Annotated in this window: 119 protein-coding genes, 1 tRNA gene and 2 pseudogenes (1 of these 122 cut by a window edge); 34 read left to right on the forward strand and 88 right to left on the reverse strand. The window is 62.4% G+C overall.

Going from position 1 to position 94,297, the window contains the following annotated elements; translation table 11 throughout:
- Together J6524_RS04700 and J6524_RS04705 are read right to left on the reverse strand one after the other, a co-directional pair.
- Positions 1-239 carry the 5' end (the start) of a DUF169 domain-containing protein gene (locus J6524_RS04700; protein ID WP_225669169.1) on the reverse strand. The gene continues 547 nt to the left of window position 1, outside the view, so the window shows 239 of its 786 coding nt (coding positions 1-239); it begins with the start codon at positions 237-239; its stop codon lies off the left edge, out of view.
- 71 nt (positions 240-310) lie between these two features.
- On the reverse strand, positions 311-1,111 hold the full coding sequence (locus J6524_RS04705; protein WP_225669170.1) for a YdcF family protein: 801 nt from the start codon (positions 1,109-1,111) through the stop codon (positions 311-313).
- 153 nt (positions 1,112-1,264) lie between these two features.
- Between J6524_RS04705 and J6524_RS04710 the strand changes: the two genes are divergently transcribed.
- Positions 1,265-2,206, forward strand: a complete 942-nt coding sequence (locus J6524_RS04710; protein ID WP_225669171.1) for an acetamidase/formamidase family protein — start codon at positions 1,265-1,267, stop codon at positions 2,204-2,206.
- 8 nt (positions 2,207-2,214) lie between these two features.
- On the opposite strand, the gene J6524_RS04715 is transcribed toward J6524_RS04710, so the two are convergent.
- Positions 2,215-2,562, reverse strand: coding sequence for a GrlR family regulatory protein (locus J6524_RS04715; protein ID WP_225669172.1), 348 nt, complete (start codon positions 2,560-2,562; stop codon positions 2,215-2,217).
- A gap of 291 nt (positions 2,563-2,853) precedes the next feature.
- Between J6524_RS04715 and J6524_RS04720 the strand changes: the two genes are divergently transcribed.
- On the forward strand, positions 2,854-3,054 hold the full coding sequence (locus J6524_RS04720; RefSeq protein ID WP_225669173.1) for a hypothetical protein: 201 nt from the start codon (positions 2,854-2,856) through the stop codon (positions 3,052-3,054).
- Between the two features lie 41 nt (positions 3,055-3,095).
- Positions 3,096-3,569: a GcrA family cell cycle regulator gene (locus J6524_RS04725; RefSeq protein WP_225669174.1), complete on the forward strand. Its 474-nt coding sequence runs from the start codon at positions 3,096-3,098 to the stop codon at positions 3,567-3,569.
- A gap of 81 nt (positions 3,570-3,650) precedes the next feature.
- Here the strand turns inward: J6524_RS04725 and J6524_RS04730 are convergent, their stop codons facing one another.
- A complete protein-coding gene (locus J6524_RS04730; RefSeq protein WP_225669175.1) occupies positions 3,651-4,619 on the reverse strand; it encodes an SDR family oxidoreductase in 969 nt (322 codons plus the stop codon).
- Positions 4,620-4,769: 150 nt separating this feature from the next.
- Positions 4,770-5,675, reverse strand: a complete 906-nt coding sequence (locus tag J6524_RS04735) for a dihydrodipicolinate synthase family protein (protein WP_225669176.1) — start codon at positions 5,673-5,675, stop codon at positions 4,770-4,772.
- A gap of 503 nt (positions 5,676-6,178) precedes the next feature.
- Between J6524_RS04735 and J6524_RS37285 the strand changes: the two genes are divergently transcribed.
- Positions 6,179-6,307 carry a hypothetical protein gene (locus J6524_RS37285; protein ID WP_283843229.1) on the forward strand — a complete coding sequence of 43 codons (129 nt, stop codon included), beginning with the start codon at positions 6,179-6,181 and terminating at the stop codon, positions 6,305-6,307.
- 177 nt (positions 6,308-6,484) lie between these two features.
- Here the strand turns inward: J6524_RS37285 and J6524_RS04740 are convergent, their stop codons facing one another.
- The 8 genes and pseudogenes from J6524_RS04740 to J6524_RS04770 form a co-directional block, all read right to left on the reverse strand.
- Positions 6,485-8,350 carry a hypothetical protein gene (locus J6524_RS04740; RefSeq protein WP_225669177.1) on the reverse strand — a complete coding sequence of 622 codons (1,866 nt, stop codon included), beginning with the start codon at positions 8,348-8,350 and terminating at the stop codon, positions 6,485-6,487.
- 15 nt (positions 8,351-8,365) lie between these two features.
- Positions 8,366-9,553, reverse strand: coding sequence for a cyclophane-forming radical SAM/SPASM peptide maturase GrrM/OscB (gene grrM / locus J6524_RS04745; RefSeq protein ID WP_225669178.1), 1,188 nt, complete (start codon positions 9,551-9,553; stop codon positions 8,366-8,368).
- Between the two features lie 22 nt (positions 9,554-9,575).
- Positions 9,576-9,821 carry a hypothetical protein gene (locus J6524_RS04750; RefSeq protein ID WP_225669179.1) on the reverse strand — a complete coding sequence of 82 codons (246 nt, stop codon included), beginning with the start codon at positions 9,819-9,821 and terminating at the stop codon, positions 9,576-9,578.
- Between the two features lie 329 nt (positions 9,822-10,150).
- A pseudogene (locus J6524_RS38250) lies at positions 10,151-10,301 on the reverse strand (IS5/IS1182 family transposase); the annotation flags it as partial.
- 397 nt (positions 10,302-10,698) lie between these two features.
- Complete coding sequence (locus tag J6524_RS04755) at positions 10,699-11,085, reverse strand: Gp49 family protein (RefSeq protein WP_225669180.1); 387 nt, start codon at positions 11,083-11,085, stop codon at positions 10,699-10,701.
- Between the two features lie 22 nt (positions 11,086-11,107).
- Positions 11,108-11,401: a hypothetical protein gene (locus J6524_RS04760; protein ID WP_225669181.1), complete on the reverse strand. Its 294-nt coding sequence runs from the start codon at positions 11,399-11,401 to the stop codon at positions 11,108-11,110.
- 201 nt (positions 11,402-11,602) lie between these two features.
- Entirely contained in the window at positions 11,603-11,986 is a 384-nt protein-coding gene (locus J6524_RS04765; protein ID WP_225669182.1) for a hypothetical protein, read from the reverse strand.
- A complete protein-coding gene (locus J6524_RS04770; protein ID WP_225669183.1) occupies positions 11,983-12,804 on the reverse strand; it encodes a lysozyme in 822 nt (273 codons plus the stop codon). Before J6524_RS04770 ends, J6524_RS04765 begins: the two co-directional genes overlap by 4 nt.
- Before the next feature lie 363 nt (positions 12,805-13,167).
- Here J6524_RS04770 and J6524_RS04775 point away from each other — a divergent pair, with 363 nt between their 5' ends.
- A complete protein-coding gene (locus J6524_RS04775) occupies positions 13,168-13,803 on the forward strand; it encodes an SGNH/GDSL hydrolase family protein (RefSeq protein ID WP_225669184.1) in 636 nt (211 codons plus the stop codon).
- Here J6524_RS04775 and J6524_RS04780 read toward each other — a convergent pair.
- From J6524_RS04780 to J6524_RS04865, 18 genes are all read right to left on the reverse strand, one after another.
- On the reverse strand, positions 13,787-14,794 hold the full coding sequence (locus J6524_RS04780; protein WP_225669185.1) for a phage tail protein: 1,008 nt from the start codon (positions 14,792-14,794) through the stop codon (positions 13,787-13,789). The genes J6524_RS04775 and J6524_RS04780 overlap by 17 nt on opposite strands.
- 1 nt (position 14,795) lies before the next feature.
- Positions 14,796-15,494, reverse strand: coding sequence for a lysozyme family protein (locus tag J6524_RS04785; protein WP_225669186.1), 699 nt, complete (start codon positions 15,492-15,494; stop codon positions 14,796-14,798).
- Between the two features lie 12 nt (positions 15,495-15,506).
- Complete coding sequence (locus tag J6524_RS04790) at positions 15,507-15,656, reverse strand: hypothetical protein (protein WP_225669187.1); 150 nt, start codon at positions 15,654-15,656, stop codon at positions 15,507-15,509.
- Positions 15,653-19,012 (reverse strand): hypothetical protein, encoded by a 3,360-nt coding sequence (locus J6524_RS04795; protein WP_225669188.1) that lies wholly within the window; start codon positions 19,010-19,012, stop codon positions 15,653-15,655. Before J6524_RS04795 ends, J6524_RS04790 begins: the two co-directional genes overlap by 4 nt.
- Positions 19,013-20,686 carry a hypothetical protein gene (locus J6524_RS04800; RefSeq protein ID WP_225669189.1) on the reverse strand — a complete coding sequence of 558 codons (1,674 nt, stop codon included), beginning with the start codon at positions 20,684-20,686 and terminating at the stop codon, positions 19,013-19,015.
- Positions 20,687-21,559 carry a tail fiber domain-containing protein gene (locus tag J6524_RS04805; protein WP_225669190.1) on the reverse strand — a complete coding sequence of 291 codons (873 nt, stop codon included), beginning with the start codon at positions 21,557-21,559 and terminating at the stop codon, positions 20,687-20,689.
- A complete protein-coding gene (locus J6524_RS04810; protein ID WP_225669191.1) occupies positions 21,559-21,981 on the reverse strand; it encodes a hypothetical protein in 423 nt (140 codons plus the stop codon). The genes J6524_RS04805 and J6524_RS04810 overlap by 1 nt, the downstream gene beginning before the upstream one ends.
- Positions 21,965-22,273, reverse strand: a complete 309-nt coding sequence (locus J6524_RS04815) for a hypothetical protein (RefSeq protein WP_225669192.1) — start codon at positions 22,271-22,273, stop codon at positions 21,965-21,967. The genes J6524_RS04810 and J6524_RS04815 overlap by 17 nt, the downstream gene beginning before the upstream one ends.
- The gene (locus tag J6524_RS04820; RefSeq protein ID WP_225669331.1) at positions 22,270-23,754 is read right to left on the reverse strand and encodes a hypothetical protein; all 1,485 of its coding nucleotides are present in this window, start codon (positions 23,752-23,754) and stop codon (positions 22,270-22,272) included. Before J6524_RS04820 ends, J6524_RS04815 begins: the two co-directional genes overlap by 4 nt.
- Complete coding sequence (locus J6524_RS04825; protein ID WP_225669193.1) at positions 23,754-24,386, reverse strand: phage adaptor protein; 633 nt, start codon at positions 24,384-24,386, stop codon at positions 23,754-23,756. The genes J6524_RS04820 and J6524_RS04825 overlap by 1 nt, the downstream gene beginning before the upstream one ends.
- A 129-nt stretch (positions 24,387-24,515) precedes the next feature.
- Positions 24,516-24,932, reverse strand: a complete 417-nt coding sequence (locus J6524_RS04830; RefSeq protein ID WP_225669194.1) for a hypothetical protein — start codon at positions 24,930-24,932, stop codon at positions 24,516-24,518.
- A gap of 92 nt (positions 24,933-25,024) precedes the next feature.
- Positions 25,025-26,101 (reverse strand): N4-gp56 family major capsid protein, encoded by a 1,077-nt coding sequence (locus J6524_RS04835; RefSeq protein WP_225669195.1) that lies wholly within the window; start codon positions 26,099-26,101, stop codon positions 25,025-25,027.
- Between the two features lie 181 nt (positions 26,102-26,282).
- Positions 26,283-26,822, reverse strand: a complete 540-nt coding sequence (locus J6524_RS04840) for a hypothetical protein (protein ID WP_225669196.1) — start codon at positions 26,820-26,822, stop codon at positions 26,283-26,285.
- A 554-nt stretch (positions 26,823-27,376) separates the two neighbouring features.
- The gene (locus J6524_RS04845) at positions 27,377-28,033 is read right to left on the reverse strand and encodes a hypothetical protein (protein ID WP_225669197.1); all 657 of its coding nucleotides are present in this window, start codon (positions 28,031-28,033) and stop codon (positions 27,377-27,379) included.
- A gap of 9 nt (positions 28,034-28,042) precedes the next feature.
- The gene (locus tag J6524_RS04850; protein WP_225669198.1) at positions 28,043-28,981 is read right to left on the reverse strand and encodes a hypothetical protein; all 939 of its coding nucleotides are present in this window, start codon (positions 28,979-28,981) and stop codon (positions 28,043-28,045) included.
- Complete coding sequence (locus J6524_RS04855) at positions 28,981-29,406, reverse strand: hypothetical protein (RefSeq protein ID WP_225669199.1); 426 nt, start codon at positions 29,404-29,406, stop codon at positions 28,981-28,983. Before J6524_RS04855 ends, J6524_RS04850 begins: the two co-directional genes overlap by 1 nt.
- Positions 29,407-31,605: a portal protein gene (locus tag J6524_RS04860; protein ID WP_225669200.1), complete on the reverse strand. Its 2,199-nt coding sequence runs from the start codon at positions 31,603-31,605 to the stop codon at positions 29,407-29,409.
- 67 nt (positions 31,606-31,672) lie between these two features.
- Positions 31,673-32,062: a hypothetical protein gene (locus tag J6524_RS04865; RefSeq protein ID WP_225669201.1), complete on the reverse strand. Its 390-nt coding sequence runs from the start codon at positions 32,060-32,062 to the stop codon at positions 31,673-31,675.
- A gap of 94 nt (positions 32,063-32,156) precedes the next feature.
- Here J6524_RS04865 and J6524_RS04870 point away from each other — a divergent pair.
- Positions 32,157-32,258: transfer RNA gene (locus tag J6524_RS04870), tRNA-OTHER, on the forward strand.
- A gap of 8 nt (positions 32,259-32,266) precedes the next feature.
- On the opposite strand, the gene J6524_RS04875 is transcribed toward J6524_RS04870, so the two are convergent.
- The 25 genes from J6524_RS04875 to J6524_RS04990 all read right to left on the reverse strand — a co-directional run bounded on the left by J6524_RS04875 (position 32,267) and on the right by J6524_RS04990 (position 42,548).
- The gene (locus J6524_RS04875) at positions 32,267-33,589 is read right to left on the reverse strand and encodes a PBSX family phage terminase large subunit (protein ID WP_225669202.1); all 1,323 of its coding nucleotides are present in this window, start codon (positions 33,587-33,589) and stop codon (positions 32,267-32,269) included.
- A gap of 2 nt (positions 33,590-33,591) precedes the next feature.
- Entirely contained in the window at positions 33,592-33,720 is a 129-nt protein-coding gene (locus tag J6524_RS37290; RefSeq protein ID WP_283843231.1) for a hypothetical protein, read from the reverse strand.
- A gap of 192 nt (positions 33,721-33,912) precedes the next feature.
- The gene (locus J6524_RS04880; RefSeq protein ID WP_225669203.1) at positions 33,913-34,221 is read right to left on the reverse strand and encodes a hypothetical protein; all 309 of its coding nucleotides are present in this window, start codon (positions 34,219-34,221) and stop codon (positions 33,913-33,915) included.
- Between the two features lie 41 nt (positions 34,222-34,262).
- Positions 34,263-34,685 carry a hypothetical protein gene (locus J6524_RS04885; RefSeq protein ID WP_225669204.1) on the reverse strand — a complete coding sequence of 141 codons (423 nt, stop codon included), beginning with the start codon at positions 34,683-34,685 and terminating at the stop codon, positions 34,263-34,265.
- Between the two features lie 25 nt (positions 34,686-34,710).
- Positions 34,711-34,995, reverse strand: coding sequence for a hypothetical protein (locus J6524_RS04890; RefSeq protein WP_225669205.1), 285 nt, complete (start codon positions 34,993-34,995; stop codon positions 34,711-34,713).
- 279 nt (positions 34,996-35,274) lie between these two features.
- Positions 35,275-35,487 (reverse strand): hypothetical protein, encoded by a 213-nt coding sequence (locus tag J6524_RS04895; protein ID WP_225669206.1) that lies wholly within the window; start codon positions 35,485-35,487, stop codon positions 35,275-35,277.
- Complete coding sequence (locus J6524_RS04900; RefSeq protein WP_376711974.1) at positions 35,484-35,948, reverse strand: terminase small subunit-like protein; 465 nt, start codon at positions 35,946-35,948, stop codon at positions 35,484-35,486. Before J6524_RS04900 ends, J6524_RS04895 begins: the two co-directional genes overlap by 4 nt.
- Positions 35,949-35,956: 8 nt before the next feature.
- The gene (locus J6524_RS04905) at positions 35,957-36,427 is read right to left on the reverse strand and encodes a hypothetical protein (protein ID WP_225669208.1); all 471 of its coding nucleotides are present in this window, start codon (positions 36,425-36,427) and stop codon (positions 35,957-35,959) included.
- Between the two features lie 191 nt (positions 36,428-36,618).
- Entirely contained in the window at positions 36,619-36,825 is a 207-nt protein-coding gene (locus tag J6524_RS04910) for a hypothetical protein (RefSeq protein WP_225669209.1), read from the reverse strand.
- 156 nt (positions 36,826-36,981) lie between these two features.
- Positions 36,982-37,149 (reverse strand): hypothetical protein, encoded by a 168-nt coding sequence (locus J6524_RS04915; protein WP_225669210.1) that lies wholly within the window; start codon positions 37,147-37,149, stop codon positions 36,982-36,984.
- A 411-nt stretch (positions 37,150-37,560) separates the two neighbouring features.
- Complete coding sequence (locus J6524_RS04920; RefSeq protein ID WP_225669211.1) at positions 37,561-37,827, reverse strand: DUF4326 domain-containing protein; 267 nt, start codon at positions 37,825-37,827, stop codon at positions 37,561-37,563.
- 11 nt (positions 37,828-37,838) lie between these two features.
- Entirely contained in the window at positions 37,839-38,090 is a 252-nt protein-coding gene (locus J6524_RS04925; RefSeq protein WP_225669212.1) for a hypothetical protein, read from the reverse strand.
- A gap of 46 nt (positions 38,091-38,136) precedes the next feature.
- Positions 38,137-38,298, reverse strand: coding sequence for a hypothetical protein (locus J6524_RS04930; protein ID WP_225669213.1), 162 nt, complete (start codon positions 38,296-38,298; stop codon positions 38,137-38,139).
- Between the two features lie 35 nt (positions 38,299-38,333).
- Complete coding sequence (locus J6524_RS04935; RefSeq protein ID WP_225669214.1) at positions 38,334-38,510, reverse strand: hypothetical protein; 177 nt, start codon at positions 38,508-38,510, stop codon at positions 38,334-38,336.
- Positions 38,507-38,740 (reverse strand): hypothetical protein, encoded by a 234-nt coding sequence (locus tag J6524_RS04940; protein ID WP_225669215.1) that lies wholly within the window; start codon positions 38,738-38,740, stop codon positions 38,507-38,509. The genes J6524_RS04935 and J6524_RS04940 overlap by 4 nt, the downstream gene beginning before the upstream one ends.
- A gap of 20 nt (positions 38,741-38,760) precedes the next feature.
- Positions 38,761-38,937 (reverse strand): hypothetical protein, encoded by a 177-nt coding sequence (locus tag J6524_RS04945; RefSeq protein WP_225669216.1) that lies wholly within the window; start codon positions 38,935-38,937, stop codon positions 38,761-38,763.
- A complete protein-coding gene (locus tag J6524_RS04950; RefSeq protein ID WP_225669217.1) occupies positions 38,934-39,773 on the reverse strand; it encodes a hypothetical protein in 840 nt (279 codons plus the stop codon). The genes J6524_RS04945 and J6524_RS04950 overlap by 4 nt, the downstream gene beginning before the upstream one ends.
- Positions 39,770-39,964, reverse strand: coding sequence for a hypothetical protein (locus tag J6524_RS04955; protein WP_225669218.1), 195 nt, complete (start codon positions 39,962-39,964; stop codon positions 39,770-39,772). The genes J6524_RS04950 and J6524_RS04955 overlap by 4 nt, the downstream gene beginning before the upstream one ends.
- Positions 39,954-40,196, reverse strand: a complete 243-nt coding sequence (locus J6524_RS04960; RefSeq protein ID WP_225669219.1) for a hypothetical protein — start codon at positions 40,194-40,196, stop codon at positions 39,954-39,956. The genes J6524_RS04955 and J6524_RS04960 overlap by 11 nt, the downstream gene beginning before the upstream one ends.
- A complete protein-coding gene (locus tag J6524_RS04965) occupies positions 40,193-40,486 on the reverse strand; it encodes a hypothetical protein (RefSeq protein ID WP_225669220.1) in 294 nt (97 codons plus the stop codon). The genes J6524_RS04960 and J6524_RS04965 overlap by 4 nt, the downstream gene beginning before the upstream one ends.
- On the reverse strand, positions 40,483-40,707 hold the full coding sequence (locus J6524_RS04970; protein ID WP_225669221.1) for a hypothetical protein: 225 nt from the start codon (positions 40,705-40,707) through the stop codon (positions 40,483-40,485). Before J6524_RS04970 ends, J6524_RS04965 begins: the two co-directional genes overlap by 4 nt.
- Complete coding sequence (locus J6524_RS04975) at positions 40,704-41,144, reverse strand: HNH endonuclease (RefSeq protein ID WP_225669222.1); 441 nt, start codon at positions 41,142-41,144, stop codon at positions 40,704-40,706. The genes J6524_RS04970 and J6524_RS04975 overlap by 4 nt, the downstream gene beginning before the upstream one ends.
- The gene (locus tag J6524_RS37830) at positions 41,137-41,709 is read right to left on the reverse strand and encodes a helix-turn-helix domain-containing protein (protein WP_376711975.1); all 573 of its coding nucleotides are present in this window, start codon (positions 41,707-41,709) and stop codon (positions 41,137-41,139) included. Before J6524_RS37830 ends, J6524_RS04975 begins: the two co-directional genes overlap by 8 nt.
- Positions 41,710-41,955, reverse strand: coding sequence for a hypothetical protein (locus J6524_RS04985; protein WP_225669223.1), 246 nt, complete (start codon positions 41,953-41,955; stop codon positions 41,710-41,712).
- Between the two features lie 221 nt (positions 41,956-42,176).
- On the reverse strand, positions 42,177-42,548 hold the full coding sequence (locus J6524_RS04990) for a hypothetical protein (protein ID WP_225669224.1): 372 nt from the start codon (positions 42,546-42,548) through the stop codon (positions 42,177-42,179).
- A gap of 191 nt (positions 42,549-42,739) precedes the next feature.
- On the opposite strand from J6524_RS04990, the gene J6524_RS04995 reads away from it, so the two are divergent.
- Positions 42,740-43,081: a hypothetical protein gene (locus J6524_RS04995; protein ID WP_225669225.1), complete on the forward strand. Its 342-nt coding sequence runs from the start codon at positions 42,740-42,742 to the stop codon at positions 43,079-43,081.
- Between the two features lie 405 nt (positions 43,082-43,486).
- Here J6524_RS04995 and J6524_RS05000 read toward each other — a convergent pair whose 3' ends face one another.
- Positions 43,487-43,861, reverse strand: a complete 375-nt coding sequence (locus J6524_RS05000; protein WP_225669226.1) for a helix-turn-helix domain-containing protein — start codon at positions 43,859-43,861, stop codon at positions 43,487-43,489.
- A 130-nt stretch (positions 43,862-43,991) separates the two neighbouring features.
- Between J6524_RS05000 and J6524_RS05005 the strand changes: the two genes are divergently transcribed.
- From J6524_RS05005 to J6524_RS05060, 12 genes are all read left to right on the forward strand, one after another.
- Complete coding sequence (locus J6524_RS05005; RefSeq protein WP_225669227.1) at positions 43,992-44,561, forward strand: hypothetical protein; 570 nt, start codon at positions 43,992-43,994, stop codon at positions 44,559-44,561.
- A 5-nt stretch (positions 44,562-44,566) separates the two neighbouring features.
- Positions 44,567-44,899: a hypothetical protein gene (locus J6524_RS05010; RefSeq protein ID WP_225669228.1), complete on the forward strand. Its 333-nt coding sequence runs from the start codon at positions 44,567-44,569 to the stop codon at positions 44,897-44,899.
- A gap of 103 nt (positions 44,900-45,002) precedes the next feature.
- On the forward strand, positions 45,003-45,317 hold the full coding sequence (locus J6524_RS05015) for a hypothetical protein (protein ID WP_225669229.1): 315 nt from the start codon (positions 45,003-45,005) through the stop codon (positions 45,315-45,317).
- A complete protein-coding gene (locus tag J6524_RS05020; protein ID WP_225669230.1) occupies positions 45,301-46,095 on the forward strand; it encodes an ERF family protein in 795 nt (264 codons plus the stop codon). The genes J6524_RS05015 and J6524_RS05020 overlap by 17 nt, the downstream gene beginning before the upstream one ends.
- A 3-nt stretch (positions 46,096-46,098) precedes the next feature.
- Positions 46,099-47,121 carry a hypothetical protein gene (locus tag J6524_RS05025; RefSeq protein ID WP_225669231.1) on the forward strand — a complete coding sequence of 341 codons (1,023 nt, stop codon included), beginning with the start codon at positions 46,099-46,101 and terminating at the stop codon, positions 47,119-47,121.
- Between the two features lie 11 nt (positions 47,122-47,132).
- Positions 47,133-47,741, forward strand: coding sequence for a lambda exonuclease family protein (locus tag J6524_RS05030; protein WP_225669232.1), 609 nt, complete (start codon positions 47,133-47,135; stop codon positions 47,739-47,741).
- Positions 47,738-48,196: a recombination protein NinB gene (locus J6524_RS05035; RefSeq protein ID WP_225669233.1), complete on the forward strand. Its 459-nt coding sequence runs from the start codon at positions 47,738-47,740 to the stop codon at positions 48,194-48,196. Before J6524_RS05030 ends, J6524_RS05035 begins: the two co-directional genes overlap by 4 nt.
- Positions 48,193-48,606 (forward strand): hypothetical protein, encoded by a 414-nt coding sequence (locus J6524_RS05040; protein ID WP_225669234.1) that lies wholly within the window; start codon positions 48,193-48,195, stop codon positions 48,604-48,606. The genes J6524_RS05035 and J6524_RS05040 overlap by 4 nt, the downstream gene beginning before the upstream one ends.
- Complete coding sequence (locus J6524_RS05045; protein WP_225669235.1) at positions 48,606-49,823, forward strand: hypothetical protein; 1,218 nt, start codon at positions 48,606-48,608, stop codon at positions 49,821-49,823. The genes J6524_RS05040 and J6524_RS05045 overlap by 1 nt, the downstream gene beginning before the upstream one ends.
- A gap of 148 nt (positions 49,824-49,971) precedes the next feature.
- Positions 49,972-50,202, forward strand: coding sequence for a hypothetical protein (locus tag J6524_RS05050; protein ID WP_225669236.1), 231 nt, complete (start codon positions 49,972-49,974; stop codon positions 50,200-50,202).
- 53 nt (positions 50,203-50,255) lie between these two features.
- Entirely contained in the window at positions 50,256-50,501 is a 246-nt protein-coding gene (locus J6524_RS05055) for a hypothetical protein (RefSeq protein ID WP_225669237.1), read from the forward strand.
- A gap of 31 nt (positions 50,502-50,532) precedes the next feature.
- A complete protein-coding gene (locus tag J6524_RS05060) occupies positions 50,533-51,534 on the forward strand; it encodes a tyrosine-type recombinase/integrase (protein WP_225669238.1) in 1,002 nt (333 codons plus the stop codon).
- A 53-nt stretch (positions 51,535-51,587) separates the two neighbouring features.
- Here J6524_RS05060 and J6524_RS05065 read toward each other — a convergent pair whose 3' ends face one another.
- From J6524_RS05065 to J6524_RS05090, 6 genes are all read right to left on the reverse strand, one after another.
- Positions 51,588-52,109: a MerR family transcriptional regulator gene (locus J6524_RS05065; protein WP_225669239.1), complete on the reverse strand. Its 522-nt coding sequence runs from the start codon at positions 52,107-52,109 to the stop codon at positions 51,588-51,590.
- A gap of 80 nt (positions 52,110-52,189) precedes the next feature.
- A complete protein-coding gene (locus tag J6524_RS05070) occupies positions 52,190-52,519 on the reverse strand; it encodes an integration host factor subunit alpha (RefSeq protein WP_225669240.1) in 330 nt (109 codons plus the stop codon).
- A 132-nt stretch (positions 52,520-52,651) separates the two neighbouring features.
- Positions 52,652-53,629: a beta-ketoacyl-ACP synthase III gene (locus tag J6524_RS05075; RefSeq protein ID WP_225669241.1), complete on the reverse strand. Its 978-nt coding sequence runs from the start codon at positions 53,627-53,629 to the stop codon at positions 52,652-52,654.
- On the reverse strand, positions 53,626-54,687 hold the full coding sequence (plsX, locus tag J6524_RS05080; protein ID WP_225669242.1) for a phosphate acyltransferase PlsX: 1,062 nt from the start codon (positions 54,685-54,687) through the stop codon (positions 53,626-53,628). Before plsX ends, J6524_RS05075 begins: the two co-directional genes overlap by 4 nt.
- 300 nt (positions 54,688-54,987) lie before the next feature.
- Complete coding sequence (locus tag J6524_RS05085) at positions 54,988-55,575, reverse strand: YceD family protein (RefSeq protein WP_225669243.1); 588 nt, start codon at positions 55,573-55,575, stop codon at positions 54,988-54,990.
- Complete coding sequence (locus J6524_RS05090; protein WP_225669244.1) at positions 55,572-56,117, reverse strand: ubiquinol-cytochrome C chaperone family protein; 546 nt, start codon at positions 56,115-56,117, stop codon at positions 55,572-55,574. Before J6524_RS05090 ends, J6524_RS05085 begins: the two co-directional genes overlap by 4 nt.
- A gap of 107 nt (positions 56,118-56,224) precedes the next feature.
- On the opposite strand from J6524_RS05090, the gene J6524_RS05095 reads away from it, so the two are divergent.
- Positions 56,225-56,710: an outer membrane protein assembly factor BamE gene (locus J6524_RS05095; protein WP_225669245.1), complete on the forward strand. Its 486-nt coding sequence runs from the start codon at positions 56,225-56,227 to the stop codon at positions 56,708-56,710.
- 120 nt (positions 56,711-56,830) lie between these two features.
- A complete protein-coding gene (locus J6524_RS05100) occupies positions 56,831-57,835 on the forward strand; it encodes a Bug family tripartite tricarboxylate transporter substrate binding protein (protein ID WP_225669246.1) in 1,005 nt (334 codons plus the stop codon).
- Positions 57,836-57,990: 155 nt separating this feature from the next.
- On the opposite strand, the gene J6524_RS05105 is transcribed toward J6524_RS05100, so the two are convergent.
- The 16 genes from J6524_RS05105 to J6524_RS05180 all read right to left on the reverse strand — a co-directional run bounded on the left by J6524_RS05105 (position 57,991) and on the right by J6524_RS05180 (position 71,642).
- Complete coding sequence (locus tag J6524_RS05105) at positions 57,991-60,105, reverse strand: sodium-translocating pyrophosphatase (protein WP_225669247.1); 2,115 nt, start codon at positions 60,103-60,105, stop codon at positions 57,991-57,993.
- Positions 60,106-60,352: 247 nt separating this feature from the next.
- Positions 60,353-61,348 carry a thiamine-phosphate kinase gene (thiL, locus tag J6524_RS05110; protein WP_225669248.1) on the reverse strand — a complete coding sequence of 332 codons (996 nt, stop codon included), beginning with the start codon at positions 61,346-61,348 and terminating at the stop codon, positions 60,353-60,355.
- Entirely contained in the window at positions 61,341-61,835 is a 495-nt protein-coding gene (nusB, locus tag J6524_RS05115) for a transcription antitermination factor NusB (RefSeq protein WP_225669249.1), read from the reverse strand. Before nusB ends, thiL begins: the two co-directional genes overlap by 8 nt.
- Positions 61,836-61,839: 4 nt before the next feature.
- Positions 61,840-62,331: a 6,7-dimethyl-8-ribityllumazine synthase gene (ribH, locus tag J6524_RS05120; RefSeq protein ID WP_225669250.1), complete on the reverse strand. Its 492-nt coding sequence runs from the start codon at positions 62,329-62,331 to the stop codon at positions 61,840-61,842.
- A 68-nt stretch (positions 62,332-62,399) separates the two neighbouring features.
- Positions 62,400-63,008, reverse strand: a complete 609-nt coding sequence (locus J6524_RS05125) for a riboflavin synthase (RefSeq protein ID WP_225669251.1) — start codon at positions 63,006-63,008, stop codon at positions 62,400-62,402.
- Positions 63,008-64,171, reverse strand: coding sequence for a bifunctional diaminohydroxyphosphoribosylaminopyrimidine deaminase/5-amino-6-(5-phosphoribosylamino)uracil reductase RibD (gene ribD / locus J6524_RS05130; protein WP_225669252.1), 1,164 nt, complete (start codon positions 64,169-64,171; stop codon positions 63,008-63,010). Before ribD ends, J6524_RS05125 begins: the two co-directional genes overlap by 1 nt.
- Positions 64,168-64,650 carry a transcriptional regulator NrdR gene (gene nrdR, locus J6524_RS05135; protein WP_225669253.1) on the reverse strand — a complete coding sequence of 161 codons (483 nt, stop codon included), beginning with the start codon at positions 64,648-64,650 and terminating at the stop codon, positions 64,168-64,170. Before nrdR ends, ribD begins: the two co-directional genes overlap by 4 nt.
- A 13-nt stretch (positions 64,651-64,663) precedes the next feature.
- Positions 64,664-65,965 carry a serine hydroxymethyltransferase gene (glyA, locus tag J6524_RS05140; protein WP_225669254.1) on the reverse strand — a complete coding sequence of 434 codons (1,302 nt, stop codon included), beginning with the start codon at positions 65,963-65,965 and terminating at the stop codon, positions 64,664-64,666.
- Positions 65,966-66,293: 328 nt separating this feature from the next.
- On the reverse strand, positions 66,294-66,917 hold the full coding sequence (locus J6524_RS05145; protein WP_225669255.1) for a glutathione S-transferase family protein: 624 nt from the start codon (positions 66,915-66,917) through the stop codon (positions 66,294-66,296).
- A gap of 990 nt (positions 66,918-67,907) precedes the next feature.
- Complete coding sequence (locus J6524_RS05150; RefSeq protein WP_225669256.1) at positions 67,908-68,483, reverse strand: histidine phosphatase family protein; 576 nt, start codon at positions 68,481-68,483, stop codon at positions 67,908-67,910.
- Positions 68,484-68,497: 14 nt separating this feature from the next.
- Positions 68,498-68,986 (reverse strand): DUF6644 family protein, encoded by a 489-nt coding sequence (locus J6524_RS05155; protein WP_225669257.1) that lies wholly within the window; start codon positions 68,984-68,986, stop codon positions 68,498-68,500.
- Positions 68,987-68,993: 7 nt separating this feature from the next.
- The gene (locus J6524_RS05160) at positions 68,994-69,350 is read right to left on the reverse strand and encodes a DUF6152 family protein (protein ID WP_225669258.1); all 357 of its coding nucleotides are present in this window, start codon (positions 69,348-69,350) and stop codon (positions 68,994-68,996) included.
- 85 nt (positions 69,351-69,435) lie between these two features.
- Entirely contained in the window at positions 69,436-69,657 is a 222-nt protein-coding gene (locus tag J6524_RS05165) for a hypothetical protein (protein WP_225669259.1), read from the reverse strand.
- 36 nt (positions 69,658-69,693) lie between these two features.
- On the reverse strand, positions 69,694-69,918 hold the full coding sequence (locus J6524_RS05170) for a hypothetical protein (RefSeq protein ID WP_225669260.1): 225 nt from the start codon (positions 69,916-69,918) through the stop codon (positions 69,694-69,696).
- A 317-nt stretch (positions 69,919-70,235) separates the two neighbouring features.
- Positions 70,236-70,751 carry a transcriptional regulator LdtR gene (gene ldtR, locus J6524_RS05175; RefSeq protein WP_225669261.1) on the reverse strand — a complete coding sequence of 172 codons (516 nt, stop codon included), beginning with the start codon at positions 70,749-70,751 and terminating at the stop codon, positions 70,236-70,238.
- Positions 70,752-71,162: 411 nt separating this feature from the next.
- A complete protein-coding gene (locus J6524_RS05180) occupies positions 71,163-71,642 on the reverse strand; it encodes a DUF6163 family protein (protein ID WP_225669262.1) in 480 nt (159 codons plus the stop codon).
- A gap of 199 nt (positions 71,643-71,841) precedes the next feature.
- On the opposite strand from J6524_RS05180, the gene hemB reads away from it, so the two are divergent.
- The 3 genes from hemB (at position 71,842) to J6524_RS05195 (ending at position 74,588) form a co-directional block, all read left to right on the forward strand.
- Positions 71,842-72,903, forward strand: a complete 1,062-nt coding sequence (gene hemB, locus J6524_RS05185; RefSeq protein ID WP_225669263.1) for a porphobilinogen synthase — start codon at positions 71,842-71,844, stop codon at positions 72,901-72,903.
- Positions 72,904-73,055: 152 nt separating this feature from the next.
- Positions 73,056-73,625, forward strand: a complete 570-nt coding sequence (locus tag J6524_RS05190) for an RDD family protein (RefSeq protein ID WP_225669264.1) — start codon at positions 73,056-73,058, stop codon at positions 73,623-73,625.
- A gap of 186 nt (positions 73,626-73,811) precedes the next feature.
- Positions 73,812-74,588 carry an arginyltransferase gene (locus J6524_RS05195; protein ID WP_225669265.1) on the forward strand — a complete coding sequence of 259 codons (777 nt, stop codon included), beginning with the start codon at positions 73,812-73,814 and terminating at the stop codon, positions 74,586-74,588.
- 138 nt (positions 74,589-74,726) lie between these two features.
- On the opposite strand, the gene J6524_RS05200 is transcribed toward J6524_RS05195, so the two are convergent.
- Entirely contained in the window at positions 74,727-76,121 is a 1,395-nt protein-coding gene (locus tag J6524_RS05200; RefSeq protein WP_376711981.1) for an Nramp family divalent metal transporter, read from the reverse strand.
- Positions 76,122-76,273: 152 nt separating this feature from the next.
- On the opposite strand from J6524_RS05200, the pseudogene J6524_RS37835 reads away from it, so the two are divergent.
- The 4 genes and pseudogenes from J6524_RS37835 to J6524_RS05220 form a co-directional block, all read left to right on the forward strand.
- A pseudogene (locus J6524_RS37835) lies at positions 76,274-76,378 on the forward strand (OB-fold-containig protein); the annotation flags it as partial.
- Positions 76,379-76,634: 256 nt separating this feature from the next.
- The gene (locus J6524_RS05210) at positions 76,635-78,659 is read left to right on the forward strand and encodes a peroxidase family protein (protein ID WP_225669267.1); all 2,025 of its coding nucleotides are present in this window, start codon (positions 76,635-76,637) and stop codon (positions 78,657-78,659) included.
- A 174-nt stretch (positions 78,660-78,833) separates the two neighbouring features.
- The gene (locus tag J6524_RS05215) at positions 78,834-80,078 is read left to right on the forward strand and encodes an MFS transporter (protein WP_225669268.1); all 1,245 of its coding nucleotides are present in this window, start codon (positions 78,834-78,836) and stop codon (positions 80,076-80,078) included.
- Between the two features lie 259 nt (positions 80,079-80,337).
- Positions 80,338-81,165, forward strand: coding sequence for a class I SAM-dependent methyltransferase (locus tag J6524_RS05220; RefSeq protein WP_225669269.1), 828 nt, complete (start codon positions 80,338-80,340; stop codon positions 81,163-81,165).
- 17 nt (positions 81,166-81,182) lie between these two features.
- Here J6524_RS05220 and J6524_RS05225 read toward each other — a convergent pair whose 3' ends face one another.
- The 5 genes from J6524_RS05225 to J6524_RS05245 all read right to left on the reverse strand — a co-directional run bounded on the left by J6524_RS05225 (position 81,183) and on the right by J6524_RS05245 (position 84,594).
- Positions 81,183-82,442, reverse strand: coding sequence for an adenylate/guanylate cyclase domain-containing protein (locus J6524_RS05225; RefSeq protein ID WP_225669270.1), 1,260 nt, complete (start codon positions 82,440-82,442; stop codon positions 81,183-81,185).
- Positions 82,443-82,609: 167 nt separating this feature from the next.
- Positions 82,610-83,017 carry an arsenate reductase (glutaredoxin) gene (gene arsC, locus J6524_RS05230; RefSeq protein ID WP_225669271.1) on the reverse strand — a complete coding sequence of 136 codons (408 nt, stop codon included), beginning with the start codon at positions 83,015-83,017 and terminating at the stop codon, positions 82,610-82,612.
- The gene (locus J6524_RS05235; protein WP_225669272.1) at positions 83,014-83,712 is read right to left on the reverse strand and encodes an aquaporin; all 699 of its coding nucleotides are present in this window, start codon (positions 83,710-83,712) and stop codon (positions 83,014-83,016) included. The genes arsC and J6524_RS05235 overlap by 4 nt, the downstream gene beginning before the upstream one ends.
- Positions 83,712-84,239, reverse strand: a complete 528-nt coding sequence (locus J6524_RS05240; RefSeq protein WP_225669273.1) for an arsenate reductase ArsC — start codon at positions 84,237-84,239, stop codon at positions 83,712-83,714. Before J6524_RS05240 ends, J6524_RS05235 begins: the two co-directional genes overlap by 1 nt.
- Entirely contained in the window at positions 84,232-84,594 is a 363-nt protein-coding gene (locus J6524_RS05245) for an ArsR/SmtB family transcription factor (protein ID WP_225669274.1), read from the reverse strand. Before J6524_RS05245 ends, J6524_RS05240 begins: the two co-directional genes overlap by 8 nt.
- A 101-nt stretch (positions 84,595-84,695) precedes the next feature.
- On the opposite strand from J6524_RS05245, the gene J6524_RS05250 reads away from it, so the two are divergent.
- The 3 genes from J6524_RS05250 to J6524_RS05260 are packed head-to-tail and all read left to right on the forward strand — an operon-like array spanning position 84,696 to position 87,648.
- Positions 84,696-85,013: an ArsR/SmtB family transcription factor gene (locus J6524_RS05250; RefSeq protein WP_225669275.1), complete on the forward strand. Its 318-nt coding sequence runs from the start codon at positions 84,696-84,698 to the stop codon at positions 85,011-85,013.
- A 53-nt stretch (positions 85,014-85,066) separates the two neighbouring features.
- A complete protein-coding gene (locus tag J6524_RS05255) occupies positions 85,067-86,431 on the forward strand; it encodes an NAD(P)-binding domain-containing protein (protein WP_225669276.1) in 1,365 nt (454 codons plus the stop codon).
- Positions 86,432-86,478: 47 nt separating this feature from the next.
- Positions 86,479-87,648, forward strand: a complete 1,170-nt coding sequence (locus J6524_RS05260) for an MFS transporter (protein ID WP_225669277.1) — start codon at positions 86,479-86,481, stop codon at positions 87,646-87,648.
- A 17-nt stretch (positions 87,649-87,665) separates the two neighbouring features.
- Here the strand turns inward: J6524_RS05260 and J6524_RS05265 are convergent, their stop codons facing one another.
- Positions 87,666-88,541, reverse strand: a complete 876-nt coding sequence (locus tag J6524_RS05265; protein WP_225669278.1) for a DMT family transporter — start codon at positions 88,539-88,541, stop codon at positions 87,666-87,668.
- Between the two features lie 476 nt (positions 88,542-89,017).
- Here J6524_RS05265 and J6524_RS05270 point away from each other — a divergent pair, with 476 nt between their 5' ends.
- Positions 89,018-89,272, forward strand: coding sequence for a hypothetical protein (locus J6524_RS05270; RefSeq protein WP_225669279.1), 255 nt, complete (start codon positions 89,018-89,020; stop codon positions 89,270-89,272).
- Between the two features lie 224 nt (positions 89,273-89,496).
- Here the strand turns inward: J6524_RS05270 and J6524_RS05275 are convergent, their stop codons facing one another.
- Both J6524_RS05275 and J6524_RS05280 read right to left on the reverse strand, forming a co-directional pair.
- Positions 89,497-90,732: an MFS transporter gene (locus J6524_RS05275; RefSeq protein ID WP_225669280.1), complete on the reverse strand. Its 1,236-nt coding sequence runs from the start codon at positions 90,730-90,732 to the stop codon at positions 89,497-89,499.
- 12 nt (positions 90,733-90,744) lie between these two features.
- Positions 90,745-91,317, reverse strand: a complete 573-nt coding sequence (locus J6524_RS05280) for a hypothetical protein (RefSeq protein ID WP_225669281.1) — start codon at positions 91,315-91,317, stop codon at positions 90,745-90,747.
- A 384-nt stretch (positions 91,318-91,701) separates the two neighbouring features.
- Between J6524_RS05280 and J6524_RS05285 the strand changes: the two genes are divergently transcribed.
- Together J6524_RS05285 and chrA are read left to right on the forward strand one after the other, a co-directional pair.
- Positions 91,702-92,520: a chromate resistance protein ChrB domain-containing protein gene (locus J6524_RS05285; RefSeq protein WP_225669282.1), complete on the forward strand. Its 819-nt coding sequence runs from the start codon at positions 91,702-91,704 to the stop codon at positions 92,518-92,520.
- A complete protein-coding gene (chrA, locus tag J6524_RS05290) occupies positions 92,520-93,923 on the forward strand; it encodes a chromate efflux transporter (protein WP_225669332.1) in 1,404 nt (467 codons plus the stop codon). Before J6524_RS05285 ends, chrA begins: the two co-directional genes overlap by 1 nt.
- Positions 93,924-94,297 lie beyond the last annotated feature (374 nt).

Consider the following 94,297-nt stretch of genomic DNA (forward strand, 5'->3'; position numbering starts at 1 on the left):
GCGCCGACAAGATCGTCGCCGGTGATACCGACAGTCCAGCCGAGCCGCGATGCCATGCTCACGATCTGGTCAGTCGTATGCACCGCGGAGGGCCGCCGGATCTTCGGAATCGCCATCATGTCTTCGACGCGCGCGAACATCTTGATGCCGACCACCGTCGTCTTCAGCCTGAGCAGGCTGTTGAGATCGGCCACCATGCCGGCCAAATCGAACGCTTCCGGCGGCGTCTCTAGTTGCATGGCGTAAACTCCCCAATCGACGCGGCGAACGGCGTCTGCCCTTCGAGTGTAGCGCGGCCTGCTGCCCGCTGCTACTTCGACGGACCCGGCAGCAGTTCGTCGATTTTGCCGGTGGCGCGGTAGGCGATCAGCCCCATCCATTCGCGCACCGCAAGGTCGGTCCGGCCCAAACCATCGACTGCGATATTGGTGAAATTCCATACATCGTTCCGGCGTCCGACCCGCCAATCAACGGGATAAGGCTCAACCGAAAATCCCGCTTTCCGGAACAGGCCAACCGATCGCGGCATATGGAAGGCTGACGTCACCAACACCCAGCGCTCGCCTTGCTTGGGAGCAAGCAGCGCCTTGGAGAATTCCGCGTTCTCCTGCGTGTTGCGCGAAGCGCGTTCCATGACCAGCCGCGACTTGTCGATGCCGAGGCCTTCGAAAATGGCGCCGGCGAAATCGGCTTCCCTGGCGTCATTCGAAATCAGGTTCGCACTGCCGCCGGAAAACACGACGCGCGCCTTCGGGTAGCGGTGCGCCAACGCCGCCGCCGCAATCAAGCGATCGGGCGAACTACGCACCACCGGCGTGCCGTGCGAGGCAGAGAGATCGGCTTCGATCGAGGCGCCGAGCACGATGATGCCGTCGGGCGCCCCGCGCGAGTTGTCCCATGGCGGGAAACGCTGCTCCAGCGGATAAAGCAAGAGGTTGCCGAGCGGCGACAGCCCGCAAATCACGAGCAGCAGAACTGCCGCGATCACCAGCTTGCGGCCGAGCGATGCAAAGCGCGTGAACATCAGGATGGCGCCGACAAAGCCGACGCCGATCAGAAAGTTCGTCGGCAACAGCAGAAAGCCGAGCGTCTTGGAGAGAACGAAAAACAAGGAAGGCCTCGCGGATTATCACATCCTTCATACGCGGGCCTGGGGCGCGTAGCCATCGTTGTTCGCACAGGCCTTGTTCGAAAATGATGGATTGCCGGATCAGGTGCGGCAATGACAGATTATGCGTGACAATTCCGGCAAGAAAGCCTTCCGATGGCCCATCATCACCTGCAGTCCAGCCCCGAAACTTGCCACTGGGGCTTCTTCGAAGCAAAGTTGAAGCCCGTCCTCACCATCGAAAGCGGGGACGAAGTCACCATCGACACCGTGACCGGCGGTCCCGACGTCGTGCCTGACCGAAGCAAGTTTCACGTTCCTCCCGAGCTTGCCGACATTCATGCACGGAGCGAGCGCATGGTGCCGGGCCATATCCTCACCGGCCCTGTCGCTGTGTCCGGCGCCGAGCCCGGAGACGTGCTGGAGATTGATATTCTCGACGTTCAGCTCCGGCAGGACTGGGGCTACAATCTGATCCGTCCGCTGGCGGGCACCCTGCCCGACGATTTCCACGAGACGCGGATAATCAACATCCCGATCAACCGCGAGCGTATGGTTGGCCGGCTGCCGTGGGGCCTCGACCTGCCGCTTAAGCCATTCTTCGGCGTGATGGGCGTGGCGCCGCCGCCCGCGTGGGGCCGCATCACCTCGCTGATTCCGCGCGCGATGGGCGGTAATCTCGACAACAAGGAATTGGGCGTCGGCGCCAAACTGTATCTGCCGGTGTTCGTGCCAGGCGCGCTGTTCTCCTGCGGCGACGGGCACGGCGTGCAGGGCGACGGCGAAGTCTGCGTCACCGCGATCGAGACCGCGCTGCAGGGCCGCTTCCGCCTGACGCTGCGCAAGGATCTAAGCCTCGACTATCCCCGCGCGGAAACGCCGGACCATTACATGACGATGGCGATGGATCCCGATCTCGATCAATGCGTGGTGCGCGCGCTACGCGACATGATTGCGTTGCTCGGCGAGAAGCGCAATCTGTCGCGCGAGGACGCCTATACGCTCTGCAGCCTCGCCGCCGATCTACGGGTGACGCAGACCGTCAACGGCTCCAAGGGCATCCACTGCATGATCGCGAAAAATGTCGTGCACGGCTGACGCCGGCTTCAAAACTCGGACTGAAGCTGCAACTTCGCATGAAACAGCACGCTGGTTTTTCCGACCAGCGCAGTCCCCTGCACCTGCGCGCCATTGGCCGAATAAGAACCGCTGAAACCGCAGGTCACCTCGCGGCCGCCGAATAGCGGCAGCGCCCCGGATGATTTCGTGTGCTCGGTTGTGACGAGTTCGCCGCGCCATTTGCCGCGATCGGCAGTGTAGGAGCCCGTGTAATAGAAATACGAATCGCCGCCCGCGATCTTGCCGTCGCGCAGCACGATGATGCCGTGGGCGCGGCCACGCCCACCATCCGACATCTCGATTTGGATCGTGTAGAGCCCGTTCGTTACCGTCATTGCGCCCGTTGTCGCCTTCCCCGGGGCATATCGTCACTGCACACGGCGCGGGGCAATCAAGAAATGGACGCGCGGCTGGATCGTTTCGCCGCAGCAAGTGCGAACGGCTGAGACGTGCCGGACGCCCCGTGTAACAGCCGCGCAGCCGATCCACAGACCCAACTTTAGATTTTAACGTTATCTTTCAAGTGGATAGAAGGCTATCCACAAGCCGTTTGACTCATATGTGCAAAACTAAATAGAGTCGAAATAGTAACTTTTCAGTACATCGTTTAAAAGTTAGCGTTCCTCATGGCTACAGAAAAAGCCGAAACCGACCGCGTTCCCGTGACCTTGGCGCTCTCGACCATCGCTTACATGGAAAGATTGGTGAGACAGGGCACCCACGGCACTAGTGTTCCCGGCGTTGCAAGGACCCTGATCGAGGAAGGCATTCGGCTCGCCATCAAGGACGGGCTGCTTGCAATCCGCGACAACGGCCGGCCGTCCTGACGGGAGTTGCGGCGGTTTTCACAGAATGTGGAACCGAGAAAATGCTTACGAACGTACCGACCTGGACCACCGATCGCGTCGAACTCCTGAAGAGCCATTTTGAAGCCGGCCTCACCTGTCGCGAGATCGCGGCCAGCATCGGCGTCAGCCGCAATGCGGTGATCGGCAAACTCGCGCGCCTGCAACTGACGCGCGGCCCTGCCCGTGCAGAACCGCGTCCAACCAAGACTGCGAGGGAGCGCTCAAGAAAATCGGTTCCCCGGCTGCAGTATCAGATCCTGCAGGCCGTCTACGAAAACGCACAGCCCCTCCAGGAAGAGCCGATCGTCAGCGAACGCCGCTGCTCGCTGCTCGAGCTCAGTAACGAACGATGCCGCTGGCCGATCAGCACGCCGGGCGCCGAGGATTTCTGCTTCTGCGGGAATACGCCGGTGGAAGGCATGCCCTATTGCTCGGGGCACACCCGCCTCGCCTACCGCCCCGGCACGCGCCATCGCGTCTCGCGCGCGCGATGACGGTAAAGGTTTGGTGCTCCTGAAAACGCGACAGGAGAAAGCGAGGGCGTCGGTTCTGATTTCGATCAGAACCGACCGTCGCTAGCCGAGCCGCCAGCCGACCTCTTCCGTAAAACTCTTGTAGAACTCCGGCGTATAGGCCTCTTCCGGGGTCTGCCGCACTCGCTCATCGAGCTTGTGGGCATCATCGCCAACGAGAATGCGCCAGCGCTCGGCCTTGACACCGTCGAGGATGATCTTTGCCGCCGCGGCCGCGGTGGTCGGCGCCTCGTCGCGGAAGGTGCGCGCACGGTCGAGCGCGATCTTCTGGATGTCGTCATCAGACATCGGCGCGGTATCGATGCCCATGCCCTTCAGGCGCTGCCGCGTCGCCAGGATTTCGTTCGGGCTGAGCTCATCGGAATCCGTCCCGCTCTGGATCTTGCGCGAATTGGATACGATCGACGTGCCGATGTGCCCAGGCATCACGACGGAGCATTTGATGTGGGGCGCGTTGAGCCGCAGATCCGTCATCAGCGCTTCGGTAAAACCCTTCACCGCAAACTTGGCGGCGCTATAGGCGGTGTGCGGTACGCCGAGGCCAACCGACGCCCAGAAGCCGTTGACGCTCGACGTATTGATGATGTGGGCTTCGTCGGCCTTCATCATCAGCGGCAGGAAGGTGCGAACGCCGAGATAGACACCGCCCCAGCAGATGTTGAAAGTGCGCTCCCACTGCTCGCGCGTATTGGTGAACAAGCTGCCGCCGCCACCGATGCCGGCATTGTTGAACAAGAGATGGATCTTATCGGTCGCCTGCTGCTCGATCAGTTCGTCGCGAAAGCGCTGCAGGTGAGCCTCGATCGAGACATCGGCAATGTGGGTGGTGATGCGCAGCCCCTGCGGCAGCTTTTCGGCTTCGCACAGCCGCTTGGTCTCGGCCATCGCCTCTTCCGAGACGTCGCACATTGCGACATTGCAGCCTTCGGCGACGAGCTGACGCGCAAGCTCGCGACCCATTCCCGTGCCGCCTCCGGTGATCACGGCAAACTTTCCGGCAAAATCCTTCATTGAGCTCGTTACCTCGATTTTTGATTCTTGAGTTGGAGCCCCTACGCGCTGGAGCCCGCCCTACGAACAGTAACAGGTGGGAAGTGCGGGTAAAGCCGCCCGCGAGACGGGCGGCTCAATGTTTCCCCGAACGTTTTCGCGCGGCGGAATTTACTCCGCCGCCTCGCGAGAACCATGCAGCGTGCCCAATTCCTCCAGCGCCTTCCGGATGGCGGCCTGTTGCGCTGGCGACGCTTCTGGCATCGGCGCCCGAGAGGATGTCGCCGGCAGGCCCTGCAGCGACTGCGCGTAGCGCGTGCACGCCGGCAGATTGTCCGAGACGATCGCGTTCCACAAGGTCAGCAGCTTCTTGTGCAGTTCGAGCGCGCGAGGGTGATTACCGGCCTTGACGGCGTTCCACAGTTCGACGGAAGCATGCGGAGCGGCGCTCAGGATGGCGGCAATCGATCCATGTGCGCCGAGCGTATATGATGGATACATAAGCGCATCGACGGCGCTGTAGATCAGCTTGTCCGGCGCCATCATCATGAGATCGGCAAACAATTTCAGGTCGCCGGCGCTCTGCTTGACGCCGACAACGAGCGGCACCTCGTTCATGATACGGGTCAACAGCGCCGGCGAAAGGTACGACCACGGCACGACGTTGTAGATGATGATCGGCATGCCGGTTTCATCGGCGATGCGGCGGAAGTGGTCGACCATCGCCTGCTCGTCCGGCTTGAACAGATAGTGCACCGGCGTCACCTGCAATGCCGCGACGTCCATGTCGCGCACCAGTCTGCCGCGCCGGATCGCGTCGCGCGTGGAATCGACGATGATGCCGGCAATGACGGGTGCGCGGCCTTTCGCAGCGTCCACCGTCGCCGCCACCAGGTCGCGATACTCCTCATGGTCGAGCGTATGCCCCTCGCCTGTCGAGCCGCCAGCCGCCATGCCATGGCTGCCGGCGCCGATCAGCCAATCGACCTGTGGTGCCACGAGTTTGAAATCGATCTCGCCGTCCTTCCGGAACGGCGTCGTCATCGGCGGTATCACGCCTGTGGGGCGCACTTTCATGGGCCTGCCTCGCTTGTTTCCATCCGCTATTGATGGGGCGTCTCCCCCACTCAGTGGCAAGCCTAGCGAAGGTCGGTAGCTCGATCCAGTTGTGAAATTGGCATGGCAGGTCACATCATCCGAGCTATGCCGGCAGTCAAAACGCGGAGCGTCGAGCACTGGTCTTGCGATGAAGCGGTATCGCGGAAGGCTTGCGGCGATCACATGAACTACGTGCAGACGCTTCGCACGCACGCCGACAGGTCAGCGATCCACATGAAGAATCTCGATCCGCGCGAAATCCGGCGCTAGGCGATGCAGGCGACGGTGTTGCCGATAAGCCGTCCCGGCTTCGCCCGTTCGCCCAGGACGCCGCCGGTCAGGCCGGAGGTGTTTTTGCGGCCGAGGCGGGTTGCCCCCGCTCATCTGGTCTTCCGACTTTGCGCCCACCACGGGCGACAGACGACCGTTTGAACCTGACGGCTCCCGCCGCGACTCACGAGAAACAGGATGCGGAGGTCGTCATGAGGCAATGGCGCGATACCATGGTCGATAGACCGGAAACGGACGGCGCGGCCTACCTGACGGGCTGGACCATCAGCGGCACAGCCGTCCTCGGAACCGTCCTTGCCGTCTGGCTTTTCGGGATCTAGCGGCGCTCGAAGGTGTGTCGATCGTTCAGAAAATTGGTTGAATTGATGAGCAGGTTTTCTGCGCCTCGGCGTCAAGTTCCAGGCCGAACACCTTGTCGGTGACGTCCTTATCGGCACTAACGTCCGCGCCCAACAATTGCTTCAGCCGTAGGGAATGCCGGCGACGGACAATCGGCGCTAACTCTTCACAATTGCGATGGGCGTCGGCCTATCACTGCGATCGGGCCGGGTCCCTTCGCGTTCACGCGAGGCGTCGCTGTTTAGAAGCGTCCGCACCAAATTCGCGTATCCTTGGTATTGGATCGCCTCGGCCGGGGTGATCCCATGCAAGGTGTCGTGTGGGCAGAACACCCAATTCTCGGCGACGGCCTTGGTGCCAAGGGCGGTCTCGGCCTCGCGGAGCAAATTCCGAAGATCCCGAGCCATAATCGGATCCGGAGGTGTCACCAGGTTTCCTTTACAGGCGCAGGGCACCATGATCCCGATGACAGCCCCGCACAAAAGCCCAACGAAGGCGATAGTGACGATTGGGGCGAACTTGAGGGGTTGTTCACCAAGTTGTTCGGCAAGCGCGCTCTGCATTAGTTGAGCCAACGCCACCGCTAGGCCCAAGCCGATTCCCAACCAGGCGGCATCGCGCACTCGGTCCGACCTGTGAGTTCGGCGCACGTCGCCGGTCATACGGCGGGCCAGGATGGCGCTCGCCGCCGCGCCGGCAAGGAGCCAGAACGAAGCGGTCAAGACCTTGACCGGCAAAAAGCTCCATGCCGTGATGGCCTTTTGATCCGGCTTTTGGGGAAGGACAGCCGTCCAGTCCATTTGAACAAATGCAACGAGTGACCTTAAGGCATCGCCGAATTCCCAAACCATTGTCGAGACAACGATTGCAAGCCATGTAATAAGACCAGCTTTGATGGCGATTTTGATAAGACATTTTGGCGATGCGTCCCAAACCCTCTGCTCGATCTGAATCCCTCGTTGCTTGAGTGCGATAAAGGCGGCCAGCCCGTACATGGCGCCAGCGGCGGTTGCGGAGCACCCGGCGCCAAGAACGATGCGGGAATAGGATTGACTATAGAGAATGGCATCGTGGGCGAGCCAGAAAGCCATGACTATCCCCGCGACGACAAGGGCCGCTGGGGCCACAATGTCGAACAGCCGGCGACCCTCGACGACCGAGATTGAGAAGCCGAGCGCTTCCAGGGTCTGGACAATCGCGCGGTCACTATCGGCCTGTTGTCGGACCCCCCAGCTTATGTACGCGTAGATTCGCCGAAGCAGGGCGTTGACCGAGCGTTGGAGAGCTTCCTCTTTTTCCGGGGTGACCGACTTGCCGAGGTTCGCGATATCTTGTGCTAGAGCCTTGTGCCGAGCATGGATCGCGTCAAAATCCTCCGCGAACGGCTCGAAGGCCGCTTTCCGAAGCGGGTGCACGGTATCGGCGCCCATCTGATTTAAGGAAGCCATCAGCATTGTGGCGCGTGCCCAGCGATGCCGCAGCGAGCCCCTTCCGAGTTTCAGATCAGCTTGAAGCCTCTCTCGTTGCGCGTCCGGCATGGCCTCCAACTGACTTGCGGGGGGCTCGTACGGCGCATCCTCAAGCACCGCGATCGTCTTCTTAAGCCCGTCTGGAACAAGATACCATTCATGGACATGGCGCCGCAGTTGTTCCTCGATCATGATGATCCACTTGATACTCGTTGTGGGAAGCAAGCCTACGAGCAATAACGCAACGAGCAATGCCCAAGCCTGAGGTGGAAACTTGGCATCAATGCCGAAAATTTCGATGACTTGCCGCCCGGGCAACAGCAGCAGGCCATATAGAAGCAGCGACGCGATGATGTACGTCCGGCGAGCCCTTTCATAGGCCGACGGGAGGAAGAGATAGCGAAGCGGTGCGACCGTCTGCGGCAACGTCTCCCGGTTCGGAAAAGTAGGCTCGTTAAACCGTTGCCGAGCAAACGCCACCACAATCATGCATCCGATCAAGGCGCTCCAGTATTCACCGATGATGTTCGATATTGGCTCGGGGAGGTTTGTCATGCCACTCACCTCGGTTTAAAGGGCTTCGGTAAAGCAAAGTTCGTGCGCGATCTCCCGCCGTCCCATGTGGGCTTGGATACCCTCTATCACTTCGTCGAGCACTACTTGGCGCGTCAGCCGACAGTGCATTGTCTCGGTGGCGTCGAATCGTCCGGTCTCGAACAGCTTGTTCGCAGGCGCCCCGCCACCGCACCAGCGGAAGTAGCGGCAGCTACGTTCACACGCCTCCACGCCTCGGCGAATTTCGCTATCGATGGCTTGGAACAAAGATCCGCACTCAAGATCAGAGAGCCTGTGCTCCACAACGCGACCAAATGCAAACGTTCCGAATCGTGGATGATGTGCCCCCAAGAGTTCCGGCGAGAACGTCGAAAGCGTCCCATCGTGACTCACACTGACGATGGCAAAAGCGAGATTCTGCTCATCCTTCGCGGGCTCGCTCGACAGCAGCAACTCGATCGTGCTCTCGAACTCGCGCACGGCAAGAAGTCCAGGCGTTTTGCAAACGAGTTCGAATAGGCGTTTGATGAATCGTCTGAACCGCGTCTCGACATCGGCGCTCGCAAGCGACGATTGAAAATGGACTCCTTCGATCTCCTCAATGTTGAACCCAACTTCCTTGATCCCGTTCTGAACATAGAAGTCGAAGAGACCATCGGGATCATCGAGCGCACGCTCCGTCAGTACCGTGATCACGTGAAATGCGAGACCATTGTTCTGCAGCAGACGTACCGCACGCATCACGTCTTTATGCGTTCCATGCCCGCTGCGCGTGCGCCGGCTGGCGTCGTGTAGGCGTGCCGGACCGTCGATACTGAGCCCGATCGTCGCCCCCGTTCGGGCAAAGAACCGCACCCAACCATCGTTCAGGAGCAGTCCATTGGTCTGGAAACGGTGCTTCAGTTGCAGAGCGTCCGGGCACCGCTCTGCTACAAGCGCAATTGCTTTTTCGTACCAAGCGAGGGGAACGGTAAGAGGTTCACCGCCATGCCACGCCACCTCAAGCTGCCGGTCCAGCAGCGGGCTCTCGAACACCCGCCGGCAAGCGGAGTCCAGCGTCTCAAGGCTCATCCTCGCCGCCGACATTCGGCTGGAGAGGTAGCAGTATGAGCAATCGATGTTGCAGAATGGGGTCGGCTGAAGAACAAGAAGCCTCAGGCGCGGCGTCGCGATGTCAACACTAACGTTCGTGATTGCGGCCATGGCGGGTTGCCCTCCGACACCCTTAATTCCGCCATTGCGCGATCTTCTTTTCCGCCGGCAAGTCGCGCACCAGCGCCGGATTGGCGAGACGGACACGCTCGACGATTGCAGCAACACGTGCCGATAAGTCTTGCTCGCCGGTACATCGATCAGCCGGTAGTCGGCTCGCAGGTGCATCGCTTGCCAACGCACAAGTGACCGCCGCGACTAAAGACGCAACGACGGTTCCTTTGCACACGGGTGATCTAGGATCGAGGTCATTGGACATAGCTCACTCCCTCGTTGAATCCTGAACTGCCTCCACCTTAGATGTTATCAGGCGTCAAAGGCCGACTAGTGTGACCTACTTCATACGTGCGATAAGTTTTGAATGTTTGGACGCACCGCCATTTCAAGCGCGGAGTCTTTGACAAACTCTCCAAGTGTCCAAAGCCCTGCAGCACGGGTCGGTATTCGCGGCTCTTATCCGCGTCTGGCATTTGCGTTGAAGAAGTTCGGCGAATGAGCCATCAGGGATGGCACAAAGAGCGAGGCGTGCGCGGGGACGCCAGTGCTCAAGCCGGCTGCGACGTAGGCAATGAGATCAGTTTGGCGAGTTTCGTCTCGAGCACCAAATTGGCCTCTCAGTCCAAGGCGATGGAGGCGCAGAATGCGCCAATATGTGCGAACAGCATCTCGATCCGTTCACCCGCGACGTCACGTAGGCTTCGGTTCTAGCGATGTCGCGTGCGAGGTCACGGCCGCCTTCGGAGACACAGGGAATTTGCTTAGGTCATCCCTCATACAACGAGGATCAATGTCACGGCGTAATGAGAGTGGGTCACAGCCGAGCAGGCCGGCTGGTTTTCTTTCACCCGTGAATTGCCGCAGCGGTTTCTCCGCTCGCGCACGAAAGTGCACTCCAGTTGCAAACTGGCCGGTAGGCTGAAAACGCTCGGAAACCAGCTTGAATCCATTGAAAAATTTGGTCGGAGCGAAAGGATTTGAACCTTCGACCCCTAGTCTCCCAGACGCGGGAACCCGCTTGAAGTCGCTAAACCTTTTTGGCAACTAACCGATTTTATCGGCATTGAAACATCAGCGTTTTTCATTTCGAATGGCAACCGAAATGAGGGCCCTGAAATGCCTGAAACCATGACCTGCGATCACTGCGAAGAAGAGTTCGCGCCAGAAGAGCTGGTCGTTCTTGCGCCACCGGCCGGCGACGGCGAGCTGATCTGCGGGCGATGCATCGAAGTCAAGCTCCGTCGAGCCATCGCACAGAGCGCCCAGATTTTGTTCCGGGCATTGTCCCGCGCGATCCGCCGGCCGATTGCGGCGTCGAAGTCTTCCGGCGACGCGGCCGCGCTCTCGCCGATCACGACAAAGCCATTGCGGAGCTTGAGCGCGCAAACCGTCATCGTGGTTCCGGGGAAAACGTGATAGTCCTCGCCGACGATCGCGGCGGAAATGTCCTCCGGCGTCAGACGCGGCGCGTTGAGCCTCTTGGTTTTCAGTTCCGCTTCAATCGAAGCTTCGCTAGCACTCAGCATTTAGGTTCTTCCTCTTCGGGTATTACCGGGAGCCGCCCGGCGCGGAAATGGTGGATGCCGGCGCCGCAGCGCTGGCCTTGAAGCCGGTCCAGAAGGCCCACACGCCACCGCTAACAGCGGCGCCCAGAATGCCGGCAATGATCACGTTGCGCGCGTGACGCAGCCCGTAATGAAGATTTCGGAGCGTCGCGAATTGGTTCTGGGTCGACTGGATGGCCTCCGGCGTCGATATATTGACGCCGAGCATCAGAAACGTTTCAGAAACAGCCTCTTTCGCGGACATCTTCGCGAGCTTTTCCATGTCGCCGGCGTTCATCGCGCGAATTCCTCTCGCTGCTTCTTCTGACACTCACGGGTGAGCACCAAGCGCTTGTTTGCGTCGACTGCGGCCTTACGGTTGCGCGCGGCCTCGAGCCTCCCATCTACGCCCTTCTTCGGGTCAGGCAGGGCGACGGGGCGAGCCTCGTTTTCGCAGTCCATAGGGATCTGCCGCGCCGTCTCAATGCGCGCGGCCGGATCACCGAATTGAGCGCAGCCGGCGAACGTCGTCGTCAGTAAGAGCGCAAGAATTCGCAGCCGCAGGCCGCTTTTTGAGCGCGTCAGCATATTCGTCCACCTTGCCTTGCAGTTCCGCGTTGGCTTGTTCGGCCGCGTCTTTCCGGTCCTTCATCCAGGCCGAAACGCTGGCCTGCACCTTCAGGTCATGCGCCTTCTGCGCCAATTGCGTTTTGAGCCCGGCCATTTTGGCCTCCAGCCGGCAGGATTGCCGGCCGCTGTACCAGACGACGCCGAGCAGGATGCAGCCGGCTATGCCGTAGGCGGCGAAGGTGGCGCCCTGCCGCAGCCGCGGCGACGACGCGAGCAACTCGGCCCCGATCGAGAGAAGCGCTAGCGGGCTCATTGATGGTCCCGCCAGCGCCAGTAGATGACGAGGCCGGCAATCACGACCACGACGACGGCCACGAGGAAACGCGGTTCCTGCACCAGATGGCCGAGGACGTCGAGCGCGCCGATGCTTTCGGCCTTCTGCTTCACTTCGGACACCTTGTCGGCAGCTTCGGAGACCTGGTTCAGAATGTCGGCGCCCTCGCCGACAATGACAGCCGTAGAGCCCTGCGTGATCTTGGATTGAATGAGCGGCTTGTCCGGCGTCGGGGCGTCAACGCTCTGCGGCATGGCCTCGGGATCTTCCGCCGAGCGCGCCGCGCCGCGGTCCGGCTTGCCGTCATAGTTGCGATCGGCGACGCCCTGAAACAGCAACGCTTCCGAGGCCCGGCGCCGAACAAGGCCGCTCAGCTTGCGACCGCCTCCGTTGACCCATTTCCCGAACTCAGCGGCGGCGCCGTCGAAGTCGCCGCGGTTGAGCTTCCGCAACAGCGTGGATTTCGCGAAATTCGTCTCGCCGACATTGTGAACGAAGCACGTCAGCGCGTCGAATTGATGCTGGTTGAGCTGGACCTTGACGCGCCGGCGAACGACGTCCGCGCTTTCCTCCATGTCCTCTTCGTGCGCAATATCGCACTGACGCTGCGACCAGCGCGCGCTAGCGTCGAACTTCCGGCCCTGGGCATTGGTATGACCCCACCCGAGCGTCAGAACGCCAGCCGGGCAAATATAGGGCTTGAAGAGCCCTCGGCTGTCCGGGGTCAGGCACCTCTCGAAAGCCCGGCTCAGAGCATAGGCTTCCGGGCCGGCGCTCAGATGGTCGTTCACACCCATTTCGAAAGATCCCCGATGGAAAAGTCGGGGGTGACGCTATGGGGCTACGGTTAGTGATTTATCCGGGGTTGCAGGTGCGGTTCGTACAGATCGCACCAAAAAAGCGCCGGCAATTAGCTTGTCTGGGCCAAGTTGACATGCAAGATTCTCCAACGTTGCCGAGACATTGAATCCGCTGATGAAACGGGCGGCGTTTACGACCTTGCATTGTTTGGCGTGGCTGTAATGCCAGGCGCTTTAGGAAGCGACCTTATGGAATACTTTCTATGGGCGATTGGCGTTCCTGCGGGCCTCTACATCACCATTCGGCTTGTTCTAGCCGTTTTCCTGCGAAAAGAACGATATAAAGGCTAGATGATCCGAATGGTAGGGCTCATGAAGCGCGCTCTTCCTTGGATTGTAGCCGCCGTTGCCCTGATCGGCTTCGGCGCCTCATTTTCCGAGCTGCAACGGGTTCGAGCCCGGTTCGGCGAAGTGACCTCCCACAAGTTTCACGACCACGCGGAAGTCAGGGAATTCATAATCCGCGCCGCGCTCGCGGAGACGCGGCAACCGATCGTAGTCATCGGTGACAGCGTTGCCGAAATGGCCCCTCTCCCGCGACAGATTTGCGGCCGCTCCGTTATCAATGCCGGCGTCGGCGGGATGACGATCCGGGAGGCGAAGCGACTTGCGGCCCGCGCCATCGGCGAGCGCGGGGCGTTTATGGTTGCGCTTGCCATCGGGGCGAATGATGCCGGCTCGCAGACCGCGCGCCAAGATTTTGCCGAGCTGATCGAGGCCGTTAAGCCGCTGTCGGCTAGGCCGCTTGTAGCTATTTCGACTGCTCCAGATGCGCAGACAAGCCAGCAGATAGGCGAGGCCGCGAGTGGCGTTCTATTCGTTGATCCGCTGTTGCCGCCCGGCTCAAAAATGCCGGATGGCATTCATTTCACCGCCGCAGCCTACTCTGCATGGGTTCCAGCGTTAGAGGCGGCGATTGCTAAATTATGCGGATAATGTAATTGCAGACGATCGTCGGTTGTACGATCGGAACGGGAGCTTGCGCTCCGTTAGAATAGGCAACGGAAATTGAATTGTTGCCGCTCGACGTGATTTGACCAATGTCGACCGGAGTGCCGCCGGTTCGACCAGGTCCGTAAACACCAGTGCTAGGGCCTGTATGCGTAAGGAAGTTTCCAGCAGTGTTGTTGTAAGGAATGCCGCCCTGGGACGACGTGACGGAAATTGAATTATTGCCGCTCGACGTCAGCGAGGGGATATGGCTCGCGAGCAGGCTTTTCTTTTCGTCACCCCCTACAGCCCCGATATTGGTTGAATTGCCGCCAAAATACGATGCCGTTAGCCGCGTGGCGACAGCCTCCTTCATCACCGACACGCGGCCGGTTTTGTCTGGCAGGTTGAACGTCGTGGTCCCATCGCCGGCGCCGTGGGCTGTACCCATAATCGAGAACAGCGTGGCATAGGCGGTGCGGGAAATAGCCTGTCCGGCCGGAAAAGCAAAAGCGCCATTAGGCGCCGCTGACCCCCAATAGTCGATCCCGCCACCGATCGGGATTGCGTAAACGCTCGCATCGAACGAATGCAGCAACCATTCGTCCGAGGCTTGACGATAGGTCGCTTGATAGAGCGACCCGGAAATCAGCACGCCGGCCGGCAAATCGCGGCCAGTAAAGAAGCGCAGAGGCTTCGCGGTCTGACCGTCGACCGATAGCGTAACCGCCCCCGTATTGGTCGCGCCGGGCGTGAACTGGACCGTGTAGCCGTCGACATTCGACGTGACGACCTGGTTCGATGAAACGGCGTAAGCTGCACCGGTTCCGCCAGAAATCAGGATGCCTTGAATATCGTCACGCCATTTGGCAAGCGCGGCCATCATGCCGCGCGTTCCGTCGTTCACCGCCGAAGGCGCCATTCCTTCCGGAAAGGGGCAGGAACTATCCGCGGTCGCGTTGTTCGCCGCGATTTTTGACCATTTCCAGAACGACATTCTAACCTCTCAGAGAAAACGGCGCGGTTTTCAGTCCGAAGAAGCTAGGGCGAGCGCGCAAAAGGTTTGTGAGTTGCGGCGTTGCGGAGAGCGCGGCGATGTCCATAGCCGGCCCACCGCCCGAGCCGGTGATTTGAAAGGCCGCCTCTTTCGCCGCCGGCGCGGGATCTGCGCTCGCGGTGACGCCGGCAGGGACCGCAGCGGCAGGAGCCGGCGCCGCGGCCGGCCGAGGCCCAGCCATCGACATTGGAGCTCCGCCGCCGCCCATCTTGCGATCCGCCCAGGCCGCAACGTCGCCGGCGGTCATGCGCGCCAGGAAGGGATTTGCCTTCACCGCCGCCGCACCCATGATCGCGCCCGCCGGCGTATTCGGATCAGCGTTAAGCAGACCGACCGCGCCTTTCGGGCCGGCGAAATGCGCGAGATAGGTTGTCCCAGGCGTGACAGGGAGTCCGGCGCCGCGTAGGATGCCGGCGTTATCCGCCGCATAGGCGTCCGTCATTTCCCGAGACAGGTCTTTGTTGGTCCGCAGCGCCAAAAGTTCGTCACGAGACCCGGTAATGTCCGGACGATGCTTCGCGAGCATGGCAAGCCAAGTGCCCTCGATAAACTGGCCGGCGCCGAGCGCGGACGAATTCGGGTTCTTTGCGTTCGCGTCGCCCCCGCTTTCCACAGAAAAAATTCGATCCGAAAGGCTCATATGCCGCGCCCCTTAATCCTCGTCTGCATCGTCGTTTTTGCCGTCGCCATGCTTGGTGTCCGGTTCCTCGCGCACGGCATCGTTGACAATTTCGGCGCCCTCGCCGGCTTCGCGGTGATTGCCCTCATGATCGGCGCCGCCCATTTGGCCGATCGCCGTCAACGTCCCCGCCCCTGATTGACCGCCGGCAGCGCGCCTTGCGATAGCAGGCCGAGCCCCTTGGAATAGCGCGGGTCGATCGGCCGCTTTGCTTGCGGCCCATAGAACAATTCCGTTGCCTTCCGCGCCGCGTTCTTTTCCGCGACCTTGGCCGCCCCCTTGTCGACCGCAAACGCGATCGCCGCGCCAGGAAGCCCGCCGCCGGAGAAGCCGAGCAGCGGCAGCAACGAAGCCCGCGCGCCGTTCGCGATCTTCGCCAGCATCGGAGCCGTTCCGCTTGGGTTTGTCGTCCCCTTAACCGGGATCATCTGTTTGTAGACGCTCGCAAGCTGGCTCATCAGCTCCAATTCGCGAGCCGAGAACAGCACCTTGGACAGTTGCGCGCCGCTCCCGTTCAGGAATTCGTGCAGCCGTTGCGACAAGGCTTGAGCCTCGAACGGAATTTTGCCCTCGCCGGCGTTCGTCAGCTTCTCCCACACGCCTTGACGGAGCGCCGTCCAGCCCTCCGGCGAAAGCCGCTTTTTCAGATCCGCGGCGATCAGCGGCGCATTGACGCCGCTTCCCTTGCCGGTCGCGCCCATCAAATCGTTGATGATCTTGTTGGCAGACGCCGGCGGCGAACCGTCCGCGCCGCTGTAGCGGCGAACAGCGGCCGCGGCCGCGCCAGGTTCAACCGCTTCCGGCGTTGCGACGTTGCGAAGCCGATCGGCATAGCGCACGAGTTGGGCGCGTTCTGCCTGGTCGAACACGGTATGAGCCAGCATCCGGCCCTTTGTGCCGTTCAGGAATTCATCAATGCGCGTCGCCACCGCGGCCGGCTCGCCGTCCGTCAGATGCGCGAAAATCCCCTGTTTGTAGGTCGCGAACTCATCCGAGTTTCGGCCGAAAATCCGCTCTATCCGTTGCGCGATTTGCACCGGCATTTGCCCGCCCGGCGCCGAGCCGGAGCCATAGGCGAGCTTTACGATTTCGTCCGGCGTTGCCCGCGTGTCGGAGAATTTCCCCAGGATTTTTTCAACGGCCGCCCCGATCGTGTCGCCGGCGCCGCGCTTGGCGAACTTCTGTTTGTAGTCGGCAAAGGCCGCCCGCGCTTCCTCCTGCATCCGGAGCACCGCCGGGCCGTCGCCAGCGAATTTGCCATCAGCGACCATTTGCCGAACGCGTGCGTCGAAGGCGTCCTGGATCGCCTCGAGCGCGTGGAGATCCGCGCCCGAGCCGCCCGCCATCATTGCGCGCCGCGCGTCACCGTACAGCGTCGAGAGCTGCTTTCGCACCTGTTCAACGTCGCGCATGGTGAAGCCGGAGCCGGCCGCCGGCGCTTCCGCCGCCGGCGCCGCGGGCCGATCGCCGGGGAAGTCGGAGGCGCGCGGCACCGCGTTATCTTCCATTTCCAGTTGGCGAAAGGCCCGCTCTACCGCGTCGTCGGCAGAAGCGCCCTCATCCGCCATCAATTTAACGGCGCGCTGCCTCACGTCGCTGCCAAGTTCACCGTAGCCGGCGGCGTTCAAGTCCTCTTCAATGCCGCGCATGTGCGCGTCGAATTCGTGTTGCTCGCGCTCCGAACGCGCGCGGGCCTCGCGCTTGCCAACGTGGCCTTCGAAGCCGGCCGGGAAACGCTTTTGGCCGCGCATTTCCGCGTCGATCGCGTCGAGCAGATCGTTGACGGTCGACGTTCCGTTGTGGTTTCCGTGCAGATAGCCGGCTTCCTCCGCCGCCTCGCGCGCATAATCGAGCGGCCAGCCGCCTTGCCGAACCAGCTTGCGACGCCCGACGCCCTCAACGTTGACCGTGTGGCCGAGCCCGCCGATCGCCTCTAGTTCGGCATCCGGCCCAAGGCCGCCCTTTGAGGCGAGGAATTCGAGCAGGCTTTGCGCCTTTGGCGCCGCAGGAGCCGGCGCCGGCGCAGCCGCCGCCTTTTGCCGATCGTAAGCCGCTGCAACGTCATCGCCGAACTTCGCGCGAATGTCCGCGAGGTTTCGCGCGTGCTCATCGGCCGCGGCCGCCGGAGCGCCAGGAACGGCCGGCGCCGGCCGTGCGCCAGGACCGACCGCGTTCAGATTGTGGTCAATGACTTGCAGCGCGTGCAGCGACTTCGGAGTGTTGACGGCATCCAGCGACACCGGGTTTTCACCGGCGCGCAATGCGGCGTCGACATCGTTACGGAAGCCCGCCGCAGAGCCCGGCGCGAACTCGCCGGGCGCTTCCGCGACCTGCCGATACTTTCCGCGGTAGTCCGCGCGCGCCGCATTACGGGCCGCCGCAAAGCGATCCGACAGCATTTCCGCCGCGTCGACCGGAGCGGCCGCGCGAATTTGCCCGCCGCCGATCGCGCGCGCCATGTCGACGCGCTGTTGCGCCGGCGACATTTCGCCCGCGTGCACGCCGGCCGCCGAGGCTTGCCGCGCCTGTTCCGCCGCGATCAATTCCGAGGCGATCTTTTCCGCCGCGTCGTTCGGCGCGGTTCGCGCACTGGCGCCGGTCGGATCGAGCAAGGCCGCCAGATTGTCCCGCGCCTCGCCCACCCGAGCGTCCTGCAAATCCTTGAAGCCCTGCGCTTGCACTTGCGCCGCCTCACCGCGGCCGCCGCGCAACAAAATCTGCTCTTCCGCCGACAGCGCCGGGTTTTGCGTCACCTGAGACTGTGACAACGGGATTTCGACGTCGCCGACCTTGGCGCTGGCTTGCGGCACCGGCGCCGGAGCCGGCCGTACGCGATCGGCGACCGCCGCAACCACCTTTCCGACGCCCTTTCCGACCGGGCCGGCCGCGCCGCCGACAATGCCGCCGATCGCCGCCGCCGGCGCGACGTCGTGACCGCGCACCGCCGCGTCAGCACCGGACACCGCCGCGCCCGAGATTGCGCCGCGCGTTGCCATTTCGCGCATCGTCCCGGTAATGCCGAACGCTTTCGGAGCCGCTGCCATAACCGGCGCCATCGAAGCGACACCGCCGGCGAGCTGCGCCGCCGTGTCGACAACAGGATGTTCGGCCGAAAATTTCTTGTCGGCGCCTTCCTGGTCGCGGAGCGAATTCGCGTAACGCTCCTGAAACGTTTCGCCCTTCAATTGATCTTCCGGAGCGAAGAAGCGGTTGAGCGCCGGCGCGAGCGCCGCGTTCGTCGCGGCATCCAGCTTATTCAAGAGCCCGCCGACGATCGGAACGCCGGTCGCGGCCGAGCGCACAACGTTGTTGACCGTCACCGGCGCCGCTTCCGGAGCCGGAGCAGCCGCCGGCGCCGCCGGCTTGGCGCCGATCGAGGCCGCGATTTCTTCGACGGTCGCGTTTTGCTGGTCCGGCGAGAGCTTCAAGAACTCATCGCCGACCGTCACCGATTTATCGCCGATCGTAAGAACGGGCATTTATTGAACGCTCCAAGTAATGCCGCTGGACGTCTTGCCGGTTGCCGCGCCAGCCGTGGGCGGCTTGAAGCCGGGGCCCGCCTCGCGCCTCATTGTCTCAATCAAATTCGCGCGCAGAGCGGCCTTTTGCCGGACGACTTCCGGACCCTCGCCAGGCTGCGGGAAGAAGGTTTTTTCGGCGCGCACATATTCGGGCGTGCCGATCGCCGCGCCGGAGACGTCGCGAAGATGCGCGCCAATGAACGCTTCCTTTGCCGCCTTGTATTTCTGATATTCGGGCGATTGCAGATAGGCGCCGCCCATCGGCAAATTGTCAGTGAGCCGGCCCCAGACGTTTTGCCCCTGAGCTTCAACGTTCTTGATGACCTTTTCAGCGTCCGTCGCGATCGTGGTGAACTTGCCGGCTTTGCCCTGCGCTTCCGTGCCCTTGCCGGTTGCCGCGTCCGCGTTCGCTTCGGTAATTCGCTTGATGAACGCCTTGCGATCAACGCCCGGCGGGATCTGTATCCGCTCCCCGCCCGGCCCGGTCACAAAATCGCCCGCGCTCGAGCCGGAGCCGCCCGCGGCCGCGCCCTGGATCGGCCGCAACGTGCCGTCGACCTGGTTCTGTTGCATGAACGTCTTGCGGCCTTGATCGTCCTCGCCGGTCTGCACGACGGTCCAGCGGTCTTTGCCGTAATAGTTATCAATCAACGCTTTCATCAGCGCCGGATTGTAGCGCGCGGCCTGCACTTCCTCCGGCGTGGCACCCTTCGCCAGCAGCGCGCGCGCCGACATGCTGTTTTGCTCCGCCGCGATCGAGCTGGGATCCGTGTTTTGTCCGGTCACGAGCGCGCCGAGGCCGCCCATAAGCGCGCCGATCGGACCGGCCGACATATTGCCCATAAAACCGCGCGTGGCCTTCATCAGCCGATCGCCAGCACCGCCGCCGTTGCCGGCAAGAGAGAACGGCGCCGGAGAAGAAGGCGCGCCACGAGCCACGGCAGGCGCGGCAGAAGGCGCCGCGGCCGGTTCGGCCGGAGCACCGCCGCGAAATGCCGGCATCTGATAATCGCCCACCGGAATGAAATCGTCCGGCGCGCGGTCGCGGTTCACCGACGAAACTTCCGTCGACCGCGGCGCAGGCTGTTGCGTCACCGGGCCGGCAGCGAACGGCACCGGCCTTGCTCCGCCGGCGAACGGCGAAGGCGCGGGAGCCGGCGCGATATCGGCCGGGCTAACGTTCATCGAGCCAGGACCGGCGAAACCGAACGGCACAGCACCGGCGCCGAACGGAGCCGGCGCCGCTTCCGGCGCCGGAGCGTGCGAGGCAGCGCGGAAACGCCGCGCCAGGACCGACGCGGCCGCCTCGCGGGCCTGTTGCGCCTGGTCCGCTTCCGCGTTCAGCGAAGATGGATAGAGCGCGCCCCACGAAGCCGGGATATTCGCCGCCGTAGTCGGCGCCGGATCGGGCTTCGACAGGCCGGGACCGTTCGAAACCGGCCCGCCTGCCGTCATCGGGTCGCCGCCCTGCGGATACACCACCGGGAGCGGAGCTCCGCGCGGGCCGGCCGGCCACGCTGCGTTGTCAAACGGGCTCGCCTGATTTGCGTCCGTGATCGGAAGCCGATCGGGATAAAGCAGGCTCCAAGGCCCGCCGGCTTGCCCCGTCAGAAGATCAAGAATGCCCGCCATTTAAGACGCTCCAAAGCTGATATTGCCCTTCGGCCACAGCGAGCCGAGGCCGCTTGCGATCAACGCGAACTGTTGCGCGCCGCTCATCTGCGTCTCGCCTTCCGAGTGGCCGGTATTGGTGCCGAACTGCGCCGCGATCGGCGCGATTGAGCCGAGCAGTGTTGCATATTGCGACGCCGGGATGCCGAAGCGCTGCGCTTCCGCCCGGAGAGCGGCGTTCGCGCCGTAATTGCTTGCGTCGATCGCATCGCCGGCCGTACCAACGCCACTGGTGAAATTCGCGTTCGCCTTGGCCTGGTTGTCGTTCAGGATGCCGTAAGTCGTATTTCCCGCGCCATAGAGCGCGGTTGCGGCGTTCATCGCGCGATCCGTGTCCGCGTTGTACTGCGCGGCGATCACTGGCGCCGTTCCCGCTGCGATGCCTCGCGCGAGCGCCTGCATGTTGCCGGGCGAGCCGTCGCGGCCGGCGGCCGCCCAGGCGCCGTTAACCTGGTCCGTGACGTCCGTTCGGATCTGGTCGAGCTGCGCTTTCAGCCCCGGATTGTTGCCGATGTTTGCGCCGCTCGCCGTCTGCCCGAGGATGCCTTTTGACAGCGTGTCGAGGTTTGCCGTAATCGCCGGGTCGTATTTGGTCGCGCCGCCGCCATTGAGTAGGCCGAGCGTTCCGGACGTGATCGCCGGCGAAAAGGTCGCGCCCGCCTTGGCCGCGTTCGCCTCGATCGCGTCCAGCGCGCCCGACGTTTTGTAGCTCAAACCGGCCTGCGGGACCATGCTGGTAATCCCGCTCAAAATGCCCTGCAAAGCCGGGTTCGCCGGATCATACGGCGCAAGCTGCTGCGTTTGCGTTTGCGTGGTTTTGCTAGTGCCACCCATTACAGGGCCCTCTCGAGAACGACGTTTTTCGCCTGATACTGTTTCAAGAGGCGCAGCCAGCCTTTACGGCCGAATAGCCTGATCTTCGCCGCGCCCTCGGCCTTGGCCCACCGTTCGATTGCGGCCAGATGGTCGAACCAACGCGACATATTCGAGCCGCCGCAAGCGGTGATGATGCAAACCAAGTTGCGATCTGTCCGGACAAGCTTCGCGACGAGCGCGGCTTCGATTTCGGCAACGGGCACGCCGGGGCAAGCCGCCACCCACAGCACCGCGCCGCCCTGCAAAACATCGCGCTCAAGGTCAGCGGTGTGGCTCAGATCGGTACGGAGATAGGCCGCGCGCAGCCGATCGGCGACAAGCGGCCAGATCGCGGGAACGTCTTTCGGATGAACACAGATGAGGCTAGCCGAGGCAGACATAGAAAAAGGACCGGTCGGTTTGAGCGTTGTTCGCGTGGGTGATCGTGAACGACTGTTTCCCAACCGAGTTAATGAACGTTGTGGCGAGCGCCGCCGCGGCATTTGCCGTTCTCGGGAACAAGAAAACCGCACTCTGCGGCGCGCAGTTTTCAGCCGAAATCGTCGTGGACGTCGCGCCGGCAGCGAGCGTCACGGAGCCGGTGGCGTTCGAGCGGCCCGCCGCGAGCTGTTGCAGCGCGAGGGCATATTTCGCGAGTTCTTTTTCGTTCGTCGCCGGAAGAAAAACCGTCATCGTTTACCCGTCGCTTTGAGGTCCGCCGGCTCCACCCCGTTTATGAAGGTCCACACCGCGCCGGCCGGAATTCGGCACTTGAACCGGGAGTAGCGAGTGTCAACGCGCATGTTGCAGATGCCGGTTTTCGCGTTCACCAGGCTTTCGGAGCCGGCCGCGACAGCCTGTTGCAGGTTTTCGCGGCGCGAGGCCGAGCCGTAGACCGCCGTCGCATCCGACACCGGCCGGAAACCGACCTTCATTTTGACGCGCCGGCCGTCCGTGCCCTGCTCCGCAGTTTCCAGCGTCGCTTCCAAATTTGGACCGCGGAAGAAGTTCAGCAGATGCGAGCCGTCGAACGCGGCCAGCTCCGGCACAATCGCCGATTGAAAGCTATCGAGCGATTGCGTCATGGCATCGAGGCTTCCGCCCGGCGCGAGCGCGTCGAGGGCTTCAAGCGTGATACCTGGTTGCGCCATGCTGAAAACGAACTCGCCGGAGACGCGCAGCGGCGTGAAGCGGTCTAGCACCGGATCATAGCAAAGCGCTTTGTCGAACTGGTTTACCGAGCCGTTCACCGATTTGTAGAACCACAGGACGCGCGAGGAACGCGGGTCGGCGACTCCAAGGAAGAGTTGCAGGTTCGCGGCATCCAAATCCTTGAAAAAGGTCCGGTCGACCCGCTCGCGGCCGATCGGCACCGGGACGCCGCCCGGGTCGATCTTGTGAAAGCCCTTGAGCGAATAGAAAAACACCGTGGGTCCCGAGCGGATGAGGCTATAAGGCCCATACAGTCCCAGCTCTTCCGCGATTTTTTCAATCTGGAAAACGCGCGGATCGCCCGGCAAATAGATCATCCGCCGAACGACCGTATCTTGCAGCAGAACGCCACTTTCGCCGCCCGCGATGCCACGGCAAATGCCCCCGTCGACCAAATCTTGCTCGTCGCTCGAATTGATGCCGGCCGTCCAGGAATTCGGCCCGTTGACGTCATTCAGTCCGGACCACTTAACCCGGCCGGGATTGTTCAGAAGGCCGGTCAGCACCGCGAATTTACCGACGATGCCGATATAGCGCGCCTGCGGCGGGTTGCCCGCCAGATCCGCGAATGCCGAGGACGTCGTAATGTCAAACACCTGCGGCGCGACGTTGACTTGAACCGCGATCACCAGGTTATTGAATTTTGCGAACTGCCATTGATCCGCGGTCGGGATAGCGGCGTAAGGCCCACCACCCTTGGAGACCTTCGACCATCCGTAGGTGGTGTTGTTCAGCAAGTAGAGGTCCGTCGCGGTCGCCGCGAACACAACGACCGAACCGTCGTTCTTGTACGCGGCCAGAGCGCCGCGACATTGCAGGCCAAGCGATTGCGATATCGCAGCCAAGCTGGGGAAAGGCCCATAACCGTCGCCGCGCGGGACTACATTTAACAGGCTTTGGCTGTTCCTCGCCTGATAGTCGGAAACGTCCGGCCGATATTCTCCAAATGGGACAATTGCCATTACCAGCACGTCCCGCGAATTCGGCCCGTCGCCGCGCGCCCCGAGGTTTTGTAGGCGAGGCGATCGGCGAGCGGCTGGATTTGAACCTGCATCCGCTGCATGCCCTCCGTGTCCTCGATCACGTTGGTATAGAGCAGCAATTTCGCGTGGCAGCGGATCAACTGTTCAGCGTCGTTCGTCCAGGCGTTGCTATCAGTGTCGTTGACCAGCGCCGGAAGCTTGAAGTGCATGTGCGGCCGCATGGTGTAGACCGCGACCGGGACCGGCCAGAGCAATATTTGGCTATCCGTGTAGCAGTAGGCGACCGGCCGGCCGGCGCCGGTCATCGAGCCTTGCAGCCACTCGAATTCGTCCACCTCGTACTTATCGAGCTCTAACGGCCGCGTGCCGTCGAACAGGAACAGCGTATCCAGCGAAATGATGTCCGGGATTTCGGCGAGCGCCGCGGCACCGTAAGCCACCTGCCCGATTACGGTCGAAAAGGTCTTGGAGCGCGTGACGTTGAAGTAGAGACGCAACGTTTCGTAATGGTCAACTGCGTCGCCGACCGCGCTTTTGATTTCGTCCGCCAGATCGTCGCGCGTCAGGTCCGCTGCGATCCGGTTTCGGAGGTCGAGAAACGTCTTTGCCATCTGCCACCGTCACAGCCGGAGAAGCGAGCGCCAGCGCGGCTTCCGTCGCCAGCATATGGACGGAAGGCGGCGCCGGTTGCTCGAGAACCAGCGCCGCCCCCGCGAAGTGCAGCCAGATATCCACCGGCGTTACAGGTCGTTGTCGACCACGTATTTGACGATGACGGTGGCCTTGCCCGCGGTCGCGGCGGTGCCGGTCTGAGTGTACTTCACGTACACGTCGGTATCGGCGGCCAGCGGGCCGAGGAAGGTCGACGTCGGCTTGATGTTCTGCGTCAGGCCCGTGGCGGTTTCGTCGACGTCACCGGCGGCCACGATTTCATTGAAATTCGTGCCGCCGCCGACAGTGAGAACGTTCGTGGTACCCGCGTTGAACGCGGTAGCGTTGTGAACGTCGGTGCCGACGATGATCGCGCCTTTCGGCAAGGTCTGCTTTTTGACGCCGGCGGCAATGCCGGCATCGTTGTAGTTCACCAGGAAGCGCAGATAGTGAACCTGCTGCTCCCGGTACTGCCGGGCGGAAGTGCCTTTGGTGTTGGTCGCCATTTTTTGCCTCTTCGTAGCTTTTGAGAGGCCGCCCGCGAAGCGCCTTGCTTCGCGGGACTTACGCCCTCACGGTTTCAGGGACGGTTGAGGGCTTACGCCTTCTTCGCCGCGTAGGTCGTGGCGACCCAGACGCCGAAGTCCTCGCTGTTGAACACGCTTTTTTTGATGCCCCAGACGGTTTGCCCGGAAACGCCAAGCTCGCGTTCGTAGTCGAACAGCTCTTCAATCCATTTGAAGTGAGAGCCCTTCGAAAACTCCTTGCCGAAACCGACAACGCCAGCCTGCGCACCGCAGAACACGGCGCGGCGGGTGTTCGCCTGCACCGCACCAGCATTGGAAATGCCGTTCGTGATGCGATTCCACTTGTGCAGAACCACGTTGTTGTACTCGCCGAGCGCGCCGGTATAGATCGGCGATTTCGAGGCGGCGCCACCGGCGAGAGCGGCCTTCTGGATGTCGAGCCACTGGCCGGCATCGGTGGAGGTCCGCATCGCGGTCACCTGATAGTCGTGCAGGAAGCCGAGATACTTCTTTTCGCCGTTGACCATGATGGGGCGGATCATTGGCGAAGCGGTGCCGGCGGCTTCAACGAAAGCGTCGATGATATCGAGCTTGAAAAACTTCGTGTTGTCGCCGTTGATCGTCGCGTCATCGGTCGCGCCGCCGGGCCGATAGATACGATTGGTGGACGGTGCCGTCACCGTGTTGTTGCCGGTATAGCGACCATCGGTCGCCAGCGTATTGCCGCACAGATGGTTTGCCATGCAGGTATCAAACCGGTTGGAAAACCAGTCGTTCAGGCCGTCCTTGGCCTCGCTGCGGAGGTTGAACGGCACGCGCTGCGCATCGATCGTGTTTTTGTTGCGGACGCGGACCGCATGGGCAAGCTCGTTGATCTTGAACTTGTCCGAATAGGTCGAAAGCGCCTCTTCGTTGCCCTGCAAAACCTGCCCTTCGGTGGTGCCGTCGCCTTCCAGCTGGACACGCAAGCCGATGGTCAGTTCGTCGCCGGCCGACTTTTCGAAGTCGGTCTTGACCTGGATCATGTTGGACGAGCCCTCGCCCATGAACCGGCCAAAATAGGTCTGCTTCAACGCTTCGAGGTTGAGCTTTTTTGCCCAAAGCTTGTTGGACAGGGCGTCATTCACGCCATAGGAAGTCACAGACATCTTTTGATGCCTCCAAAGGTGAAAATCGGGGTGCTGTGGGTTGACCGCGAAACGCTGCGATCGAGCGCAACACCGAGATTTCCCGCCTTCGGTGGAGGCGTAGCGCTGTGACGGGCGCCAGGCGAAAACGGGATTGGTTAAGGCTCCCGCGGGCCCTTACTCAGTTCACACTCACGCGGCGTTAGCCGCCAAAAATTCTCCGAGCCTTCGCCGGGTTCTTTTCGCACCAGGCTTCGAACTCTTCCGCCGGCATGGCAATCAATGCTTCCGCCGTCATTTCCTGATCGCCCGAGCTTCCGCCCGTATTGGACAGGCTCTTATGTGCCGCCTGCCCGCGTTCGATCGTCGCCAACTTCTCGGCCGCTGCCTTCTCGGCATCCCCGCTGGGATTGGCGGCCGCTGCTTTCTTGTAACCCCGCTGATTTGCCAGACTGTAAATCAGTTCCGCCGGGCTCTTGCCGCGCTCGAACGCCATCTGAGCAATGGCGAATTCATCGGCGATCAACGCTTGATGTAACGTTTCAGGCGTTTCATAGCCGATCGCCCGCAACTCGGCGGCGCGCGAATTCAGAAGGAAGTCATAGGCCACCTTGAAATCCGGCGTGGTTTTCTCGAACTCGTTGCAAGCCTTCGTGTAGTTATCCACAAAAGTCTTTTGTTCGGCCGCCGCCTTGTCGTTGGCTTCCTTCGCCGCCTTTTCGTCCGCCTGCCGCTTTTCCATTTGCGCGACGGTTTCGCCGATGTGTCGGACGGCGCCGAAAATATCATCTTCGACGGATGGCGGCGCCGCCGGTGCTTGCGGATCTTGCTCGCCACCGGCAAGCTTGAGCTTGTCGATAATCGAGAACTTGCCGCGAAATTCGGCTAGCTGCCGATCCTGCTCCGCAAGCCTGGTCGCCAGCTCTTTGCGGGCTTTCTTCTCTTCCAGGAACGTTGCAAGCGGGACGTGATCGTTTTTCGGCGCGTCAGGCTGCTTGCCCGTAGCGCCGGCGGGATTTCCCTCGCCGCCTTCGCTTCCGCCAGCTCCACCGCCGGCATCCGCGCCACCTTCGCCACCGGCCGGAATTTCGCTTTCGCCGCCGCTCGAGAAAAAAGCCTCTTCCTCCGCCGAGAGTGACGGGAGGCCGCCGGACTCGACGGGCGTTGATACTGCTGCTGCTCCTGTTGACATGCTTGCTTGCCTTCTGCCGGCCCTGCCGGCTCAGAAAACGCGGAAACCGCCGCGCGCGGAAATCCGGCTTCGCCGGAATTGGTCCGCGTCCGGATTAACCGCACTCAGCAAGCAAGAAGTAACAGCGCCTCTTCATCCCGCCGGCGGCGCATCTTTGCCGCCTCAGCCGCAGCCGCCGCCAGGCGTTCGTTTTGAACGGCCGCCAGATCCACCGCCGGCGCCGGCGGCGCGATCGGCGAGGCCCGTAGAGGCTCGAACCGCGGAACGGTCCGCCGGTCGATCGGCACGCCCGGCACCTTGCGCGTAATCGCGGCAAGTTGCTTCGCGCGCTCGAGCTCTAACAGATAGTGCCCAATGCCACCCTGTTGAAACTCGTAATCAAAGCCGGTTCGGATCAGCGGCGCGTCGTTGCCGGTAAAGACGAAAGCGCCGGGGTCCGCGTCCTCGTTCAGCGCTTCGTCGGGGTCAATGCCGGTGAGCGTGAACGTTCCGACCGCGGCGGATAGCGTCCGGCCGAGCGTCGCGGTTTGGAGCGATAGCGTAAAGGAGCCAGGTGCCGCGATCTCGCGGATATTGAAGGTTGCGGCACCGGCGAGCGTGAAGGCGCCGACGTTCGCCGCCTCCGTGATCTTGAACGTCGCCGCCACGCCGGCAAAGGCGAAGGCGCCAGCGGCCGCCGGCATAACGATATTCGTGACGCCGCCTTGCTGGATTTGCCCGAGGGCGAGCCGCCCGATCGCATCAAAGCCGAGAAGAGACATACCAGCCCGCTACGTTCCGTAGTGTTCGGTTACTTGAATGAAACCAGAACCGCCCGCACCGCCCGCTGCGCCGCTCGTGCCTGCCGTGCCGGCCGTTCCGCCCGCACCAACTGCATAGGAATAGGTCGCGGCCGGTGAGTTGATGATCGCGCGGACAAATCCACCCGCGCCACCGCCACCGCCACCGTTAACGGTCGTATTGACGCCGCCGCCACCGCCGCCAGAGCCTGTATTGGCCGCCGCCGCAACGCCAGCGCCCGCGCCAGCCGCGCCGCCTGCACCAGCGCCACCATAAGGTGAATTTGCGCCAAAGCCGCCAGCCGTCGCATTCAGGCCAGAACCGTTTCCACCCGAGGCTCCGGCCTTGTTGACGAAGCCGCCTGATGGCGTACCACCCGCACCGCCCGCTGCACCCGTTGCACCGGAGGCCGTGCCGCTCGATAGCAACGGACCCGTGCCCCATGTCGTAGCACCGCCGTTGCCACCGTTGCCCGGCGTCGTGCCAGAACCGGCACCGCCGCCGCCGCCGCCAACAAGTTCGATCTCAATCCAGAGGCAGTTGGCCGGCGTCGTATAGGTGCCCGAACCGGACGTAAAAACCTGCGTGGTTGGAAGCGTGCGGCGCGCCGGCGGAAACATATCTTCAGCAAGCGCAACAATCGCGACTTGCGGCGCGGCGGAGAAGTTGATTTTCGCCGTAGTGCCAGACGAATTGAAAAGCACCGTCGTTCGAGTTAGAACGCCGGTCCCGCTGCTATAGGTGCCAGTCCCGATTTCCCATTGCGACAGATCGGCGCTTTCGGCGCGATAGCTGTATTGCGCGCCGTTGACTGCACCGGCGGCCGAGGGCGATTGATACCCGGTGACCGCGCTCGAATAGGTCCAATCCGTAGTACCGCCCGCGGTCGGATTGAAGCGGCAAACGTTGATGAGGGATGAAGCAGCCATTAGCCGATCGTGAACACGCCGTTGGTGGTGTCGAGTTGGACGGTAAAGCTGTTTCCGTTCGTCAGGTTCACTTCCGCGCCATAGTCCCACCAACCGATCAGCGGATCGGCCGGCGACGTCGGCGTGTCGTCATAGAGCGCGGCGTATCGGAATTGAGCGATGTTGCCGCCCGACGCGGTGAATACGACGGGCACCAGGACGAGCTTCCACACGCCGCCGGTTTGCGACCAGGACGTGAAGGCAGCCGCACCACCGCCCGCGGTGTAGCCGTTGCCGGCCGCGATTTCGGTCAGGTTCGCCTTGACGCTGTTGGTTGCGACCGGCGCGACGTCCGTCAGCATGACCTTCAGCGCGTCCGTGTTCAGATTGATGACCTTGCTTCCGAGGTCGCCGATAAAGGAATTGAATTTGTTGAAAGCCGCCACTTATTGAGCCCCCATTGGTGCGATCCCGACGATTTCGCCGGCCTCGTTGCGGATCAGTTGTTTCGGAGTGTTCATCGCAGATGCGAGCTGCGCCATGTCACGCCGCATTTCCTGCATGAAGCCGAGGATCAGCGCGGCCGTGTCTACGCCGGCGCCGGGCGCGGCCGGCATCGGCTGGCCGTCCGGCCCGGTTGCCGGAGCCTGAGAAGCGGTCAGCGCCTTTATCAGCGCGTCGCTCTGCGCCTTTTCGCGCTCAATCTCGATCGAGGCTTTCGCCTCTTCGCGCATCGCCTGGATTTTCGCGTCAGACGCGGCCTTGTCGTTCGCCATTTTCGCCTGAGCCTTGTCGTTCTCGAGCTTCAATTCAGCGTCGCGCTTTTGCTGTTCCGGGTCCGGTTGGTCCTGCGACTGCTTGATGCTGTCCCCGATGTCCTTTTGCGCGGAGGTCGGGAGCGGCGAATACTTGAGCAGCGCCAGCCAGGTTGCCGGCGGAAGCATCTTGCCGATGACGGGCAAGAGCTGTTGCAGGATGGCCCAAGTCTGTTCTTTCTGGTTGGCCGAGGTCGGGCTTTCGTCGACGATGACCTCGTATTGGGTCATGCCGGCATCGGCCTGCTGTTTGATGAGCGGCACGAATTGCGCTTCTTCGGGCCCCTCAATTTTGATCAATCGACCGTCCGAAAGATAGTGCTGGATCAGGTACAGCATTAGCCGGCCCTGCTCTTTCCGGTAGCGCCGGAGGCTATCGAACAGCGGTTGCAGGATCGTCAAGGCCGATTGCTTGCGCTGCAAATCGAGGCTCGCGGCCTGCGATCCGGACTGCTGCATACCGAGGATTTCGACATTGACGCCGGAGACGTCGCGAAGCGACTGGTTCGCGTACTGCATCAGCTCGAAAGAGCCGGCCGGAAACTGTGAAACCGGCTTTGCGATGAATTTCGGGTTGGTCCCGGAGAGCGCGCCGCCCTTGAGGAACGTCACCTGGTCTTGATGCGCCCACGAGGCTTCGCCTTGCGCGTCATTGTCGAAGAACTGGCCCTTTTCGACGGCAATTCCGCCCTTCGCCGTCGTGTTCATGATGTGCATCGTCTGCGACATCCACTTGTTCGACCAGCGGGCCGGATCCTTCATCGCGCGGACGATGCCGAAAAACGTGTTCTTGTTCCGGTCGCGCTTGCCGGTCATGCACTTGAACGAAAAATGGTCCTTGCAAGGCGCGTCGCCGACCTCGAGCAGCACGTTTCCGAGGTAGGCTTGTCGGTAAACCTTGCGCGTCGTCTTGGTGAAGCGCAGATCACCGCCGACCAGCTTCGCTTTCTTGCGCAGCTCGCCGAATTCGTCGGCGCCGAGCGTCAGAATGTTGCCTGGGTTGGTCGGATCGATCACCAGATAGGCCGGGACGCGCTCCCACCACTGGATACGGACCAGCGTGACGCACTTGTCGTCGCCGTCCTTGTCGTCGCCGGTGTTTTCGTCCTTGTCGTAGCTTTTGCCGTCCTCGTGGTGCGGTTCCTCGCCGTCCTTGTCGTCTCCGATCCAGGAGGCGTTATAGTCGGCATCATCAAAGGGCCGATCGGGATCCCCCGGACACAGCGCGCGGGCCTCTTCGATCGGGACATCGCGCCGGATATGCGCCACGCGCCGCGCGTCGACCAGGTTGCGCTTTTTGGCGCCGCTGTCCCAGACCATTTCCAGCGGGTCGGTCCGGTCAATCTTCGGGTCGCCCTCCGGGTTGTCCTCGTAGTCCAACCGGGTTTCGGTCCAGCCCATGCCGCACACAACCATGTCGCGGAAGGCGTCGCTTTCCTCATCTTCCGCGTCGCATTGCTGGCGAAACCACTTCGCCGCCGCCGTCAGCAGCTCGTTGACCTTCACCGCGCCTTCTTGGCGCGGGATATATCGCACTTCCTGCCGGTTGCCGACTTCCTGACCGGCGACGCTGTCGACCGTCGTTCCGACGCGGTTAAAGATGACGATCGGGCGTTTTGCATCCTGCAAAATCGCCTTATCTTCCTCGTTGAGCTGTTCGCCGGCTTCAAAGTCGAAATCTTCGCGGGCCTCGCGGCGCCAATTGACTTGGCCCTTGCTGTTGCGATCGGTTTTCACCCAGCGCTTGAGCCTGGAAAAGAGCGCTTCCGCGTCCGCGACCTTCTCGCCGGCGTCGCTTCCGCCCTGATAGCTGTCCGCGTCGTTGAGCATTCAAACCAATCCCTGAATGACGGCCCGGGCCGCCCGAATTGGCGGCCTGGGAGTTTTCGCGCGCGGGTTATTCCGATTTGGCGTGCTTCGCGGCTTGCCCGATCTGGTAGGGCATCCAGTGATAACGGCCAGGCGTGTGGATGGGATTGCCGTCCCCGTCGGCGCGCTCATCCTCGACCGAGGTCGAAGTGACCCAATAATCATCGGTCCCGTCGAGTATCACTTTCAGATTGACGGCGCTTTCGGGCGTGTTGCCCCAAACAGCGACAATCATGGCCGGGACGACCTGATCAGCCTCCACCCGGTTGCCGATATGGACTTGTGCGCCGTTGCTCTTCCAGCGGTGATAGTCGATGCAGCGCGCGGCATCATCGCGCCGCTTGTTGATCTGCTCAGCCTGCCAGGCGGCGAGCGTGAAATAGACAATGCGGCCGATCGTCGGGACAATTTTGGTCATGGAGCATCCAGGTTTGAGAGTTTCGGATGCTTCGGACCTACACCGGCGCCGGAAATGATTTATCCGCCAGCGGATCATGCTATGGTCGACCTGCTCGAACGTAGCTCAGTGGATAGAGCGCGAGACCGCGGCACCGGCCAACGTGACGACCGGAGCTCATGTCACGAGGCCGGCGGTTCGATCCCGCCCGTTCGAGCGCCTTCCCTATGCGCTTTGCCACGATCCGCCACCGCTCGATCGCCGGCCGCGGTACCGCTCCGGCGGAGGCGGAGCGCCGTCCGGTTGATCGTAATGGATGCACATCAGGCCGAAGGCATCGGCGCCGTGCGAGCTCCAATCGTGGTTCGGCCCGAGGCCGATGTTCCGGTCATCGTTCGACTTCTTTTCGTGATACCAGCCGAGCGCGTCACGGCCTGGTTCGGTAGTCTCAGCATTGAAGAAGATACGAGGGAAATGCCGCCGCGCCGTCTCAATGCGGGCCATAGCCGCGCCCGCGCCCTGGTTCGGCACCACGAACACGTCAAAGCCGGCTTCCCTGATTGCGCTCTCATAGGACGTCGCAAAAACCTTATCGCCGTGCGCGCCGTCATGCGGGAGGATCACCCACGCCTTGCCCCAGCCTCGAGAGCGCAGCCAATCGACGTGGACGGAGAGCGGCTGACCCTGCGCCTCGTAATAGTCCAGGACGTTGATTTTCTGCCCGACGAATTGCGCGATCCAGATTGAAACCGCGTCCGCTCGAGCTCCGGTCCCGCCTATGTCGAAATAGGCGCGGATCTGCATCAGCGGATCGCGCGGAACGAAGGTGATCCGGTTTTGCGCCTTGGCCAGCGCCATCGACTTCGCGTAATAGGCGCCCTCGACCACCGTTCGAAAGCCGCCTTCCCATACCCAATCGTATTGATCGGGCCGGTTCGCTAGGTCATCGAGCCGCGTCCGGTTCAGGATCTTGGGAAAGAACGGGTTATCCCGCCAATTTAGCTGGATGATTTTCGAGCCGGCCGGCGGCTTTTCTCGAAAGCGAATATGCGTCGCGCTTTTCTTGCGATCGGGGTTCCACGTCACCCATATTTCGGCGCCCTCTTCGCGCACGGTCGGGATTGTGACCGCCCACCCGTTTTCGCTGACCGGTTCGGCCTCATCGACCCAAAGCAGCAGGATCCGCGCTTTCGATTTGATGCTTTCCAGGTTGTGCCGCAGGCCAGCAAAGACGAACGAAATCCGCCGGCATTTGGTCCGGATATAGGTTTCGCCGACGTCGAAGAAATCCGCCAGCCAGCTTTCCGAGGCAATGGCCGCCTTCACTTCCGCAAACGAACTATCGGCGAGCGAGTTCATGAACTCGCGGCCGCATAGAATGATCCCCTCGCGGCCTTCCATTGCCCACATCATCGCGCGGACCGCCGCCATCTTGGCGAACGATCGCGTTTTGGCCGAGCCGCGGCCACCATAGGCGCCGCGAAACATGGCTTCCCCGGTAAAGACCGGGACGAGCTTGGGAGGAAGGAGCAATTGAGGGACGGTCACGCCTATTCCATCGCCTCGATATCGTCGCCGATCCGCTCGAGCTGTTGCGCGCAGGCTTCCAGTTCGTTGCCGATCCGGTTAAGAGCCGCACACGCGAACAGCAGGCAGAGGCCCAGGAAGATTTCCCACATCAGCGCTGACGCAACAGGGCGGTGCCGCCAGCCCAGATAACGCCAGCGACCGCCGCAACAAAGAAGGCCGTCGCAGCTACCGGCTTGTCAGCCAGGGTAAGAATGGTCGAAGCAGCCACAAACGTTGCGTTGACAGTATGAGCATTCAGCATCGTTACACCCCCGTTTCAGAAACGTTTCAGTTGGTGACGGCTAGCCCGTCACCAGCCCATTTTCGACGCGCAGCGAACCGCGCTCGATTTGCCGAAGGCGCCTTGCAACTGCGCGCTTGCCATTTAGGCCGGCTTCCGCGTTGCGCGCCGAGTAGCCCGAGCGTTTGCGCGCCCGATCCATCTGGCGATTGTCGCGCATTGCTTGATCGTAAATGCCCAACTGCACAAGCTTGCCAAGCAACGCATCCGCAGCGAATGCCAGAGCCGAGGTTCCGGCCGCCGTCATCAGGTTCGCAAAGTGCCGGGCTGATTTCGCCGCCGGCGCCGGCCGTCTCATAGGTCCGTGCATCGTTTCTTCCCTTCCGTTGTGGTGTGGTTAGTGTGGTGTGGTTACGCCCCCGCCAGGAATGCCGCGCGGCGTTCGCGCAGCGTCACGACCTCCGGCGCCTCGCGCTCGCCGGCCATCAGCTTGCGCAACCTCGCCTTGCCCGCGGCAGGGATCGCCCAGCCGCCCGAGCCCCATTCGGTACGGACCTCGACGCCGACTTTCTCGAGCGCCTTTCGGACCTTGACCATCTGGACGTCAATCAACTTGATTTCAGGCTGATCGCAGTCCGGCCGAGCGCCAAACAGCACGGTATGAAGCGCCGTCCTGGTCGCGACCGATCGCCGGAGCATGAACCCGACCATTTCGCATTGCTGCGGCGTGGCATCTAGAACCGTCAGTAGCCGCGACACATCGTCATTGCCAACGCCTAGAAGCGCTTCCAACTCTGCTACGCGGTCCTGCAATCGTTGTTCTAGACTGCTCACCCTTGCCCCCTTTGCGTGGATTGCCTCAGTAGAGTTCACGCAGGCGCGGCGGCTTGAGATCCGCCACGCTCACACCCGGCGGCAACTCGCCGGCGGACTTCAAGTCGGCTTCCGATCGGATCGCCCCGATAGCCGCGCCCTTCGCATAGTTCGCCGCCGGCGGCGCCAGCTTGCCGCGGACGAAGTTCAGCGCCTCGCCGATATCCGAGCAGGCGAACAGCATCGCGCAATATCGGTGCGGCTCAGACGGGCGATAACCCTCATTCACCACAAACCCGCCTTCCGGCATCGCCTCGATTGTCAAACACATAATCCCGCTCATTGCTCACCCCCTGCTTTTCATGGCCGAGTTGATAGCGGCCAGCTCTTCCCGCTCGAACCAATCAGGAGCCGGCGGCGGAGCAGGAGGCGCCCAAGCCCTCCGAAGTGATCCCGAGCAGCTTTCGCACAGGTGATTTTCGGCCTCCGCCAGCGACGTAAGCTTGATGCCGCCGGTAACGAACACGATGCCGCGACCGGCATTCTCCGGCGCGATCGAAACGCGACACAAATTGCACTCAAAAATCCGCTTAGTGGTCATTGCTCCCCCTCAGTGAAAAGCCACGCCGACGCGGCGCAGATACCGAGCCTCATCAATCGCGCGATCGAAGTCCGCGCGCTCTATCGCCTCGAACGCGGCCAGGAACGTTTCCCAATCGACCGGCTCGAAATCGTATTCCTGCGGCAAGCCGATCAACTCGCCGAACGGAAAGCGTTTCGGGCGCAAGAAGCCGGGAAAGATCCCCCAATGCGAAACAATCATTGGTCCCCCAGGTTTTCAGGGACCGGCACCGCCACGAGCTCGATCCGGGTAATTTCCGATTTGACCGGCCCGCCATCCGGCCCGCTGATTTCCGACGAAACCTTGTCGCCGTACTTTTTCGGGTTCAGCCGAGCCGCAAACCATTTGCGCGTATCGACCCGGAGCCGAGAGCGCGCGATGACGTCATGGTTGGTCGCCTCGTGGCCGTCCTCATCCGTGTAAGTGTCGTTTCGGCCGTCGTCGGCAATTTCCAGCGCCTCTTCCGCCAGGGCGTGAGCCCGAGCCTCGCTCGCGCGCGCGTATTGGTCGCGAAAGTCCTGGTGCTCCGCCAGCCACCGGAAAACCGTCGACTTGTCCGGCATGTCCTCAGCCTTGCAAATGGTGCGCAGGCTTTCGCCCTCCGCCATTCGAGCGCAGATCAGAGCGACGAGCTCCGGCGAATAGTCAGACGGCCTTCCCATAGAGACGCTTATCCGAGATCGTTGGCGAACTGGCCCATGATCGCCAGGAAGTCATCGGTCTGCCCGTCGACCTTCTCAGCGACCTTGCCAACGGCGCCGGCGACGGTTTCACGTTGACGGGCAAGCGAGGCTTCCAGGATCCGGACTTGCGCCGCCTGGATTTCGCCCATCATGCGAACGTGATCTTCCATGATCTTCGCGACGCTCGCGCCGGTGGATGCCGGATTGGTCATGCTTGGAGTTCCTTTGGAGATGGCCGGCGCAGCGATCGCCTCCGGCTTGTCAGGGATCAGGGACACAGGCGGAAGCTTGATCGCGTTCCGAACAGCCGCCTCGATTTCAGCGTCAGAGGCCGCAGCGTCGACCGCAGCGGAATAGCTCCCCCAACGCAGGAGAATTCGACCTCCCTCAAGGCTCATCGTCAGGGCTTCAATCCCCGCGACGTCCGCCATTCGTGTTTTCAGATCGTGAATGCTCATCGTCGCTTCGCTTTCTAAAAAGAAACCCGGCGCACACATTCACAGCGGGCGCCGGGTTCAGTCAGGGAGGAAGTTTCTATGGCTCGCCCGCGGATTACTTGGCCTGATTTGCCAGCTCTACGGAACGTCGAAAGTGAAGCGTCTTACTGCTTTGCGTTGATAACAGCGGGGATAACTACGCTGATGTGATGTTAATGCGAACCGAGAGCCAATTCCGCCAGCCGCTTCATTTCAAGCGCTACAAAGCGCCAATCAATGTCGTCCGGCTCTGGCCGCTCTGGAGGCTCTTTCGCATTAAGAATTTCCCGCAGAGCAAACTCCAGACGCTTTTCCCGTTTGGTCATGTTCTCGGTTCCTGCTGAGTAAGGCATTTCCTGCATTTCTTCTGCTTCTGGCATTCCCAGATCGCGCACTCGATGATGTTTGGATCGTTGCAGGGATAATCAAAGCCGGCACCACCGCGGCGCATCGCGATCTCCAAACTTTTTTTGGCCGCAGCGCTGATCTTCCGTACAAGTCTAGCCATGCTCAATTCCTTCGCACATATGCGCCAGTCACTTCTGCTGCTGATGAACGCGAACCGGCTTGGCGCCCATGATCCAGTCAAACATTGTCGGCGCAAAGGGGCACGGGAAGCCGAGTAGTTCCGATACATTCCAAACCACAGCGGCGGCGAAGCCGAGCGGGCTATAGGTCCAGAACTTCCAAAGCGGAAAGATCATGTCTGCTCCTTAATGCGCCATTTCGGTTACGCGCTTCTTCAGCCACGCATAGTGCGTGGTGAATTGAAGCGAAACTGCCACCAACTCCCAGCCGGCATCGCCGAGCACGTTCAAATCGCGCTCAGCTGTCGCTCGCGCGTTTCCAGGCGATAATTCTAAGACCCGATATTCCCACCGCTCTCGTTCTGCCATGCTCGACCTATACCTATTGCTGTTGCGCCACATGCGAGACGCGGATTCCGTCTGGCTGTAGTTCCCAATTGCCATTGTCTGCCTGCTCTTTCGGAAACTTCCCATGCCATTTGCCGTAATAGCACTCGGAGCAAGTCGGGGACTTCTCGCCCCAATATCGGCCGAGAGCGGTGTTCTCGACGGCGTTACACTTGGTGCAGGCGAATAGGGGCATGTTAACTACCTATTTGCGAGTTCTAGAAGAACGTCAGCGTGGCACTTTTCGCCGATCTTGCACCAGCAGGCCAGATTCTTGCCGCGGAGCGTCGGTAATGCATCCAAGACCTTGCGCGCTCTTTCGCTGGAGCCGCATAGCCAAGCCTGATACATCCGCTGCTCGAACGGCTTCGGCAGCGGATTGCCAAATAGTCCGGGCCGGCCGACATAGACCGTGTTCGGCGGCATCTTCCAGCCTCTGGTTCGCTTGCGCTGAATCCGCTGCGGCATGCGTTACCTGTCTACATACGCGCATTGATGCGCTCTGTGGATTCCCGGCGAACTTGCTCAATCTGGTCCCGAGTGATCCCGCCGTTGGCCTTGAACCAGTCAAACGAACCATCTCTCAAGAGGCCCATCCGCTCCAGTGTGAGCACCATCGTCAATGGGCCGAAGCCGAGAATATCGCCCATCGTGATTGCCATTCGGCGGGTAAACTTATCCTCGCCGTCAGTGATGCGGCGAAAGAGGTCATTAATCTCCGCATCGGTCATAGTGAACCTTTTTCATAAGCGGTGAAGGTTTTTCGGTCACGACGCGTTAAGGAAGCCGCCAGCGGCGGCGCTCATCCTTGGTCAGTGCCTGACTGGCCGCATAGGCTCGGCGCTCGTTGAACTCGCGGGCATCCATACCGCGCTCAGCCGCTCGCATCTGACGATGGTTCTCGGCGTGGCGCTCGAATATTTCTTGGTCGTCTTCCATCGTTCTCTCCAATGTTAAGGGGTGGGATACGTGAATTAGCCCAGCATCGTCGCTGCGGCCTCTTCCTCAGCGCGCCACGCTTCGCTGACGGTCATCCCCGCCTCGAACGCCGGTCGCCACGCCTCAGCGTCGCAATAAGGTTTGCCCGGGTCTGTGGCGCCACAGTCCTCGGCAAGCTGCTGCAGATCGGCAACGTAATCCTCAAAGGTCATATTTGCTTCCTTTCGTTGGCTGTAACTTGGCACTGTCTGTTCCAAGCTGTTCGGTAGTCCTCGATAAGGGCTCGGGCCAGCCGCAGGTCGCCACGCAAACGCTCGATTTCGTCGGCGGCCTCATTCAGAAGCTTGCGGCCATCCGCATAATTCGGCGAGTGATAGCAAGTCGGCTGGACGTACGCGCCTACCTTAGGACTGTCCCGCAGCCGATCCACGATATCGCTCATGTTCGCGTTTCCTTGCCGTTTCAGCGCGCGCCGACAATTTGAATATCCCAGCCCTTGCCGGTGCGGTCCTCGTCTTGCTCCTGATCGGGCCAGCGCGATCGGGCAAAGGCCGCCGCCCGTTCAAGGTTCTTGAAAGGGCCGTGCACGCCGCCGCGGTGGTCGACCACCTCACAAAGCAAGTTCGGTATTTTCATCACCCCGCCTTTCGGATCTTGAAGCCGGTTTCTGCGTCGATGCCGTGCTTTTCCAGGAGCTCGCGCGGCGCCCGGCAACCGCCCATGCCCGGTTCAGGCCCGGCATAGCGCGACCAGGGACCGCCCCTAACCCACATCGAAATAACAGCGTCCCAATTGGTCACAGCAGCGTAGCCGGCGCGCTCCGCTGGTGTTGGCGGCCGCTTTGCGTGACGTTCGGCTAACGCGCTATCGAAATACGCCAGCGAAGCAACGTCCGGCTTCCGCCGGCGGAGCTCGCGGACGACCTCGCGGACCGTGCCGGGATCGTATCCCTTGCCGAGCCAGTCAACGACGCGCGATAGGTCGACATGGCTTCCGAGGATTTCCCGCAGATCGGCGCGCAGCGCCTCTTCCACCAAATCAATTTGATCAGCGCGCGGCGCGTCTGCTCTGCTCTGCTCTGTTTCTGTTCTGCTCTGCTCTGGGGGTGTTACTGTAACGTCCGGTGAAACGTTTCCGAAACTGTTGATTTGCTGTTTCACCTTGTCGCGATGTTTCTGGACGCGCTTCGTTGAACTGTCCGACTTGTATTGACGACCCGCCCAATTGTGCGGGGCAAAGCCGCCCTCGACCTTATCGAGCAGTCCGGCGCGGTGCAGCTCGACCACCAAGGCGGCCGCGCGCTGCTCATTCATGCGGAGCGCAAAGGCGAGATCCTGAGCCGCCGGCAACACGCCGTCATTGCCCGAAGCGACGCACAGGCACGCCACCCAATGCCAGCGCGTAGCCTCCGGAAGCTTCATCACCTTTGGATCGTTGATAACGTCCCGGTACATCCGAAACCACGGATTGTTCATTGCTCCCCCGCCGCCCGTTGCTGATTGAACAGCGTCGCACCCAGGCCGACGCCTACCTTGACCTCTACGCAAGCCAGCCGGTCGCGCCCGGCCATTTGGTCAGCAAGTTCGCGCGACGTGTACACAGAGCCGCAAGCGCCCATCAGAGGGCGATAGAGGTTCACGAAATAGGTTTGGGCGTCAGTAGCCATCCAGGCCACCGCGCTTATAGGGAAGCTCCGGCGCGGCTTCCTGCGAACGATCCCGCAACCACGCCAGGCGGTTCGCGGCGTCAGCCGGGCGCATATGCAACGCCGAGGCGATATCGCTGGTATCTTTCTTTTCGGCCCACAGCGCCAAAATCATGCCGTCCCGCGCAATGTCGCTGTGATCCTGCTTCATTTGCCCAGCGGCATAGACTCCGGGAAGGTGTAGCGCTCTCATTGGTCGACCCTTTCGCGCAGTTCGAAGAAGCCGGCGGCCTCCGGATGGATTTTCAGGAACCAGCGCGCTAGCGGCGCGGTCCAATTGTTGTTTGCCTTGAAGCCGCGATTGCCGCGCTCAATGTGCATGTGCCAGCGGACACGATGCAGGATCGCGTCCGCCGAGTAGCGCCTGAAGCCGCTGGCGCGGACCTCGAGCGCAAGCTTTTCGAAGCTGTGGCATACGTCGACCGGGACGCCTTCCGGATAGGCCGGTGGCGTCATCAGCTCGAGCAAAGGCGCGGCGCTCATTTGGGCCCCCGCGTCAGCCGGAGCCGAGCCCGAGGCTTGCCCGCCGGCCCGTAGAATTCGACCAGGCCGAGGACGCCGAGCGCGTTCCACATCGACCGCATGACCGGCGCGAGCTCGCCGGCGGCGAGCAGCAGGCCATAGCGATCAAACACGCCGTCGCCGTTGTGTTCGGCGAGCCATTTCAGCGCATCCTTTTGCGCGCGCGTTAAGCCCGGCCTCATCGCTTGCGGTTCTTTCGGTTTTGCGAGCGCGTCGCCCATTCCAGGTTGTCGCGCTGGTTGTTGAGGCTTTCGCCGTCTTGGTGGTCGCCGATCGTATGCAGCTCAGAAGGCGGCGGGCCCTTCCGCGCGCAAATCTCTTTGTGCATGTAGACGGTGACGCTTCTGGACGTGCCGTCGCCGTTGGAAATCCGCGGCGTTCGGATAGCGTACCGCTTGGTTTTCGTGCGGTCCCAATTCCACTTCCACCGCCATTGCGTCACCCACTCGTAATCCTCCGCCGACACAAGACAGAAGATTTCGCAGTCCCTGTCGAGATAGACGCGGCGCGGCGCGCTGGCGTCGATCGCCGCCACCGGGAAGGCTTCCGCGGTCGACCGTATCCAGGCGTCGGAAAGGTTGAGCCGATCACCCTCCGGGATTGCGAGACGATCACTCACCGCGGCGCGCCTCGATTTCCGCGCGAAGCGCTTTCACAAAATCCGACAACTCGGGATCGAAAGAACTCGGATCTTCCGCGCTGAATTCGACCTTCGCCGTGATCTTGCGAACCGCGTGCAAAACCGTCGTGTGATCGCGGCCGCCGAAGCGCCGGCCAATCTCCGGCAGGCTGCGGCCCGTCATCACTTTGGCGAGATACATTGCGACTTGCCGCGCGCGGACTAGCTGTTTCGTACGGCGATCGGCGCAGATTTGAACCAGGTCGATGCCGTATGCATTGCAAACCACGTCCTGAATTTCAGAGACGCGTATTGGCACTGCTGCTCGAACGTCGACAATCGAGAACCACGGCTTTTTCATCATCGGGAGAGCAAGCGCCGGCGCTTGTAGCGCGACGACGTCCGCCGGCGGATCGGGTTGCGCGGCAACCGCCTCGGGTGCCGCACCTTCCCGCTTCTCTTTGAGAGCCGCGGCCTTCTCAGCGATGGATTGCCGGAATGCCGACCGGCGCTGATGCGCCTCCAATTCGGTTTTCGTTGGTTGCCGCGCGACTGCCGCCGTCATTTAGCCCCCGATCTGGCGCGCCAGAGCCTTAGCCTCATCCACCAAATCCGAAGAAGCGCCGCACGCCGCTTCGGTGATTGCAATTTCATGCTTCAGCTTCCCCAATTGCCGTTTGCATTCGGCCTGATAGGCCGCCTTCAAACGCATGTACGCGGTAACGCCGATGTCCCTGATTGACGCGGGGCGGTATCGCAGCCGCCACATCGTCCCGTAATCCACCCCGTAGTCCCGCTCGATTGAGCGCATTGCTCTCTCGGTGTCGCCGGGCCCGCGGGTCCTCATCCTCGTTAGGTCTCGCGACCATTGAACCGCTTCATCCAGATACGCAGACCGCGGCATTTGCTTTCGCTCCAAAACAATTTGCACACTTGCAAAAGTCGCCATGTTGAACTTCCGGCATGACGCGCCCGGACAACGACAACGAACCCTTCCCCTTTCAGTCACTCGCAGCGATCACCGCGCGCGTGCTACAGCCCGACAAAGATCAGAACAAAGAGCGCCCAGAACGCCCAACCGGCAGCGCCGATGAGCACGACAAAGAACAGCGCGCCGAACAGCAGCGTCAGTACGTCCAGCAGCGCTTGCGAGAACTTGCCGCGTTCGAGGCGCGGGCCCGAGGCGACCGGAAACGACGGTGAAACGTTTCGCTCCGGTGCAACCGATTGAAATTCCGAAGGCGGAGAAAAACGGATCATCATGAAGTACCACCGCCCGCAATCGGAGCTGCTGGTGACGTCTTCATTCCCCACAATGACGCTGGAGCGGTCTTGCCCCTCGCCCTCAGAGCGGCGACCACCGCGACGTACGTATTCGACGGAAACTTGCCGCCAGCCTTCCACATGGAAACGGCGCTCGGCTTACTCCCCGTGAGCCGCTCAAGGGCGCCATTACCGCCGAGGGCATCAAAAACGTCAGCTATCGTATCAAGGGTTTCAAGGCTCATGGCCTTTGCTAATTCAAATTTCCTGATTTAGCAAGATCCAAAAAGCTTCGGTTCCAAATAATTTGAATTTAGGTCATTGTCGGCCGCATGGCGGGAACCAAGAAAGCAGGCAGATTTTCCCCTACCGCAATCAGAATGCGGGCGATCAGGCGCGCGTCCGCTCACCCGACGCCGCAAGCTTTCGCGGAGTTTCTTGGAATTACGGTTTCACGGCTTTCGAACGTCGAAAACGGCCACGCGATCTCGCGCATGCTCCAGGACATTATCGTTCAGAAAATGCCCTGGATCAGCCGCAGCTACCTGATGGACGGGAGCGAAGACTCCTTAACGGGCTTCACGCTTCAGAAGCTTGCGCCTTTGATTGCCGAGGAGAGCGACACCACCGCCCCACGCAAGCGCTCGCCATCGCGCTCCGTGGCCGGCCGTTGATCGCCGCAAAGAAAGCCCTCTACCAGCTGGCGCGCCAGGCTCAGCACGATCAACGCCTCCCCCGGATCCTCCGGTAGCGCCCCCACGATCTGAATTGCGTGGCGACGTCGCCAATTATCACTTTCCATAATTGCCCCAGCCATGTTTGCGGACTGCAAAAGGCACAATCCAGCCGCGAATATGTCTGGTTACACGCGCGCGCCGCAAGAGATTAAGTGTCCAATTCGGACACTCACAACCAGCACGAATATTTCCTGCAATGTTTCGCAACCGACGCGGATTTACAGCGACATTAGCCGGCCCAATGTTGGAAATTTTCGTGAGGGCTGTGGAGATCGCTTCAGGGGGGCATCGCGCCATAGGACGGCGCATTAGCTTGCCCGAGTTGCCGGCCTACCTTTTGCCTTAGCGCCCGTGCGGGCGCGCCCTTTCCAAGATTTTCATCAGCCTGTTGTGAGGGTCGGGCTCCATGGCGTTCTCTGCCATATAGTAGCGCTTCCCGACGCGAACGACTCGGCCCAGCTCGATCAAGTATTCCAGCCGCCTGTAGACTGTCTGGCGCGTCAGGCCGCTGTGTTGTGCGATTTTCGTGACTGTGGGAGGCCGCCCTTCGGCCTCCCCCACAAAGACGCACATCACCGCGATTAGCGCCTCGAGATTTGCGTTCGTCAGGTGCGGGAACATCCTGCCGCACATCAGTTTTGTCAGGTCGATGTAGGCCCGCGCCAGGAAGAGCCGCTCCCGCAGCTGAGCCTCGGTCATACGCTGCTTGTTGCGCATACGAAGCATCTCGATACCCTACCAGACCCGCGCAGGCCAACGCGCACTCTGATATCAAATTTTTTGTATTAGGAGCTTGCTAATTCAAATTTTCTGAAATACAGTTCCCCCATCAGCAAGGGGAACGCCAATGTCCTACTACGCAGCAAACCCGCACTACGCCGCCGACGACTTCAGCGCCCAGCGGGCCCGCGAAGCGGCCGCAGACTTCGAAGCCAGCCGCTGGTTCAACGACCTCACCAAGCCGCAGACGGACCGCTTCAATCAGCGCATGGCGGATATCGCGCCGTACAAGGGTGCCCCGCGCTGGACCAATGAGCGCGAAGCCGCGATGCGCGAATTCTACGAAACCACCAAGGAAGCGGCCGAGATCTGCGAAATGGTCCGCCGCGACATGCTGGCGACCGGCGAGGTCAGCGAAGCGACCTCCTGCGCCTTCGACGAACTGATGACGCGCCAGACGATGGCGGTGGATGGCGCCCGCGCCGAGTTCCGCGCGATCACTGAGGCCGCGATTTTTCCCCGCCTCCCCTCATATGAAGAGGCGCTGCAGAACGCAGATGCCGCGCGAACCCTGTTCGATGCAAGCAAGGGCGGCAACGTCCGCGGCATCACCGAAGATCACCGCTTTCAGTTGGTTAGGGTTTTCGGTCGCCTCCGACTGGTCGACGCGCTCGCGACTGCACAGGCCGCGGAGTAACGGCGATGGCGATTGGAAATTGCGATTGCTGCGACCGAATGAACGTTCCCGGCCACGTCGTGAACTGCCCGGGCGAACCTTTCGCTTGCTACATCTGCCAAGGCGACGACGACGCGGACCCGTACTGCGAAGCCGAGATTGAGCAGCCTTGCCCGGAGTGCAAGGGCGACGGCGGGTTTGAGCACTTCACCGGCGGGTACAACCACTACAACGGCGAACCGCACACCCGCTGGAGCCGCTGCGATGCCTGCGAGGGCACCGGCAGCGTTTTCGAGCCGGCGTGTCCGGCTGCCTCTCTCGACGATCTTTCCGAGCGGTGCGGAGACGGCGCCCGATGAAGCAGTTTTTCAGCGCACTGGACGCGACCGACATTCGCGACCTCGTCGTGATCGCCCTCTTTATCGGAACGCTCGAGATCGGCGCGGCACTCGGGGCCGGCGCATGAGCAACACGAACATTGCATCAAAGCGGGCCTACGAGCGCCGGACGTTTGATTATTTCGATCGTATGCCAAAGGAGGTCCGCGAGGCCGTTGCCAATGCCCGCTTCGATTGGGCGCTGGCGCCATTTGATCGTGCGCTCCGGCAGGGCGCGCCCGGCGGCGTCGTGGTCGCTGCCATCAAGCACTCCGACCTTGTGGAGACGGCCAAAACCCGCTTCCGCGCGTGGGGCGGAGACTACCCGATTTTTGAAGGCGAAATCGCCCACATCAAGTTCACCAGGAAGAGGAAGAACCGCAATGTCAGCCGTCGTTGAAATGCCCGAACAGCCGCGCCGCCGTGCCACCGTGCCGGCTGTCGCCGCGAATGTCGACCTCGTTCAAGCCGCTCTGAAAAGCGGCAACGTGGAAATGTACCGCGAAGCCGTCGCCCTTTTCAAAGAGCTGGAGGGCATGGCCGCGCGCAAGGCGTTTGACAACGCTATGGCCGACGCAAAGGCGAAGATCCCAGTAATCCGGAAAAACCGCCGCGTTGGCTTCGACCACAAGAGCGGCAGCGATCGGACGGAATACAGCCATGAGGACATGGCGGAAATCGCGCGCACCGTCGACCCGATCTTGTCGGAATTCGGCCTGTCCTATCGCTTCAAGGTTTCGTCGGACGTCAACCAGCCGGTGCGCGTGACTTGCATCCTCTCGCATCGTGACGGGCATTTCGAGGAAACCGCGTTGACCGCCGGCCGCGACGACAGCGGCAAGAAGAATGCAATCCAGCAAGTCGGATCAACCATCACCTACTTGCAGCGGTACACCTTGAAGGCCGCGCTTGGCCTCGCCGCCGCGCAGGATGATGACGGGCAGAGCAGCGAGAGCGCCGAGCCCGAGACTTACGCCCCGCCGCCCGGTTCGATCACGCAGGACCAGGTTGATTTCCTCCGCGACGCGCTCGCCGAGAAAGGCGCCGCCGTTACCGCCTTCCTGCAATTCGCCGGCGCCAAAGGCTGGTTCGCCGGCCGAAAGCAGCGCCTCGAAGAACTGCCCGCCAAGCACTACGCCGCCGCCGCCCACGCCATTGCAACTTTCAAGAAGGCTTGAACCATGAACGCGCTTGTTTCCCTCGACAGTATTTTAGAGCCTCAGCAGGCCCTCACCGCAACGTCGCTGTTCGGCAGCGGCCAAGTCGAAACCATTCTCACCGCGATCGAAAAGGACGTTCGCGCCGAGGCTTACGACATCACGACTGAGGAAGGCCGCGACCGGATCAAGTCGGTTGCCTACAAGATCGCGCGCAGCAAAACCACGCTGGACGAGATCGGCAAGGAACACGTTGCGCACATCAAGGCGCAGTCCGCGGCAATCGACAAAGAGCGCAAGACGCTTCGCGACCGACTGGACGCACTTAAGGACGAGGTTCGCGGCCCGCTCACCGCATGGGAAGAGGCCGAGGCCGCCCGCGTCGACGGGCACGAACGCGCGCTAGTCGAGATCGTGGAGAGCGTTCGCTTTGCCTCGACGGTTCCGAGCTCAAATCTGATCGAGCAACGGATTTCCGCAGTCAACGACCTGTACAATCGGGATTGGCAGGAATTTCAGGCGCGCGCCGAGGGTGCCGCATTTGAAGCGAATGCGACGCTCGAAACCATGCTGGCGACTGCCAAGCAGGCCGAGGCTGACGCCGCCGAGCTTGCCGAGCTGCGCCGGTTGAAGGCCGAGCGCGAGGAAGCCGACCGGAAGGCTGAGGCCGAGCGCATCGCCGCCCAGCAGGCCGCCGAGCGCAAGGCGTATGAGGAGCGCCGGGAGAAGGAGCGAGCCGAGAAGGCCGAGCGCGACAAGGCCGTCGCCGTTGCCGCCGCGATCGAAGCCGAGCGCGTCCGCGCCGAGCAGGAGAAGGCCGCGGCGATCGAGGCCGAGCAGCGCCGCCATGAGCAGGCAGCGCGCGACGCCGCCGCGAAGAAGGCCGCCGAGGAAGCCGCAGAGCAGAAGCGCCAAGCAAACACCCGGCACCGCGCAAAGGTTCACAAGGCGATCGCCGAGGCTATCGCGCCCCACACCTGCGACGTCGACGCACTGGTTAACGCCATCGCCCGCGGCGACATCCCCCACGTTTCAATCAACTACTGAGGTATTTTCCTGTGGAAATTATCAACTGCGAACAGAACTCGCCCGAATGGTTCGAAGCCCGCCGCGGTATCCCGACTGCCTCACAGTTCAAGGCGATCTTGGCGAAGGGCGAAGGCAAGACGCGCCGAAGCTACATGCTGAAACTTGCCGGCGAGATTATCACCGGCGAGCGCATGGAGAGCTTTTCCAACGAGTATACCGAGCGCGGCCACGAATTCGAGCCCGAGGCGCGCGACCTGTACCAGTTCCAGACCGGCGCCGAGCTCCGCCGCGTTGGCTTCATCCGCAACGGCAAGGCCGGCTGTTCGCCCGATAGCCTGATCGGCGACGCCGGCGGATTGGAAATCAAGAGCCAGTCCCCGCATTTGCTGATTGAAACCATCCTAAAGGACGAGTTTCCGAGCGAGCACCGCGCCCAGGTGCAAGGAACGCTTTGGATCACCAAACGGGAATGGTGGGACCTCGCGGTTTACTACCGCGGCGTGCCGCTGTTCGTGAAGCGCACCCACCGCGACGAAAAATATATCCAGACGCTAGAAACCGAAGTCGACAGGTTCAACGCCGAGTTGGCCGACGTTGTGGCGAAGATCCGCGCCCGCGGCGAGGCCGTCGCAGCATGAGCGGGCGCGTTCAATTGGTCCTTACCGGCGCCGAGATCCGGCGGAAGGCAATCCGCTGGATACAGGGGACGCCGGACGGAACGCGCGTCGAATTCAAGGCACCGCAGCGCACGCCAGAGCAGAACGATCGCATGTGGGCGATGCTAACCGACATCGTGACGCAACACGCGCGCTTCAACGGCACCGATGGGCGCAAGTACACCACCAACGAGGCGAAGGTGGTTTTCCTGCACGCATGCGGGAAAGAAGTGCAGATCCTGCCGTCACTCGACGGCAAGACCTTTGTCCCCTACGGGCAATCGTCCTCAGATTTGAGCGTCGCCGAAATGCACGACCTCATCGAATTTATGTTCGCATGGGGCGCTGAAAACGGCATCGTTTGGAGCGACCCGAAGGAAAAGGCCCTTCGCGAGCTTGAGGCCCGTTCCGCGCCGGCGGAGATGGAAACAGCATGAGCCTGCGCGGAGAGAAGCGAACCGAATTCCCGCAGAGCGTCCGGAAGAAGGCTTTCGCGCGCTGTTGCCAGCAGGCGCCCGAAGGCGTCGACAACATTCCCGGCGTTCCACAGTGCGAGGGCTGCGGCGTTCAACTGAGCCCGCGCACCGGCATCATTTACGAACACGACCAGCCGGACGGCTTAGGCGGCGAACCGACCTTAGAAAATTGCAAGGTCCACTGCAAAAACTGCGCGGACATCAAGACGCACACCGAGGACAACCCGCGCATGCGGAAGGCCGACGCGGTGTTGAAGGCAACCTATGGGCTGCGGCCGGCGAAGCGGCAGCAGATCAAGAGCCGCGGGTTTCAGCCGGCGGAGAGACAGCACCGGGCATCAAGCCCCGTTAACAAATGGAGGGGGTTTTAATGACAGACGCCAGAGCATCCGCTGTGTCCCAACGCCCGAGACAGGCGGTCATTCGCCTGCTTTGGGAAAAGCAGTTTGAGGGCTCACCCTGGGCGAGCAAGTTTCATTTGATCCGGCCTGATAGCCTTGAGGCCGATTACGGCACGTTGGCCGATAAGATCATCGCTGCAATTCAGCCGGCGGGACTTGCTCAAAGTCAGGACGCCAGCGAGCCGGTAGAGCTTATTGACAAGCGGCTGGCCGATCTGCGCGAGGCCAATGAGATATTCCGCAAATCGAGCTGGTGTCGATCAAGCGACATTCAGCGCAACGACCGCGAGATACGTTGGCTGATCGACCTACGCACGATCCTGCTTACGGGGTCGAAGACACCGGCAGCATTCGAATGCATGGGCCGAAAGCAGGCATTGCCAGAGCCGGGCGAATGCAACTGGCCCGACTGCGGCTGCGACCCCTATGCGACGAAGGTAGTTGAGTCTCTCTTAGAGCAAGGCTGGTGCGATGGCACTGTCTCCCGCCAACAGGAAGATATTCTCTCGTTGGTCCGAGTATGGCGCGAGTGCCCGGAAGAAAAGCGCCCAAGCGTTGATGCGCTGCTGGATCGTATCAGGGCTGAAATCGCAAAGGAGGCACCAGAACTATCCAAGCCGACGATGAGCAATGAGATGCTATTAGGCGCCTCCGTGAGCGCTGCCGTCGTATCGTGTTGCACCCGCGGTAGATGTGACTGGTCAGGATGGATTGATTGCACAGAGCCGACAACTGGGCGCGTCAACGGTGGTGCGCAGCTTTGCAAAACGTGCGGCTTAATCGGGACTTACCAAATCGGTAAGCTGTCAATATGCAATGCGCAGCCGATCAATCCGCCCATTCTTGACGACACGGCAACAGCAGCCATCCAGCGCGTTGTAGATTGGGAAACCCGCAGCGAGGCAAACGACATTGGGGCAGAGCCTGCCCAACCATTCGCGCTAACTCCTTTGATGCTCAAGCTTCTAAAGCGAGCCTGGAAAACTACCGGCGTCATCATTCTAAGTGACGATATGGCTTTCCGGCACGCCGAGAACGCAGCCATGCGCGATCTAGCGGCTCAAGGATTGGTGCGCAGTGGCGACGATACGAAGAAAATTCCGGGACCGCCAAGGCCAACAAGTTGGTTCATAACAGATGCCGGCAAGGCCGCTCTTTCATCGACCGTTCGCGAGGGCACTGATTGACCCCGCCCGTTTGCGACGACTGCGCTAGCAAGGGCGCGCTACGGAGCGGCCCGCCCTGTTACACGGTCTGCTCAATCTGCAACATCAAGCGCGCGTGTTTCGGAGACGATCCGGATCCGATCGCGCCGAGGAGAAGGAGAATTACGGAATGGCCGGACAGCTACCCGCTACGGTGATTGAGTACATCGCATATGTCCCGATGATGAAGTATCCGACCAAGGGCAAGCCATGGTTGGCGATTTCGTGGACCAGGGCGACGGCGCAAGAAGCCCGCCGAGCGTTTTGCCGCTCATGCCATGCAGACGCAGACGCAGCCGACGCGTGGAAGGCGTTGAAAATTGAGGGCTGGCGCATCGTTCGCGTGATGGTGACGGCATGAGCAGCCGCCACACCCGAGCCACCCCGGCCGACATCGCGCGAGGATCAGCGATCATGAAGCGCGGCCTTTCCAAGCAGGAAGCCGCCGAATACGTCGGCTGCGAGACGCTGGCCGCGTTCGATCGCTGGCGCCAAAAAGGCATTGTGCCGGACGCGATCCCGGGAACGAACCGTTGGGACCGCAAGGCGTTGGACGCCGCCCTAGACCGCGCCTCCGGCCTTGTGTCAGACTCCGCCGAGGAATTGAGCCCGTACCAGCGCTGGAAAGCTGAAAATGCGTCTAAGACGAAAGCCGCTTAAGCTTCGCGGTATCAAACGAACCGCCAAAAAGATGGCGGACGGCTCTATTCGCATTTACCTGTATCACCGCGCCACCGGCCTGCCGCTGGACGAAACCAAGCTCGCCGAGAGCTACGCCGAGGCCGAGAAGAAGAAGCGGCGCGCCGGCGAAAAGACGTTGACGGACCTCATCCGGTTTTTCGACACGTCGGAGACGTTCAACTCTCTGAGCGAGGAAAGCCGCAAACAGTATCCATGGAAGCTAAAGCGGATCGAAGCCAAATGGGGCAGCGTCCCCGAGGATACCTTTAACAACTCCGACGACGCCGACGCCTTCGCCGGCGACGCGCTGGCGTGGCATCAGGAGCTAGGCAAGACCTCGCACCGCTCCGCCGACAATCTCATGTCAGCGCTGTGTCGCGTCCTCAGTTTCGCGAAGGAAAAGCGCCGGATCAAATATCACCCGATCCCCTCGTTTGAGCGGCTCTACAAGAGCGATCGGGCGGAAAAGGTTTGGCCGGAAGAACTGCAACAACAATTCATCCGCACCGCGCGGCCGGCGATGGTTACGGCAATGATCCTGGTCCGCAATACCGCCATGCGCGCAGCCGATATCCGAAAATTCCCCTGGACGCGCTACGACGGCGAGCGGATCCAAATCCGATCGAGCAAGACAAAAAAACTTCTGTGGATACCGGCCACGCGCGAACTTAAGGCACATCTGGACGGCCTCACCCGCACCGGCGCCCTTGTCATGCTGACGCCCACCGGCAAGGCTTACACCCGACGATATTTCAACGAGCATTGGCGCGAGGACGCCGACGCGGTGAACGCTGGCGAGCTCAATTTCCACGACAACCGCGGCACGGCCGCGACGCTGCTAGCCGAGGCAGGCGCAACGGCGCCGGAGATCGCCGAGGCCCTGACATGGACCGTCGACAAGGCGCAGCGCGTGATTGACGCCTACCTTGCTCGCCGCGGCGTTCTGGCGGCAAATGCTATCGCGAAACTGGAAGATCACAGAGACCGGATCGCGAACAAAAATGGCAACTAAACTGCCAACCGGCGGTTCTTGGCAGCCGCGCATATACAGCCGAGATATTGAAATCATTCGGGAAAAATGGTCGGAGCGAAAGGATTTGAACCTTCGACCCCTAGTCTCCCAGACGGCTTGCCTTTGACGAACGGCAGCAAAATGCCGTCGTCATCGGTATCGACAAAGCGATAGTCGATTTCCTTGTCTTCGCTCTCGTAATCCTCGTCCTCCGCCTCGGCCGCAACCGGCAGCTCGCCCTCGTCGGGCTCCTGCAGGCTGAGTCCGATCGCTTCCTCGACCGCGCCGAACGTAACGGCCGAGGTTTGGTCGGCAAGTCCCTGAACCGATTTGATGCCGTGCTCTTTCAGGATCCGCTGCACGCCGCGGATTGTGTAACCCTCGCCATACAACAGGCGGCGGATGCCTTTGAGCAGGTCGACATCATCGGGGCGGTAATAGCGCCGCCCGCCGCTTCGCTTCATCGGCTTGATCTGGGCGAATCGCGTCTCCCAGAACCGCAGCACGTGCTGGGGAATATCGAGTTCTTCAGCGACTTCGCTGATGGTGCGGAACGCATCCGGCGCCTTGTCCAAATGCCAGCTCCTCTCAACTCGTCTCGTTGGTGAAGACGCAGTACTCGACTTGCTACGCGGCCGATCTTACGCGAGTCTCGCTATTCGGTCTTGCCTTCACCGTTCGTAGGCGCGTGCCCATTGATCCGCTGCTTCAGAATGGCCGACGGCTTGAACACCATCACGCGGCGCGGCGAGATCGGCACTTCGGTACCGGTCTTCGGGTTACGTCCGATACGCTGACCCTTCTTGCGCACCATGAACGAGCCGAACGACGACAGCTTCACCGTCTCGCCTTTTTCCAGGCAATCGGTGATCTCTTTCAGAACGAGTTCGACAAACGCAGAGGATTCAGTCCGAGACAAACCCACCTTCTGGTAGACCGCCTCGCACAAATCGACACGTGTGACTGTTTTTCCGGTCCCGGTCATCGCCTGCCCCGCACTCTCGGCGAACAAAATTTATTGCCTGAAATTAAGCGGTTAGCACGCAATGGTCAACAGCGACCATCATGCAGAAGCATGGAACACGGCCGCATTTGAATCGATCTATTTACTCGGCGCTCACCAGCGCACGAGCGCGGAACCCCAGGTGAAGCCGCCGCCCATGGCCTCAAACAGCACCAGATCGCCCTTCTTCACGCGCCCGTCCCTTACCGCGACATTGAGCGCCAGCGGAATCGAGGCCGCCGAGGTATTACCGTGCTGATCGACGGTCAGCACCACTCTCTGCGGTGCAATATGAAGCTTGTGCGCTGACGCATCGATGATTCGCTTGTTGGCCTGATGCGGGATGAACCAGTCGATGTCCTCGGCGGTCGCGCCGGTCGCATTGAAGGCATCCACGATCACGTCCGTGATCATGCCGACCGCGTGCTTGAATACCTCGCGGCCTTCCATCCTGAGATAACCGACGGTTTGCGTTGTCGAAGGGCCGCCGTCGACGAACAGCTTTGCCTTGTGTCGGCCGTCCGAGCGCAGATGCGTCGTCAGCACGCCGCGATCGGAAGACTTGCCGGGCTGCTCCTGTGCCTCGAGCACGACGGCGCCTGCGCCATCGCCAAACAGCACGCAGGTACCGCGGTCGCTCCAGTCGAGGATGCGTGAGAACGTCTCGGCGCCGATCACCAGCGCGCGCTTGAAGGCGCCACTGCGCAGGAAGTTGTCGGCCGTGGCAAGCGCGAACACGAAACCGGAGCACACCGCCTGGAGGTCGAAGGCGGCGCCATGGCTGATGCCGAGCCCGTTCTGGACCGCAACCGCCGTCGCCGGAAAGGTGTTGTCCGGCGTCGAGGTCGCCAGCACGATCAGGTCGATCGACTGCGCGTCGATGCCGGCGTCAGCCAGTGCCGCCTTCGCGGCATTGATGCCGAGATGAGAGGTGAACTCACCTTCGGCCGCGATGTGGCGCTGCCGGATGCCGGTGCGCTGCACGATCCACTCGTCGGAAGTGTCTACGCGTGCCGCCAGTTCGGCATTGGTCAGCACCTTCTGCGGCAGGTATGAGCCGCAGCCGAGCACGACCGAACGTATTGCAGTCACGAAACAGCCTCCTGTGCGGTCTGCGCCCTGGCCAGGGCGCCGCCGTCGCGATTGAGCATTCCATTGATCTTGGTGAGGAGATCGTTGCGGACCGTCTCATACCCAACATTGATTGCGTAGGCAAAGCCTTCGGCGTCGGTTCCGCCGTGGCTCTTGACCACCATGCCGGTCAGTCCGAGCAGCACGCCGCCATTGAGCTTGTTCGGGTCTAGTTTGTCGCGCAGCGCTCTGAAGGCGCCGCGAGCGAACAAATAGCCAATTTTGGCCATCCAGGACTTCGATATTTCGGTGCGGAGGAAGTCGACGATTTGGCGCGCAGTCCCCTCGGCAACCTTGAGCGCGATATTGCCGCTGAATCCCTCGGATACGATGACATCGGCCGCGCCTTTACTGATGCCGTCGCCCTCCACAAAGCCGACATATTCGAGCTGCGGCAGGTTCATTACGCGCAGCAACTCGGCCGCCTCGCGAATCTCCTCGTGGCCCTTGATTTCCTCGACCCCGATATTGAGAAGGCCGACCGTGGGTCGCTGCAGATCGAACAGCACGCTCGCCATCGCGCTACCCATCACCGCCATTTGCACCAGATGCTGCGCATCGCCCCCGATGGTTGCGCCGAGATCCAACACGACGGAATCGCCCCGCTTCGTCGGCAATACCGCGGCAATCGCCGGACGGTCGATTCCGGGCACCGTGCGCAGGCAAAACCGCGCCATCGCCATCAATGCGCCGGTGTTGCCGGCCGAGACCGCAACATCCGCCTCACCCTTTTTCACGGCCTCGATCGCAAGCCACATCGACGACGTCTTGCGGCCGCGGCGCAGCGCCTGGCTTGGCTTGTCGTGCATGCTGACGGCGATATCGGTGTGGATGACGCGCGAGGCCGCTTTCAGTGCCGGATGCTTTGCCAATTCGGGATCGATGCTGGCGCGGTCACCGTACAACAGGAATTCGGTGTCGGGATGCCGGGTCAATGCAGTAGCGGCGCCGGGAATGACCACCGATGCGCCGACATCGCCACCCATGGCGTCAAGCGCGATTCGAACCTTTTGCGGCATGAACGTCCCGGAAACCTGATGTCTTGCGGCCTTCTTAGAGCCCGGCCGCACGCTGGATGGCACCGCTAGCCGGTGCCGGGCGAAACGCAACTCCGCGCCTCCGCCGGGCCGCGACAATAGCGTGTCCCCGCCCCGACACAACCTCTTGACCACGGTCTTTTGGCGAAAGCGACGCGCTGTGGCCTGAAATCAAAGATATAGAATATCCTATTTCGAATCAATGATTTAACGATAGCTCTTGGCAGAGCACCGCAACGACCTTGAACTGTCGGCCGCGTCACCTGTCGCTTGAACTGCCGCCTACTTGCCCTTGGGCTTCCTGGCTCGCGACTTTTTCGGGTCGACCTTCAGGGCCTTGAGCGCCGCGAACGGATGATCCTCCGGATCAGCGGCTTCAACCATCGGTTCAAATACAGCGCCGGGCTTGCGCGGATATGGATCGACCGCGAGATACAGTGCGTCGGTGGCGACCTTGCCGAGATCGATCACGCCGTTCTCGATCGGCTCCAGCGGGTCGGGCGTCTCCTCGTCGCTTTCCTCGGCTTCGTCGACCAGCGCGGCCATCTGCGGCACCTGTTCGGGGGGCGCGAAGATCAGGTCGACCGACTCATCGATGTCGTTTTCGATCTCCTCCAGCGTCACCACGCAGGTCTGCCCGATCCGCGCCCGCACGTGACCGGCCACGTGGAAACGGCCGCCGCTCTTTGGCATTACGTCGAATGAGGCCTGTGCCGACAGCACCTCGCGCAGGCCGCCCATTTCGGCCACCGCATGGCGGACGGACTGATCGGCCTCGATATCGCGGTGCAGGCCGGTCTCCGGGATCTGCGCGACCGCCACGGGTGCGCACCAGGGATCGGCCTTCTCGGTCGCGCCTGTCTTGCTCATGGCTGTACCTTCTCCGGCAGGGGAAACCTGGCCGCACCGCTCATCAGCATCGTCTCGTCGATGCCGTCCAGGGTGACCTTCGCCGTCTCGGCATAGGCGGCCAGCAGGCGGGCCTTTTCGATGTTCTCGCCGTTCAGGATATTCTTGCATATTGCCTGCGCCAGCGCCTCGCGGCCACCCGTCAGCGCCATGTCGTACGCGGCGGTCCGACCATAAAAGGCTTCGCCGAAAGCCTGCATGCGTTTGGGCACCGTAAGGTCTCCGACCCCCATCTCGCGCAAATTATCGTCCATATCGCTGCAAAAATGGTCGAACAGCCCCTGCGACAGGGCCGCACCGCCCTCCACCGACCTCAGCCGCCGCAGGACCAGCCACAAATGCAGCAGAAGCAGGTCAAAACGGCCGTTAACCGTGTCCGGAACCGCAAAGTCCCGGTAAAACAACGGTTCTCGCGCCTGCGTCACGATCATGCCATAGATGGCCTCGATGGTGCCGCGCAACGGCGTCCGGGGTTTCCTGAAGTGATTGAACGGCCAAAGCATTGTGGGTTCCGCAAGCGAGCCCTCCCGGGCCACGCGTGTTGCAATCTAGCGTGCTGCCCGGTACGTCAACGCACCGCGCGATGCAAGAGGACGGGCTAATTCCTGATATGACCGAGATCAGCCAGCTGAGCACCTGCGTGCCCTCGCCGCGCCGCATGACCGCGCGCCGGCGCGGCTTTCGCGCGGCCGCGGCCGCCGCATTGATTTGCGCGGCGCTCGCCGGCTGCATGGGCGAGCAATTCCAGAAGGGCTATATCCTACCGCCCAACGCGCTGGAACAGATTCCGATCGGCGCCAGCCAGGATCAGGTGCTGATCGTGATGGGAACGCCGTCAACGGTCGCGACCTTGAACGGCGAGGTGTTCTATTACATCTCCCAACGCTCCGAGCGCAAAGTCGCGTTCATGAATCAGCAGGTCGTCGACCAGCGCGTGATCGCGATCTATTTCGACAAGAATCGCCAGGTGACGCGGCTCGCCAACTACGGCTTGCAGGACGGCAAGATCTTCGACTTCATCAGCCGCACCACGCCGACGTCCGGCCAGGAACTCAGCTACCTCACGCCACTCTTCAAGCTGCTCAGCTTTAACTAGTAAGTTCTCATTCACTCTGTTCCGTGCTGCGGAAATCCTGCGCCAAGTCGCCCGCTTGCCCTCAGCGCGCGGGCTGCCTACGGTCCCTGCCAACAAGAATCCAAAGCAGGGAGCGAACTTGTGACGATTAAGACCTTTTCTCGACGCCGCGTTTTGACCGGAGCTGCAGCCGTTTCAGCGGCGGCGATTTTGCCGCGTTCAAGCTATGGCTCCGAGTGGCGGCCGACCGAGACCGTGCGGCTCATCGTGCCGGCGGCGGCGGGCGGCAGCACCGACGTGATGGGACGGCTGCTGGCTGCGCATCTGCAGACGGCGTGGGGTCAATCGGCGGTCGTGGAAAACCGTTCCGGCGGCGGCGGCACCATCGGCACGGCAGAAGTCGTGCGGGGAAGATCGGACGGTCATCTCATCCTGGTGGGCAATCCCGGCCCGAATGCAATCGCCTACAGCATCTTCCGCAACCTGACCTACAAGCCCGACCAGTTGCAGCCGGTCAGCAACATGATCCGGATTCCGAACATCGTGTCGGCGCATCCCTCTACCGGCATCAAGTCGATTCCCGAATTGATCGCCTATATCAAGGCCAATCCGGACAAGCTGACCTACGCCTCCTCCGGCGTCGGGCAGAGCCCTCACCTCACCGGTGCCTGGTTCCTGCAGCTCACTGGCCTGAAGATGGTGCACGTGCCGTTCCGCGGTGCGGGGCCAGCACTGCAGGCGGCACTCGCAGGTGATATCCAGATCCTGTTCGACAATCTCTACCCGACGCTGCCGCAGACGCAGGAAGGCAAGCTCACCGCGCTCGCCGTCACCACGCCCGAGCGCAGCCCAGCGGCGCCCAACATCCCGACCATGCGCGAGGGCGTGCCTGAGCTTGCAAAGTTCGACGTCTCCTCCTGGTTCGGCGTCTTCCTGCCGAAAGCAGCGCCCGCTCCCGCCGTCGAGGCGCTCAACAAGGAGATCAAGGCGATGCTGGCGCGCGATGACGTCAAGAAGACCATCGGCAATATGGGTGCGACCGCCGACTGGGGCACGCCGCAGCAGTTCTCCGAATTCGTTCAGGCTGAGACCACGAAATTCGGCGAAATCATCAAGCGCGAAGGCCTGCAGATGGATGTGAATTGATGATTAGGGTGGGTTAGGTGAAGCCGTAACCCACCTGCGGTCTCGCCGCTCACGAAGATTTCGGTGGGTTACGCTGCGCTAACCCACCCTACGAAGCCCAAAACAAAACCCCGCGGCTCGCCCGCGGGGTTTTTTTCGATCAGCTACTTCGCCGCTCAGTGCGCCAGGATCGCCAGCAGCAAGAGCGCGACGATGTTGGTGATCTTGATCATCGGGTTGACCGCCGGACCCGCCGTATCCTTGTAGGGATCGCCGACGGTGTCGCCGGTCACCGCGGCCTTGTGGGCGTCGGAGCCTTTGCCGCCGAAGTGGCCGTCCTCGATGTACTTCTTGGCGTTGTCCCATGCGCCGCCGCCCGAGGTCATCGAGATCGCGACGAACAGGCCAGTCACGATCACGCCGAGCAGCATCGCGCCGACGGCTGAGAATGCCGCCGACTTGCCGGCCGCGCCGCCGCCCGCGATGGCGTAGATCGCGAAGTAGACGACGATCGGCGACAGCACCGGCAGCAGCGACGGAATGATCATCTCCTTGATCGCAGCCTTGGTCAGCAGGTCGACGGCCTTGCCGTAGTCCGGCTTGTCGGTGCCCTGCATGATGCCGGGCTTCTCGCGGAACTGGCGTCGCACTTCCTCGACGATCGCGCCTGCTGCGCGACCGACCGCCGTCATGCCGAGCGCACCGAACAGATACGGCAGCAGGCCGCCGAACAGCAGGCCGACCACGACGTAAGGGTTGTTGAGCGAGAAGTCCGGAGCGACGCCCTGGAAGTAGACGTTCTTGGACGCGATGAAGAACTTCAGATCTTCATTGTAGGCTGCGAACAGCACCAGCGCGCCGAGACCGGCGGAGCCGATCGCGTAACCCTTGGTGACCGCCTTGGTGGTGTTGCCGACCGCGTCGAGTGCGTCCGTCGACTTGCGCACTTCCTTCGGCAGGCCGGCCATTTCGGCGATGCCGCCGGCGTTGTCCGTGACCGGACCGAAGGCGTCGAGGGCGACGATCATGCCGGCCAGCGCCAGCATCGTCGTGGTCGCAATCGCGATGCCGAACAGACCGGCAAGGCTGTAGGTGATGAGGATGCCGGCGATGATGACGATCGCGGGCAGCGCGGTTGCTTCCATCGAGATCGCGAGGCCCTGGATCACGTTGGTGCCGTGACCGGTGACCGAAGACGATGCGATCGACTTCACCGGACGGTAGTCGGTGCCTGTATAGTATTCGGTGATCCAGATGATCAGGCCGGTGACGGCGAGGCCGACGATGCCGCACTGGAACAGCGCCATGCCGGTGTACTTCACGCCGGCCAGCTCGCCAAAACCGATCAGCCAGTGGATCGCAGCGGCAACGCCGAGCAGCGACAGGACACCGGTCGCGATCAGACCCTTGTACAGCGCGCCCATAATGGACTGGCTGGCGCCGAGCTTGACGAAAAAGGTACCGATGATCGAGGTGATGATGCAGACGCCGCCGATGGCGAGCGGCAGGGTCATCATGTTCAACAGCAGCGGCGAGTTTGCGAAGAAGATCGCGGCAAGCACCATGGTGGCAACCGCGGTCACCGCATAGGTCTCGAACAGGTCGGCCGCCATGCCGGCGCAGTCACCGACGTTGTCGCCGACGTTGTCGGCGATGGTTGCCGGGTTGCGCGGATCATCCTCGGGAATGCCGGCTTCGACCTTGCCGACGAGGTCGCCGCCGACGTCGGCCCCCTTGGTGAAGATGCCGCCGCCGAGACGGGCGAAGATCGAGATCAGCGACGCGCCGAAGCCGAGCGCCACCAGCGCGTCGACGACGACGCGGTCGTTGGCCTTCAGCCCCATGATCTGCGTGAGATAGATGAAGTAGATGGTGACGCCGAGCAGCGCGAGGCCGGCGACCAGAAGGCCGGTGATCGCACCCGCCTTGAACGCGAGTTCGAGACCGCCGGCCAGCGAGGTGGTCGCCGCCTGCGCGGTGCGCACGTTGGCGCGAACCGAGACGTTCATGCCGATGAAGCCGGCGGCGCCCGATAGCACCGCGCCGACCAGGAAGCCGATCGCAACGAGCATGCCGAGGAAGTATGCCAGCAGCGCGAAGATCACCACGCCGACCATGCCGATCGTCATGTACTGGCGGCGCAGATAGGCCTGCGCGCCTTCCGCAACGGCCGCCGCGATCTCCTGCATGCGCGGGTTGCCGGCGTCCGACTTCAGGACGGACGACGTCGCCCAAATGGCGTAAAGAACCGAAAGTGCTCCGCAGAGCACAATCACCCATAATGCTGTCATAGAAGTTGCCTCAGATGCTCGTTTTCCGCCCCACGCCATCCCGCGAGCGCGGCCGGCGCATTATTGAAGGAGGCCTGCCCTCCCCAAAAGGGCGGCCTCAAATCGGCGGGGACCTTGCCAAAATCGCCACCGCGGCGCAACGCTGCCAAGGGCAAAAACGGTCCGTTTTTGAAAGGAATCACCGGTATCGATCTAAATAATTTGCCGCTCGGCGGGACAGTGGCGGACGGCGCATCCGACCTCTCCGTCAGAAGTGGCTGTAGGACAGCCGCTCCAGCGCGATCTCTCTGCCCTCTCTGTCGACGAACTTCGGGGCGGTGCTTCCCGCGACTACCGTTCCGATGGAACTGACCGGGATGCCCACACGTTGCGCAGCCTCCGCAAACGCCTCGATGCGGTCCTCCGCCACCGTGCACAGTATCTCATAATCGTCGCCGCCGGTGATCAGCGTCTCCAGTCCGACAACCCCGCGCGACACCAGATCCCGTGCTGCACCCGACAGCGGGACCTGCCCCACATCGATCACGGCCGAGACGCCGGAAACGCCGCAGAGTTTGGCCAGATCGCCGGCGAGTCCATCGGACACATCCATTGACGCGCTGGCATGGTCGCTGATGATCCCGGCCATCGCCACATGCGGCTGCGGCACACGATAGCGTCCGACCAGCGCCTCGCGCGCGGCCTTGTCGGATGCGGCGGCATGCACCTTACCGCCGCGCAGAATGGCAAGTCCCAGCGCGGCGTCGCCGATCGTGCCCGTCACCATCACGCGCTCGCCGGGGCTGGCGCCGCTGCGATGAACCATCTTGCCCGGCGGTACCCGGCCGAACGCGGTGACCGAGACCATCAGCGGGCCCGGCGTCGATACGGTGTCGCCTCCCAATAGCGGACAGGCGAACTGCACGGCGTCCTCCCCGAGCGCCGCCGCGAACGGTTTTAGCCAAGCCTCATCCGAGCTGCGCAAGGCCAGCGCCAGCACGAAGCCAGCCGGCGTGGCCCCCTTGGCGGCGAGATCGCTGAGATTCACCCGCAGCGCCTTGCGCGCGACGGTATCGGGGGGATCGTCGGACAGAAAATGCACGCCTTCGATGATGGCGTCCGTCGTCACCACGACATCAGCGCCATCGGGCTTCAACGCAGCGGCGTCGTCGTCGAGGCGGAATGCGCCGGGGTCGGTCGCAAGCGGCCGGAAATAGCGCGCGATTAGCGCCTCCTCGCCGGACGCGGGCTTGTCGCTAGCCACGCGCAAACTCGTCGGCGCGGAACTGGCGCGCGATCTGGTCGAGCACCGCATTCACCATCCCGGTCTCGTCCTTTTCAACGAAGGCGTGCGCGACGTCGACATATTCGGACACGACCACGCGGCCAGGAACGTCCTTGCGGTGCTCCAGTTCGTAGGAGCCGGCCCGCAGCACTGCGCGCAGAATCGCATCGATCCGCTTCAAGGGCCAGCCCTTCGACAGCGCATCATCGATCAGGGGATCGAGCCTCGCCTGGTCGCGGACCACGCCCGACACTACGTCGCGGAAAAACGCAGCTTCCGCCGGCAGATATTTGTCGCCCTCGACCTCGTTGCCGAGCCAGTGGCTTTCGAACTCAGCGAAGATGTCGTTGATGCCCGCACCGGCGATGTCCATCTGGTACAGCGCCTGCACGGCGGCAAGCCGCGCCGCGCCGCGCCGGTTGGCTTTCCTTTCGGGACCTTTGGCCGGCTTTTTCTGATCCGCCATCCTCTTAAGCCTTTGTCAGCCGCCGCTTGATCCGCAGCATCGCCAGCGCAGCCCGCGCGGCGTCGCCGCCCTTGTTCAACTCGCTGGCGCGCGCCCTCGCCCAGGCCTGCGCGTCGGTATTCACGGTCAGGATGCCGTTGCCAAGCGGAACTTTTCGCGCGACCGAAAGATCCATCAGCGCGCGCGAGGATTCCATCGAGACGATCTCGAAATGGATGGTATCACCGCGCACCACGCAGCCGAGCGCAATTGCCGCATCATAGGGCTTGCCGTTCTTTTCGGCAGCATCAAGCGCAATCGCGATCGCCGCCGGAATTTCCAATGCGCCGGGTACTGTGATGACATCGTGCGTCACGCCGGCGGCTTTCAGCTCGGCGACCGCGCCTTCCAGCAGCGCATCCTGGATATCGTCATAAAATCGCGCCTCGACGATCAGCGCGCGCGCGCCTGAGATGTCGGTCTGGTCCTTCAGCGGTGCGCGCCGTGCGTCTGCCATCGTTCAATCCGTTCACTCTTCTACCGGCGACGTTATGTAGTCGCCGCGGGTGGCCAAGCCAAGCGCCGTCACTTCATTTCCGATAGCCGCGCCGCATACCGGGCCATCAAATCGACCTCAATGTTGACCTCGCTGCCCGCGCGCCAGCCACTCAGCGTCGTAACAGTCAGGGTATGCGGGATGATCAGCACCGAAAATGTCACATCCTCGACCGTATTCACGGTCAATGACACGCCATCCAACGTCACAGACCCCTTGGCGGCGATGAAGCGGGCGAGCTCGCGCGTGGTGCGCAGTTCGAACCGCGCCATGTCAGGCAGATCGTCACGCTTGAGTATGGTCGCAATACCATCGGCATGGCCCGCTACAATGTGGCCGCCGAGCTCGTCGCCGATCTTCAGCGCGCGCTCGAGATTAAGCCTGGTGCCCTTGATCCAGTGCTTCGCCGTGGTCATGCCGAGCGTTTCGGCGGCGGCGTCGACATCGAACCAAGTCTTGCCGCCCTCGACGCCCGAAGCCACCACCGTGAGGCAGACGCCGTTGCAGGCAATCGAGGCGCCGTCGGCGATCGTCGTCTGATCGTAGCTGCAGGCGATCCGCATGCGATGCAGCTGCCCCTGCGCGGTTGGCGTCAGGGCAACGATCTCGCCGATATCGGTGACTATTCCGGTAAACATTACGCGCGCTCGTAAATCGTAAGGGTGTCCTTATCCAGCGTCTCGCTAGCACGAACGCCGTAATAGTTCGACTGTGTAACTGAGGTGAGCGGCAGCCCGTGCAAAGCGGCGACGCCATCGGCACCAACCATGTTCGGACCGCGCAGCAGCCAGACTTCATCGGCAAGGTCGTCCGCAACAAGACGCGATGCGACCCGGCTACCTCCCTCGACCATCAGCCGCGTGATGCCTTTCTCGGACAGCGCGTGCAGCGCCGCCCGCAAATCGAGCCCCGGCATTCCCGGATCGGTCGCCACGCGCATCACCTGCGCGCCGGCTGCGCCGAGTTTCGCGGCCGCAGCGGCCTCCGCCATCTCCGATGTCATCACCCAGAGCGGCGTGCCGCGCGCTGAATGCACGAGCCGGCTATCGCCGGGAATTCGTAAGCTGCGATCCAGAACCACCCGCACCGGCGAGCGCGCTTCCATCCCAGGCAGGCGGCAAGTCAGCAGCGGATCGTCCGCACGCACGGTGCCGATGCCGACCAGTATGGCGTCGCATTGCGCGCGCAACAGATGCACGCGCGTCTTCGCCACTTCGCCTGTGATCGCGACCGGCTTGTGGCCGGCGGCAGCGATCTTGTCGTCGGCGGAGACGGCGAGTTTCAGGATCACATGCGGGCGCTTATCGCGGACACGCCGGAAATGCCCGGCGTGATCGCGCGCGGCTTCGGAAGCGCCAACCCCGACATCGACTATGATCCCCGCGGCGCGGAGTTTCGCATGTCCCTGCCCGGCCACTTCCGGATTGGGGTCCTCGATCGCCGACACCACGCGCGCGATGCCGGAGGCGATCACGGCGTCAACGCAGGGCGGCGACTTGCCGAAATGCGAACAGGGTTCGAGCGTCACATAGAGCGTGGCGCCGCGCGCGGCCTCGCCGGCCCGCTTCAGCGCCTCGGGCTCGGCATGCGGACGGCCGCCCGGTTGCGTCCAGCCGCGGCCAACAATGACGCCGTCCTTGACCACGACCGCGCCGACAGCCGGGTTCGGCCAAGTGCGGCCGAGCCCGCGCCGGCCAAGCGTCAGCGCCAGCTGCATGAAGCGCTGGTCCGCCGCCCGAGCCTGTTCCTTGGCTTCCTTGAGCTTCTGCCCGTACTGGTCTTCCAGAATGCGGAAGATCATTTGCGCAACGTGGCGATCCGCGCTTCGTCCTCGCCCGAGAGCTCGCCGAGCACGGCCTCGAAATCCTTGGCCTCGCGGAAATTGCGATAGACCGAGGCGAAGCGCACATAGGCGACATCATCGAGCTGACGCAGATGCTCCATTACGATCTCCCCGATCGCCTCCGAGGAGACTTCCGCCTCGCCGCCGCTTTCGAGCTCGCGCACGATCGCCGAGACCATTTTCTCGACCCGCTCAGGATCCACCGGCCGCTTGCGCAGGCTGATCTGCACCGAGCGCATCAGCTTGTCGCGGTCGAACGGCACGCGGCGGCCGTTGCGCTTGATCACGGTCAGTTCGCGCAGCTGCACCCGCTCGAAGGTGGTGAAGCGGAAGTTGCAGGCGATGCACACCCGCCGCCGCCGGATCACGGCCGAATCCTCGGTCGGCCGCGAATCCTTCACCTGCGTATCGAGACTGTTGCAGCTCGGACAGCGCATCCACTCGCGTCCTTTAATGATAGATCGGGAAGCGGTCGGTCAGCGCCTTCACGCGTTCCTTGATCGCAGCTTCCACCAGCGGCGCCTTGCCGTCCGGCGATTGCGCCAGCGCGTTGAGCACCTCGGCGATCATGCCGCCGACCTGCTTGAACTCGGCAACGCCGAAGCCGCGCGTTGTCGCCGCCGGCGTGCCGAGACGCAGGCCGGAGGTGACGAACGGCTTTTCGGGATCGAATGGAATGCCGTTCTTGTTGCAGGTGATGGCGGCGCGCACCAGCGCTTTCTCCGAGACGTTGCCCTTCAGCCCCTTCGGCCTGAGGTCGACCAGCATCAGATGGTTGTCGGTGCCGCCGGAGACGATGTCGAGGCCGTGGCCGCGCAGCGTTTCCGCCAGCGCCTTGGCGTTTTCGACGACATTCTTGGCGTAGACCTTGAAGTCCGGACGCAGCGCCTCGCCGAACGCCACCGCCTTGGCGGCGATGACATGCATCAGCGGACCGCCCTGCAGGCCCGGGAAGATCGCCGCATTCAGCTTCTTGGCGATCGCTTCGTCGTTGGAGAGGATCAGGCCGCCGCGCGGGCCGCGCAGCGATTTATGCGTCGTCGTCGTGGTGACGTGCGCATACGGCACCGGCGAGGCATGGACGCCGCCCGCAACGAGGCCGGCGAAGTGCGCCATGTCGACCAGGAGATAGGCTCCGACACTGTCGGCGATTTCGCGGAAGCGCTTGAAGTCCCACGCGCGCGAATAGGCCGATCCGCCGGCGATGATCAGCTTCGGGCGGACCTGCTCGGCCTGCTTGGCCACTTCGTCCATGTCGATGATCTGGTCCTCGCGCCGCACTGTGTAATGCGAGGCCTTGAACCATTTGCCGGACATGTTGACCGGCGAACCGTGCGTAAGATGGCCGCCAGCGGCGAGATCGAGGCCCATGAAGGTGTCGCCGGGTTGCAGCAACGCCAGAAACGCCGCCTGGTTCATCTGGCTGCCGGAGTTCGGCTGCACGTTGGCGAACCCAGCGCCGAACAGCTTTTTGGCGCGCTCGATCGCCAGCGTCTCGGCGACGTCGACCCATTCGCAACCACCATAGTAGCGGGCGCCCGGATAGCCCTCCGCATACTTGTTCGTCATGACCGAACCCTGCGCTTCCAGCACGGCCCGGCTCACGATGTTTTCCGAGGCGATCAGCTCGATCTCATGCCGCTGGCGACCGAGTTCGCCCTTGATCGCAGCGGCGATTTCCGGGTCGGCCTCGGCAAGCGTGGCCGTGAAGAACGAGTCGGGCGCGGAGGCGGTCTTGGCGCTAGAGGTCATTGGGCGAAATATCTCCACCGCCGCAGGCCCTTAGGGGCGAAGCGGGCGGGTCTGGTGTGGCGGTCGAAAGAAGCCTGCGAGATACCACATCCGGGCCGGAATGGCCAAGCATTTGCGGTATCCGGCTGATATTTATGCAAGATATGGTGGGCGCGAAGGGGTAGCCGAGGCGCTCCGTGTCCCGGACGCGGTGCAGCGCCCTCGGGCGATGCGCCGCAGAGCCGGGACCCAAATACCTGCCAGCGACACCGTGAGCGTGGGTCCCGGGTCTGCGGCGCACCATTCGCTCCGCTCAGGCTGCGCGGCGCCCGGGACACGAACGCTCCCGTCACGCAAACCGATATGGCCCGCCCTTGGCGATCGAGCGCTGGAACGCCGGCCGGGCGTGCATGCGTTCCAGCCAGGCGGCGAGGTTCCGATACGGCTCCAGTTTCCCGAACACCTTGGCCATCTCCCCGACAAAACTCATCTGGATGTCGGCGCCACTCAGCGACGGGCCGACGAAGAAGTCGCGGCCCTCAAGCGCGTGGTCGACATAGCCAAGATGGTTGGCAAGTTCGCTGTCGATGCGCGGATGCAGCGGTGCGCCCGCCTCTTTCAGCCGCCCGACATAGAGGTTCAACATCAGCGGCAGCATTGCCGAGCCCTCAGCGTAGTGCAGCCACTCGTTATAGGCCTCGTAATCGTCGCTGCCGAGGGCAGGCATCATCGCACCCTTGCCGTAACGGCGGATGATGTAATCGATGATAGCGCCGGACTCCGCGATCGTCCGGTTACCGTCAGTGATGACTGGTGACTTGCCGAGCGGATGCACCGCCTTCAACTCCGGCGGCGCCAGCCGCGTCTCGGCGTTGCGCTGGTAGCGCTTCATCTCATAGGGAAGCCCAAGTTCCTCCAGCAGCCACAGAATTCGCTGTGATCGGGAGTCGTTGAGGTGATGAAGCGTGAGCATGGGGTTTTTCTCCGCTTGCTATTGATGGGCGCTATTGGCCTGAGAGTGTCATTGGGGGCGAGGTGAAGCAATCCGTCCCTGCAGGATGGGTGGAGCGAAAGCGATACCCATCAATGCCCCACCACGCGGTGCACGCCATGATGGGTTTCGCTTCGCTCACCGCTCTTTCCCCGTCATTGCGAGCGCAGCGAAGCAATCCATCCTTCCGCGCATGGGGTGGCAATGGATTGCTTCGCTGCGCTCGCAATGACGCGGAGATAGCGCCGCACACACCACCCTCATCCCCGCGTAGGCGGGGATCCAGTACGCTGCGGCTTCTCGGTTCAATCATTGACATCTCCGGGATACTGGATCGTCCGCCTTCGCGGACGATGACAACTGAACATGAAGCGACGATCTCGCGACATGAACTGCCCGAGGTTTGCTAAAAAACTTCCCGCCCTCTCACTCAGAGGGCGCAGGGAAGACCGGGTGCTGGCTGCACCCGCGGTCTCGTGTGCCGCTTGCGCATAAGAAAACGCACACGAGCATACAGGTACAGCGGAAACACTCCGGCCTTCCCTGCGCAATGGCTTTACGGCTTATAACGTGCTCTTCCCGGCGAACGGCTTTTTTGCCACCGTCGCCCCGGAGAAGCTTCGCTTCTCTTGGGACTTAATGTCAGCACCGCGACATCAGAACCACACGCCTTCGCCGTACGCATCCGGCGCGTACGTCTAGCACGCCATCTGCGTCCATCGCATCTCACTGCACGCTGGTGACGATGGCCGACGCCCCTCATCTTGCGGTGAGACAAGCGGAGTTATGCGGCTGATTTGGGTGAGAAGTTAAGCGGAATATTTTTGCTTCCGGGACTTGACACGATTTCTGAAAATCAGAATTGATTTGCCCGTCGTGCCAGTTTGCCGCAGCTTCCGCACGAAATTGTACTTGCGCGAGAGAGCAACTCACCTCGCAGACGCGCGACCGGGATGTGCGTCAACTGCTGCTTCAATCGAGCAGCAGGCGGCCGACGGGCGCGGCGCGATCGCTGCCGCCTTTGACGACAACGATCTCGCCGCTGGCCGGCGAAATACCTGATAGCGCCGATATGTTCGCGCCGTGCGTTACGACGAGGAGGTTTCCGCGTGCTGTCCATTTGGCAATGAGCGCGCGGCCGCCCGCAATGAGTGTCTCTCGCTGGTCGCGCAGGACTACGACATTGCCGAATGTTGCCTCGGTCTCGACGGTCCCGAGGTTCAGCAACTTCGCGGTATCAACGCATCTGCACCACGGCGAACTCACAATCTTTTCGAACGAAATCCCTTCCTGCTTGAGCCGCGTTCCGATTTTCTCCGCATCCGCCCTTCCCTTCGGGCTGAGGTTGCGCTGAGTGGCGCAATCCTCCACGCGGAAGCCTGGCGGATCGCCGACGCCTCCAGGCGCATCGGCATGGCGCATCAGCGCCACATGCCCGCCGGCGCGCAAGGCGTTCCAGGCATTCGCCGCCTCGTCGGCGACGGCGATCCTCGCCATGCCGCAGAAGCCGATCAGGAATGCAACGATAGCGAAACGCAGGCCGTACATGACAACTGTCCCCGCTAGAAATACGCAATCAGGCGTCCCGCGCAGACGACGCCGAGCCACAGCAGGATCGATGTCAGCGCGGTCGCCTTGGCGCCGCTGGAGGCCTTGTCACCCCATCGCGAAGCATCACGCCAGGGAATCGCATGCGCGATGACAATGTTGACGAGGGCGGCGGCAATCAGCACGAACTTGGCCTGGAACGCCGGATTTTTTACCACATGCGAAGCATCGGCACTGAACAGCAAAAATCCCATGCTGATCGCGAGCACAAAACCAAAGCGCGCCAGAGGCAGCAGCAATTGCGCCATCGGCTGGATCGCAATCGTGCGCCCAAGCCCGAGCAGTCTCAAGTCGAGCGCCAGGATCGACCCCACCAGGATCACGAAGCCGAAGATGTGCAGGATCTCGACGGCGGGATAGAGCGCGGGCGAAGCGCGCATCGCATGTCCCAGCGCGCTTTCCTGCAGGGACAGGAAGATCGATGCGGCCGGCTCGTGTTCCACGCGCCGCCTACCGCAATTCGATGCGCTTGCCGCCCAGCACGATATATTCGATCCTCGCCTCGTCCGGCTTGCTCGTGTGCGGATAGCCGAACACGGTGCAGGTCTTGCCGGGCGCGATCAGGTCAGCCGTCGCGCCACGCGCCTGCATGCGCGATGGCGGCGCGAGGATGAAGTGCCAGCGCTTGCCGTCGACCTCCATCTCGATCTCGCAATGCGGATTCTCGAAGGTCGATTTCAGTATCTTGCCGGTGACGGTGAACGACTTCGACGTATCGTATCCGCCCCAGCCGTGATGGGCGATGGCCGAAGCCGGCACAAGGCTTGCCGCCAGCGACAGGAATAAACGACGGGTGAGTGAGGTCATGGCGCGCCTCCGTCGAGCGATCCACGAAATCTATGGTGGCGGGCGCGATGCAGCAAGGTCAAGCCGCTGCCGCAGGCACCCTCCATTACAGCCCCGTATATCCCGCCTTCACCGGATCGTTGCTGCCGTCGAGCTGGCGCAGATATGTCAGGCCGCATACCGTGAGCCGGTGCGGATCGTTCTCGCCGGCCTCGACCAGCTTGGTGAGATAGGCCGTCACCTTGGCGCGTGCCTCATCGCTCGCCGCGGCGCTGCAGTTCACCAGCAGGCCATAGGTCTGCATGATCCGGTCGATCGCGGCTTCCATGGATTTTCTCCTGATGCAGGGGGACTGATGAGGCGCTCAGGCCGGTATGCGCGCTTCGAATTCGGCGATCGCCTTGTTGGCGAGCTTGAGCCTGTTGTGTTCGCCGCGCTGAAACATCCTGATGATGATTCTGAGCAATCGCTCGTTGGTGACGAGGGTTTCCGTAATGGCGCCAGTCTTACGGAGGTAGTTTGCGGCGATCTTGTAGGAATCGCCCACTACCTCAAAGTTCATGACCTGGATCCCGCGTTCGACCAGCATGCCCTCACCCCTTCATGGCCGGGCCGATAATTCGTAAGGCGCGAAGAAGGTTCCACCGCGAGAGTGCGCAATTTCTGTGCGAAAATGCCTCAATTGCCGAACCTGCGCAGGATTTGCCTTCAAAAACAAAGCGCACCGGTGCCGGACGACCGGCGCCGATGCGCTTTGAGCAGGGCTTACTGCCTTGCCAGTTCAGATGTCCGCTGTGGCTGCCGGTCTTGTTGATGCGGCCGGCTTGGCTGTCAGGCGGACTGAAGATTGATCCTGACGCGTTTGATGGCGCGCCCCCACGCGCCAAAAACGCATCAGAAAAATTCTCAGAGCCGGTACAGGATCTGGTCGGTCCAGAACCGCTCGAGGCGATGCAGCGACTTGTTCAGCGTCGCGAATTCCTCGTTCGAGATGCCGCCGACCTGCTCTACCGTCTTGACGTGCTTCTGGTAGAGCGCGTCGACGATCTTGCGGATCTCCTGGCCCTGCGCAGTCAGGCGGATGCGGACCGAGCGGCGATCAACGCGCGAGCGCTGATGATCAAGGAAGCCAAGCTCCACGAGCTTCTTCAGGTTATAGGAGACGTTGGAGCCGAGATAGTAACCGCGCGTGCGCAGTTCGCCCGCGGTCAGCTCCTTGTCACCGATGTTATAGAGCAGCAAGGCCTGCACCGAATTGATGTCCGCGCGGCCGCGGCGATCGAATTCGTCCTTGATGACGTCGAGCAGACGGCGATGCAGCCGTTCAACCAGCGTCAACGCTTCCAGATAGAGCGGCTGTACCGAAGTTTGGCCGGCAGAGCGCTCAGCGGTTTCCACCGCCGTTGCAACGGCTTTGATCATGACACTTCCCCTGTCGTCGTTTTTCGACTTATTTCGACGAAACTTCTGTCCCGCCTGATAGGTTCAACTTAAGGGGGCGGATTGAACATCCGCTTAAATAAGACAATAAAGAGATCATGAATTTAACAGAGTGAATTGAGGATTAAGCCCGGCGGATCAAGGCTTTTTGCAATCTTTCATTGACGGTGGAAGCGCGATGTTCACGCTTCGTCTGCGTAGGTTGTCGCATTCGGAAACAGGTGCGTCTGAAATAGCAACGCTCGCGTAACAGGTGTGGTGGAACCTTTACGGGCCTTAACGGTGAGCGAAACGTTACCTGGAAGATTGTTTGAAAATTGTAAGGGACGGCATCGCGATTTCTGCACGCGGATGGATTATGGCGGAAAACTGACGCGTTGGCCTTTCCTTCTCCTACGGCGGGCGCTCGCGGGCGGCCATCCAGGCGAGCGCGAGATAGGCGCCGAGCATCACAGCCTCCAGCGCGACCACGGTCAGGCTGCCGCCATAGATCCCCGGAAACATCAGTTCGATCACCGCCATCGACACCACGGTGGTGAGCCACACCACCGCGCCCCAGGGCGTCGCAAGCCAGAGCCCGACGGCGGCGACGAGTTCGATGACCGCGAAATAGACAGTTGCGGTCTGCCAGGCCATCGACTGGTTCTCGAACGCCTCTTCTTCACCGCCGATGAAGCCGGTGACCTGGGCCCAGTGGTACAGGCCCTTCATGATCGACAGGACCGCCATGATGCGCAGAAACAGCACCAGGCGGCGCGTCCATACATTCTCATCGGACTCGATCCGCTCCGACGACATGCCCGCCATGGACATCGCGGCGTCCCTGTCCCTCGCCTTGTCCCGCGCAGCATCGCGCGCCGACATGTCAGACATGGCTGACCTCTTGGCGGCCGACGTCGGAATCGGGACGCAACGGGTGCTGGAATCTCGTCATGGCCTGATTGTCTTGGCCCGCCGGGACGGCAAAATCAATTGCCGATCAGTTTGATCAAGGCGCGGTGACGGGGCGGGTGCAAGATGCTAGAATTGGGACAAATTAAAGCCTTTCCGCGCCTTCAGGAGTACCCATCACATGGCGATCAAATTCGGGCGTCCGATCGAGATGCGCGACGCGCCGCGGCGGCACACCGCCCTCGCCTCCACCTCGCTTGACCTGACGGTCCGCCCTCGGCGCAATCGCAAGGCCGAATGGGCGCGGCGGCTGGTGCGCGAAAACGTGCTGACATCAGACGATTTGATCTGGCCGCTGTTCGTGGTCGGCGGACAGAATACGCGCACGCCGGTGGCTTCGATGCCCGGCGTCGACCGTCTCACTGTCGATCAGGTGGTGCGTGATGCCGAGCGCGCGGCCAAACTGAACATCCCCTGCATCGCGCTGTTCCCCTATACCGAGCCGTCGCTGCGCGATGAGACCGGTTCCGAAGCGCTCAATCCGAACAATCTGGTCTGCCAGGCGGTGCGCGCGATCAAAAAGGAATTCCCCGACATCGGCGTGCTCTGCGACGTCGCGCTGGATCCCTTTACCAGCCACGGCCATGACGGGCTGATCGCGGACGGCAAGATTCTCAACGACGAGACGGTGGCTGTTCTGGTGAAGCAGGCGCTGGTGCAGGCGGAGGCCGGCTGCGAAGTCATCGCGCCATCAGACATGATGGACGGCCGCGTCGGCGCGATCCGCGAGGCGCTGGACGACAATGGTTTCGTCGACGTGCAGATCATGTCCTATGCGGCGAAATACGCCTCCGCCTTCTACGGCCCGTTCCGCGACGCCATCGGCTCCGCCAAGACGCTGACTGGCGACAAGCGCACCTACCAGATGGACAGCGCCAATTCCGATGAAGCCTTGCGCGAGGTCGAGCTCGACATCGCGGAAGGAGCCGACATGGTGATGGTGAAGCCCGGCATGCCCTATCTCGACATCGTGCGGCGAGTGAAGGACACGTTTTCGATGCCGACCTTCGTGTATCAAGTGTCCGGCGAATACGCGATGATCGCCGGCGCTGCCAATAACGGCTGGATCGACGGCGACCGCGCGATGATGGAGAGCCTTCTCGGCTTCAAGCGCGCCGGCGCGGACGGGATTTTGACGTACTTCGCGCCGAAGGCCGCGGAGCGATTGATAAAGGGCGAGTAACGAATAGCGAGTGGCTGTTCCTGTTCGCTACTCGCCACTCACTGTTCGCTGTTCACCGCTCAATATGCACGCTGTTAATGGTCGCAGGGCCTTGGCGATCGCGCGGCCGGTTCCCATGTGTCCTCGGGAAACTTCGACCCGGAGGACGAACCATGTCTTATAGCGGCTCTGGCAACACTGGCGGCCCTTCAGATGCGAGCGGCGCCTGGCGGAACGACGGCGGGGTGCCGCCGCATGCGTTCGATCCGGATCTGCAGCCGGAACTGTTTCGCGGCGTGCTGACGCGGCGGGCGGTCGCGTTCCTGATCGATCTGGTCGTGCTCTCGGTCCCCGTCATCCTCGGTTACATCTTCATTTTCGTGTTCGGCATCGTCACGCTCGGGATCGGCTGGATGCTGTTCTGGCTGGCGTGGCCGGCCACCATCGTGTGGGCGATCGTCTACTATGGCGCCTCGATCGGCGGCCCGCATTCGGCCACCATGGGCATGCGCGCGATGGATCTGGAGCTGCGCACCTGGTACGGCGCACCGGGCTATTTCGTGCTCGGCGCCTGCCATGCCGTGCTGTACTGGATCTCGGTCTCGTTCCTGACGCCGCTGGTACTCTTGGTCGGTCTGTTCAATGGCCGCCGCCGGCTGCTGCACGACATGATCCTGGGAACCGTGGTCATCAACAGCTCGGTCCGTACCGAGGTAGCGCCCTCGCCGCGCAGCAGCTACTGAGCGAGCTGCAAACCGATTGACCGTCAGCTCTCGGAGCGCAATGCTAGAGCCGGTCGGCCCCGGGAGAAATTGAACCGGGGTCGGACCGGCGGTTTTACTTTTTGACGCGATTTCTTAACGGGAACTGGTGTCTACTGCGCTGGAAAGCGCTATGCTTGAATTGTTTCGGAGGCGTGACGACCCGACGTGACCCAGCACTCGCGTGATACCCCGCAATTCTATCTGACGGCGCCATCGCCCTGTCCTTATCTGCCGGGCCGGCACGAGCGGAAGGTGTTCACGCATCTGGTGGGCGACAAGGCCGGCGACCTCAACGACCTCTTGACCCATGGCGGCTTCCGCCGCAGCCAGTCGATCGCCTACCGCCCGGCCTGCGACCAGTGCCGCGCCTGCGTTTCCGTGCGCGTCATCGCCAACGAATTCCGTCCCTCGCGCAACTTCAAGAAAGTTTTGGCGCGCAATTCTGACATCGTCGGAGAGCAGCGCAGCGCGGTGCCGACCTCGGAGCAGTATTCGGTATTCCGCGCCTATCTCGACAAGCGGCATCGCCACGGCGGCATGGCCGATATGACCGTGCTCGACTACGCGATGATGGTGGAGGACAGCCATGTCGAGACCCGCATCATCGAATACCGCAAGCGCGGCCCCGATACCGGCATCACCGGGCGCGGCGAGGAGCTGATCGCGGTCGCGCTCACCGATGTGCTCAGCGACGGGCTGTCGATGGTGTACTCGTTCTTCGAGCCGTCGCAGCACAGCCGCTCGCTCGGCACCTTCATGATCCTCGATCACATCGCCCGCGCCCGCAGGCTCGGCCTGCCCTACGTCTATCTCGGCTACTGGATCGAAGGCTCCAAGAAGATGGACTACAAGGGCCGCTTCCTGCCGCAGCAGCGGCTGGCGCCATCAGGCTGGCTGCGCGTGGATGCCTCAGGCGAGATGCTGGCCGAGCCGCAGGATTAGTCCCTAGCCGCACACTCCTTGTCATCACCCGCGAAAGCGGGTGATCCAGTATTGCAGAGACAGCAGTGATGAAACGAGAGGCCGCGGCGTACTGGGTCGCCCGGTCAAGCCGGGCGATGACAGCTTGAGTGTGGGGCGCTATCCGAAGAACGTCTCGAACAACAGCTTCACGTTCAGCGCGACGATGACGCCGGCGACGATCCACGCCACGGTGGCCACGCCGCGGGGGATGACGAATTTGCCCATCTTGCGCTTGTCGGAAACGAACCGCACGAGCGGGATGACCGCGAACGGCAATTGCATCGAGAGGATGACCTGGCTGAACACCAGGAGCTGGCCGGTGCCGCGCTCGCCATAGAGCGCGGTGACGATCACGACCGGGACGATGGCGATGCCGCGGGTGAGCAGCCGCCGCGCCCAGTTCGGCAGCCGCAGGTTCAGGAAGCCTTCCATCACGATCTGGCCGGCCAGCGTAGCTGTTACCGTCGAGTTGAGGCCGGAGGCGAGCAGTGCCACCGCGAAGAGCGTCGAGGCGATGCCGAGCCCGAGCAGCGGCGACAGCAGTTCATACGCCTGGCCGATCTCGGCGACCTCGGTGCGGCCGGTCGCATGGAAGGTGGCGGCGGCGACGATCAGGATCGCGGCGTTGATGAACAGCGCCAGCATCAACGCGATCGTCGAATCCGTGGTCGCCCATTTGATCGCCTCGCGGCGGCCCTTGTCGTTGCGCTCATAGGCGCGGGTCTGCACGATCGAGGAGTGCAGATAGAGATTATGCGGCATCACGGTCGCGCCGATGATGCCGATCGCGATGTAGAGCATCTCCGGATTGGTGACGATCTGGGGCGACGGCACAAACCCCTTCAAGACAGCGGCGACCGGCGGCGCGGCGGCCGTGATCTGGATCGCAAAGCAGATCGCGATCACGATCAGCAGCGAAATGACGAAGGCTTCGAGGAAGCGAAAACCTTTGTTCATCAAAAGGAGCAGCAGGAAGGCATCGAGCGCGGTTATCAGCGCGCCCCAGATCAAGGGAATGCCGAACAGCAGGTTGAGCGCGATCGCGGTGCCGATCACCTCGGCAAGATCGCAGGCGATGATTGCCGCTTCGCAGACCACCCAGAGCAGGAAGTTCACGGGCCGCGAGAAGCTGGCGCGGCAAGCCTGCGCCAGATCGCGGTCGGTGACGATGCCAAGCCGCGCCGCGAGCGCCTGCAAGAGGATCGCCATCAGGTTCGACAGCAGGATGACCGCGAGCAGCGTGTAGCCGAACTTCGAGCCGCCCGCGAGGTCGGTGGCCCAGTTGCCAGGATCCATGTAGCCGACCGACACCAGATAGCCCGGGCCGAGAAAGGCCAGCAACCGGCGCAACCAATGCCCGCCAAAGGGCACTCGGATGGTCGAATTGACTTCGGCCAGGCTGGGCTGGGCGTCGGCGCCGGCATCCGCACGCCATCCGGCGGCAGTCGTATCAGCCATGGGTAAGCTCTTCGTGGCGATCTCGGGGGCCACCGTGGGCGTTCGGGCATCCATTCCACCAAAATGGCCGATATCCATTCTTATTGCAACTCATTTGCAACTGCATCTGACGATCACGAAAATGAGACCAGCGCTGGCGTCCCCGCGGCAAGGACGTCGCGGCTGAAACCGATGCCGACAGCGGTCTCGGCGGCCTGTTCCTGTGGATCAATGCCGGGCGCCTTCCGCTGTTGATCCTGCTCATCTTCGCACTCGGCGTGTTCTCGATCGCCGGATTTTTTTCTGCAGGGTCTGGCACACGGTGTGGGTCTCTCGATACTGGCGCGATCGCTGCGCTTGCCGCTGCGGCCGTTAGCCCTCCGGCCATCCGCGTCACCAGCCGCGGCATCGCGCGGATCATTCCCCGCGACGAGACCTATGCGGTTGATATGCCGACTTCGTCGGCCACGTCGCCGAAGTCTCGGTCGGCCCGCTCGATCAGGGACTGGGCACTTCCTTATTGCAAATGCCTCTCATTAGTGACACTACTTGCGAATAATTCGCAATTGCAACTGAGGAGGCGGTCGAATGCGTCAGTTCAAGCGAGCGTGGGGAAACCAGGACGGCGACCACGATTTCCACTTCGGCAATTTTCCCGGCCATTTGCCGCATCGACCGCATGGTTCTCATGGCCCGCAGGAGGGCCATGGCCCACGCGGTCCCCACAACAGCCCGCCGTGCACGCCGGATCCAAAGCCGACAAAGATCGAGTACCGCAGTTTCGACGGCTCGCAGAACAACCAGTCCGATTCCACCCTCAACGCCGCTGGCACCGAGTTCGCACGGATCGGCGAAGCGCATTTTGCCGACGGCATTTCCGTCCCGCTCGGCGGCAACAATCCGCGCACCATCAGCAATCTTGTCGTCGGCGCCGGCGACCCTGACGTCGCAAACCCCGAGGGCGTCTCCGCGTTCATGTATGCATGGGGTCAATTCATCGATCACGACATGACGCTGACCAAGACCGATGGCGTCAGCGATATCAGCGTCGTGGTTCCTGCGGGCGATCCCGTATTTTCTGCCGGCACCATCATCCCGATCACCCGTGCAGTTGTTGATCCGACGACCGGCGCAGGCACATCCAATCCAGCGATGGCGCTCAATTCCAATACCGCCTGGCTGGACGCCTCGATGGTCTATGGATCCAATGCCGCGACCGCCGCCAGCCTGCGCACCGCCGACGGCCACATGTTGACGTCAGCGGGCAACAACCTGCCGATCGCTGGCGGCATGGTGGTGGCGGGTGATGTGCGCGCCGCAGAGAATCCGGCGCTCACCGCCTTGCACACGCTGTTCGTGCGCGAGCACAATTATTGGGTCGACAGACTGCACCTTGAGCACCCGAAATGGAGCGGCGACCAACTCTACAATCACGCCCGCGCCATCGTGACGGCGGAAATCGCCAACATCACCTATTCGGAAATCCTGCCCAACCTCCTCGGCAAAGACGCGCTGACGCCTTACGACGGCTATGACCCCAGCGTCGATCCGCACCTGACGCTGGAATTCGTCGCCGCTGCGTTCCGCTTTGGACATTCGATCGTGTCGGGCGAAACCGAAGGCCTTGACGAGAACGGCGAAGTCATCGCTGGCTCGGAGGAAGACCTGAAGGATGTATTTTTCCAGCCGGCGGCAGACTTCATCGACGATGGCGGCGCCGACGGACAATTGCGCCACTTGGCGGCCGATCCCTCACAGGCGCTCGACGCGCGCATCGTCGACGACCTCCGCAATTTTCTTTCTGATCCACCGGTGTCGATGGATCTCGCCGCGATCAACATCCAGCGCGCGCGCGATCTCGGCCTCGGCACGCTCAACCAGACCCGTGAAGCACTCGGCCTCGACCCCTACACGGATTTCAGCCAGATCACGAGCGACCCGGAGACGCTGGCCGGACTGAAAGCGGCCCACGGCAACGTCAACAATGTCGGTCTGTGGACCGGCGGCTTGTCGGAAAATCATGTCGATGGCGCGCTTGTCGGCGAAACGTTCCAGGCCATCATCAAGATGCAATTCGAAGCGCTGCGCGATGGCGACAGGTTATGGTTCGAGAACCAGGGGTTTGATTCCAAGACGTTGTCCGAGATCAAAGGCACGACGCTGGCAGATATCATCCTGCGCAATACCGACACCAAGCATATCCAGGACGACGTCTTCGTCACCTATTCGCGACACACCGGCCTTGCGGGCGGCGTGGAGTCAGAAGATCCCGAGGCGCGCCAGATCGTCATCGGCTCCGATGGCAACGACACGCTGATCGGCGGTCCGCAGGGCGATTATCTGTTCGCCGGTACCGGCAAGCAGACAATGACGGGGAATGGCGGCGCGGATCGCTTCGTGTTTGATTTCGGATCCACCAAAGCTGAGATCACCGATTTCGATCCGGGCGTCGACATGCTGGTGTTTGAGAATGCCGGCCGTCTGGATTTTCGCGATGTGAGGATCTGGGGCGACCATGGGAACACGATGGTTCAGGTCGGTGACGACCGGATCGAACTGACAGGCGTGCGGCCCCATGAACTCACAAAGCACGATTTCCTGTTCGACGTTTGATCCTCTGTTTGCCGGGCATCCACGTTCTAACAGCCCGGCATGACAGAAATCGAAAGCCTCCACATATCAGCATGTGGAGGCTTTTGTTTGTGAGAGGGCTTGTCGGGAAACGGGTGGGTTCGATCGTTCTGCGAGCGGACATTGAGGACCGATCGAATCTCAGGGAATTTTGCCATGTCCGCCATCGATGCGCCGCGCCTGCCCGGAACCTTCAACCGCCTGGCCTGGTCCAACCTCGCCGCCCAATCGGCCGAGCAGATAGCGCTGGCCGCTGCCCCCATCGTCGCGGTGCTGCTGCTCGGCGTCGGCGAAGGCCAGACCGGCCTGCTGCAGACCGCGCTGACGTTGCCCTTCATCCTGTTTGCGATTCCCGCAGGTCTCCTCGCCGATCGCATTTCGCGGCGCTGGGTGATGGCCTCCTCCGAGGCGCTGCGCGCCGCGGCGCTCGCCGGAATTCTGCTGCTGATCTGGCTTGGGTGGATGACGCTGCCGCTGCTTTCGCTGCTCGGCTTTGTCGCGGTGTGCGGAACGGTAGCCTACAGCGTCGCCGCGCCGGCGCTGGTGCCGTCGCTGGTGACGTCTGAACAATTGCCGGCAGCGAATGCGCGGATCGAACTCGCACGCACCATCGCGTTCGCCAGCGGCCCGGCGCTCGGCGGCGTGCTGGTCGGGTGGGTTGGGGCCGCGCCTGCGTTCGGCTTTGCTGCGGCGCTATCCGTGATCGCCGTGGTGCTGCTGTCCGGCATCTACGAACCGGCGCGCGCGCCCGCGCCGCATCGCCATCCGCTGCAGGAGATCAAGGAAGGCGCCGCCTTCGTGCTGCATCATCCGCTGCTCCGCCCGGTGTTCATCACGCAGTTCATCTTCAACACGGCGTCGTTCCTGCTGCTGGCCGTGTTTGTGCCCTACGCCGTGCGTCATCTCGGCCTATCGGCGACCGGCGTCGGCGTAACGCTTGGCATGTACGGCGTCGGCATGGTCGCCGGCGCGCTCGCGGCCACGCGGGTGATGCAGCGCCTCGCCTTCGGCACCGTCATCGGGCTCGGGCCGGTGACAGGATTCATCGCCGCGGCCGTGATGGCGCTGACCACGATCGTGCCGACGCCATGGCTCGCGGGCCTCAGCTTCTTCCTGCTCGGCGCAGGTCCCATCCTGTGGGTGATCTCGACCACCACGCTGCGTCAGTCTGTGACGCCGCCCTCGCTGCTCGGCCGCGTCTCCGCCATCAACATCATGAGCTACGGCGCTCGCCCGCTCGGCTCCGCGTTAGGTGCCATCGTCGGCGGACTGTATGGCGCGGAAGCCTGCCTCTATCTGGCCGCCGCGATCTTCGCCGCACAGGCGATGGTCATCCTGCTGTCGCCCGCAGTCTTGCTGGCAAGGCAGCCGGACATGGTGGGCGAGCCGGCGGGGTGTTAGCCGACCGCATTCATGAGCCCAAGCCGTCTTTGCGAGCGCAGCGAAGCAATCCATAGCGCTACAAGCGGAAAGATGGATTGCTTCGCTGCGCTCGCAATGACACGGTAAGGGCGGCCGTCACCACCGCCTGGTAATCGTAAAAAGGTGAATTGCCTTTGATCCTGGTCAAAATGAAGGGCTGACGGCAATCGACTTTAACAGCAGACAGGGAAGCCAGGGCCCGTTATCATTCGCAGCGCAAAAGCCTGGAGACCGCACGATGAGCGAAGGGCACTGGCAGCTCGAGGGGTCTGCTGCGGAGCTTTATCAGCGCTACCTCGTACCTGCGATTACCCTCAAGTGGGCAGAGGACCTCATCGCACGGGCCCAGCCTCGCGCGGGTGATGCGGTTCTGGATGTCGCCTGTGGTACCGGTGTTGTGGCTCGTCTCGCGGCTCAGCGCGTCACGACAGGACGAGTGACAGGTCTCGACCTCAATGCCGGGATGCTCGCGGTCGCGCGAACTCTGCCGAATGAAGGGTCTCCGATCGCTTGGATAGAAGGCAGCGCGCTCGATTTGCCGCTTCCGTCTGACAGATTCGACGTTGTTCTCTGCCAGCTTGGCCTTCAGTTCTTCCCGGACCAGTCCAAGGCCCTACTCGAAATGCACCGCGTGCTGCGCGACACGGGCCGGGTAGCGCTAAGCGTCTACAGCGCGATCGAGCACACGCCTGGAGCCCACGCATTCGCCGGCGCGCTGGATGACGTTCTCGGCAAGGATGCCTCCCGGATCAAGCGCGGCGAGCATTCCTTCTCCGATCCTGCGCAGCTCGAAGGGCGCTTGCGACGAGCTGACTTCCAGGCTGTCGAGGTGCACATCGTCGTGCAAACGATCGTATTCCCTTCCGTGCTGGACTATGTGCGGTTCCAGCTCCTTGCAACGCCAATGACGATCCTGCTCCAGGACAGTGACGAGGCTGAGCGTCAGGCGATCATCACATCCGTTGCCGCCAGGACAACGAGCCGATCCACGCTGAAGATGCTTGCCGATGGCAATTTCACGTTTCCGCAGCAGGCCTATGTTGCGCTCGCGCGCAAACGGCGCTGACCAGCTTCACGACAGTTCTAGCTCGTTAGATACCTTTCATACTTCCCCGCCACCACCTCGTCCGCCGCAATATCCGGATCGAGCGTGTAGAGATCCTGCGCGCGGCCGATGCCGCGCAGCGCGAAGCGGCCGGTGGAGACCAGATAATTTCGTCCGGCGGCGTCGAGGCCGTTGCGGAAGGCCGAGGACATCAAGAGTTCCCGGTCGACCGAGCGGCACATCGAGGCGATGCGGCTGACCTCGTTCACCGCCGGGCCTACCACGGTGAAGTCGAGCCGGTCGTCGCTGCCGATATTGCCGTAAAAGACCTCTCCGACATGCAGCCCGACATGGGCTGATGTCACGGGGCGGCCCTCGCCAGTGCGGCGGGCGTTAACCGTCCTCATGTTGCGGCGGAAGCGATATTCGGCGCGCAGCGCGGCGCGCTTGGCCCTCGCCATGTTTTCATGGGTGAACATCGCCAGCACGCCATCGCCGATCAGTTTCAGCACCTCGCCGCCGGCCTCGTGGATGGCGTCGATCGAGGCCTGCGCATAGTCATTGAGGAACGGGATGATCTCGCCGGGATCGATGCTCTCGCTGATCGCCGTGGAGCTACGCAGGTCGGAGAACCACAGCACAGTATTGATCTGTTCGGTGACGCCGCGCGTGATGCGTCCGCGCAGCACCTGTTCGGCGGTGTCGCGCCCGAGATAAACGCGCCCCAGCGTCTTGGTGATGTCGGCCTGTGCCGCGGATTTGATCGCCAGCCCCAGCACCGGCACGAGGTCGCGCAGCGCAGCCAACCCCTGCACGCCAAAACCCTCGTCGCGCCTTGTCACCCAATATGAATAGACGCAGTCCATCTGCCCCATGGTGCCGGCCTCGCCGAAATGGTGCACATAGGCCACGAGATGCTTATGGCCTTTCTCGGCAAGTTCGTTCACGAACTTGAATCTGTGGGTCCCGCTGTCAGCGAGGTTAATCGGCAGCTCCTGATAGCCGTGCTCGAGCATGTGATAGAAGATCGAACTGCGCCAGGCCTGCGCGGCTTCGCCCTCACTGGTCGAGCCATATTCGAACATGTCGCTTTCGTTGGTCTCGGCATCATTCCAGCGAAAACCGCGGCCCTCGAATATCGGGTGCAGCGTATCGATGAAGACCATGCCGCGCGACACATGGAGGCCTTCGGCGCGGCAGCGCTCGCAGAAGCCGCGGACCAGATCGTTTTCGGGCAGGCCAGTGAGTCCCTGGCTGACCAGCCAGTTCGTCAGGCGTAGACGGGGTGTGAGTTCCATGCGGCCATTATGCCGCGCAATCGTGACGGGTGGAAGGCTCGTGCGGCTCGCGCTCCCCGGACGCTGCGCAGCGAGAATCGCTGCGCTGCTGAGCCGGGGTCCATCTATGTGGGTCCCGGCTCTGCGGAGCAGCGTTACACGCTGCACCGCGTCCGGGACACCGATGCTTAACACTTGGAGCGCGTCACCGCCTCGCCGTCTTCCTTGACGAAAGACTGCACGGGGTTATCGAGCAGGTCGAGCACCAGCTCCGACGGCCGGCACAGCCGGACGCCCTTCGGCGTCACCACGATCGGCCGGTTGATCAGGATCGGATGCGCCACCATGAAGTCGATCAGTTCGTCGTCGCTCCACTTCGGATCGGCGAGGCCAAGCTCTGCATAAGGCGTACCCTTCTCGCGCAAGAGTTCGCGCTGCGAAAGGCCTGACGCCTTGATCAGTTCGACCAGCCGCGCGCGGCTCGGCGGCGTCTTCAGATATTCGATCACCTCGGGCTCCTCGCCGCTCTGCCGGATCATCGCGAGCGTGTTGCGCGAAGTGCCGCAGGCGGGGTTGTGATAGATCGTGACGGTCATGGCCGCGCCTCCTTCATCGTCGTAGCAGCCCCGCTTCTCCCGCCGAGCAGCCAGCCCATGAACAGCAACGCAACGAGCGCCCCGCTTGTTTCGGCGATGATGAAACCGGGAAGGTCGGCAGGCCGGATGCCGGAAAACGTATTGGTCATCGAGCGGGCGATCGCCACCGCGGGATTGGCGAAGGACGTCGACGCGGTGAACCAATAGGCTGCGGTGATATAGAGGCCGACCAGCCACGGCACGGCGACGATGTTGAATCGGATGCCGCCCAAGATGGTCGCCACCAGCCCGAATGCGGCGACCGCTTCGGCGAGCCATTGTGCGCCACCGGTTCGCATTTTCAGCGAGACATCGATCAAGGGCAGCGCGAACATCGCATGCGCGATCATGGTCCCGGCAATGCCGCCGGCGATTTGCGCAAGGACGTAAGCAAGCGTGTCGCGCGGCGTCAGCTCGCGCCTCAAGGCAAATACCAGCGACACCGCCGGATTGAAATGCGCGCCCGAAACGGGCCCGAGAATGGTGATAAGAACCACAAGGATCGCGCCGGTCGGCAACGTATTGCCGAGCAGCGCCAACGCGACATCCTTGGTCAAGGTCTCGGCCATGATGCCGGAGCCGACCACGGTCGCGACCAGCAGCGCCGTCCCCAGGGCTTCGGCGGCGAGCCGGCGTGGCAGATCGAATTCGGACATTAGCTAGCCTTCTCCTGGCCCGAGCTTGCACCGTCGCCGCGGCCAATGTCGCGCAGCCTGGTCCCAAGCGACAGTTGGTCGATGCTTGCCAGCGGCAGGCTGGTGAAGGCTGCAATTCGATTCTTGAGATAACGGAACGCCTCGACGAACGCCGCTTCCTTCTCGATATCGGTGCCCTCGACGCCAGCCGGGTCTTCGATCCCCCAATGTGCGGTCATCGGCTGTCCCGGCCAGACCGGGCAGGCTTCGCCGGCCGCGTTGTCGCAAACCGTAAACACGAAATCCATCACGGGCGCGTCGCTGCGCGCAAACTCTTCCCAACTCTTCGAGCGCAAGCCGTCCGTAGGATAGTCGAGCCGGTTAAGGACTTTGATGGCAAAGGGATTGACCGTTCCCTTCGGCTGGCTGCCGGCGGAGAAGGCGCGGAAGTTGCGGCGTCCCTCTTTGCGCAGGATCGATTCGGCGAGAATCGAACGCGCGGTATTTCCGGTGCACAGGAAGAGCACGTTGTAGATGCGTTCAGACATGGGCTTTCCTCCTTGTCTTCGGCGGACAACAAGGCGTGAGGTCTTCGATCAATGGCCCGCAGATTTCAGGGCGCCCGTCACAGCAATCCCGCAGCATGAACAACACGACGGCCTTAAAGGCCACGAGATCGGCACGGTACACGATCGATCGGCTGAAGCGCTGCGCCGTTACCAGCCCGGCGCGAGACAAGATTGCCAGATGCGACGACATGGTGTTTTGCGGCACGGCGAGTGCCTTAGCAATGTCGCCAGCGGCGAGTCCGTCCGGTTCGTGTTTCGTCAGCAAGCGAAACACATCGAGCCGCGTCGGCTGGGCAAGCGCAGCCAATGCGAGAATGGCGCGTTCTGATTCCATATATCGAGATTTATCGATATGTCACTCATTGTCAAGCCGCCTATTTCGATTATTCTAGAAATACGGTTGACGTACCCGAATTCCCGTGAGACGCTACCTTTATGAAGCTCGATGACGCCGCCGCCCATCTCGAAGCGCTGGGCAACCCAACCCGCCTCAAGATCTACCGCGCGCTGATCCGCGCCGGTCGCGCCGGGCTTCCCGTCGGCCGCCTGCAGGACAAGCTGAAGATCGCGCCGTCCACCCTCTCCCACCACATCAAGGCGCTGCTGGTGGTCGGACTCATCACGCAGGTGCGCGAGGGGACCACGCTCGTCTGCCATGCCAATTACGGGGTGATGCGGGAGCTAGTCGGTTTTCTGGTTGCCGAATGCTGCACGGAGAGCGCCGAAACTGCGGATGCCAAGACGGCGGCCTAAGCAGCCCTGTTTTCGGCATTATCTCGATATTTCTAGTTTTATGGGAGGACAGTATGGATGCAGCCAAGACCGTCGCGATCATCGGGGCCGGACCGGTCGGCCTTGCCGCCGCGGCCCACGTGCTGGAGCGCGGCCTCGAGCCGATCGTGCTGGAAGCCGGTGAGACCGTCGGCCACGCCATGCGGCAATGGGGCCACGTCCAATTGTTCTCACCCTGGGAGTACAACATCGACAAGGCCGCAGTGCGTCTATTGGCGGCAACGGGCTGGAACTCTCCTGAACCGGATCAGTACCCGACCGGCGCCGAAATGGCCGAACGCTATCTCGAGCCACTTGCTGCCCACGCCGCGCTCGCCCCTCACATCCGCACCTTGAGCCGCGTCACGGGTATCAGCCGTGCCGGGTTCGACAAGATGAAAACCAAAGGCCGTGAAAAGGCGCCGTTCGAAATCCGTTACCAGAACGGGCAAGGCCCGAAGGTCATGAAGGCCGATGCGGTCATCGACGTATCAGGCACCTGGCATTCGCCGAACCCCGCAGGCGCCAACGGCCTTCCCGCCATCGGCGAGAAGGATGTTGCCGATAGAATCGCCTATGGCATGCCTGATGTGCTCGGCAAGGATCGCGCGCGGTATGCCGGCAAGACAGTTGCGGTGCTCGGCGCGGGACATTCTGCGATCGGCACGCTGATTGATCTCGCAAAACTTGCCGAGCAGGCGCCTCGCACCCGGCCGGTCTGGCTCTTGCGCGGCAGCGATCCCGCCAAGGCTTTCGGCGGCGGTGCGAACGACAAGCTGGTCGCGCGCGGCCAGCTTGGCGCGGCGTTTGCCGCACTGGTGACCGCCGGCCGGGTCGAGTTGCAAAGCGAATTTCGCGTATCGCATCTCATTGCCGATGGCCCTCGCCTCGTCATCGCAGCCGTATCGGGCTGCAGCGCCCGTCGGGTCATGGCCGATGAATTGATCGTGGCGACGGGTTTCCGGCCCGACCTCGAATTCGTGCGCGAACTACGGATCCGGCTCGATCCTGCGATCGAATGCCCTGTCGCGCTAGCGCCGCTGATCGATCCGAACGAGCATAGCTGCGGCACCGTGCGGCCGCATGGCGCACGCGAGCTGGCGCAGGATGAGCCCGGCTTCTATTTCGCCGGCATGAAATCCTACGGCCGCGCGCCGACCTTCCTGATGCTCACGGGCTACGAACAGGTGCGTTCGATCGCCGCCGACATCGCCGGCGACCGCGCAGCCGCAGAGCGCGTCGAGCTGGTGCTGCCCGAGACCGGCGTCTGCAGCCGCCCACTCGCGCCAGATGCCAACAATTGCTGCGGCGGCCCTGCATTATCGGACGTTGACGCGTGTTGCGCCGCGGATGAGAAAGCAAAACAGCAAGGCAAAACAGGCTGCGGCTGCGCGGCCTGATCGCGGCTCGGGCCGCTGGCGCTCTATTGCTCGAGAAGGGAGACCCAGTGAACCGCAGCCAGTTTTCTATCATTATCGCGCTCGGCACGACGCAGACGCTGGCCTGGGCGTCGAGCTACTACCTGCCAGCGATCCTCGCCGATCCGATCGCGCGCGATCTCGGCATTTCCTCAAGCTGGGTGTTTGGCGCCTTCTCGGTATCGCTGGTGCTCTCCGCGCTGCTTGCCCCACGGATCGGACGTCAGATCGATCTCGTCGGCGGCAGATCCGTGCTGTCGATGTCCAATCTGGTGCTGGCGGCTGGCCTCGTGCTGCTCGGCTTCACCACGTCGATACCGCTTCTCATCATCGCCTGGCTCCTCCTCGGCATCGGCATGACGGCAGGCCTTTACGACGCCGCCTTTGCCGCGCTCGGGCGGATCTATGGCGACGGGGCGCGGCGCTCGATCACCGGCATCACGCTGCTGGCCGGCTTTGCCTCGACGGTGGGATGGCCGCTGTCGGCCTTGGGGCTTGAGACCATCGGTTGGCGCAACACCTGCTTTGCCTGGGCAGCGGCGCATATTCTGATCGGCCTCCCCCTCAACTGGTGGATGCTGCCAGCGGTCACGGGTGCGAAGGCTGCCATTGCCACGGCCGTCAAGCCGCATGTCCCGATCGACCGCACCGTGATCATCTTAGCCTTTGTCTTCGCGGCGGCCTGGACTGTCGCCGGCGCTATGGCTGCGCATCTGCCGCGCCTGATGGAGGCGGCCGGTGCGACGAGCACGCAGGCGGTGTTCGCCGGCGCATTGATTGGTCCTGCGCAGGTGGCTGCGCGGATCTTCGAGGCGAGCTTTCTCAGCCGCTACCATCCGATGGTCTCGACGCGCCTCGCCTGCATCACGCACCCGATCGGCGCCGCCATCCTCGCCCTCGCCGGCGGCGGCGCGGCGAGCGTGTTCGCGGTGTTCCACGGTTCCGGCAACGGCATCCTGACCATTGCGCGCGGCACGCTGCCGCTCGCGGTCTTCGGGCCTGAGAATTACGGTTACCGCCTCGGCATCATCGGGGCGCCGGCGCGAATGGCGCAGGCCGCCGCGCCGCTGCTGTTTGGCCTCCTGATCGACGCCATGGGCGCGCGGGTTCTGATCGTCTCCTCCGCGCTCAGCCTCGCGGCGCTGCTGGCGCTGTTCCTGCTGAAGGCGCCGCCACGGCCGCAGCCGCGAACGGAATAGCGTGAGGCTTCGCCAACTTACTTTTTGATCCCTGACGTCGCGATCCATATGCCCGCAAACACCGCGACGAGCCCGACCAAGAGGTTTGGCGTGATCGGCTCGCCGACGAGTTGGGTGGCAAGCAGCGCTGCCGCAACGGGATTGACGGTCATGGTGTTGGCCACGCGCGTCGGCGACGCTCGCTCCAGCGCCAGCACCCACAGGATGAACGCGAGCGCGCCGCCGGCGATGCCGAGATAGAGACCCGCGATCCATTGCGGCGCTCCGAACTGACTCAAGGCGGCGATACTGCCGGAGAGTGATCCGACCAGGATCAGCGCCACAGCGCCCGTCCCCATGCCGACGGTGAGGAAGCCGAGCGCGCTGGAGCGCTGGATGAACGGGCGGGACCAGACGTTGTAGAACGCCATGCAAAGCATGGCGCCGGTCATGATCAACTCGCCGCGCCATGCGCCCGGCGGCGCGGCCGACAATCCGGTCGCGAGCGCGGCGAAGACGCCGAGCACGGCAATGCAGACCCCGATCGATTTTCGTTTCGTCAGCGGCTCGATGCCGAGCAGCGCGCCGACCATCATGGTGTGCAGCGGCAGCGTCGCCAGCGCGAGCGATGCACGCGCCGCAGTCGTGTAGGACATCGCGATGTTGTAGAGGACGAAGAATACGCCGAAGAAGGCGAAGCCGAGGGCTGCGACGGCAGGCCAATCCTGGCGCTTCGGCCACCGCGCCTTGAGAAAAAGCGCCGCGGGCAATACGCAGCAGAAGCCGATGGCCCAGCGCAGGATCGCCAGCGTGATCGGATCGGTGTTGCCGGCGAGATAGCGCGTGATCGCCGCCGCGGTCCCGCCGAGGCAGCTCGATAGCAACGCGATCGCGACGCCAACCCATTCGCCCAACGCCGCCTCCACACCTCGATCGCGCCGTCGACTGCGGCGTCCGCTGCACATATGATCGCAGCAGATTACATGCGCGAGTCACAATTGTTCGACATCCGAATCTTTCAGGAAGTTGGCAGCATGTGTCAGCAACTCCCGTGTCGAGTCACAAATCATGCGCTGCGCGAACCGACATCGCTGGCATCCAACCCGCCGAGGTCCTGATCGGATCGCCAGCATTGCGCGCCGGCACAAGGCACGGGCTGAAGTTGCTGGCTTGACGAAACCGCGGTCCGGAAGATCGTGCTGGTGCAATTAAGTTTGGCGCGGGCGCCTGCGACATCAGCTAATTACGCATCAATCCATTGGTAAATTTCAATCAATTGTCCCGAACCGGCATAGGATGCCGTCAAGAAATTTTTGCCATGAGAAGCCACCGGAACCCGGTTCGGTGGTTTCGGGGCTCCGACAGGAGCCTTAAGGCTCTGGAATTGGTTATGAAGGAAGCGATCCGCTTACGTGAATTGGAAGCCGAGTGCCGGCAACGCGCGCTGAGCGAACCCGACAAGAAATGGTACTGGCTGGCACAGGCCGCCAAATACCAGGTGCAGGCGAGCCAAAAGCTCGCCTTTCATTCGGAAGAGAGCAACACGCCCCACACGCCGGAGATCAAGCTGGCGCAATGGTCGCATGTTCGGGATGAGCGACGCGTGATGGACCCCCTCCCCGACGGACGGCGATCGCTCTGGTAGTCGCGCGAGGCGCGACGATAACGCGCTAGAGCATGATGATCTTGGTTAGCTCGATTTGGCCGCAGACCCGCTCTCTCCCGCTTGCGGGGGAGGTCGGCGCGAAGCGTCGGGTGGGGCTCTCTCCACTCGGGCAGTGTCCCCGCGGAGACACCCCCACCCCAGCCCTCCCCCGCAAGCGGGAGAGGGAGCGCACCTCCTTCGCAGTCGCTGTCAAACCAAGATCATCATGCTCTAGGCCCCTGCTCCTCCGGCGGCTTGATGTGGCGGAACGAGAACAGGAGCGCGAGGTCGTAGGCGATCTTGAGCGTGCCGCAGACCACCAGCGGCAGCCCGATAAACGACGTTATCAATAGCGCGCCCGAGATTGCCGGACTGATCGCCGATGCAAGGCTGCGCGGCACGGCAGTGATGCTTGCCGCGGCGGGCCGTTCGGCCGGCGTCACCACGGCCATGACGTAGGAGGTGCGGGTCGGCACATCCATCTGCGACAGCGCCGACCGCAGCAGCAATAGGCCGAGTGCGACATAGAGGTTTGGTGCAAACGCCGCCAGGATCAGGAAGATGCTGGACGGAATATGCGTGAACACCATGGTGTTGACGAGGCCGATGCGCCCCGCGATCCAGGCAGCGACCGGATAGGAAAACGCGCTCAGCGTGCTCGACCAGAAGAAAAACAATCCGGCGGCGGATAGTGACAGATCGAAGCGCTCGAACAGCCAGAGCACCAGCAGCGACTGCGCGACGAAACCGCCGGCAAAGGAATCGACACTGAACAGCGCCGCAAGCTTGTAGACGGTGCCGCGCGATGGCCCGAGCGGCGCTTGCTGTGCCCTCTCCTCGGCGCGCGCATGCGGAACGTAGCGATAAAGCGCAGCGCAGGCGATGCCGAGCGCGGCATAGGCATAGAACATCAGGCGGAGCGCGGTAACTTGCGTGCTGCCGCCCGCCACCAGGAAATCGGGCAGCGAGGCCGCGAGCGAACCGGCCGCCGTGCAGAGCGCGCCGATCAGGCTGTAGCGCGCGAACACCTGCGTGCGGCGCTCATCGCTTGCGCTGTGCGCCAGCACCGCATGCTCGAGCGGCACCAGTACGCCGAGATCGCCGCCGGAAGCATTGATGGTACCGATGAAGGCGACCAGCACGATCAGCACAAAATGTTCGACCGCGGGAAAGGCGATGCCGGTCGCCGCCATCAGGCTGGCGCCTGCGATCAATAGCGGCTTCAGATCATGGCGCGGTGCGATCCAGCCGGTGATCAGTGTCAATAGCGCCGTGCCGAGCAGCGAGGCCGTCGCGACGATGCCGACCGCGATGGCGTCGTAGCCCAGCGCGGTCATATAGGCCGGCAGGATGATGATGGCAAAACCGTCGCCGAAACCGCGCAGGCCGCGCGCGACATAGAGAAGCGAGATCAGCGCGTTTCCGGTCGAAGCCTTCGAGGCAGTCGCGATATCCGTCATCCCAGCATTCCGTTAAGGCAGCACTGTCATCTTCACCTGCTCGAAGCGCGTCACGCTGTCGGACTTGGTCCACAGCGCTACGCCGCCGGCCCCTGCAAAGGTCTTGTCGGTCGCACTGAACAATTTCTTGCCGTCAAAGGAAACAATGAAGCGATTGCCCTCCGCGCGCAGGCCCAGCGTGTGCCATTCATTCGGCGTGACCTTTAGATTGGCGCCATCCAGTTGTTCGCGTCGGCCTTTGACGACGCGATAGAAGCGAACGTTGTCCTCGAGCGCATTGGCGCGGGCGACGTAGTAATTGTCGGCATCCTGCAGCCGCACGGCGATGCCGCCGGCCTGGTCCGTCTTGCCGGCCACCGCCTTGAAGCGCACTTCTACATCGACATTGGCGGCCGACACGCTCTCATGGATCGCCAGCGGAAACCGGTAATCGGTACGGTCGGTGCTGGTCTGCTCGATCGCCTTTCCCGCTGAGGCCGTTGTGTCGGATGTGACGATCCATTCGCCCTCGCGGCCCTGGCCGGTTCGTGCAAACGAGAATCCGGCCGGGGGCGATCCCAGCGTCATGCGATCGATGGCTATCATGGTGGCTCCTGTCTCGGCGGTCGCAGGCAATGGCGCGAACGCAAGCATCGACGCGAGAAGGATGACGCCCGGATATCTGATGATTTGAAAAAGATTCGGCTTGTTTCCGTCCATGCGCCATCCTCGACACGTCGAGTGTGCGCAGAGCTTGGACGGTGACCGTCTGACGGGGAGCCTGCTTTGTCCCCGGTGAGGGCGAAGTTAGGACCGAACGCCGCGCTTCGCAAGTACAATGAGGAAATCCGCCCGACGGGAGGGTCGCCGCGGAACCAGTTGACAGAAGGATCAGCAAGCGGTCTATTCGGGGGCATGGGGTTTTGCGATCTCCCCACGAGGCGACATGCCCAAGTATCGCGTCCCGTTTCTCTTGACGAGGGCGCAGTCATGTCAGCTTACACGACCATATCATCCGACAAGCTTTGCAAACTGATCGGCACGGCGAATACGCCTGCCCTGATCGACGTGCGCACCGATGAGGATTTCGCCGCCGACCCGCGGCTGATTCCCGGCGCGGTCCGGCGCAATCACGAGCAGGCCGCCGATTGGGGCGAAGAATTCTCCGGCCATCCGGCGATCGTCGTCTGCCTGCGCGGCCAGAAACTGGCGCAAGGCACCGCCGCCTGGCTTCGGCACCTCGACGTGGCGGCCGAAGCGCTCGAAGGGGGTTTCGAAGGCTGGAAGGCGGCAAAACTGCCGCTGGTGCCAGCCGAAAAGCTGCCGCCCCGTGATGCCAAGGGCCGCACGGTGTGGGTGACGCGCGCCCGACCAAAGGTCGATCGCATCGCCTGCCCCTGGCTGATCCGCCGCTTTGTCGATCCGAATGCAGTGTTCCTGTACGTAGCTCCTTCTGAGGTGATCGCCGTCGGAGAGCGTTTCAACGCCGCCCCCTTTGACATCGAGACCGTGTTCTGGAGCCACCGCGGCGAACTCTGCACCTTCGATGTCATGGTCGAGGAGTTCGGGCTGGCAACGCCGCCTCTGCTGAGGCTGGCGACGATGGTGCGCGGCGCCGATACCGGGCGGCTCGATCTGTCGCCCGAGGCGGCCGGGCTGCTCGCTGCCTCGCTCGGCCTGTCGCGCATGTTCGACGACGATCTCGAGCAGCTCGAAGCCGGCATGACTCTCTACGATGCGTTCTACCGCTGGTGTCGCGACGCCACCGGCGAGACCCACAATTGGCCGACCAACAAGGCGAAGCCGTAATGGAAGCGACGATCGACAAGGCGGCCAAACGCAACGCCGCACAAACCTATGATCACGGCATTAGCTTCGCCGAAGCCTTCCGCGTCTGGCTGCGCGTCGCCGTTCTCAGCTTCGGCGGCCCGGCCGGGCAGATCGCGGTGATGCACCGCATTCTGGTCGAGGAGAAGCACTGGATTTCCGAGAGTCGGTTTTTGCATGCGCTGAACTACTGCATGCTGCTGCCGGGGCCGGAGGCGCAGCAGCTGGCAACATACATCGGATGGCTGCTGCACCGGACCGCGGGCGGCATCATGGCCGGCGGGCTGTTCATCCTGCCCGGCATCATCGCCATCATGGCCTTGAGCTATATCTACGCGGCCTACGGCAATGTCGGCTTCATCGAGGCGCTGTTCTTCGGGCTGAAGGCTGCGGTGCTCGCCATCGTCGTGCATGCCGTAGTCCGTGTAGGCAAGCGTGCGTTGCGCAACCGGGTAATGATCGCGCTCGCGGCGATCGCCTTCGTTGCGATCTTCTTTTTCAACGTCCCCTTCCCGATCATCATCATCGCGGCCGGCATGACCGGCTATTTCGGCGCGCGCTTGGGACGGCCGGAGTTTGCCGCTATCGAGCATGGCGGTGGCAGTAAGAAATCGGCGGCAGTGGACAGCCTGCTTAGTGAGGAATTGCCCGACCATGTCCGTCCCTCCGTGGCACGTGCGCTCAGGGCAAGTTCGGTGTGGCTGCTGCTATGGGTCGTGCCGGTAGCGGCGCTTTTGATCGGGCTTGGACAAGCCAATGTGTTCAGCCAGATCGCGCTGTTCTTTTCAAAGATGGCGATGGTGACATTTGGCGGCGCCTATGCGGTGCTGGCCTATGTCGCGCAGCAGGCGGTCGAGCATTATCACTGGCTGGAGCCGCGCGAGATGCTCGACGGGCTCGGCATGGCCGAGACCACGCCGGGGCCCTTGATCATGGTGCTGCAGTTCGTCGGCTTCATGGCCGCCTATCGCGATCCCGGCGCGCTGTCACCGATGGTCGCCGCCACGCTCGGCGGACTATTGGCGACTTGGGTCACCTTCATTCCCTGCTTTCTCTGGATCTTCCTCGGCGCGCCCTACATCGAAACCTTGCGCGGCAACAAGGGGCTCGCGGGCGCGCTGTCTGCGATCACCGCCGCCGTGGTCGGTGTGATTCTCAACCTCTCGATCTGGTTCGGGTTACACACGCTGTTCCGGCAGACGACGCCGGTTCGCTCGTTCGGGCTGTCGTTCGACATGCCGGTGTGGGGAAGCCTTGACGTCGCCGCCTTCGTGCTAGCAGCGGCTGCGGCGACGGCGATCTTCCGTTTCAACGTCGGGATGCTCTGGGTGCTGGCGGGATCGTGCGCGGCCGGCGTGGCGATGAGGTTTGCGGGATTGGCGTGAGCGGAGCGAAGAACGCGGTGCCGTAGGATGGGTGGAGCGAAGCGATACCCATCTTCGCTTCGCGGAGGGATTGGATTGATGGGTTTCGCGGAGTTTATCATCGGGCCGGCCGAAGGCCGGACCCGTTGGCTCTACCCATCCTTCTGTAACGGGCCTTCGAAGGTCAATCCCTTTTTGGCGTCGTACCGTTCGCCGGGGTCTTGCTTCTGTACGGGGTCGGCGCAGGGCCGCCACCTGATGGGGTCTGAAGAGGATAGGCCGACCAATCTACGTTTCGCGTGGTCGCAAGCGCCACTGGATGGGTAACGGTCTGACCTGATCCATCGTCCCGGCGAAGGGACTCCGCTTCGAGGGCTGGTGTCGTGACCCGCTCG

Source organism: Bradyrhizobium hereditatis, assembly GCF_020329435.1.
Classification (GTDB): Bacteria; Pseudomonadota; Alphaproteobacteria; order Rhizobiales; family Xanthobacteraceae; genus Bradyrhizobium; species Bradyrhizobium hereditatis.

What these genes read in the sequence shown, in the direction of transcription:
- J6524_RS04710 (WP_225669171.1), top strand. Translation starts at nt 1,265, where the DNA reads ATGGCCCATCATCACCTGCAGTCCAGCCCCGAAACTTGCCACTGGGGC.
- J6524_RS04715 (WP_225669172.1), bottom strand. Translation starts at nt 2,562, where the DNA reads ATGACGGTAACGAACGGGCTCTACACGATCCAAATCGAGATGTCGGAT.
- J6524_RS04720 (WP_225669173.1), top strand. Translation starts at nt 2,854, where the DNA reads ATGGCTACAGAAAAAGCCGAAACCGACCGCGTTCCCGTGACCTTGGCG.
- J6524_RS04725 (WP_225669174.1), top strand. Translation starts at nt 3,096, where the DNA reads ATGCTTACGAACGTACCGACCTGGACCACCGATCGCGTCGAACTCCTG.
- J6524_RS04730 (WP_225669175.1), bottom strand. Translation starts at nt 4,619, where the DNA reads ATGAAGGATTTTGCCGGAAAGTTTGCCGTGATCACCGGAGGCGGCACG.
- J6524_RS04735 (WP_225669176.1), bottom strand. Translation starts at nt 5,675, where the DNA reads ATGAAAGTGCGCCCCACAGGCGTGATACCGCCGATGACGACGCCGTTC.
- J6524_RS37285 (WP_283843229.1), top strand. Translation starts at nt 6,179, where the DNA reads ATGAGGCAATGGCGCGATACCATGGTCGATAGACCGGAAACGGACGGC.
- J6524_RS04740 (WP_225669177.1), bottom strand. Translation starts at nt 8,350, where the DNA reads ATGACAAACCTCCCCGAGCCAATATCGAACATCATCGGTGAATACTGG.
- grrM (WP_225669178.1), bottom strand. Translation starts at nt 9,553, where the DNA reads ATGGCCGCAATCACGAACGTTAGTGTTGACATCGCGACGCCGCGCCTG.
- J6524_RS04750 (WP_225669179.1), bottom strand. Translation starts at nt 9,821, where the DNA reads ATGTCCAATGACCTCGATCCTAGATCACCCGTGTGCAAAGGAACCGTC.
- J6524_RS04755 (WP_225669180.1), bottom strand. Translation starts at nt 11,085, where the DNA reads ATGCTGAGTGCTAGCGAAGCTTCGATTGAAGCGGAACTGAAAACCAAG.
- J6524_RS04760 (WP_225669181.1), bottom strand. Translation starts at nt 11,401, where the DNA reads ATGAACGCCGGCGACATGGAAAAGCTCGCGAAGATGTCCGCGAAAGAG.
- J6524_RS04765 (WP_225669182.1), bottom strand. Translation starts at nt 11,986, where the DNA reads ATGAGCCCGCTAGCGCTTCTCTCGATCGGGGCCGAGTTGCTCGCGTCG.
- J6524_RS04770 (WP_225669183.1), bottom strand. Translation starts at nt 12,804, where the DNA reads ATGGGTGTGAACGACCATCTGAGCGCCGGCCCGGAAGCCTATGCTCTG.
- J6524_RS04775 (WP_225669184.1), top strand. Translation starts at nt 13,168, where the DNA reads ATGGTAGGGCTCATGAAGCGCGCTCTTCCTTGGATTGTAGCCGCCGTT.
- J6524_RS04780 (WP_225669185.1), bottom strand. Translation starts at nt 14,794, where the DNA reads ATGTCGTTCTGGAAATGGTCAAAAATCGCGGCGAACAACGCGACCGCG.
- J6524_RS04785 (WP_225669186.1), bottom strand. Translation starts at nt 15,494, where the DNA reads ATGAGCCTTTCGGATCGAATTTTTTCTGTGGAAAGCGGGGGCGACGCG.
- J6524_RS04795 (WP_225669188.1), bottom strand. Translation starts at nt 19,012, where the DNA reads ATGCCCGTTCTTACGATCGGCGATAAATCGGTGACGGTCGGCGATGAG.
- J6524_RS04800 (WP_225669189.1), bottom strand. Translation starts at nt 20,686, where the DNA reads ATGGCGGGCATTCTTGATCTTCTGACGGGGCAAGCCGGCGGGCCTTGG.
- J6524_RS04805 (WP_225669190.1), bottom strand. Translation starts at nt 21,559, where the DNA reads ATGGGTGGCACTAGCAAAACCACGCAAACGCAAACGCAGCAGCTTGCG.
- J6524_RS04810 (WP_225669191.1), bottom strand. Translation starts at nt 21,981, where the DNA reads ATGTCTGCCTCGGCTAGCCTCATCTGTGTTCATCCGAAAGACGTTCCC.
- J6524_RS04815 (WP_225669192.1), bottom strand. Translation starts at nt 22,273, where the DNA reads ATGACGGTTTTTCTTCCGGCGACGAACGAAAAAGAACTCGCGAAATAT.
- J6524_RS04820 (WP_225669331.1), bottom strand. Translation starts at nt 23,754, where the DNA reads ATGGCAATTGTCCCATTTGGAGAATATCGGCCGGACGTTTCCGACTAT.
- J6524_RS04825 (WP_225669193.1), bottom strand. Translation starts at nt 24,386, where the DNA reads ATGGCAAAGACGTTTCTCGACCTCCGAAACCGGATCGCAGCGGACCTG.
- J6524_RS04830 (WP_225669194.1), bottom strand. Translation starts at nt 24,932, where the DNA reads ATGGCGACCAACACCAAAGGCACTTCCGCCCGGCAGTACCGGGAGCAG.
- J6524_RS04835 (WP_225669195.1), bottom strand. Translation starts at nt 26,101, where the DNA reads ATGTCTGTGACTTCCTATGGCGTGAATGACGCCCTGTCCAACAAGCTT.
- J6524_RS04840 (WP_225669196.1), bottom strand. Translation starts at nt 26,822, where the DNA reads ATGGAAAAGCGGCAGGCGGACGAAAAGGCGGCGAAGGAAGCCAACGAC.
- J6524_RS04845 (WP_225669197.1), bottom strand. Translation starts at nt 28,033, where the DNA reads ATGTCTCTTCTCGGCTTTGATGCGATCGGGCGGCTCGCCCTCGGGCAA.
- J6524_RS04850 (WP_225669198.1), bottom strand. Translation starts at nt 28,981, where the DNA reads ATGGCTGCTTCATCCCTCATCAACGTTTGCCGCTTCAATCCGACCGCG.
- J6524_RS04860 (WP_225669200.1), bottom strand. Translation starts at nt 31,605, where the DNA reads ATGCTCAACGACGCGGACAGCTATCAGGGCGGAAGCGACGCCGGCGAG.
- J6524_RS04865 (WP_225669201.1), bottom strand. Translation starts at nt 32,062, where the DNA reads ATGACCAAAATTGTCCCGACGATCGGCCGCATTGTCTATTTCACGCTC.
- J6524_RS37290 (WP_283843231.1), bottom strand. Translation starts at nt 33,720, where the DNA reads ATGTGGGAAATCTTCCTGGGCCTCTGCCTGCTGTTCGCGTGTGCGGCT.
- J6524_RS04880 (WP_225669203.1), bottom strand. Translation starts at nt 34,221, where the DNA reads ATGCACGGACCTATGAGACGGCCGGCGCCGGCGGCGAAATCAGCCCGG.
- J6524_RS04890 (WP_225669205.1), bottom strand. Translation starts at nt 34,995, where the DNA reads ATGTGTTTGACAATCGAGGCGATGCCGGAAGGCGGGTTTGTGGTGAAT.
- J6524_RS04895 (WP_225669206.1), bottom strand. Translation starts at nt 35,487, where the DNA reads ATGATTGTTTCGCATTGGGGGATCTTTCCCGGCTTCTTGCGCCCGAAA.
- J6524_RS04900 (WP_376711974.1), bottom strand. Translation starts at nt 35,948, where the DNA reads ATGGGAAGGCCGTCTGACTATTCGCCGGAGCTCGTCGCTCTGATCTGC.
- J6524_RS04905 (WP_225669208.1), bottom strand. Translation starts at nt 36,427, where the DNA reads ATGAGCATTCACGATCTGAAAACACGAATGGCGGACGTCGCGGGGATT.
- J6524_RS04910 (WP_225669209.1), bottom strand. Translation starts at nt 36,825, where the DNA reads ATGCCAGAAGCAGAAGAAATGCAGGAAATGCCTTACTCAGCAGGAACC.
- J6524_RS04915 (WP_225669210.1), bottom strand. Translation starts at nt 37,149, where the DNA reads ATGATCTTTCCGCTTTGGAAGTTCTGGACCTATAGCCCGCTCGGCTTC.
- J6524_RS04920 (WP_225669211.1), bottom strand. Translation starts at nt 37,827, where the DNA reads ATGCCGCAGCGGATTCAGCGCAAGCGAACCAGAGGCTGGAAGATGCCG.
- J6524_RS04925 (WP_225669212.1), bottom strand. Translation starts at nt 38,090, where the DNA reads ATGACCGATGCGGAGATTAATGACCTCTTTCGCCGCATCACTGACGGC.
- J6524_RS04930 (WP_225669213.1), bottom strand. Translation starts at nt 38,298, where the DNA reads ATGGAAGACGACCAAGAAATATTCGAGCGCCACGCCGAGAACCATCGT.
- J6524_RS04935 (WP_225669214.1), bottom strand. Translation starts at nt 38,510, where the DNA reads ATGACCTTTGAGGATTACGTTGCCGATCTGCAGCAGCTTGCCGAGGAC.
- J6524_RS04940 (WP_225669215.1), bottom strand. Translation starts at nt 38,740, where the DNA reads ATGAGCGATATCGTGGATCGGCTGCGGGACAGTCCTAAGGTAGGCGCG.
- J6524_RS04950 (WP_225669217.1), bottom strand. Translation starts at nt 39,773, where the DNA reads ATGAACAATCCGTGGTTTCGGATGTACCGGGACGTTATCAACGATCCA.
- J6524_RS04955 (WP_225669218.1), bottom strand. Translation starts at nt 39,964, where the DNA reads ATGGCTACTGACGCCCAAACCTATTTCGTGAACCTCTATCGCCCTCTG.
- J6524_RS04960 (WP_225669219.1), bottom strand. Translation starts at nt 40,196, where the DNA reads ATGAGAGCGCTACACCTTCCCGGAGTCTATGCCGCTGGGCAAATGAAG.
- J6524_RS04965 (WP_225669220.1), bottom strand. Translation starts at nt 40,486, where the DNA reads ATGAGCGCCGCGCCTTTGCTCGAGCTGATGACGCCACCGGCCTATCCG.
- J6524_RS04970 (WP_225669221.1), bottom strand. Translation starts at nt 40,707, where the DNA reads ATGAGGCCGGGCTTAACGCGCGCGCAAAAGGATGCGCTGAAATGGCTC.
- J6524_RS37830 (WP_376711975.1), bottom strand. Translation starts at nt 41,709, where the DNA reads ATGACGGCGGCAGTCGCGCGGCAACCAACGAAAACCGAATTGGAGGCG.
- J6524_RS04985 (WP_225669223.1), bottom strand. Translation starts at nt 41,955, where the DNA reads ATGCGCTCAATCGAGCGGGACTACGGGGTGGATTACGGGACGATGTGG.
- J6524_RS04995 (WP_225669225.1), top strand. Translation starts at nt 42,740, where the DNA reads ATGGCGGGAACCAAGAAAGCAGGCAGATTTTCCCCTACCGCAATCAGA.
- J6524_RS05000 (WP_225669226.1), bottom strand. Translation starts at nt 43,861, where the DNA reads ATGCGCAACAAGCAGCGTATGACCGAGGCTCAGCTGCGGGAGCGGCTC.
- J6524_RS05005 (WP_225669227.1), top strand. Translation starts at nt 43,992, where the DNA reads ATGTCCTACTACGCAGCAAACCCGCACTACGCCGCCGACGACTTCAGC.
- J6524_RS05010 (WP_225669228.1), top strand. Translation starts at nt 44,567, where the DNA reads ATGGCGATTGGAAATTGCGATTGCTGCGACCGAATGAACGTTCCCGGC.
- J6524_RS05015 (WP_225669229.1), top strand. Translation starts at nt 45,003, where the DNA reads ATGAGCAACACGAACATTGCATCAAAGCGGGCCTACGAGCGCCGGACG.
- J6524_RS05020 (WP_225669230.1), top strand. Translation starts at nt 45,301, where the DNA reads ATGTCAGCCGTCGTTGAAATGCCCGAACAGCCGCGCCGCCGTGCCACC.
- J6524_RS05025 (WP_225669231.1), top strand. Translation starts at nt 46,099, where the DNA reads ATGAACGCGCTTGTTTCCCTCGACAGTATTTTAGAGCCTCAGCAGGCC.
- J6524_RS05035 (WP_225669233.1), top strand. Translation starts at nt 47,738, where the DNA reads ATGAGCGGGCGCGTTCAATTGGTCCTTACCGGCGCCGAGATCCGGCGG.
- J6524_RS05040 (WP_225669234.1), top strand. Translation starts at nt 48,193, where the DNA reads ATGAGCCTGCGCGGAGAGAAGCGAACCGAATTCCCGCAGAGCGTCCGG.
- J6524_RS05045 (WP_225669235.1), top strand. Translation starts at nt 48,606, where the DNA reads ATGACAGACGCCAGAGCATCCGCTGTGTCCCAACGCCCGAGACAGGCG.
- J6524_RS05050 (WP_225669236.1), top strand. Translation starts at nt 49,972, where the DNA reads ATGGCCGGACAGCTACCCGCTACGGTGATTGAGTACATCGCATATGTC.
- J6524_RS05055 (WP_225669237.1), top strand. Translation starts at nt 50,256, where the DNA reads ATGAAGCGCGGCCTTTCCAAGCAGGAAGCCGCCGAATACGTCGGCTGC.
- J6524_RS05060 (WP_225669238.1), top strand. Translation starts at nt 50,533, where the DNA reads ATGGCGGACGGCTCTATTCGCATTTACCTGTATCACCGCGCCACCGGC.
- J6524_RS05070 (WP_225669240.1), bottom strand. Translation starts at nt 52,519, where the DNA reads ATGACCGGGACCGGAAAAACAGTCACACGTGTCGATTTGTGCGAGGCG.
- plsX (WP_225669242.1), bottom strand. Translation starts at nt 54,687, where the DNA reads ATGCCGCAAAAGGTTCGAATCGCGCTTGACGCCATGGGTGGCGATGTC.
- J6524_RS05085 (WP_225669243.1), bottom strand. Translation starts at nt 55,575, where the DNA reads ATGAGCAAGACAGGCGCGACCGAGAAGGCCGATCCCTGGTGCGCACCC.
- J6524_RS05090 (WP_225669244.1), bottom strand. Translation starts at nt 56,117, where the DNA reads ATGCTTTGGCCGTTCAATCACTTCAGGAAACCCCGGACGCCGTTGCGC.
- J6524_RS05095 (WP_225669245.1), top strand. Translation starts at nt 56,225, where the DNA reads ATGACCGAGATCAGCCAGCTGAGCACCTGCGTGCCCTCGCCGCGCCGC.
- J6524_RS05105 (WP_225669247.1), bottom strand. Translation starts at nt 60,105, where the DNA reads ATGACAGCATTATGGGTGATTGTGCTCTGCGGAGCACTTTCGGTTCTT.
- nusB (WP_225669249.1), bottom strand. Translation starts at nt 61,835, where the DNA reads ATGGCGGATCAGAAAAAGCCGGCCAAAGGTCCCGAAAGGAAAGCCAAC.
- ribH (WP_225669250.1), bottom strand. Translation starts at nt 62,331, where the DNA reads ATGGCAGACGCACGGCGCGCACCGCTGAAGGACCAGACCGACATCTCA.
- J6524_RS05125 (WP_225669251.1), bottom strand. Translation starts at nt 63,008, where the DNA reads ATGTTTACCGGAATAGTCACCGATATCGGCGAGATCGTTGCCCTGACG.
- ribD (WP_225669252.1), bottom strand. Translation starts at nt 64,171, where the DNA reads ATGATCTTCCGCATTCTGGAAGACCAGTACGGGCAGAAGCTCAAGGAA.
- nrdR (WP_225669253.1), bottom strand. Translation starts at nt 64,650, where the DNA reads ATGCGCTGTCCGAGCTGCAACAGTCTCGATACGCAGGTGAAGGATTCG.
- glyA (WP_225669254.1), bottom strand. Translation starts at nt 65,965, where the DNA reads ATGACCTCTAGCGCCAAGACCGCCTCCGCGCCCGACTCGTTCTTCACG.
- J6524_RS05145 (WP_225669255.1), bottom strand. Translation starts at nt 66,917, where the DNA reads ATGCTCACGCTTCATCACCTCAACGACTCCCGATCACAGCGAATTCTG.
- J6524_RS05150 (WP_225669256.1), bottom strand. Translation starts at nt 68,483, where the DNA reads ATGTACGGCCTGCGTTTCGCTATCGTTGCATTCCTGATCGGCTTCTGC.
- J6524_RS05160 (WP_225669258.1), bottom strand. Translation starts at nt 69,350, where the DNA reads ATGACCTCACTCACCCGTCGTTTATTCCTGTCGCTGGCGGCAAGCCTT.
- J6524_RS05165 (WP_225669259.1), bottom strand. Translation starts at nt 69,657, where the DNA reads ATGGAAGCCGCGATCGACCGGATCATGCAGACCTATGGCCTGCTGGTG.
- J6524_RS05170 (WP_225669260.1), bottom strand. Translation starts at nt 69,918, where the DNA reads ATGCTGGTCGAACGCGGGATCCAGGTCATGAACTTTGAGGTAGTGGGC.
- ldtR (WP_225669261.1), bottom strand. Translation starts at nt 70,751, where the DNA reads ATGATCAAAGCCGTTGCAACGGCGGTGGAAACCGCTGAGCGCTCTGCC.
- J6524_RS05180 (WP_225669262.1), bottom strand. Translation starts at nt 71,642, where the DNA reads ATGTCTGACATGTCGGCGCGCGATGCTGCGCGGGACAAGGCGAGGGAC.
- hemB (WP_225669263.1), top strand. Translation starts at nt 71,842, where the DNA reads ATGGCGATCAAATTCGGGCGTCCGATCGAGATGCGCGACGCGCCGCGG.
- J6524_RS05190 (WP_225669264.1), top strand. Translation starts at nt 73,056, where the DNA reads ATGTCTTATAGCGGCTCTGGCAACACTGGCGGCCCTTCAGATGCGAGC.
- J6524_RS05200 (WP_376711981.1), bottom strand. Translation starts at nt 76,121, where the DNA reads ATGGATGCCCGAACGCCCACGGTGGCCCCCGAGATCGCCACGAAGAGC.
- J6524_RS05210 (WP_225669267.1), top strand. Translation starts at nt 76,635, where the DNA reads ATGCGTCAGTTCAAGCGAGCGTGGGGAAACCAGGACGGCGACCACGAT.
- J6524_RS05215 (WP_225669268.1), top strand. Translation starts at nt 78,834, where the DNA reads ATGTCCGCCATCGATGCGCCGCGCCTGCCCGGAACCTTCAACCGCCTG.
- J6524_RS05220 (WP_225669269.1), top strand. Translation starts at nt 80,338, where the DNA reads ATGAGCGAAGGGCACTGGCAGCTCGAGGGGTCTGCTGCGGAGCTTTAT.
- J6524_RS05225 (WP_225669270.1), bottom strand. Translation starts at nt 82,442, where the DNA reads ATGGAACTCACACCCCGTCTACGCCTGACGAACTGGCTGGTCAGCCAG.
- arsC (WP_225669271.1), bottom strand. Translation starts at nt 83,017, where the DNA reads ATGACCGTCACGATCTATCACAACCCCGCCTGCGGCACTTCGCGCAAC.
- J6524_RS05235 (WP_225669272.1), bottom strand. Translation starts at nt 83,712, where the DNA reads ATGTCCGAATTCGATCTGCCACGCCGGCTCGCCGCCGAAGCCCTGGGG.
- J6524_RS05240 (WP_225669273.1), bottom strand. Translation starts at nt 84,239, where the DNA reads ATGTCTGAACGCATCTACAACGTGCTCTTCCTGTGCACCGGAAATACC.
- J6524_RS05245 (WP_225669274.1), bottom strand. Translation starts at nt 84,594, where the DNA reads ATGGAATCAGAACGCGCCATTCTCGCATTGGCTGCGCTTGCCCAGCCG.
- J6524_RS05250 (WP_225669275.1), top strand. Translation starts at nt 84,696, where the DNA reads ATGAAGCTCGATGACGCCGCCGCCCATCTCGAAGCGCTGGGCAACCCA.
- J6524_RS05255 (WP_225669276.1), top strand. Translation starts at nt 85,067, where the DNA reads ATGGATGCAGCCAAGACCGTCGCGATCATCGGGGCCGGACCGGTCGGC.
- J6524_RS05270 (WP_225669279.1), top strand. Translation starts at nt 89,018, where the DNA reads ATGAAGGAAGCGATCCGCTTACGTGAATTGGAAGCCGAGTGCCGGCAA.
- J6524_RS05275 (WP_225669280.1), bottom strand. Translation starts at nt 90,732, where the DNA reads ATGACGGATATCGCGACTGCCTCGAAGGCTTCGACCGGAAACGCGCTG.
- J6524_RS05280 (WP_225669281.1), bottom strand. Translation starts at nt 91,317, where the DNA reads ATGATAGCCATCGATCGCATGACGCTGGGATCGCCCCCGGCCGGATTC.
- J6524_RS05285 (WP_225669282.1), top strand. Translation starts at nt 91,702, where the DNA reads ATGTCAGCTTACACGACCATATCATCCGACAAGCTTTGCAAACTGATC.
- chrA (WP_225669332.1), top strand. Translation starts at nt 92,520, where the DNA reads ATGGAAGCGACGATCGACAAGGCGGCCAAACGCAACGCCGCACAAACC.